The organism is Paenibacillus agaridevorans (genome assembly GCF_018604145.1).
In the GTDB taxonomy this organism is placed as follows: domain Bacteria; phylum Bacillota; class Bacilli; order Paenibacillales; family Paenibacillaceae; genus Pristimantibacillus; species Pristimantibacillus agaridevorans.
Map to the genome: position 1 here is coordinate 3,552,616 of NZ_CP075889.1, position 115,343 is coordinate 3,667,958.

Annotated in this window: 95 protein-coding genes, 1 pseudogene and 1 riboswitch (2 of these 97 only partly in view); of the genes and pseudogenes, 20 read left to right on the plus strand and 76 right to left on the minus strand. The window is 53.5% G+C overall.

The features are described from left to right. The 6 genes from KJW29_RS15050 to KJW29_RS15075 all read right to left on the minus strand — a co-directional run. Positions 1-605, minus strand: partial view of an S-layer homology domain-containing protein gene (locus KJW29_RS15050; protein ID WP_214630402.1) — the 5' end (the start) only. The gene continues 3,220 nt to the left of window position 1, outside the view; the window shows 605 of its 3,825 coding nt (coding positions 1-605); it begins with the start codon at positions 603-605; its stop codon lies beyond the left edge, outside the window. Between the two features lie 113 nt (positions 606-718). Continuing rightward, positions 719-3,316, minus strand: a complete 2,598-nt coding sequence (locus KJW29_RS15055) for a winged helix-turn-helix domain-containing protein (protein WP_214630403.1) — start codon at positions 3,314-3,316, stop codon at positions 719-721. 152 nt (positions 3,317-3,468) lie between these two features. After that, positions 3,469-4,695 carry an EAL domain-containing protein gene (locus KJW29_RS15060; RefSeq protein ID WP_214630404.1) on the minus strand — a complete coding sequence of 409 codons (1,227 nt, stop codon included), beginning with the start codon at positions 4,693-4,695 and terminating at the stop codon, positions 3,469-3,471. A gap of 8 nt (positions 4,696-4,703) precedes the next feature. Continuing rightward, positions 4,704-6,158, minus strand: coding sequence for a GGDEF domain-containing protein (locus tag KJW29_RS15065; RefSeq protein ID WP_214630405.1), 1,455 nt, complete (start codon positions 6,156-6,158; stop codon positions 4,704-4,706). A 78-nt stretch (positions 6,159-6,236) separates the two neighbouring features. Further along, positions 6,237-6,896 (minus strand): phosphate signaling complex protein PhoU, encoded by a 660-nt coding sequence (gene phoU / locus KJW29_RS15070; protein ID WP_087567881.1) that lies wholly within the window; start codon positions 6,894-6,896, stop codon positions 6,237-6,239. Between the two features lie 143 nt (positions 6,897-7,039). Beyond that, a complete protein-coding gene (locus tag KJW29_RS15075) occupies positions 7,040-8,221 on the minus strand; it encodes a methyl-accepting chemotaxis protein (protein ID WP_214630406.1) in 1,182 nt (393 codons plus the stop codon). A gap of 155 nt (positions 8,222-8,376) precedes the next feature. Between KJW29_RS15075 and KJW29_RS15080 the strand changes: the two genes are divergently transcribed. From KJW29_RS15080 to KJW29_RS15095, 4 genes are all read left to right on the plus strand, one after another. Next, positions 8,377-9,555, plus strand: a complete 1,179-nt coding sequence (locus KJW29_RS15080; protein WP_214630407.1) for a M20 family metallopeptidase — start codon at positions 8,377-8,379, stop codon at positions 9,553-9,555. Positions 9,556-9,581: 26 nt separating this feature from the next. Beyond that, the gene (locus tag KJW29_RS15085; RefSeq protein WP_214631149.1) at positions 9,582-10,370 is read left to right on the plus strand and encodes a threonine/serine exporter family protein; all 789 of its coding nucleotides are present in this window, start codon (positions 9,582-9,584) and stop codon (positions 10,368-10,370) included. 383 nt (positions 10,371-10,753) lie between these two features. After that, entirely contained in the window at positions 10,754-11,185 is a 432-nt protein-coding gene (locus KJW29_RS15090) for a threonine/serine exporter family protein (RefSeq protein ID WP_087567878.1), read from the plus strand. A 20-nt stretch (positions 11,186-11,205) separates the two neighbouring features. Then, complete coding sequence (locus KJW29_RS15095; protein ID WP_187101159.1) at positions 11,206-12,072, plus strand: helix-turn-helix domain-containing protein; 867 nt, start codon at positions 11,206-11,208, stop codon at positions 12,070-12,072. Here the strand turns inward: KJW29_RS15095 and KJW29_RS15100 are convergent. The 4 genes from KJW29_RS15100 to KJW29_RS15115 form a co-directional block, all read right to left on the minus strand. Beyond that, positions 11,994-12,611 carry a tetratricopeptide repeat protein gene (locus KJW29_RS15100; protein WP_214630408.1) on the minus strand — a complete coding sequence of 206 codons (618 nt, stop codon included), beginning with the start codon at positions 12,609-12,611 and terminating at the stop codon, positions 11,994-11,996. The genes KJW29_RS15095 and KJW29_RS15100 overlap by 79 nt on opposite strands. A 139-nt stretch (positions 12,612-12,750) precedes the next feature. Then, a complete protein-coding gene (locus KJW29_RS15105) occupies positions 12,751-13,473 on the minus strand; it encodes a response regulator transcription factor (protein ID WP_087571578.1) in 723 nt (240 codons plus the stop codon). A gap of 128 nt (positions 13,474-13,601) precedes the next feature. After that, a complete protein-coding gene (gene pnpS, locus KJW29_RS15110; RefSeq protein ID WP_214630409.1) occupies positions 13,602-15,380 on the minus strand; it encodes a two-component system histidine kinase PnpS in 1,779 nt (592 codons plus the stop codon). A gap of 45 nt (positions 15,381-15,425) precedes the next feature. Then, positions 15,426-16,409 carry a bile acid:sodium symporter family protein gene (locus KJW29_RS15115; RefSeq protein WP_246608729.1) on the minus strand — a complete coding sequence of 328 codons (984 nt, stop codon included), beginning with the start codon at positions 16,407-16,409 and terminating at the stop codon, positions 15,426-15,428. 285 nt (positions 16,410-16,694) lie between these two features. Here KJW29_RS15115 and KJW29_RS15120 point away from each other — a divergent pair, with 285 nt between their 5' ends. Together KJW29_RS15120 and KJW29_RS15125 are read left to right on the plus strand one after the other, a co-directional pair. Continuing rightward, positions 16,695-17,954, plus strand: coding sequence for an MFS transporter (locus KJW29_RS15120; protein WP_214630410.1), 1,260 nt, complete (start codon positions 16,695-16,697; stop codon positions 17,952-17,954). 28 nt (positions 17,955-17,982) lie between these two features. Then, entirely contained in the window at positions 17,983-19,122 is a 1,140-nt protein-coding gene (locus KJW29_RS15125) for a YfbR-like 5'-deoxynucleotidase (RefSeq protein ID WP_214630411.1), read from the plus strand. Between the two features lie 1,064 nt (positions 19,123-20,186). On the opposite strand, the gene KJW29_RS15130 is transcribed toward KJW29_RS15125, so the two are convergent. The 10 genes from KJW29_RS15130 to KJW29_RS15175 all read right to left on the minus strand — a co-directional run bounded on the left by KJW29_RS15130 (position 20,187) and on the right by KJW29_RS15175 (position 35,773). Continuing rightward, positions 20,187-21,845: a glycoside hydrolase family 3 protein gene (locus tag KJW29_RS15130; protein WP_214630412.1), complete on the minus strand. Its 1,659-nt coding sequence runs from the start codon at positions 21,843-21,845 to the stop codon at positions 20,187-20,189. A 21-nt stretch (positions 21,846-21,866) separates the two neighbouring features. Next, positions 21,867-23,489 (minus strand): response regulator transcription factor, encoded by a 1,623-nt coding sequence (locus KJW29_RS15135; RefSeq protein WP_214630413.1) that lies wholly within the window; start codon positions 23,487-23,489, stop codon positions 21,867-21,869. Next, positions 23,486-25,297 (minus strand): cache domain-containing sensor histidine kinase, encoded by a 1,812-nt coding sequence (locus KJW29_RS15140; RefSeq protein ID WP_108995734.1) that lies wholly within the window; start codon positions 25,295-25,297, stop codon positions 23,486-23,488. Before KJW29_RS15140 ends, KJW29_RS15135 begins: the two co-directional genes overlap by 4 nt. A 13-nt stretch (positions 25,298-25,310) precedes the next feature. Further along, positions 25,311-26,696: an extracellular solute-binding protein gene (locus KJW29_RS15145; protein WP_214630414.1), complete on the minus strand. Its 1,386-nt coding sequence runs from the start codon at positions 26,694-26,696 to the stop codon at positions 25,311-25,313. Between the two features lie 124 nt (positions 26,697-26,820). Beyond that, on the minus strand, positions 26,821-27,012 hold the full coding sequence (locus KJW29_RS15150) for a hypothetical protein (protein ID WP_087571561.1): 192 nt from the start codon (positions 27,010-27,012) through the stop codon (positions 26,821-26,823). Between the two features lie 6 nt (positions 27,013-27,018). Next, the gene (locus KJW29_RS15155) at positions 27,019-30,009 is read right to left on the minus strand and encodes a DEAD/DEAH box helicase (protein WP_214630415.1); all 2,991 of its coding nucleotides are present in this window, start codon (positions 30,007-30,009) and stop codon (positions 27,019-27,021) included. Then, positions 30,006-31,607: an SWIM zinc finger family protein gene (locus KJW29_RS15160; RefSeq protein WP_214630416.1), complete on the minus strand. Its 1,602-nt coding sequence runs from the start codon at positions 31,605-31,607 to the stop codon at positions 30,006-30,008. Before KJW29_RS15160 ends, KJW29_RS15155 begins: the two co-directional genes overlap by 4 nt. A 132-nt stretch (positions 31,608-31,739) precedes the next feature. After that, positions 31,740-33,299: an ABC-F family ATP-binding cassette domain-containing protein gene (locus KJW29_RS15165; RefSeq protein ID WP_214630417.1), complete on the minus strand. Its 1,560-nt coding sequence runs from the start codon at positions 33,297-33,299 to the stop codon at positions 31,740-31,742. A gap of 30 nt (positions 33,300-33,329) precedes the next feature. Then, positions 33,330-35,078, minus strand: a complete 1,749-nt coding sequence (locus KJW29_RS15170) for a sensor histidine kinase (protein ID WP_087571557.1) — start codon at positions 35,076-35,078, stop codon at positions 33,330-33,332. Positions 35,079-35,101: 23 nt separating this feature from the next. Continuing rightward, positions 35,102-35,773 carry a tetratricopeptide repeat protein gene (locus KJW29_RS15175; RefSeq protein WP_214630418.1) on the minus strand — a complete coding sequence of 224 codons (672 nt, stop codon included), beginning with the start codon at positions 35,771-35,773 and terminating at the stop codon, positions 35,102-35,104. Positions 35,774-35,956: 183 nt separating this feature from the next. On the opposite strand from KJW29_RS15175, the gene KJW29_RS15180 reads away from it, so the two are divergent. Further along, the gene (locus KJW29_RS15180; RefSeq protein WP_214630419.1) at positions 35,957-37,567 is read left to right on the plus strand and encodes a catalase; all 1,611 of its coding nucleotides are present in this window, start codon (positions 35,957-35,959) and stop codon (positions 37,565-37,567) included. A gap of 42 nt (positions 37,568-37,609) precedes the next feature. Here the strand turns inward: KJW29_RS15180 and KJW29_RS15185 are convergent, their stop codons facing one another. The 12 genes from KJW29_RS15185 to KJW29_RS15240 all read right to left on the minus strand — a co-directional run bounded on the left by KJW29_RS15185 (position 37,610) and on the right by KJW29_RS15240 (position 51,609). Further along, positions 37,610-39,424 (minus strand): cache domain-containing sensor histidine kinase, encoded by a 1,815-nt coding sequence (locus KJW29_RS15185; protein ID WP_343222811.1) that lies wholly within the window; start codon positions 39,422-39,424, stop codon positions 37,610-37,612. After that, complete coding sequence (locus tag KJW29_RS15190) at positions 39,421-40,995, minus strand: response regulator (RefSeq protein ID WP_214630420.1); 1,575 nt, start codon at positions 40,993-40,995, stop codon at positions 39,421-39,423. The genes KJW29_RS15185 and KJW29_RS15190 overlap by 4 nt, the downstream gene beginning before the upstream one ends. Before the next feature lie 60 nt (positions 40,996-41,055). Then, positions 41,056-42,720 (minus strand): extracellular solute-binding protein, encoded by a 1,665-nt coding sequence (locus tag KJW29_RS15195; protein WP_214631152.1) that lies wholly within the window; start codon positions 42,718-42,720, stop codon positions 41,056-41,058. A 243-nt stretch (positions 42,721-42,963) separates the two neighbouring features. Continuing rightward, positions 42,964-44,661 (minus strand): extracellular solute-binding protein, encoded by a 1,698-nt coding sequence (locus tag KJW29_RS15200; protein WP_214630421.1) that lies wholly within the window; start codon positions 44,659-44,661, stop codon positions 42,964-42,966. A gap of 74 nt (positions 44,662-44,735) precedes the next feature. After that, positions 44,736-45,626 (minus strand): carbohydrate ABC transporter permease, encoded by an 891-nt coding sequence (locus tag KJW29_RS15205; RefSeq protein ID WP_087571573.1) that lies wholly within the window; start codon positions 45,624-45,626, stop codon positions 44,736-44,738. 81 nt (positions 45,627-45,707) lie between these two features. Next, positions 45,708-46,679 (minus strand): ABC transporter permease, encoded by a 972-nt coding sequence (locus KJW29_RS15210; RefSeq protein ID WP_087571552.1) that lies wholly within the window; start codon positions 46,677-46,679, stop codon positions 45,708-45,710. 215 nt (positions 46,680-46,894) lie between these two features. Further along, positions 46,895-47,464, minus strand: a complete 570-nt coding sequence (locus KJW29_RS15215; protein ID WP_214630422.1) for a YdeI/OmpD-associated family protein — start codon at positions 47,462-47,464, stop codon at positions 46,895-46,897. A gap of 2 nt (positions 47,465-47,466) precedes the next feature. Then, on the minus strand, positions 47,467-47,979 hold the full coding sequence (locus tag KJW29_RS15220; RefSeq protein ID WP_214630423.1) for a DinB family protein: 513 nt from the start codon (positions 47,977-47,979) through the stop codon (positions 47,467-47,469). Positions 47,980-48,061: 82 nt separating this feature from the next. Then, the gene (locus KJW29_RS15225; RefSeq protein WP_214630424.1) at positions 48,062-48,979 is read right to left on the minus strand and encodes a helix-turn-helix transcriptional regulator; all 918 of its coding nucleotides are present in this window, start codon (positions 48,977-48,979) and stop codon (positions 48,062-48,064) included. Positions 48,980-49,089: 110 nt separating this feature from the next. After that, positions 49,090-50,082, minus strand: a complete 993-nt coding sequence (locus tag KJW29_RS15230; protein ID WP_214631153.1) for an NAD(P)/FAD-dependent oxidoreductase — start codon at positions 50,080-50,082, stop codon at positions 49,090-49,092. A gap of 73 nt (positions 50,083-50,155) precedes the next feature. Continuing rightward, positions 50,156-51,229 carry an amidohydrolase family protein gene (locus KJW29_RS15235; RefSeq protein ID WP_214630425.1) on the minus strand — a complete coding sequence of 358 codons (1,074 nt, stop codon included), beginning with the start codon at positions 51,227-51,229 and terminating at the stop codon, positions 50,156-50,158. Next, complete coding sequence (locus tag KJW29_RS15240) at positions 51,223-51,609, minus strand: Rieske (2Fe-2S) protein (RefSeq protein ID WP_214630426.1); 387 nt, start codon at positions 51,607-51,609, stop codon at positions 51,223-51,225. The genes KJW29_RS15235 and KJW29_RS15240 overlap by 7 nt, the downstream gene beginning before the upstream one ends. A gap of 155 nt (positions 51,610-51,764) precedes the next feature. Between KJW29_RS15240 and KJW29_RS15245 the strand changes: the two genes are divergently transcribed. Further along, entirely contained in the window at positions 51,765-52,538 is a 774-nt protein-coding gene (locus KJW29_RS15245) for an AraC family transcriptional regulator (RefSeq protein WP_214630427.1), read from the plus strand. Between the two features lie 773 nt (positions 52,539-53,311). On the opposite strand, the gene KJW29_RS15250 is transcribed toward KJW29_RS15245, so the two are convergent. Further along, positions 53,312-53,770: a VOC family protein gene (locus tag KJW29_RS15250; protein ID WP_214630428.1), complete on the minus strand. Its 459-nt coding sequence runs from the start codon at positions 53,768-53,770 to the stop codon at positions 53,312-53,314. A gap of 96 nt (positions 53,771-53,866) precedes the next feature. Here KJW29_RS15250 and KJW29_RS15255 point away from each other — a divergent pair, with 96 nt between their 5' ends. Continuing rightward, entirely contained in the window at positions 53,867-54,820 is a 954-nt protein-coding gene (locus KJW29_RS15255; RefSeq protein WP_214630429.1) for a helix-turn-helix transcriptional regulator, read from the plus strand. 767 nt (positions 54,821-55,587) lie between these two features. Here KJW29_RS15255 and KJW29_RS15260 read toward each other — a convergent pair. The 5 genes from KJW29_RS15260 to KJW29_RS15280 form a co-directional block, all read right to left on the minus strand. Further along, positions 55,588-55,812, minus strand: coding sequence for a helix-turn-helix domain-containing protein (locus KJW29_RS15260; protein WP_006040330.1), 225 nt, complete (start codon positions 55,810-55,812; stop codon positions 55,588-55,590). Between the two features lie 127 nt (positions 55,813-55,939). Next, the gene (locus KJW29_RS15265) at positions 55,940-56,617 is read right to left on the minus strand and encodes a class D sortase (RefSeq protein WP_214630430.1); all 678 of its coding nucleotides are present in this window, start codon (positions 56,615-56,617) and stop codon (positions 55,940-55,942) included. Between the two features lie 2 nt (positions 56,618-56,619). Beyond that, positions 56,620-57,132 carry a GtrA family protein gene (locus KJW29_RS15270; protein WP_214630431.1) on the minus strand — a complete coding sequence of 171 codons (513 nt, stop codon included), beginning with the start codon at positions 57,130-57,132 and terminating at the stop codon, positions 56,620-56,622. After that, positions 57,068-58,078 (minus strand): glycosyltransferase family 2 protein, encoded by a 1,011-nt coding sequence (locus KJW29_RS15275; protein ID WP_214630432.1) that lies wholly within the window; start codon positions 58,076-58,078, stop codon positions 57,068-57,070. Before KJW29_RS15275 ends, KJW29_RS15270 begins: the two co-directional genes overlap by 65 nt. 38 nt (positions 58,079-58,116) lie before the next feature. Next, positions 58,117-61,932, minus strand: coding sequence for a glycosyltransferase family 39 protein (locus tag KJW29_RS15280; RefSeq protein WP_214630433.1), 3,816 nt, complete (start codon positions 61,930-61,932; stop codon positions 58,117-58,119). A 266-nt stretch (positions 61,933-62,198) separates the two neighbouring features. Here KJW29_RS15280 and KJW29_RS15285 point away from each other — a divergent pair, with 266 nt between their 5' ends. Beyond that, positions 62,199-62,999, plus strand: a complete 801-nt coding sequence (locus KJW29_RS15285) for an FkbM family methyltransferase (protein ID WP_214630434.1) — start codon at positions 62,199-62,201, stop codon at positions 62,997-62,999. A gap of 100 nt (positions 63,000-63,099) precedes the next feature. Here KJW29_RS15285 and KJW29_RS15290 read toward each other — a convergent pair whose 3' ends face one another. From KJW29_RS15290 to KJW29_RS15315, 6 genes are all read right to left on the minus strand, one after another. Further along, positions 63,100-64,044, minus strand: coding sequence for a glycosyltransferase family protein (locus KJW29_RS15290; protein ID WP_214630435.1), 945 nt, complete (start codon positions 64,042-64,044; stop codon positions 63,100-63,102). Then, positions 64,037-64,762, minus strand: a complete 726-nt coding sequence (locus KJW29_RS15295) for an acyltransferase (RefSeq protein WP_214630436.1) — start codon at positions 64,760-64,762, stop codon at positions 64,037-64,039. Before KJW29_RS15295 ends, KJW29_RS15290 begins: the two co-directional genes overlap by 8 nt. A 15-nt stretch (positions 64,763-64,777) precedes the next feature. Then, entirely contained in the window at positions 64,778-65,878 is a 1,101-nt protein-coding gene (locus KJW29_RS15300) for a DegT/DnrJ/EryC1/StrS family aminotransferase (RefSeq protein WP_214630437.1), read from the minus strand. Position 65,879: 1 nt separating this feature from the next. Next, entirely contained in the window at positions 65,880-66,986 is a 1,107-nt protein-coding gene (locus tag KJW29_RS15305; protein WP_214630438.1) for a Gfo/Idh/MocA family protein, read from the minus strand. Continuing rightward, complete coding sequence (locus KJW29_RS15310; protein ID WP_246608730.1) at positions 66,983-68,305, minus strand: nucleotide sugar dehydrogenase; 1,323 nt, start codon at positions 68,303-68,305, stop codon at positions 66,983-66,985. The genes KJW29_RS15305 and KJW29_RS15310 overlap by 4 nt, the downstream gene beginning before the upstream one ends. Before the next feature lie 158 nt (positions 68,306-68,463). After that, positions 68,464-69,219 (minus strand): YhcN/YlaJ family sporulation lipoprotein, encoded by a 756-nt coding sequence (locus KJW29_RS15315; protein ID WP_214630439.1) that lies wholly within the window; start codon positions 69,217-69,219, stop codon positions 68,464-68,466. 216 nt (positions 69,220-69,435) lie between these two features. On the opposite strand from KJW29_RS15315, the gene KJW29_RS15320 reads away from it, so the two are divergent. Then, positions 69,436-70,455: a ketoacyl-ACP synthase III gene (locus tag KJW29_RS15320; protein WP_281426363.1), complete on the plus strand. Its 1,020-nt coding sequence runs from the start codon at positions 69,436-69,438 to the stop codon at positions 70,453-70,455. 141 nt (positions 70,456-70,596) lie between these two features. Here the strand turns inward: KJW29_RS15320 and KJW29_RS15325 are convergent, their stop codons facing one another. The 11 genes from KJW29_RS15325 to moaA all read right to left on the minus strand — a co-directional run bounded on the left by KJW29_RS15325 (position 70,597) and on the right by moaA (position 83,760). Continuing rightward, positions 70,597-71,340, minus strand: a complete 744-nt coding sequence (locus tag KJW29_RS15325; RefSeq protein WP_214630440.1) for a GT-D fold domain-containing glycosyltransferase — start codon at positions 71,338-71,340, stop codon at positions 70,597-70,599. A gap of 28 nt (positions 71,341-71,368) precedes the next feature. Then, positions 71,369-72,562, minus strand: coding sequence for a glycine oxidase ThiO (thiO, locus tag KJW29_RS15330; RefSeq protein ID WP_214630441.1), 1,194 nt, complete (start codon positions 72,560-72,562; stop codon positions 71,369-71,371). After that, complete coding sequence (locus KJW29_RS15335) at positions 72,559-73,356, minus strand: thiazole synthase (protein WP_214630442.1); 798 nt, start codon at positions 73,354-73,356, stop codon at positions 72,559-72,561. The genes thiO and KJW29_RS15335 overlap by 4 nt, the downstream gene beginning before the upstream one ends. A 3-nt stretch (positions 73,357-73,359) precedes the next feature. Beyond that, positions 73,360-74,271, minus strand: a complete 912-nt coding sequence (thiE, locus tag KJW29_RS36120) for a thiamine phosphate synthase (protein WP_214630443.1) — start codon at positions 74,269-74,271, stop codon at positions 73,360-73,362. After that, positions 74,268-75,524 carry a ThiF family adenylyltransferase gene (locus KJW29_RS15345; protein ID WP_246608731.1) on the minus strand — a complete coding sequence of 419 codons (1,257 nt, stop codon included), beginning with the start codon at positions 75,522-75,524 and terminating at the stop codon, positions 74,268-74,270. The genes thiE and KJW29_RS15345 overlap by 4 nt, the downstream gene beginning before the upstream one ends. Beyond that, positions 75,517-77,280 carry a phosphomethylpyrimidine synthase ThiC gene (gene thiC / locus KJW29_RS15350; RefSeq protein ID WP_214630444.1) on the minus strand — a complete coding sequence of 588 codons (1,764 nt, stop codon included), beginning with the start codon at positions 77,278-77,280 and terminating at the stop codon, positions 75,517-75,519. Before thiC ends, KJW29_RS15345 begins: the two co-directional genes overlap by 8 nt. A gap of 159 nt (positions 77,281-77,439) precedes the next feature. Beyond that, positions 77,440-77,542: riboswitch (TPP riboswitch) on the minus strand. A gap of 57 nt (positions 77,543-77,599) precedes the next feature. Next, the gene (gene ytvI / locus KJW29_RS15355) at positions 77,600-78,631 is read right to left on the minus strand and encodes a sporulation integral membrane protein YtvI (RefSeq protein WP_087571526.1); all 1,032 of its coding nucleotides are present in this window, start codon (positions 78,629-78,631) and stop codon (positions 77,600-77,602) included. Between the two features lie 26 nt (positions 78,632-78,657). Beyond that, entirely contained in the window at positions 78,658-79,815 is a 1,158-nt protein-coding gene (gene yfkAB / locus KJW29_RS15360; RefSeq protein ID WP_214631157.1) for a radical SAM/CxCxxxxC motif protein YfkAB, read from the minus strand. A 239-nt stretch (positions 79,816-80,054) separates the two neighbouring features. Then, complete coding sequence (locus tag KJW29_RS15365; RefSeq protein WP_214630445.1) at positions 80,055-81,173, minus strand: HD-GYP domain-containing protein; 1,119 nt, start codon at positions 81,171-81,173, stop codon at positions 80,055-80,057. Between the two features lie 157 nt (positions 81,174-81,330). Next, entirely contained in the window at positions 81,331-82,755 is a 1,425-nt protein-coding gene (locus tag KJW29_RS15370) for a bifunctional metallophosphatase/5'-nucleotidase (RefSeq protein ID WP_214630446.1), read from the minus strand. 3 nt (positions 82,756-82,758) lie between these two features. Then, positions 82,759-83,760, minus strand: coding sequence for a GTP 3',8-cyclase MoaA (gene moaA, locus KJW29_RS15375; protein WP_214630447.1), 1,002 nt, complete (start codon positions 83,758-83,760; stop codon positions 82,759-82,761). Positions 83,761-83,872: 112 nt separating this feature from the next. On the opposite strand from moaA, the gene KJW29_RS15380 reads away from it, so the two are divergent. The 3 genes from KJW29_RS15380 to KJW29_RS15390 all read left to right on the plus strand — a co-directional run bounded on the left by KJW29_RS15380 (position 83,873) and on the right by KJW29_RS15390 (position 86,840). Further along, positions 83,873-84,616, plus strand: a complete 744-nt coding sequence (locus KJW29_RS15380) for a molybdenum cofactor biosynthesis protein MoaE (RefSeq protein ID WP_214630448.1) — start codon at positions 83,873-83,875, stop codon at positions 84,614-84,616. 13 nt (positions 84,617-84,629) lie between these two features. Then, positions 84,630-85,667 carry a ThiF family adenylyltransferase gene (locus tag KJW29_RS15385; RefSeq protein WP_214630449.1) on the plus strand — a complete coding sequence of 346 codons (1,038 nt, stop codon included), beginning with the start codon at positions 84,630-84,632 and terminating at the stop codon, positions 85,665-85,667. Between the two features lie 96 nt (positions 85,668-85,763). Beyond that, positions 85,764-86,840 (plus strand): HD-GYP domain-containing protein, encoded by a 1,077-nt coding sequence (locus KJW29_RS15390; protein WP_214630450.1) that lies wholly within the window; start codon positions 85,764-85,766, stop codon positions 86,838-86,840. 71 nt (positions 86,841-86,911) lie between these two features. Here KJW29_RS15390 and sufB read toward each other — a convergent pair whose 3' ends face one another. From sufB to KJW29_RS15425, 7 genes are all read right to left on the minus strand, one after another. Next, the gene (gene sufB, locus KJW29_RS15395; protein ID WP_087571519.1) at positions 86,912-88,309 is read right to left on the minus strand and encodes a Fe-S cluster assembly protein SufB; all 1,398 of its coding nucleotides are present in this window, start codon (positions 88,307-88,309) and stop codon (positions 86,912-86,914) included. 205 nt (positions 88,310-88,514) lie between these two features. Further along, the gene (gene sufU / locus KJW29_RS15400; RefSeq protein WP_214630451.1) at positions 88,515-88,943 is read right to left on the minus strand and encodes a Fe-S cluster assembly sulfur transfer protein SufU; all 429 of its coding nucleotides are present in this window, start codon (positions 88,941-88,943) and stop codon (positions 88,515-88,517) included. After that, the gene (locus KJW29_RS15405; RefSeq protein ID WP_108995699.1) at positions 88,930-90,156 is read right to left on the minus strand and encodes a cysteine desulfurase; all 1,227 of its coding nucleotides are present in this window, start codon (positions 90,154-90,156) and stop codon (positions 88,930-88,932) included. The genes sufU and KJW29_RS15405 overlap by 14 nt, the downstream gene beginning before the upstream one ends. Beyond that, positions 90,153-91,460, minus strand: coding sequence for a Fe-S cluster assembly protein SufD (gene sufD, locus KJW29_RS15410; protein WP_108995698.1), 1,308 nt, complete (start codon positions 91,458-91,460; stop codon positions 90,153-90,155). The genes KJW29_RS15405 and sufD overlap by 4 nt, the downstream gene beginning before the upstream one ends. Positions 91,461-91,482: 22 nt before the next feature. Further along, on the minus strand, positions 91,483-92,262 hold the full coding sequence (gene sufC, locus KJW29_RS15415) for a Fe-S cluster assembly ATPase SufC (RefSeq protein WP_214630452.1): 780 nt from the start codon (positions 92,260-92,262) through the stop codon (positions 91,483-91,485). An 85-nt stretch (positions 92,263-92,347) separates the two neighbouring features. After that, positions 92,348-92,929: a DUF1802 family protein gene (locus KJW29_RS15420; RefSeq protein ID WP_214630453.1), complete on the minus strand. Its 582-nt coding sequence runs from the start codon at positions 92,927-92,929 to the stop codon at positions 92,348-92,350. Between the two features lie 308 nt (positions 92,930-93,237). Then, a complete protein-coding gene (locus KJW29_RS15425; RefSeq protein ID WP_214630454.1) occupies positions 93,238-93,543 on the minus strand; it encodes a YunC family protein in 306 nt (101 codons plus the stop codon). A 169-nt stretch (positions 93,544-93,712) separates the two neighbouring features. Here KJW29_RS15425 and KJW29_RS15430 point away from each other — a divergent pair, with 169 nt between their 5' ends. Next, on the plus strand, positions 93,713-94,189 hold the full coding sequence (locus KJW29_RS15430; RefSeq protein ID WP_214630455.1) for a hypothetical protein: 477 nt from the start codon (positions 93,713-93,715) through the stop codon (positions 94,187-94,189). Positions 94,190-94,542: 353 nt separating this feature from the next. Here KJW29_RS15430 and KJW29_RS15435 read toward each other — a convergent pair whose 3' ends face one another. Together KJW29_RS15435 and KJW29_RS15440 are read right to left on the minus strand one after the other, a co-directional pair. Continuing rightward, positions 94,543-96,441 (minus strand): putative bifunctional diguanylate cyclase/phosphodiesterase, encoded by a 1,899-nt coding sequence (locus tag KJW29_RS15435; protein ID WP_214630456.1) that lies wholly within the window; start codon positions 96,439-96,441, stop codon positions 94,543-94,545. A 140-nt stretch (positions 96,442-96,581) separates the two neighbouring features. Further along, complete coding sequence (locus KJW29_RS15440) at positions 96,582-96,968, minus strand: DUF423 domain-containing protein (RefSeq protein ID WP_087571511.1); 387 nt, start codon at positions 96,966-96,968, stop codon at positions 96,582-96,584. A 66-nt stretch (positions 96,969-97,034) separates the two neighbouring features. Between KJW29_RS15440 and KJW29_RS15445 the strand changes: the two genes are divergently transcribed. Next, positions 97,035-97,589: a hypothetical protein gene (locus KJW29_RS15445; RefSeq protein WP_214630457.1), complete on the plus strand. Its 555-nt coding sequence runs from the start codon at positions 97,035-97,037 to the stop codon at positions 97,587-97,589. 55 nt (positions 97,590-97,644) lie between these two features. On the opposite strand, the gene KJW29_RS15450 is transcribed toward KJW29_RS15445, so the two are convergent. Both KJW29_RS15450 and KJW29_RS15455 read right to left on the minus strand, forming a co-directional pair. Beyond that, positions 97,645-100,767, minus strand: a complete 3,123-nt coding sequence (locus tag KJW29_RS15450; RefSeq protein WP_214630458.1) for an AAA family ATPase — start codon at positions 100,765-100,767, stop codon at positions 97,645-97,647. Then, on the minus strand, positions 100,764-101,942 hold the full coding sequence (locus KJW29_RS15455; RefSeq protein WP_214630459.1) for an exonuclease SbcCD subunit D: 1,179 nt from the start codon (positions 101,940-101,942) through the stop codon (positions 100,764-100,766). Before KJW29_RS15455 ends, KJW29_RS15450 begins: the two co-directional genes overlap by 4 nt. A 303-nt stretch (positions 101,943-102,245) precedes the next feature. On the opposite strand from KJW29_RS15455, the gene yhbH reads away from it, so the two are divergent. Continuing rightward, on the plus strand, positions 102,246-103,400 hold the full coding sequence (gene yhbH / locus KJW29_RS15460) for a sporulation protein YhbH (RefSeq protein ID WP_214630460.1): 1,155 nt from the start codon (positions 102,246-102,248) through the stop codon (positions 103,398-103,400). A gap of 79 nt (positions 103,401-103,479) precedes the next feature. On the opposite strand, the gene KJW29_RS15465 is transcribed toward yhbH, so the two are convergent. From KJW29_RS15465 to KJW29_RS15505, 9 genes are all read right to left on the minus strand, one after another. Next, complete coding sequence (locus tag KJW29_RS15465; protein ID WP_214630461.1) at positions 103,480-104,169, minus strand: N-acetylmannosamine-6-phosphate 2-epimerase; 690 nt, start codon at positions 104,167-104,169, stop codon at positions 103,480-103,482. 13 nt (positions 104,170-104,182) lie between these two features. Then, positions 104,183-105,097 carry a dihydrodipicolinate synthase family protein gene (locus KJW29_RS15470; protein ID WP_246608732.1) on the minus strand — a complete coding sequence of 305 codons (915 nt, stop codon included), beginning with the start codon at positions 105,095-105,097 and terminating at the stop codon, positions 104,183-104,185. A gap of 2 nt (positions 105,098-105,099) precedes the next feature. Then, positions 105,100-105,999 carry an ROK family protein gene (locus KJW29_RS15475; protein WP_214630463.1) on the minus strand — a complete coding sequence of 300 codons (900 nt, stop codon included), beginning with the start codon at positions 105,997-105,999 and terminating at the stop codon, positions 105,100-105,102. Between the two features lie 10 nt (positions 106,000-106,009). After that, positions 106,010-106,858 carry a carbohydrate ABC transporter permease gene (locus tag KJW29_RS15480; protein ID WP_214630464.1) on the minus strand — a complete coding sequence of 283 codons (849 nt, stop codon included), beginning with the start codon at positions 106,856-106,858 and terminating at the stop codon, positions 106,010-106,012. A gap of 10 nt (positions 106,859-106,868) precedes the next feature. Further along, a complete protein-coding gene (locus KJW29_RS15485) occupies positions 106,869-107,744 on the minus strand; it encodes a carbohydrate ABC transporter permease (protein WP_214630465.1) in 876 nt (291 codons plus the stop codon). A 93-nt stretch (positions 107,745-107,837) separates the two neighbouring features. Further along, positions 107,838-109,256, minus strand: coding sequence for an ABC transporter substrate-binding protein (locus KJW29_RS15490; protein ID WP_214630466.1), 1,419 nt, complete (start codon positions 109,254-109,256; stop codon positions 107,838-107,840). Positions 109,257-109,345: 89 nt separating this feature from the next. Continuing rightward, positions 109,346-109,573 (minus strand): YhcH/YjgK/YiaL family protein, encoded by a 228-nt coding sequence (locus KJW29_RS15495; RefSeq protein WP_214630467.1) that lies wholly within the window; start codon positions 109,571-109,573, stop codon positions 109,346-109,348. A 175-nt stretch (positions 109,574-109,748) separates the two neighbouring features. Further along, complete coding sequence (locus KJW29_RS15500) at positions 109,749-110,975, minus strand: response regulator transcription factor (RefSeq protein ID WP_214630468.1); 1,227 nt, start codon at positions 110,973-110,975, stop codon at positions 109,749-109,751. After that, complete coding sequence (locus KJW29_RS15505; protein WP_246608733.1) at positions 110,965-112,791, minus strand: sensor histidine kinase; 1,827 nt, start codon at positions 112,789-112,791, stop codon at positions 110,965-110,967. The genes KJW29_RS15500 and KJW29_RS15505 overlap by 11 nt, the downstream gene beginning before the upstream one ends. 385 nt (positions 112,792-113,176) lie before the next feature. Here KJW29_RS15505 and KJW29_RS15510 point away from each other — a divergent pair, with 385 nt between their 5' ends. The 3 genes and pseudogenes from KJW29_RS15510 to KJW29_RS36130 all read left to right on the plus strand — a co-directional run bounded on the left by KJW29_RS15510 (position 113,177) and on the right by KJW29_RS36130 (position 115,034). Next, entirely contained in the window at positions 113,177-114,088 is a 912-nt protein-coding gene (locus KJW29_RS15510; RefSeq protein WP_214630469.1) for a permease, read from the plus strand. Between the two features lie 32 nt (positions 114,089-114,120). Beyond that, positions 114,121-114,468, plus strand: a pseudogene (locus KJW29_RS36655) (DUF1980 domain-containing protein); the annotation flags it as partial. Between the two features lie 269 nt (positions 114,469-114,737). Beyond that, positions 114,738-115,034: a TIGR03943 family putative permease subunit gene (locus tag KJW29_RS36130; RefSeq protein ID WP_246608734.1), complete on the plus strand. Its 297-nt coding sequence runs from the start codon at positions 114,738-114,740 to the stop codon at positions 115,032-115,034. A 47-nt stretch (positions 115,035-115,081) separates the two neighbouring features. On the opposite strand, the gene pdaA is transcribed toward KJW29_RS36130, so the two are convergent. Continuing rightward, a protein-coding gene (pdaA, locus tag KJW29_RS15520; protein WP_214630470.1) for a delta-lactam-biosynthetic de-N-acetylase crosses the window boundary here: on the minus strand, positions 115,082-115,343 show its 3' end. 602 nt of this gene lie beyond the right edge of the window; the window shows 262 of its 864 coding nt (coding positions 603-864); the start codon falls outside the window, past its right edge; it ends in the stop codon at positions 115,082-115,084.

Sequence of the window (115,343 nt, forward strand, 5' to 3'; positions counted from 1 at the left end):
CCGCCAACGACGGCAGTACCGCTAACAGGGCCAGTTGCGTAAGAATCGCTCACCGCGCCGTCATGTCGTCCCGTCAAGCCCCCTACATAAACAGAGCCGTTAACAGAGACGCTGGAGTAGGATGAGCTGATCGAGCTGCCAGCGACGCCGTACCCTACGACTCCGCCTGTTGCGCTATTCCCGATAATGGAGCCTTCAACGAGGCCGACGTCTCTTACAACTCCTCCGGAGCCGACGATCCCGAACAGGCCGACGAAATCGGTCGCGGGGCGATTGACGGAGAGATTCCGGATAATATGTCCCGCTCCGTCGAAAGTTCCGGTGAACCGGCTGGCGGCATTGCCGTTGCCGCCGACCGGCTCGAAACCTTCGCCGTTGTTCCAGTCGGCCGTCTCCGAGGCGTCGATATCCGCCCCGAGCTTATAATGCGACGTCATATTATTCCGCACGGCGTCCAACTGTTCCAGCGTCATAACTATATAGGGATTGACTGGTGAACCATCCCCGGTCATTGCGGCATCCGGGGCGGCGAAAACCTGTAACGGGAAAATACCCGTCACTAACAAAATGATCGTTATACATGAGAGGAATTGCTTTAGCTTCATTGGATCCTATCCTTCCTTTTGTCGCTCGATAGCGTCGATCTATAACGAATTATATCGAAATCCGCTATCCGGCGAACCTAACCGCGGTTATAGGACCGGTTATAGATGAGCCGTTACCCCTGCAATTCTTTGCCCCGTTTAATCGCTTCTATACGGTTCTTTACCTGGAGTTTGCTGTAGATGCGATTGATATGCGCCTTCAGAGTACCCATGCTGATACCAAGCGTTCCGACGATCGCCTGATTGTCCATCCCTTCCTCCATATAGCGAAATACCGTATACTCCTTCGGAGTCAGCAAGGACTCCAACGCAGGGGGTGATTCAATGGACAAGAGCTTGGTTCCACCGTAACATGACAAAATTTTGCGCACATAGGCGAGCGAAGGCGCGTTGTTGTCCCGGATATTTCCTTTCTGCCGCTGCCCGATGTACTCCGAAAGCAGCTCCGCGACTCGCTCGCCTTTGTCTACGAACACGCGGACATAATCGTCGGGTTTGCCGTATTTCAGCGCCTCCTCCAACTTCAGCAGCGCCTCCTCCGGCTTGTCCGCTTGACGCAGCATGATCGCCTGAAAAATTTGAATGTCCAACGCTTCCATCGGACGATGGCCTTTCACCGCTATCAGGAGCAGCTTCTCCAGTAGAGACCACGCCTCCTGTCGATGACCGGTCTCCATCAACACCCTGCCGAGGAAAATATAAACGAACAATTGGTAGACGGATACCGGATCATCCGCCGAGAGCCTGTAGCGCTCCATCCACCGGACAGCCGCGGAGGGATCCCCCTGATCCATCCGCAGGGCGGACATCTCCGCTTCGATCAGGATCGACGCGGCTTCCGCTCCATCCTCCAGCGACCTTCGGCCAGCCTCCTCCAGCCATTTCTCGGCTTGCGCGAAGTCTTGCCTGGCTTTGCTGATTCGCGACAGGAACAAGCTTGCGGGAACATACACCTTCTCCGGCTGATAATGAGTCTGGCTGTTGCCCGCGAGCCCCAGCTTCAAATAATGCTCCGCCTGCTCCAGCTCGCCCCTTTCGTAAAACAATTCTCCATAACAAACCAGAATCGAATCCTGCAGGCCCATCAGTCTCATGAAATCGATCATGCTCTTGAAAAAATTGTCCGACAGCTCCCTTGGCAAATGTTTGCCGCGTTTGCCATTGTACGATCGGTAGATGGATGGAGCCAGAGGCATGTAGGGGGATGCGAAAATCAAATCCGTTCCTTCCGGGCTATGTCGAAGCGACAGTCGGATGTATTCCAGTCCCGAAATCATATCCATATCGTACTGGGTCGCCTTGAAATTCCGGACGAAATACAAATAACCCAAATAGCGATTCCTATCCTTCAGGCTCCAGCTTGCCGAAGAGGTCTCAAAGTGCTGCTCGGCCAGTTGCAAATGTTGTTCCGCCAGATCGAGCTCATGTGCCCACAACAAGGAGAAGATGTACGAAAAGTAGAGATAGGGATGCTGCATCAGCAGTTGCTCGGGGATGGCAGACAGCCATACTCTGAGCGCCTGAAATTCCCTGCGAATCATAATGCTCCGCATCTGTTCAAGCAGACGTATGGCTTCCGTATATTCGTATCCGGCCAGGTAATAGTCCACGGCCTCCTCCAACAGCTCGTGCGACTCGCACCATACCGCAGCCGCACGGTTCAGCTCTTCCGTCTTGCCGGGATCGCAGCGTTTTTGCTCCTTCTTCAGAAACTCGCAGAATAGATGATGTAATCGAAACCAGGTCTTGTCCTCATCCAGCGGGATGAGGAACAGGCCGGCGTCAACCAGCTTCGCGAGCTTCTCCGAGCCGTTCTCCCCGCCTACCGCTTCGCTCAATGGTCCATTCATCCTCTGAAGTACAGATATGTTCATCAGAAATTGCCGGGTGGGACCATCCAGCGCTTCGAAGACTTCCTCCAGCAGAAACTGCTCGACATGGTTGCCGTTCCCGGAATGGCTGAGTCCGAATTCCGCCGTCCAATCTCCGTAACGCAGTGACAACGAAATCAGCTTCAGTCCCGTCACCCAGCCCTCGGTTATGGCCAGATGCCGCTCAACTTGCTCCCTTCGCATCTCCTGTGCTGCAAAGATCCGGAAGAAGTCCACCGTCTCCCGCAGATCGAAGCGAAGCTGCTCGACGTTAATTTCCTGGGTCCAGCCCCGACTGATCCATCTCGCCTTCGATAAGCCGGCCAAGCTCCGGCTGGCGAATATAAGATGCACGGAAGGCGGCAGATACTCCAGGAAATACGAAACGGAAGCGATAATGTCCTTATCGGTGATGACATGCCAATCATCCAGCAAGATTGCCAGCGGCTCCCGCACACTGTTCAATTCATTTAGCAGGGCGACGAGAAACGGCTCGTACTGGCCGGGGCTCAATGTAGAGGCAACTACCCCAATAGAATCGGGCAAGCTCCCGAGCGCCTGCTCGAGCGCCTTCGTCATGTAGTTCCAGAATCGAACCAAGTCATTATCCTTGTCATCCAGCGACAACCATCCGACTGCCGCTTGTACTTGCCGAGCCCAATCGGCGATTAAAGTCGTTTTGCCGTAGCCTGCCGGAGCGATAAGGAAAGTTGCCTTGAAGGATAACCCTTCATTTAATCTCGCTATCAAATGGGGGCGGGGCACGGAATAAGACAGGGGCTGTGGTATATGCAGTTTAGATAAGAGCACCGTATAGTTGTCGTTCTTCTCGCGGCTCATGAAAACCATCCTCGTCACAGTTTCTATGTATTTTACCATTCTACACCTATTGCAACTGTAGGGGGAGACTTCCGAAAACCTTGGAAAAGAAAAAACAGCCTCGCCCATAACGGAGAAACTGGTCATTTTCTATCGTAACAAAGCTCATGCAATCATGACGGAAACGGCGCCGGCCGTCCCAGCAGATAACCTTGCGCGAACGGGATTCCCATGTGGAGCAGCTTGTCCAGCTCCTCCTTGCGTTCGATGCCTTCGGCAATCAATTCCGCGCCGATCTTGCCGGCTACATCCTGCAGCGTCGTCAGGATATGCTCCTTCACTTCGTCCTTATGTATGTTCTGAATGATTGACCGGTCTACCTTCATGTAATCCGGTCTCAGCTCCACGATGGATTGCAGCGAGGAATAGCCCGCTCCCACATCGTCGATCGCGATGCGATAGCCTTGGCTGCGATAATGCTGAAGCGCCTTCTTAACGGAAGGATAGTCTTCGATGGAGCTGCGCTCCGTAATTTCGAAAACGACCTGATGCGGGGACAGATGATGCTCCTCCAGCAGACTGATCGTGCGGCCCGGCGAGAAACGCGGGTCCTCCATAATTTGCGCCATGACATTGATAAACAGCTTCTGTCCTTGTCCAAGCCTCAAACATCCGTCGATGGCAAGCTCCCGCGCCAGACGATCCAGCCGATAGACGCCGCCGCTTTCCTCCGCGAACCGGAATAGATCCATGGGACCCCGGAAGTAGTTGTTGACGGGCAGACGGGTCAATGCTTCATAGCCGAACACTTCGCCTTGCTTAAGCGAGAAGATGGGCTGATAGACGGGGTATAACGATCTTGCGGTTAGCAGTTCCTTAAAATAACTGTCCCGAAGCAACCGTTCGGCGCCGCCCTCGACTTGGGCGTTTACGATCGCCTGCTTCAGGGCTTCGTAATACAGGCCGTCTACGCATGATTCCGACTCGCATGCCAGAGCGCCTAATCCGACACGAAGCTTGCCGCCGGGATGAAAGCCTGACAGTCTCTCCCGCTCTTCGCGGAAGGCTAGTTCAAGTCTGTTCGCCGTCCGTACCGCATGCGCGCTCAATTCGTACTCCGGATGTTCTTCGTCGTTCGAATGGAATTGGAACGAAATGAACAGGTCATTCGCCAACCATTGATGTTGACCCCGAACGTCAGAAGAAGGTACGAAGTCGCCGATCGAACGTTCAGCGAAGCTTGCCCAAGCTTGCTGCAGCTCTCCACGCTCTGTCTTGCTTGTCTTCGCATCCGGACTTGTCCCGTCCCACATTAATCCGATCACGGCCAAGTAGTTACGCCGCTGCGGCTGGGCTGAAAGGCCTCTTCGCCCGCTCCCCCATACTTCGTGCTGCTCCATAAATCATCTCACTTCTCTCTCGGCTGGCTGTTTTTCCATTCACCGGCGACATATACGCTGCCTTTGATCGATTTGGCTCTTTTCTTCAATCTGGCTGCAGTTATGGATATATCCTCCAGGTTCATCTCTCCGGTACCGTCGCATTGGAGCAGCGACAACGACAAGGTGACGCCGTTCTGCTCCACCTTCTGTCCTTGACGGTTCTCCACGACGGATATGTCGGCCCCTCTATAATAACGATGGACGCCGCCGTCGAACGCTTGGATCAAACGCTCGCATACGGCTTCCGCGCATGGAGGATCCACGACGCCAATGAAGTCGTCGCCGCCGATATGACCTACAAAAAATTGCCGGCTGTCGCTGTTTGCGAACTCTCCTACCATAAGCTCGGCCAAGTATCGAATCAGCTCGTCACCTCGAGCAAAGCCGAAACAATCGTTGAACCATTTGAAATAATCCAGATCCGCGTACACGACCGAAAACGGCTCCCGATTCGCGATTCTGCGCGATAATTCCGCTTCAATCCCCGAGTTGCCCGGCAATCCCGTCAAAGGATTCGCTATTCGGGCTTCCTCGGTGCGGAGTGCCGTCATACACTCCAGAATGCCTCGGATCGTCGCCGCTCCCATGACGATGCCATCCTTGACTATTACGACAATATCGTACAATCTGGACTCGTCCCTCGACATCGCCAGCTGAGACACCCTCTCAACCGGCGTATATTCTTCGACGATAAGCGGATCGCGATCCATGACAAGCTCTACGGAACGGCTGGCATACAAGGCATGACCGAATTGGCCGGCCAGCTGCTGATAAAGCCGATCTCTCATGATGACCCCGGCGGGGCGGCTATCCTTTACGATGATGACGCCTTGCACGTTCGGATTGGCGTCGAACAAATTGGCGACTTCGGATACCTTCGCGTTGCATTCGAACAAGGGTACGGGAGAAGCAAGCTTCCCGATCGGATAGCCGCTTCCGATCTCGCCGCGATTGCCCTTGGCGGCAAGCGCGGGCTCGCTTGTGCCCAAAGCCAGGTGACGCTCTCCTCTATCCACCGCCTCTTGAATGCGGCTTAACAAGTGGGCTTCCGCCTTCTCCGGCGTCGTCATCGGTCGCGTCCATGCAGCTCCGACTCCGAAACGTCTCGCCCTGCCGTCGGAGAAGCCGCTTGAACGCGTCCCTCCTGACAGCCTTTGAAGCTCTTCCGTCACTCGCTCGACGATCGCCTCGGTCGAGAGTCCGGCAGAGGATATTTCAAGCCAATACAAGATACCGGATTCCAATGATTGCTTCCAGAATACGCCTGGCTCGCTTGCAGCCCACTTTTCGATCGCTAAGGCGAGTTCTTGCTGCGACGGCATGAACTCTACGTACAGAGCGACCACGCCGCCGGTCTTCCAGCGATCCATGACTACGCTAACCATTGCTTCGTGCAACAATCCCGTTCCGACCTTACTCACGACTATCCCCTCGATCCTCGGGTGCGCCACACCGCTGTCAGATGCCCCGCAGTGCCGATATTGCTGCCGCGTTACGACCTATTGGTTCAGATCGGGACGCTCGCTTGTCACCAGGTACACTACGCTTTCCCCGATATTCGTCGCATGGTCGCCGAAGCGCTCCAAATGTCTGCTGACGAAGCTGAGCAGCGAAGCCTGTGCGATGTTGCGCGGATTTTCCATCATAAGCATCATCAATTCGCGCGTAATTTGGCCATACAACGCATCGACCTGATCATCGTCCTTGGCCATTTTGTACGCCAAATCCACGTTTTCGTTGATGAAGGATTGAATCGATTCGTACGTCATCGTGGCGACGATCTCTGCCATGCGCGGCAGATCGATCAATGGCTTTATCAGCGGCTGACCTTCCAGTCGAAGCACCGTCTTCGCGATATCGACGGACAAATCTCCCATTCGCTCCAGATCGCTCGCGATGCGGAACGCGGACAGGATTCGTCTAAGATCCTTGGCCACCGGCTGCTGGGTCGCAATCAATTTGGCGCCGAGCTCCATAATTTTTTCTTCCATTGCATTAAGCTGGTGATCGGCTTCGATTACCTCTTTCGCGCGCGCCGTGTCGACGTTTTTTAATGCGGATACTGCTTCAGCCAACGCTTTCTCGACAAAATTGCCCATCTCGACAATCCACTGATGAAGATTTTCCAAACCGTGATCAAATTCTTTTCTGACCGTCATTGTTAATATGCCTCCCCGAATCGATGAACTGGATTCCCAGCCTGTATTTTACTCGTAGATTGTTAATGGAGCATTTTTCGTTTGTTAAGCGGAAGTAAAAACAATCCGAACCGCGCTTTTTCCCCATCCGCTAAGCTTTTTGTTCAGGAGTAAGTTTGACGCAGCCGCTCCATCTCCTGCGAGACTTGAGCCGACAATTCATGGGCCTTCTCCGCCAGCTCTCCAATCGTCTGCGAGCTGGTTCGGTTGTCCGCGGCCGATTTAAATATTTCCTGAAAGACGATGTCCGCCGCTTCTACGCTGTTTACGCTGGACGCCGTCTGTCTCCGGCCTGCTTCAACAAGCTCGACGGCCTTGACGATGGACTGCACAATGTTGTTGGTGATGGCCGTAATTTCAATAGCGGACTTCTTGGTCTGGTCTGCCAAATTCATAATTTCTCCCGCTACAACAGAGAAACCGCGGCCATATTGCCCCGCCCTCGCCGCTTCGATCGAAGCGTTGATCGCAAGGATGTTGCACTGCTCCGCCAGCTCCTTGATCAGCTTCGACACAGCGCTTATAGAACCCGTCTCGCGCTCCAGCTCCTTCATTCGTTCGGCTTGCCGAACGGAGCTGTTTTCGATACTTTGGAATGATTCCTTGATGCTGTTTAACTCGGACTTGCCCTGAAGGGTTAAATCCACCATTCTCATGGATAAGGTGTCACCGAGCTGCACAGAATCGCGTACGCTCTCTACGGCTTCATCAATGCCGTTGATCCGCTCTTTCGCAGAAAGCAGCGTCTCCTTCTGCGCTTCCATCGCCTGCAATTGAAGCTCCTTGGAGAGACGGAGCAGATCGCTGACGGCCAGCACGCCTTCATACCGCCTATTGGAGACGAGAACGATGCAATCATACAACGAATCCCCCTGACGGGACATGGCCAAATCAATGATCTCTCGGGGATCCGAGTCGATATCGACGATGATCGGGGCCGTATCCGAAAGTCCGAGAGCCGGTTTATTGTAGAACAAGGCGACGCTGTATCGATGGGCAAGCTTGTACGAGAACCGGTTGCGCATCGCGAGTCCGCTGATGTTGCCGGAGTTGCTGACCATGACGATGCATTCGCAATCGCCTTGCTCCTGGAACATCTCAAGCAGATCTTTGCATAATGAGTCTTCATGAACGACTGGAGCCGATCTTGCGAAATCACGGAGACGGATGATCCCCGTCTTTGACTTGGACATGGATGGAGACTGCAACATGATCGGCTTCGTCTCCAATACCGGTTCTTCCGTACTGGATCCTGCCGTATTCCGACTTATCATCGTTGTCGTCATGATTCAATCCTCCTATTGACAAAGAATGTTTTATCGAAATTATAGACCTATTGCATTATCCCGATTTCATGGCACTGTTATCGGAATGTTAAATGTAGCGCTCGTCCAATATGTTATAATGGAAGTTGATAATCGGGTGAAGGATGGTTGCAACGATGAGTAAACAATTGGCATTAGCCGCCATTGAACAACAAGCGGACGCGTTCCGCGACATAGCGACAAAAATCGGCAGGCAGCCCGAGCTTGGCCATCAAGAATATTTTGCATCGGGACTGTTGACCGACATGCTTGCCCGGGCGGGGTTCCAGGTAGAGAAAGGCGTGTTGGGACTGGATACGGCCTTTCTCGCCGTCTACGATACCGGCAAGCCCGGCGCGGTCGTCGCCTTTCTATGCGAGTACGACGCTCTGGAAGGGCTTGGCCATGCATGCGGCCACCATCTCATCGGTACGATGAGCGCCGCTGCGGCCATTGGACTTAAAGCTGTCGCCGACGAGCTCGGCGGCGTTATCCGCGTCTACGGCACGCCGGCCGAAGAGACAAAAGGCGCTAAGGTGCCGATGGCGGAAGCCGGTCTGTTCGACGATTGCGATATCGCGCTGATGGCGCATCCCTATCACAGCTTCGAGCGCTCCGGACAGTCGCTGGCGCTGGATCCCGTCCGCTTCGAATTTAGCGGGCTCGCCGCGCATGCTGCGGCGAGTCCGCATGAAGGCATAAACGCGCTGGACGCGGTTCTTGCGCTGTTCGGCAGCGTCAATGCCCTTCGCCAGCAGACCCGCAGCGATGCCCGCATTCATGGCATTATCGACAACGGCGGCACGGCGCCTAACATTATTCCGGACTATGCGTCGGCGAAGTTTTACGTGCGTTCTGCTTCGCGAGCTTACACGAACGAGCTGACGGCCAAGGTCAAACGATGCGCGGAAGCTGCCGCGCTTGCGACCGGCTGCGGGCTCCAGGTGAGCAGCTACGAATATTCCTACGACGAGCTGATGACAAACGAGATTTTGTCGGAAACGTTTATGAACAATCTCGCCCAGGCTGACATCGCCCCGGAGGAAGTGCAAGACGGCAAGGATCACGGCTCGCTTGATCTTGGCAACGTGTCGAAGCGCTGTCCGGCCATTCACCCTTATGTAAAAATCGTCGAGGACCGGCTCTTGCTGCATACGGAGGCGTTCCGGGACGCGGCCATGACCGATACGGCGCTCGACAGGATGCTCGTCGGAGCCAAGCTGCTTGCGGCAACGGCTTATGACGTCATGGCGGACGGCCAGCTTCGGGCGGCCATACGCGAGGAATTCCGCCAGCGGACGTCGACAGCGTTATGACGTTAGACACGACAACGGATTTGACGATGCCAGCAGGTACGTCTGCGCATACATTAGCTGACATAACGCCAGAGCAAGCACATGTCATTACGCAGACCTGCCTGCTCGCCGGCAAAATTATTTTGCAGAACGGCGGAGAGACGTACCGCGTGGAGGATACGATGGTGCGAATCGCCGCCGCTTACGGCATCGAGCAGTCCCATAGCTTCGTGACGCCGACGGGGCTGATCTTCGCGATCGACGGAGCTTCGCACGTGACGCGGCTGATCCGGATCTCGGAGCGCAACACCAATCTGAGCAAAGTAGCCATGGTCAACGACATCTCGAGACGAATCAGCGGCGGCGATCTTGGGCCGAATGAGGCTTATACGCTGCTAAAGGAGATCGATGCGGCTAAACATGAGTATCACCCCGGACTTAAGGTGCTAGCTGCGGCAGTTGCCAGCGGATGCTTTCTTATTATGTTCAGGGGAGAATGGCATGACTTCTTCCCCGTATTCGTGACGGGCGGTTCCGGGTTTCTGTTTTTCCTGTTTATTCACCGGATCGTGCCGATCAAGTTTTTCGCGGAATTTCTGACCGCTCTGATTATTGGCAGTCTGGCGGTCGGCGCGGTCAAGCTTGGCTTCGGCCATGATCTCGACAAGATCATCATCGGCTCCGTTATGCCTCTGGTGCCGGGACTGCACATTACGAACGCCGTCAGGGATCTGATGGCCGGACATCTCGTTTCGGGCTTGTCCAAGGGGGCCGAGGCGTTTTTGACCGCTTTCGCGATCGGCTCCGGCATCGCTGCTATTTTGTCTATTTTCTAAAAGGGAGTTCAAAAAGTCCGCTTTTGATCACGAAGTATGCCTAGAAGCCTACTCGACATCGAATATTTCCTGATACCCACGAAAGTGAAGGGAAGCTTCGATGTCAATTCCAATTACTTTCGCGGGGCCCGAAGTTAGGCGAAACTAAGCAGATGCTTTCGAAGTATGTTTCCTCCGGAAACATTGAAGGTGCTCACGTAGCTTCCACTACGCTCCGCTCCTCAGTTTCTACCTTCATCCAATCTTCTACAGCGTTTTTGAAAAAACGCAGCATCGGAAGCATACTCTATTGTGCTGAATACCGAACTTTTTGAACTTTCACTTCTGAGCTGTCAGAATGTGTTGTGTTGCACTTATCATGTAACTTAGGAGCGCCTGTCGGCATGGAAATTGTCTATCAGCTCGTAACGAGCTTCATCTCGTCCGCCCTGTTCGGATTTATATTCAACTCGCCGATCCGTCAACTGGCTCGCTGCGGCTTCGTCGGCATGTCCGGCTGGCTGGCTTATTACATCTGCATTGAGCTGGGTCTCGACGTTATCCCGGCAACGCTGATCGCCGCGTTCCTCGTCACCGTCCTCAGCCAGCTGTTTGCCAAGCTGTACAAGACGCCGATCATCATATTCAGCGTCGCCGGCATTATTCCGCTTGTTCCGGGCGGCCTCGCCTACGATGCCATGCGGCATGTCGTCGAGGATCAATACGATACCGCCGTGCAGCTAGGGGTAAAAGCGTTTATGATATCGGGCGCCATCGCGATCGGTCTCATTTTCTCCGAGGTCATCAATCAAATTATACGGCGAACGGCTCGCTGATTAGACGGGAGGCGCTCTCATTGGACGCATTCAACGAGAAGGTCCGTTACGAAAATCCTCTGCTGTCGGTTCGTATTTTCCGAACGCAGCGCGAGGGTTCGGATTTTACGAATTGGCATTATCATAAGCAGCTTGAGCTGCTGCTTATTTTGAGCGGTCATCTGGATGTCTATCTGGAGCAGGACAGCTATCATCTGGGTCCAGGCGACCTGGTCATCATCGGGGCATCCGAGCTGCATCGTGACAAAAGCGAGAAGCTTCTCGATTACATCGTGCTGCAGTTCGACTTGGAGCAGTTTTTCGACCATAGCTCCATCCCTTATATTCGTTACTTCTCGGCAACCCATGCGCCGCTTTCCAAGGCGAATTATATTTTTGAGGAGAATGCTGCGGTAAAGGCGGAGATTGCGACTTGCGTCACGCGCATACTGGACGAAGCGACGGGCAAATCGACGGGGTACGAGCTTGCGGCGAGCATTTTGATCAAACAAATATTGCTGCATCTGCTCCGGAACGACACGCGCAAAATGCTGATCGAGCAGGACAACTTCGACAAGGTGCGGCTGAAGCCCGTGCTCGACTACGTGGAGAACCATTTGACGGACCGGATTCAGGTCGAAGAAGTGTGCAAGATTGCCAATATGAGCTACTACTATTTCGTCAAGTATTTCAAAAAAACGATCGGTCTCTCCTTCACGGAATACGTTAATTACCGCAAGGTGAAGTGGGCCGAACGGATTCTGCTTACGAAGGATCTGAGCATCTCCGAGGTTGGCGAGCGAATCGGCATGCCGAATATGGCCCACTTCTACAAGATGTTCAAAAAGTACAACGATTGCTCGCCCAAGCAATTCCAGCGCAAGATGCTGACTTGGCAGCGGAATTGATGCTCCGCTAGGACTTTTGCTCTCGCCAAGGCCGACCGCGCTTCAATAACCCGATTTTTTCGGGCTATTGCTTCCGACAAGGCTGGCTGCGCTTCAATAACCCGATTTTTTCGGGCTATTGCTTCCGACAAGGCCGACCGCGCTTCAATAACCCGATTTTTCCGGGCTATTGCTTCCGACAAGGCCGACCGCGCTTCAATAGCCCGATTTTTTCGGGCTATTGCTTCCGACAAGGCTGGCTGCGCTTCAATAACCCGATTTTTCCGGGCTATTGCTTCCGACAAGGCTGGCTGCGCTTCAATAACCCGATTTTTCCGGGCTATTGCTTCCGACAAGGCTGGCTGCGCTTCAATAACCCGATTTTTCCGGGCTATTGCTTCCGACAAGGCCGACCGCGCTTCAATAACCCGATTTTTCCGGGCTATTGCTTCCGACAAGGCCGACCGCGCTTCAATAGCCCGATTTTTTCGGGCTATTGCTTCCGACAAGGCTGGCTGCGCTTCAATAACCCGATTTTTCCGGGCTATTGCTTCCGACAAGACTGACTGCGGCCCCTTTTCCTTACTCGCGAAAAGCGCATTTATTTCATTACGCTTTTTTATAAGTCTACGCAGCTTAACTACGCTTACAAAACGCGCGCGCTCTCTCCCCCTACCAAACAAAAAAAGCCCGGCATCCCTACAGCTTAGGGCTTGCGAGCTTTTTAGGCATAACGAGCTTGTATCCGACGCCTCGGATGGATTCGATCTGAACAGATTGCTGGCCAAGCTCCAGCTTCTTCCGAAGCGAGCTGACGTGTACGTCGACGGTACGCTGGCCGCCAATGTAGTCGAAGCCCCATACGACGTTCATAAGATCGTCGCGGGTAATGACCATTCCCGGACGCTGCACCAGATAGAGCAGCACCTCGAACTCCTTGGGCCGAAGCGGGATCGGTTCGCCGTTTACGACAACCTCGTATTTCTCCGGGTAGATCGCCAACTCCCCTACCGAGATTACCTTCTCGTTGGAAACAACGGGTGCGGGGTCTTCGTTGTGCGTCCTGCGCAAGACGGCCGATACACGAGCAAGCAGCTCAGCTACCCCAAAAGGTTTCGTTATATAATCATCCGCTCCATGCTTAAGTCCCTGCACGACCTCTTCTTCCGCATTGCGTGCCGTCAGAATAATGACAGGCGTGCGAACGCCGTGCTGGCGAAGCCGGCTCAACACTTCGAAACCATTCATGCCCGGCAGCATGATATCCAATATAATGAGATCGAAACCTCGTTGAAGAGCGGTCTGCAGCCCTTCGCTGCCATGATCAATGACGGTAGTCTCGTAGCCCTCCTGAGTCAAGTTGTACGATAATAACCTTGCCAAAGTCGGTTCGTCTTCAATGACTAACACTTTGTGCGACATAGGGACCTCCAGGCTCTATAGCGGCGCATCAAGCGCCGCATACACTTAAAGTTTAACGCTTAGTAAACAGTTTACCACGACTTCCACGTTATGCGATAGTCCAACATGCCTAACCAGGCCTTGCCGCCTTATTGAATGACGGGAAGATCAATCGTAAATGTCGTTCCTACGCCGACCGTGCTGCTGACCGAGATCGTTCCCTTATGGAGCTCCACCAGATGCTTGACGATGGACAAACCGAGGCCCGTGCCGCCGGAGCTCCGGCTTCTGGCCTTGTCCACGCGATAAAAACGCTCGAAGACGCGAGGCAGATCTTTTTTGGGAATGCCTATGCCGGAATCCCTGATCTGGATGCGGACTTGCTCGTCGCCATACGCATAGATGCGAATCGTAACATGTCCGCCCTCCGGCGTGTAATTAATGCCATTGGACAACAAATTCATCATGATTTGGCGCAGCCGGTCTTCGTCCGCCTCCAGATATAATCCTGATTCGACGTCACGCTCCAGAGCAATGCCTCTGCGTTTCGCTTCCGGCTCCAGCAGCTTTACCGTCTTGTCAATGAATCCATCCATCTCTACAGGAGAAAACATGAGCGGCACTCTTCGCGATTCAATCTTAGACAGCTCCAGGATGTCTCCGATCAGACGATTGAGCCTTTCGCTCTCGTCGAAAATAATTTGAAGAAACGAACGAGCCGTCTCTTCGTCCTTAACGGCACCGCCAAGCAGCGTCTCCGCGAATCCCTTAACTGCGGCAATCGGAGTCTTAAGCTCATGCGATACATTCGCCACGAATTCGCTGCGCATCCGCTCCAGTCTGCGAATCGCGGATACGTCTTGCAGGACAAGGAGCACGCCGCTAAATTCTCCGTCGTTGTTTTCGCGGACAGGCACAAGATTAAGCTCCAGCAGTCGCTCCTCCGGGAAGTAAAACGTTATTTCCTCGCGCAGATGCTCCCTCGAATCCAATGCTTCCTGAATAATCTGTGCCAGCTCATATTGCTGCTTCGCTTCGGCGAAGTGCCGTCCGACAAGCTCGCGCGCGGAGAAGCCGAGCACTTCTTCCGCCCTGCGATTCATAAGCAGAATAATGCCATGAACGTCAATCATGACGACGCCGTTGATCATGTTCGCAAGTACGCTCTCCAGTTGGTTCTCGTTCTGCCTGATGCGGCTCATCTGCACCTGCAGACTGTCGGCCATCGCATTGATTGCCGTGCCCAGCTCTCCGATCTCGTCTTGTTTCGTCGTCTTCACTCTCGCGCGATAGTCCATGTTTTTGATCCGCTTGGCCACTTTCGTAATCTGCTCCAGCGGCTTCGTCAGGCTCAGGGCAATTCTATAGCTGATAACGGCCGCGACGATGCACAGCACCCATAGGCCGCCAATTAAAACGACCGTCAATTGATCGATGCTGCCCTCTACCTCTTGCAGCGACATGGCTAGCCGTATGATATAAGTATTGCCATCTTCCAGAACGACATGTGGAATCGCCACGTAGATCAAGCTTTCTCCAGCCGTCTCGCTGGGACGCACTGCTTGTCCGACGCCCTTATCCATCGCTTCCATTACTTCTTTACGAGAAGCATGATTGTCCATTGTACGCGGATCGTAGTCCGAATCGCCGATGACCGTGCCGTCTCCCCGCATAAACGTCACCCGCGCATCGGTGTATCCCTTGAGCTCTTCCGCTTCATTCGTATAATAGAAGGTTTGCTCCTCCAGCTCGCCCGTCAGCCAATCCATCTTGTTGACGATGAGATGCAGCTCGCGAACCATATTGTCTTCCAGCGCGTTGATATGATTGTTTTTAAACGTCTTCATCATCAGGAAACCCGCAGCCGTCACCGACAGCGCGGTCATCGCGATAATAATGATCGTTAGCCGGGTTCGAAAACTGTTCATGTCCGTTCACTCCTCATGGATGGGCCGGCAAATCAATGCCAACGTTTATCGTACATGCGTACGGACCGCTTTGCCAGTCTTGTTTCTGTTAAGTTTATGTAAAACATAATGATGAACGGTCGCCACCGGCTGTTGAATAAGAATCGACAGCACGACCGGTACGGCGGCAAGCGGGCTGAAATAGCCCATCGCCAGTACGATGCCGAGGGAAATATTGCGCATGCCGGTCGCATACGATACCGTCGTCTGCGTCTCGCGATCTCGCAGGCCAGCCGTAAAGACGAAGCCGACGGCGTAACAAATGCCGACTAAAACGATGACAACAGGCACCAACAGTGCCATGTCGCGCTTCAACTCGTCTACGTACGGCGCAATAGCCGAAGCGTTAAGCGCGACAACCGAAACGAAGCAGAGCTTGGAGATCGGGGCGGCGATCGGCTTGGTTCTAACCGCGACCGTCCCTTTGCTCCATTCGTACAAGGCAACGCCAATGATCGTGGGTAACACGATAAGGATGGTTAAGTCCAACATGAGCGGACCTGCCTTGACCTCTACCCCCGTCCCGAAAAAGGCATGCACGCCTGCCGGAACGACGAACGGGCTGAGCAGGGAATCCAATACGACCATGGCCAGCATGAGCGGCACGCTTCCGCCGGACATGCCCACCCACAAAACGGACGACACGCCAAGCGGGATAATCGTAAACAACACCAACCCCACGACATATGGAGAGTCGGCCCCGAAGATCGAAACGCCTGCGGCGTAAGCAATGACAGCCGAAACGACGTGGGCCAGTAGAAAGGTTAGCAGCATAATGCCCGGCCGCTTCATGACGCCGCGCAGATGATTGAGCCCGCAGCCCATCGCCATCGTCAGCGTGACGAAAGCAAATAAATAGGGAACGGCCGGCACAAAGGCTTGCAGCGGACGTTCCAATAGAAACCCGAGGATGAGTGAGCAGGGAATAATGAGAAACATCCATTTTTCGAATAGGGTATTAAAGGTTAAACCTAGTTTGCGTATATCCATGTTGTTATCTCCCGTCCGGCAACCGCTTATGATCTTCCTATGATAAACCTAATTCGCAATTTCGACCATCATTCGCACTATAGATGGGTTTGGATCCTTGACCTCCAAACAATTATGCATCACCATGTATGTAAGGATTGGATATGTCCGACATGATGCCGCCACTTTCATTTTTAAGCTATTATATCCTGTTGAGAAGGGATTGACTATCGGGTCGCCCGATAGTTACGCATAATAAGATCGGAGATCGGTTTAAACATCAGAGTTAGAGACGAGGATATCAGAATGGCAAAAACAGCATTAAACCGATCGTTTTATTACTTGTTAGGTACGCAAACCGCCTCCAATATGGCCGACATCCTGTATACGATGGCGCTCACCGTGATGGTCCTGAATCAGACGGACAGCTTGATCTCGGCCACGCTCGTACCGCTCATACGTGGAGCCATGGGGATGATCAGCGGCTCCGTTGCTCCTCTTTTAATGGCCAGAATCAAACTGACGCGCCTGTTATTCGTCTCGCAGCTTGGACAATTCGTTGTATTCTCGTTGTTGGTATTATATCTTTGGAATAGAGGGGATTCGTCCGTCCTATTGCCTGTTCTGCTCCTCGTGTCCATTCTGTCATTCCTGGACGGCTGGACAACGCCATCACGCAACTCGCTGGTACCGCGGTTAGTCGGGTCGGACAGCGGACTGATGAAGGCGAACGGCATGTTGTCCGTCAGCGACCAAATCGTGCAATTCGCCGGATGGGGACTTAGCGGTGTCGTCGTCGTCCTGATCGGCACCCGTAATACCATGCTCGCGGCGGCTGTTATATACGGATTGGCCGCCTCGTTGACCTTGCGTATTCATGAGCCGGCTCTGGAAATTAACGTTGGCAAAAAGGCGCTTGCCAGAAGCAATCGGAACATTCTGATCGAGGGCTGGCAGCTTATATGGAGAGTGCCAAGGCTGCGCGTCCTCACGTTTATGGACGTATCGGACATGATCGCGAATTCGGTGTGGGCAGGAGCCTTCTTGCTTGTTTATGTGCAACAGGTTCTGGAGCGTGGCGATGAATGGTGGGGTTTCATTAATGCCGCCTACTTCTCGGGAACCCTGCTCGGCGGAATCATCGTGGTATCCTTGGTAGAGAAGTTAAGTCGTCGTATTTATTCTTACATGCTGGTTGGCATGATCGGGTACAGTTTGTTCATCTACCTGTTCGCATTCAACCAATCGCCATGGCTTGCCCTTTTGTTCGTCGTGCTGTGCGGACCGTTCGCAGAGCTTGCTATGGTGAGCCGCAAGACGCTTCTTCAGCGCAGCCTGGATAAGGCAAGGCTGCCGCAATTATTTTCCGCGCAGAACGTGCTGCTCAATCTGTTCTTTTGCTTGTCGCTGCTTGGCATGGCATGGATTGCGGAGACGTTTGGCATTGTACCATTGTTCGTATTCGCCGCGTGTCTGACATCGGTAACTGTCGTGATCGGACTGCTCAGCTATAAAGTATTTCATCGTGCGGAAGAGACCGGACAGGAGTCCGCGAGCACGTTATGATTTCAATTGATGTGGAGGGGAATCAGTCTTGAAGAACAGCTCATTCACCAATGCCATCATTCAGATGCAATACGTGTCCAGGTGGAAGGAATTCTCCCCCCGTTACAAGGACAACGCCGCCAGCCACAGCTTCCGATGCGCATCCATTGCTATTATGGCCGGCATTATAGAGGAGCGTGTATTCGGCAATCCGCTGAACAAGCTTCAACTCGCGGCGCGGGCGTTGCTGCATGATTTGAACGAGACGGTTACGGGCTCCATCAAATACGTGACCAAAAAAGACGCTCATGTCGCGGACCATATCCGCAAGCTGGAGACCGAGGTCAGCAAGGAGATCGTGTCGTACCTCTCCCGATCGCTCCAGCCTCACTTCTACGACTACATCGTCGATGCCGAGGACGAATCCTATATCGGCCGGCTCGTGCAGGCGGTCGATTCCTTCGATGCGATGCTATTCTGCATGCGCGAATACGAGCTGGACGCCAATCCGTATTTTGCTTCGAAGTACGAGCAATTGCGGGCCGAGCTTGCCGCCTCATCCTGCCCCTCAATCGCCTGGCTGCTGCAGGCGTTGGACACCGATGCCGGCGTGCGGCAGTTTCTCGATCACATCCTGAACCTGGATCTCATCGAACGTTGGGGCGGCAGCTTTAATCTGATCCCCGACAACGACGCCACGCATTCCTTCCGCGTTGCCGCGATGTCCCTGTTTAACGGATTGCTCGAGACGGAACGATTCGGACGTCCGGGCATCGATCTTTACAAGCTGCTCGGCAAGTCGGTCATGCACGACATCGTCGAAGGCGTCAGCGGAGACGTCGCGTCGCCGATCAAGAAGTCTTCCTCCGTTATACGCGAGGCGTTCGAGCGTTACGAGCAGGAAGTCGCGCGCAAAATGGTGGAGCAGCTCCCTTCGTTTTTCCACGACGAAATGATGGATTTCCTCGTGAATGCGAAGGACGACACCTATGAGGGCGAACTCGTGGACATCGCCGACAAGCTCGACGCGCTCATCAAAAGCAATCTGGAGATGCGCAACAACCCCCATTACGGGGAAAAGTATTACGGACAGCTCGTGCATATCCAGCATCATTACGAGAATCCTTGCGTCATCTTCTTCCTCGCCTACATTCTGCATGATCTGACTTACGACCATTTCGTGCGGTGAGGACGTTTTGTTTCGGGGAAGCTAGTTTGTGCGGGGATGTTTGTTTGGTGTGGAAAGGTAATTAGTGTCCTCGTAGGTAGAAGTAACGTGAAAGTTATTTAGCAAAAACACTTAAGGTGCCGTTATTGGGATATCTGATGGCGATATGCAATTGTACGTTAGAATGATCCTCCATGTTTTTTCATACCAGCTACGATACTTTTGTTTTTTCTTTAGATCGCAGCCTAGATGCGCCGCTCGCAAGTATCGACGACACGGCGGATTAATACGTTATATCCTGCAAGGGACGAGCAATGTGAAAAAGCGAGTTCATTGAAGCACTGGCAGGCGAGGACGAGCAAATGTATATGAAAAAGCGAGTACAATGGGGTGCTGGCAGGTGGGAACGGGCGAATATGTATGAAAAAGCGAGTTCATTGGGGCGCTGGCAGGCGGGAACGGGCGAATGTGTATGAAAAAGCGAGCACAATGGGGCGCTGGCAGGTGCGGACGTGCGAATGTGTATGAAAAAGCGAGTACAATGGAGCGATGGTGGGCGGGGACGAGCGAATATGTATGAAAAAGCGAGTTCATTGGGGTGCTAGCAGGCGGGGACGAGCGAATGTGTATGAAAAAGCGAGTTCATTGGGGTGCTAGCAGGCGGGGACGAGCGAATGTGTATGAAAAAGCGAGTTCATTGGGGTGCTAGCAGGCGAGAAGGGCGAATGTGTATGAAAAAGCGAGTACAATGAGTCGCCCAGCACCTGCCAGGCATTTTATAGCGGAGTTTCCCGCTATATCCGGCGTCTCAACACCTGCCAGGCGCATTATAGCGGAGTTTCCCGCTATATCCGGCGACTCAGCACCTGCCAGGCGCATTATAGCGGAGTTTTCCGCTATATCCAACGACTCAGCATTTGCCAGGCTTATTATAGCGGAGTTTATCGCTATAGTCTGCGACCTAGCACCTGCCAGGCGAATTGCGCGAGCGCCCCAGCCAGCCAAGTCAGCAAGCAAACCAAAAAAGTCCTCCGCATCGTACATTACGATTGGAGGACTTTGTCTATTTATGGCTCGGCGAAACGTTACTCCACGCTCCAGCCGAAAGGATACGCCGGCGAAATTTCCAGGGGGAGCTTCCCCTGCGGCTTCAGGTCGCCGAGCAGCGCCTTCGCCGCGGAAGACAGCGCCAGCGGTCTGCACTCGTATACGGCGAGGTATGCGAGCACATCAGGGAATAGCAGCAGATCCAGCGGATTGCGTACGGATACCGCCACGACGCGGTCGCCTGCCAGCTCTATCGCCTGACGGGCGATGTCGCGCTCCAGCGGATGCTTTGCAGCGTCGTAAGTGACGACGACGATCTGTTCGAATGCATCCAAACCCGCGAGCGGGTCCGCCCCGTCCATTCGGCGTTCCACGACGTTCGCGGCGCCGTAATGACTCAGGTAGCCGCCTAACGTGCCGTCGCCGGACAACATCTCGTCAGCGACGGATACCGGCACGATGCTCGGCCATAACACGAGCATGCTCGCTTCGCGCCGAAGCGGCAGCAAGCCGCCTTCGTTCTTCACTAACGTCACGGAGGCTTCGCTCCAGCGGCGGGCAACTTCCTTGTTGTCTTCCGTGCCTATAACAGCCGCCACCTGCTCCCATGCGCCAATCGGCTCATCCAGCCGCAGCTTCGACTTCAGGCGCATAATGCGGCCCACCGCTTCGTCGATTCTCGCCTCGGACAATTCGCCGCTTTCCACCGCGGCTGTGACAGCCTCCAGCGCCGCACGCTGCTTCTCGATCGTATGGCTGACGAGCACCATGTCGGCTCCGGCTTGTATCGCTCTCACTGAGCCTTGCGCAGGCCCGTAATGCTCGTCGATCGCGCTCATCTCCAGGCAGTCGGTTACGACGACGCCGTCGTAGCCCAGCTCCCCGCGAAGCAAGCCCGTCAGCACTTTCTCGGACAACGTGGAAGGTACGCCGCTCGGCTCAAGCGCCGGCAACACGACATGCGCCGTCATGATGCAGTCCGTGCCTGCGGCAATCGCCGCGCGGAACGGCCGCAGCTCGATCGCATCCAGCCGATCGCGGTTATGCGGCAATACCGGCAACGCGTGGTGGGAGTCGACGGACGTGTCGCCATGTCCGGGGAAGTGCTTTACCGTCGCCGCCACGCCAGCGGACTGGTATCCTTCCACGGCAGCGGCTCCCAGCTCTGACACGACCTCCGCGCGGTCGCTGTACGAGCGGACGTTGATAACGGGATTGTCCGGATTGTTGTTGACGTCGATACAAGGGGCGTAGTTTAGCGTGATTCCAAGCTTCCTGAGCTCTTCGCCGGATACTTTTGCCGTCTCGCGAGCCGCTTCGGCCTGCCCCGTGGCGCCAAGCGCCATATTGCCGGGCATCAGCGTGACGCCGTCGACGAGTCTGGCCACCATGCCGCCTTCTTGATCGATGGCGATAAACAGCGGCGCCCGTCCTGACACGGCCGCCTTCTCTTGCAGCTTGACCGAGAGGTTATGCACCTGCTCCGCATTCTGCACGTTGCGGGTGAAGTAGATCGTCCCTCCGATCCCATACTCTTCGATCAGCGAGTTGAGGTCACCCGATGGCTCGTAACCATGGAATCCGAATACGAACAGCTGTCCGATCTTCTCCTTCAAGCTCCAATTCCTCCAATTGCTCTCCTTGCCCCATTCGCTCGATACGCTCGCATTCGACCGTCGTTCCCGTCCTTCCAACATTTCAACCCATCCTCTCAGCTGTTAGTGTACCGTATCATCCTCGACTTGAAATTTGGCACGAAAGTCCGACGGATTGTCGCCGGTATACTTCATGAACACCTTCGTGAAATACCTTCTCTCCGCATACCCGACCTCTTTGGCGATTTGGGCCACGCTTTTCCCCGTCTCCGCCAGCATCGTCTTGGCACGCTCCATCCGCTCCCGCGTCACGTATTCGATAAACGTCTCGCCGAATGTCTGCTTGAACAGCAGGCTGAAGTACGACGTGCTCAAACCCACATGGGTTGCCGCTTCTTCCACGCTCAGATCTCGGCATAGATTGCGATTAAGGAATGCTCTCGCCTCCAGCAAGGACAGCTCCGACTGCTTCTTCTTGTCGATTGACCGATCCGTCACCGCGGCCGTTACCTGACGGATAAAGGTCAAGAGATCTTTGATCAGGAAACGCCGGTCCAACCTGCGCCATAGCTGCTCCTCCTGCTCCCTCGTAAATACGGCCATCTCCTTCATCTCCCGCATAAGATGGAGCACGAAGAAGTGGAGCAGCGGCTTCACCCGGGCGCTATGTTGATCGTTGAGATGCTGCAATTGGGACGCGATTTGGTCCACCTCGACGTTTACAGCCGCGGTATCGCCCCGCTTGACGGCGCTGATCAGCTTTTCCGCCGTTACCCAAAATGCCTTGTCTTCGGCAGGTCCGCGTTCCCCATCCGTCGGATACAACGTGATCGTGTCATGAGCAGGCGTCAACTGCATGCCGAGCTGCACCTGCTTATAGGCCGCAGACAGCTCCTCCACGCCCGCGAATCGCCTGTAGATTCCCGCGTTCAGCGACAGCTTTACATGGTTCCGGACCGCCGTCATCAGCATGTCTGCCCACTCTTTGACCGGTTGCTCTTCGAATTCGGCAGCTCCCGCCGTCTCGATCAGCACGCACCATTCCCCGTCTCTCATCTGGATAACGGCATGATGCAGACCGTTGCCCTGCAGCTTCTCCCTCAGCACATTGCATACCGCGAAATTCCACAGCTTGCGCTCCTTGTCCGCCCAGTCCCGCCAATCCTTTGTTTTCTCCGAGCTGACGTCAAGATCCAGTACGATCATGACGAAACGCTGCGTCCGCAGCTGCTGCTCGTCGCCGGAGAACAGCCAGTGACTGCCCGAAAAATCGGTATAATCCATAATCAGATCGTAGAGTATTTTCTCGCTGGCCAGATCGATCATCCGGCCCAGCTTCTGCTGTTCCTCGTGCTGCTGCTTCGCCTTGCTGCGCTGATTCGACATCACTCTTGCAATAACGCCTGTCAGCTCGTCATAGGGAATCGGCTTAAGCACATAATCGTTGACGCCGTATTGAATAGCCGCTCTCGTATAAGCAAAGTCCTGATAGCCGGACAACATAATAATGTCGCAGGTCATCTCCCGCTCCCGGATCAGGCGCACGAGCTCCAGTCCGTCCATAACCGGCATTCGTATATCGCAGAGCAGGAGCTGCACGGATTGCTGCTCCAGAAGCTGGAGCGCTTCTACGCCGTTTTTGGCAGAGCCTGCAACTTGGAGACCTAGCATTTCCCAAGGAATAACCTTTTCCAAGTTTCGGGTAATGTGAGCTTCATCGTCTACCAGGAGCACCTTGTCGCTCATGCGCTCTCACCTCTGCTTTTTGGAATGATGCATCTGATCGTCGTGCCTTCCCCTTCTGTGCTGCAGATCATCATGCCATAACCCGGTCCATAATGAATGCGGAGCCGGTCGGCGACATTGCGTATGCCAAGTCCTCTCCGTTCGCCAAGTTCGGCCTCGTCTTGACTTTTCCTCGACGGACTGTAACCCTCCGCCAGCTTCTGCAGGACCTCCTGGCTCATGCCCTTGCCATTATCGCTGACCATGATCACGAGCGAGTGAGGTTCGACAGAGACGTCGATCGAGATGACGCCTTGGCCGTCCTCGTACCCGTCGAAGCCGTGCTGGATGCTGTTCTCGACAAGAGGCTGAAGCGTAAGCTTCAAAATACTATATTGCAGCGCCTCCTCCGGCACTTGAAGCTCATAGGAGAACAACTCCTCGAAGCGATACTTCTGAATCTCCAGATAGCTGCGTACATGCTCGATCTCCTGCTTGATGCCGATCTCCTCGGAGTGATGCATGCTCGTGCGGAGCAGATTGCTGAGCCGCCTCACCATCAGCATGATCTTGGCTCCTTCGTTCTGCGCCGCGAGCGCGTTGATGGACTCCAGCGTATTGAACAGGAAATGCGGCTTGATCTGCGCCTGCATCAGCATCATCTCCGCGTGTTGCTTCCGGTCCTGCTCCCTGCGAACCTCGCTTAGCAGATTACCGATCCGCTCCACCATGCTGTTGAAGCTGTTAGCCAAAAGCACCGTCTCGTCCTTTCCCTGCGCAGTCACCCGGATATCGAGCAGCCCCTGCTCGACGAGTCGCATTTTGCGGACGACCTTGATGATCGACTTGGCGACCCGATTAACGAAAAAGACGTTGAAGAGCACGGCCGACAGCAAGCCCAGCACCGTAATCATGCCAATCCACTGCACAAATCGGATGTTCTCGTCGGTTAATGTATTCCATGGCTGTACGGACAGCAGCACCCAATCGTTAAGCCCCAGCTTATAGGAAGAAACGAGACTGTCCACTCCGTCGAACTTCATCCTCGCGCTCTTGTATTCCTGCGTTAACTGGGGCATGGAGTTGGTATACAGATCGATGCTCCCGCCATCGTATTCCTTGTTGCTGTCCAGCATGATGAGACCTTTGCCGTTCATAATAAAATAACGCGAGCCCTGCGAATCCGGATCCGGATTCTGGAACCCTTTTAGCATGCTGCTGACATCCTCGGTCTTGTACTGAGTGACCATGATGCCGATATCGTTAAAGGATTGAATGTCCTTAACGACGCGCAGCATGGTGAACAGCGGCGGATCGACGCCCGTCAGTTCCTTCTGCTCATGCGGCCCGATCCAAAGCGGGATGCCTCCGAGTCGAATGACATCGTCGTAGAGAGAATGCTGCCGCAGCTGCTCGAACGTAATCGGACGGAACGTCGTGGGATCATTGCGATTCGAACGGTACATCGTGCCGTCGCTGGAATACAAGACAACATAGCTGACGGCAGGATGCTGGAACAGAATGCTGCTGATCTGTTTTTCGTCCTGATTAATGCGAATGATCGTGCTTGGATCGTCCATGGACAGATCGTTCTGCTTTAAAATATCCTGAACGACGCTGCTAATGACGTTGCCGTTGGACAACTGATTCAGCTCGCGGAAAAAATAAGAAAGATTGCCGCCGATCGCTTTCATCGTGATTTCCGACTGCTCGCTGTACTTCTTCTCCAGCAGCGTCTCGGAGTTCAGGAAGGAGAAGATGCCGAGCACGATCATCGGGATAATAATAAGCGTAATGAAGGCCAGCATCAGCTTCGGTCTCAGATTCATCTTGCCCGGCCTCCTATTTGCTGTCGTCCCCGGTTATAATGCCGGATCCCGCCGCATGGCCGATATGGCCAAGCCCCGCTTCGTTAACCTGGGCCAGATTGGCCTTATCCTGCGCTTCCTGAATAGACTGCGCCACCTTCTCGGGCGTGCTAAGACCGCCGATCAGCTTCTGCAGCCCGACTCCGATCTCCGAAGTTACGCTTGGCTGCACAATGGCATCGAAAGCCGGCCAAGTGCTCGAAGCTTGCCCCATAACCGTCAACACTTCATTAACGATGGGATCCGTGTCGGTGAGATCGGTGAACTTCATGGAAGGCAGCAGCTTATCCTCGTCCATCGCCCGCTTCTGCACGCTTTCGTTAAAGAAGTTGGCGATAAAAGCTTTGACGACCCCGATCTGTTCCTCGGACAGATTGGAAGAGAAGCCGAAGCCGTTGGAATACGAAGCATTGATGGAGCTTTGGTCGCCAAGCCCGCCGGGAATCGACGGAAACGCAAAAAATCCGATGCCGCCACGCGGAATCCCCGTTTCCACGCTTGTGAAGTGGCTCATGTCCCAGGTTCCCGTGAACACCATCGCCGCTTTGCTCTTTAGCAATTGCGCTCCTTGCTCAGCATATTCGAAGCCAAGCGCCCCGCTCGGAAAGTATTTGCGCCGGATCAGCTCATTGTAAGCTTCGAACCCTTGGATAAAACCCGGGTCGGTCCACTTCGTCTCCCCCGTCAGCAAGCCGCCGAACGCCTCGATGCCCACGTATCGGACCATGATCGTATTCCACATCATGCCGATTGCCCACGCATCCTTCGCGGCCAGGCCGAACGGCACATATCCCGCCGCCTTGATGGTCTCCGCCGTATCCAGCAGTCCATCCCATGTTTTGGGAATGGACAAGCCCAGCTCCTTGAATATTTGTTTGTTGTAGAAAATCCCTTCGCTATAACCGCCGTATGGCACGCCATACACCCGGCCGTCGATTGTAAATTCGGACAAACTCTCGAACTTGTCCGTCAGCTCCAGCTCCTCCAGAATCGGAGTGAGATCCAGCATCCGGCCCGCCTTTACGTAGAGCTTTAGATCCGCTCCGCCAAACACCTCGAAGATATCGGGCGGATTGCCGACGGCCATCTCCTGCTTGAGCTTCGTATCGCGATTAACGATTTCGTCGATGCCCTCCAGCTGGAAGACAACGCCTTCGTTCTCGGCTTCCGTCTGCGCGACGACATCCTCGAGCACTCGCAATCTGGCTTTGCTCGTTTCCTTGATCTGCGTATGCCGCAGCGACAAGGTAACTTGCTTAAATTCCAGTTTGTCTTCGATTGCGGGGTTATTGCCGCTGCATGCGGAAGTCCCCGTGGCGACAATGAGAAGGACAACGATCAGGATCGAACTTCTGCGCAAGCTTGTTAACCCTCCTTACTTGTCTCCCTGTATCTTATTATATCCACATTCGCCTGCCTGCAAGGAGGTCCAAAAAACGATAACGAGGGGATACATTTCTATTATTTTTGCCGCAGCGGCAACCTTAATCTCGCAGCTTTTCGGTTGCTCCCCTGATTCGTTCGTACAGGGCTCGCCATTCTTCATTGCCTTGCGGCGGACCTGCCGGCTCTCCGGCTTCTTGCTCTTCGGAGCCGTTGCTCTTGCCGTTAATTGACCGAAGCGACCCAGGTTGCTTCAATCGATCAAGCCGATTCCGCGATTGTTCCTTCTCCAAACGTCATCACCCTTTCAGCCAATCGTCCCGGAGCGCGAACAGATCCTTTAATTCATCCGTGCTCATCTCCGTGATCCACTGCTCCGACACGCCGACAACCTGGTCGTTCAGCGATTGCTTGCTCTCGATCATCTCGTCGATCTTCTCTTCCAGCGTGCCGAGCGTAATGAACTTGTGCACCTGCACCTGGCGCGTCTGCCCGATCCGGAAAGCCCGGTCCGTTGCCTGGTTCTCGACGGCCGGATTCCACCAGCGGTCGAAGTGGAACACATGATTCGCGGCCGTCAGATTCAACCCCGTTCCGCCTGCCTTGAGAGACAGGACGAACGCGCCGCCCTTCTCATCCTCTTGAAATGCCGTAATCATTTCGTCGCGTTTCGCCTTCGGCACGCCGCCATGCAAGTATGGAACCTTGATGCCAAGCGACGCCTCGAGCGTTTCCTTGATCCGTGCTCCCATCTCTACGAATTGGGTGAAGATGAGACAACGTTCGCCTTCTGCCGCGATCTCCTCGCACATCTCCAGCAGCCTCGCCATCTTGCCCGATCGTTCGGCATCCCACTTCTCTGTCTCCGTCTCGTGCAGCAAAAGCGCGGGATGGTCGCATAGCTGCTTAAGCTTCGTGAGCGTCGCCAAAATAAGCCCGCGCCGCTGCATGGCATCCAGCGTATCCAGCTTCTCCATCAGCTCGGATACGATGTTCTCGTACAACGTTCCCTGCTCGGCGGTCAAGGTCATAAAACTTTTGGACTCGATCTTGTCCGGCAGCGACAGCTGGATGGCAGGGTCCTTCTTTACGCGACGCAGCATAAACGGCCTTACCCAGCGCTGCAGCCCTTGTATCATCGTTTCGTCCCTCGTCCTCTCGATCGGCGCGACGACCACTCTGCGGAAATCGGCCATGCTGCCGAGATAACCCGGATTGATAAAGTCGTAGATCGACCATAGCTCCGTCAGCCGATTTTCCATCGGCGTGCCGGTTAACGCGATCCTGTGGCGGGCGCCGAAGCTCCTGATCGCGCTGGATTGCTTTGTGTACACATTTTTAATATTTTGGGCCTCATCGAGACAAAGCGCGTTCCATTCCACAGCTCCGATATCCTCTTCATCCAGCTGCGCGAGCGAATACGAGGTGATGACCAGATCGTATTCTCCCGCGAGCTCCTTCAGCTCCTCGCCTTTCAACCGTTTGCCGCCGTAATGGATATGAACCCTGAGCGACGGCGCGAATCGCCGAAGCTCCTTCTCCCAGTTCCCGATAACGGATGTCGGACAGACCAGCAGCGACGCACCTGCGGCAGGATCACCCGACGCCTGTACGCAGCACAAATACGCGATGAACTGAATCGTTTTGCCGAGACCCATGTCGTCAGCCAACACGCCGCCCAGTCCGAACTGGCGCAGGAACAACAGCCAGGATACGCCCTGCAGCTGATATGGACGCAATTCGCCCAAAAACGACGACGGCAGCTCGGCCTCCGGAATGCGGGACACTTGCTGCAACTGCGCCAGCCAGGCGCCGAGATGTTCGTTCAACTCGACCTCGGCCCGCAAACCATCCTCGCTTTCGCTGTCCAGCTCCATCTCCGAGCCGCCCCGCAGATGCATCTCCAGCACGTCGCGGAAGGAGAGTCCCTTGCGCTTGCCTACCCGCTTCATCCAGGCGCGGATTTCCGCGACGTCCTGCGGATCAAGATGGACCCACTGATCGCCCACTTGCACCAGCCTTCTGTTCTCCTCCGCCATTTGCATAAATTCGGCTTCGGAGAGATCGATATTGCCCAGAGCCAGCTTCCAGTCGAACTGGACGATCTGGTCGAGACCGAACATCGGCTGCGCAGCGGAACCGACCGACGACTTGAGCTTTGCCCGCACTCTCAGCTTTCGGCTGCGAACCGCCTCCCACCATGCAGGAAGGAGGACTGGCGTACCCGCCTCCAGCAGCCGAAGACTGTCGTGCTCCAGGAAACTCCATGCTTCCTGCTCCGTCAAGGACCAGCGAAGCGATGCCGAATCCTTTATCGTTCTATCTCCTGCTTCATCTTCCGATTCTCCCGCCTCGGCAAGATGAGGCAATACCTGCGCCCACTTGGACTCTTCCTTGTTCATCTTGCCGACGAGCGGCTCCTGCCAATCGGCAGGCAATCCGTTGCCAGCGTCAAGATCGACGACTCCATTGGCGTCATAATCGCCATATTCTGGACCGGCCTCGTCCTTCCGCTCAGCCTGCCAATCTCCGGCGGGATTCTTGGCAATCGTCCGCCACTCTCCGCCCGACTGATCCTGCAGCGCGGGGCGCAATCTCCAGCCCAATCCTTCGCCGGGCTCCAGCAATTGAAGCGCCACGCGGAACGGCAGCATATCCCGGCGGAAACCAATGGCGATCAGCCATTCGTCTTCGTCGCTCCCCTTTTGCCTGAGCACGCCTTCGCCCATCTTGTTGCCAATCTCCGCCCAAGCGGCCGCCGCATCGTTGTCGCTGACCAGCAGTTCTTCGATCGCCGCGCCCAGCCACGCCTCCGCCCGGGCATCGCCATGTTCGGCCGCATCGCGAAGAGCCTGCTCCCAATCGTTCGCGAACTCGGCGGCGTCCTCCGGCAAGTCGGCCCTCCAGCTCCTCCGTTCCTCGCTCCAGTGCTGCCAGTCCGGCATATACCAGCCTCGCAGCAGCATCGTCCGGATCATGCCGGCGATTCGGATAAGGACGCTGAGCCGATCGCTCCACTTCACGTCAAGCAAACGGACATGACGGGGCTGCGACAAATAATCGACGGCGGCGAGCGGGCTCAGCTTGAGCAGGCTCTGTCCGCCGATTCGTTCCTCTTCTACGTCCGCTCCGTACCAAGAAGCCTTATGCCATGCGAACAACAACGAGCGCAGACGTCCTTCCGTCAAGTCCTTGCGCTCGACCGCGCCAAGCAGCAGCGCCGGGTTTCCTTCTTCCATGCTCCATTTGCCGTCCACCGTCAGGCTCCGAAAGTTCAATGATGTTCTCATACGCCGATTTTCCCTTTCCACAGCTCTTCCTGCAGCGCCCTGAGCCGTTGGTATTTCCCCATAATGCTTGCCACGTACAAATCCCAACGCTCTGCATCCTTCAGTCCCTTGTACAACTTCTCCAGCTTTTTAAGCTGCTTGACGGCTATCCGGTAGCCCTGCCGATTTCTCGTGGCGATATTCGCTTCGATGGATTGATGATAGATCGGCAGCAGCGATTCCGGCGATTGCTTGGCAACCTCGCGCAGCGCCGCCGCATCCAGCTCCTCCATCTTTGCTCCGACGAGCATCTGGAGATCGGCCCAATCCTCATAACGCTTGACGTTAAGCCAATGCTCGGAGAGATCCCCGAAGGAGTATGGCAACAGCCCGATCATATAAGACGCCCAGATTTCCTCCTGCGGCCGATCCTCGTCCGCGCGGCGGCACAGAGTCATAAATGGGCCGATATTGCGAGCATTTCTGGCGGCATGCACGCGCTCGAACAAATACGCCATCCATTGCTTCGCGGCTTCCCACTTGCCGGCTTCCATCCGCTGAGCCACGGAGGGATAGATAAGCTTTTGCGTCCGTTCGAAGGCGCTTTGCGAAAATTGCGCGATGGCCGCATCGTCATCCCCGTCCAGAAAGTAGAACATGCCCGCCGCCGCATGCAGAAACGAATCGTCGTTCTGGGGTTCCTTGCGCTCCGCTGCCGCAAGCAGCGCCGCCAACTCCCGATCGAACCAGTCCCTGCGCCGCGACAACACTTCGCAATAGGCCAGATACAACATCGGCCAATCGAATAGCTGGCGCTCGGCAATCATCGCCCTATGCTTCGCCCGTTCCGTAAGCGCCTCGGCCCAATGCAGCTCCGCCTCGCCCATCTCAAGGGGTTCAAGCTCCGACAACAAGGAGAAACCATGCTCCAGCCAAGGCTCTGCCATACGCAAGAACGACATCTCGTGATAATAGCGGCTAAAGCTGTCCACGGTCAGGATGGCCCGCTCAGCCTGCTCCAGCGTAAAGGCAATGGACGCCAGCCAGTGCAATCGCTGCATAGGCTTTTCCCATTCCCGCGACGTCCCCTTGAGCGCCGACAAGACGGGCTGCAGGGCATGAAGCGAATGCCGGCATTTCCTGAACGATTCGCCGTACTCGGCCTCCATCCAGGAGAACCACTCCTCTGGCGAACCGGAAGGACCCGGATTGCCGACGCCGACTTCGAACAAGGCCAATTGACCGGATTCCTCCTTCTTCTCCGGCTTCACGAGCTTGCTCGCGGGAGCCAATCCGAGCAGTCTGAAGTACGAAGCCTCCGCGGCTTCTTCTCCTTCCCGAAACGCCACATAATAGAAGTAGACGGCAACCATGTGCTTGCAATAATCGCCGTACGGACAGGTGCACTTGCTGTAGCGGAACTGTTCGGCGTCGATGACGACCGCATACAGCTCGGTCCCTTGGACGATGCCCGTCAAAATGTCGCTCGTCGTTTCCTTCGCGCTTTGAACGTAGCCGTTTTTGAAGTACTGCCAGCCGCGCTTGATCATGATGCCTTCTATGTTTTCGCCCATTTGTCCTTCGAGCGCCGTTAACATTCTGTCGTCGAATACACGCATTGCAGTCTTCCACCCGCCTCTCATCCGTTCTTTGCATTCTTTCCATTATAACACAAAAAAACGCCATCCCGGCGACGCGAGCCGCAGGATGGCGTTCCTGTTAAATCATCGATTTCGCTTAAAAGCTTCTCTCTATCCCCCCACGCTTTGCATCGCCCATGCTTCCACATCCCAAATCTTGGTTACCCAGTCCTCGTAGAATTCGGGTTCGTGGGACACAAGAACGACCGAACCCTTGTAAGCTTGCAAAGCCCGTTTCAATTCGGCTTTGGCATATACGTCCAAGTGGTTGGTCGGCTCGTCGAACAGGATCCAATTGCTTTCCCGCATCATCAGCTTGCAAAGACGAACCTTGGCTTGTTCGCCGCCGCTAAGCTGATTAAGGGCCCGCGTAATATGTTCATTTTTTAAACCGCAACGAGCTAATGCGGCCCGAACCTCATGCTGGCTCATCGAAGAGAACTCGTCCCATACGTCTTCCAGCGGAGTCATCGTGGGAGCCTTGGCTTCCTGTTCGAAGTAAGCGGGGGATAAATAATCGCCCAAATACGTTTTGCCAGCAAGAGGAGCAACGACTCCCAGAATCGTTTTAAGGAGCGTAGACTTACCAACACCGTTGCAACCTACGATTGCGATCTTATCGCCACGCTCGATGACCATATCCATTTTGGGAAGCAGCGGCTTATTGTAGCCGATGACCATTCCCTCCGCTTCGAATACGGTTTTGCCGCTCGTTCTGGATTCTTTGAAGTTAAAAGTCGGTCTTGCCGCTTCCTCCGGCTTGTCGATCCGGTCTATTCGGTCAAGCTGCTTTTCCCGGCTTTTTGCCCGCCCCGAGGTCGAAGCGCGCGCTTTGTTTTTCTGAATAAACTCTTCTTGCTTCTTAATATATTCCTGTTGTTTCTCGTAGGCGTCGATATGCTGCGATTTGTTCAGTTCGGCCATCTCCAGGAACTTATCGTAATTGGCCGAGTAACGCGTCAATTTCGTGAATTCGAGATGATAGATCACGCCCACGACCTGATTCATGAAGGACGTCTCATGGGAAATCAGAATAAACGCGTGCGGATAATTTCTTAAATAATTCGTAAGCCAGTTAATATGCTCGTCATCCAAATAGTTTGTAGGCTCGTCCAGCAATAACACGCCGGGCTTCTCCAGCAAAAGCTTGGCGAGCAGCACCTTCGTCCGTTGTCCGCCGCTTAACGCCGTCACATCGCGATCGAGTCCGATCGCGGTAAGGCCTAAACCGTTGGCCATCTCGTCGACCTTAACGTCAATGAGATAGAAATCGCCGATTTCAAGCTCCTCTTGAATCTCTCCCATCCGAATCAATAGCTGCTCCAGCGTATCCGGGTCCGCGTCGCCCATCTGCAACGTAATTTCATTCAGCTCGTTTTCCAGCACGAGCAAAGGAGCAAAGGCGTCCTTCAACACGTCACGGATGGTCTTGCCCGCTTCGAGCTTCGTATGTTGGTCCAAATATCCGTATTGAACGCGTGGCGTCCATTCGACCTTGCCTTCGTCCTTGAGCAGCTTCCCCGTCAAAATATTCATAAGGGTAGACTTCCCTGTGCCGTTTGCGCCTACCAGCCCGACATGCTCCCCCTCCAACAAACGGAAGGAAACGTTTCTAAACAATACCCGATCGCCAAACGTATGCGATAATTGCTCAACCGTCAACAAACTCATGATTCTTTATCTCCATTCTTTTGCATTTAACTATGAGAGCGGAATATACACGGATAAAGTCAGCTTATCCGGGCTTGTCGCAAATACGGTGACTTTGCCCTTGTATCGTTCCGCAATCGATTTGACGATCGACAAACCGAGTCCTTGATGATCATCCTGTTTCGTGGAGAAGCCTGCTTTAAACAGCGGCTTCTGAACGAGCTCCTCGGCATTAAGACAGGTATTGGTAATAATGATCTCCAGCGCGTGCCCCCTTTGCGCGACGGCAAGCTCTACCTCTCGGATGCTTTCGTCGTATTTCAGTACTTCGTCAAAGGCATTGTCGATAAGATTGCCCAGCACCCGATTCATATCCAGCGTCTTGGCCCCCATGTCCTGCAGATCAAGACCGCTTACGCTGCATTCCAATGTGATCCGGTAGCTCTCCGCCTGCGAGATTTTGGAACGGATAAGCGCGGCGATCGCCGGATTGCCGATATTGATATAATCGTTGACCGATCGGATATCGCTGGTCAATTCTTTGGTGTAGGCAACTAGTTCCTGATGTTTGTTAAGCTCCGCAAGCGCCCTGATCGTCTGGACATGGTTCAGGAAATCGTGCCGCTGGGCTTTGACGGAGTGGAACAAGCTGTTGATCTCTTCCACGTACGTCTCCTGGGCGACTTGTACCGCTTTTTCGCGGGTATATTTGTAATAGCGGAGAGCGGTGTAGGCAATCGCCAGGCTAACGATCGACAATAAAACAATGATAAGACCCAGATTTAGAAATTGGTTGTCCAGTTTGCTTTTAATAACCTCGTAATCCGAAGCGATCGTCAGCACGTAGCTGTCCAACTGCTTGCCGTATTCGTCCGTAATGCTGATCCCTTTGTCTTTTACGAATACGGGGATAAACAGCTTATAGACCGACTTGCCCCCCGCCTTTTCCTCCAGCGTGAGCACTTCGTGCTCCTGGTAAGCACGGCGTACGTATTCGACGTCGCGATCCAGCTTAATCGTATAATCGCCATAGATGACGGGACGCTGCACATGATGCTCCTGCTCCTCGCCGTTCTCCGTAGGCGTCCAGATCCCGTCCGGAAAGGTTGCCGGATTGATGGCAGCAATCTCCATAATGGAGTCGCTTCTGTTCTCCAGCTCGGAGATCAGACGTTCTGCCCCCGTAATCCGGTTGTACTCGTCAAGCCTCGCAAAGCTGACGTAGGGATCGGTAATATAATTTGTTGTTCCGTCGTAATAGTAGCCCCACTTGTAAACTTTGTCCAGCTCCGTGGAGGATACCTCGAACGGACCGCTCCAGAAGTTCTCCATGGACTGCCCGAGCCACTCTTCCTTAACGACTTCCTTCGCGAACAACTGCTTGAATACCTGATGCCAGGGATCCCAGCTCTTCGTGCTCTTACCAATCTGCGAACCATCGGATGAGCGATGCAGCACAATATCATTGCCTGTTTGCTTCAGCAGCGTAATATGGGCGATGTCCAGCTTCCTGCTCAGCTCCTGAAGCTGCTCCGAAGTCACTTTCTCCACGTCGGGATCAAGGGCGTACTGGGCGGCAATGGACGCCGCGCGAAGCTCCCGGCCGATCTGATCCTCATAATGCTCGGCGCCCATGCGAGACTGCTCGACGGCGATTTCGATCTGACTCGCAAGCGTCAGCAGCTCTTCCCTATGACTTTCTTCCAAAGTTGATTTGGTCAAGAAGTAGTAGACCGTGTTATTAACTAATATGAGCGTAACGATGACGCCGATTGCGATCAGCCATAGATTGCGTTGCATGTGTTGCATCTTGCCCCTTTACCTTATTTTTTGAGCAGCAGCCGCAGTGCCCAGCCGCGCTCCGCGCGTTTCCTGTACTTAGGCAAGGAACGATAGACGCGCAGCCCTTCCTCCGCCGAGCTCTTTGCCTCCGCTTCTTTCCCCATCCGTTTGTAGACCTCGGCAAGCCGGTAGTAGGATTCGCACGAGGAAGAATGGATGTCCTGGAACGCGCGCAAATAGCGAAGAGCCTTCTCTTGATCGCCGCCGTCCGCGCTCATCGCCGCAAGCCTCAAATAGGGCGTGCCGTATTTGACCCTCGAATTAATCTCGAGCGCGCGCAACAGGGCAGCTTCTCCCTCCGCCTTATTGTCTTCGGCCGCCAGCGCCAGCCCCAGATCGGCCCAATATTCCGCCGAATCCTCCAGAACTCTTTTGAGCGGCTCCAGCAAACGAATCGCTTCTCCGTATTTCTTTTTGTCGATGAGCAGCCGGGCAAGCTCTTGCTTCGCGGACACGTCATTTGGAGAAGCCGTCATTATGTTCCTTAACTTGCGGATTCGCGAGTTGCGCTTAAGCGGCGCCAGCAGACTGGGAGACAAACCTACGAATCTGCGGTCTATGACATACAAAATAAACAGCAACAGAATGATGGCAAAAAACGGGTTGCCAAGCAGCCAGGACAACCACAGGAATAAAAAGGTCAGCTTGAACATGAATTCGTTCCCCCATAACGATCGATATCAATGACAAATAATCTCGTTCCATCATACCACAATCAGGGATTTTGTAACGGGTTGGCATCGTATTTCATACATGCTTTTCGCATATTCATTCCACCGCCGCAACATACTACACGGGAAACATTACCACATCAGCCCAAGGAGGCAGACAATCTCATGGACAACAAAAGAGGCGTCGAGGACGAGCGAAGCCGCGGTCTGGCACCGGGAGAGACAGAGCAGTCGCTGACGGATCGCCAAGGGCATCCCATTACAGACAACCAGAATATTCGCACGATCGGCAACAGAGGACCTTCAACGCTGGAGAACTATCATTTTATCGAAAAAATATCGCATTTCGACCGAGAGCGCGTGCCGGAACGGGTCGTTCATGGCAGAGGCGCCGGCGCTCACGGCTACTTCGAAGCGTACGGAAAGCTTGGCGATGAGCCCGTCTCGAAATATACGAGGGCCAAGCTGTTCCAAGAAGCCGGCAAGCAGACGCCTGTCTTCGTCCGCTTCTCTTCCGTCATTCACGGCGGGCACTCTCCCGAGACGCTTCGGGATCCGCGCGGCTTCGCGGTCAAATTTTATACGGAGGACGGCAATTGGGATCTCGTCGGCAACAATCTAAAGATCTTCTTTATCAGAGACGCCATGAAGTTCCCGGATATGGTTCACGCGTTTAAACCCGATCCCGTCACGAACGTGCAAAGCATGGAGCGGTTCTTCGACTTCGTCTCCCAGTCGCCGGAAGCGACGCATATGATCACGTTCCTGTTCTCGCCTTGGGGGGTTCCGGCCAATTACCGGCAGATGCAGGGCTCCGGCGTCAACACGTACAAATGGGTCAATGCCGAAGGCAAGGGCGTGCTTGTCAAATATCATTGGGAGCCGCTGAAGCAGGGCATTCGCAACCTGACCCAGGATGAAGCGGAGAAGATTCAAGCGAAGAACTTCAATCATGCCACGCAGGATCTGTACGAGGCGATCGAAAAAGGCGATTACCCGGAGTGGGAGCTGCAAGTGCAATGGATGAGCGACGACGAACATCCCGAGCTTGATTTCGACCCGCTTGACGATACAAAGCTGTGGCCGCCGGAGCAATTCCCTATGCTCCCCGTCGGCAAGATGGTGCTTAACCGCAATCCGGCCAACTATTTCGCCGAGGTGGAGCAAGCGGCGTTCGGCACGGGCGTGCTCGTAGACGGGCTCGACTTCTCAGACGACAAAATGCTGCAGGGCCGTACCTTCTCGTATTCCGATACGCAGCGCTACCGGGTAGGAAGCAACTATTTGCAGCTCCCTATCAATGCGCCGAAAAAACGCGTGACGACCAATCAGCGCGACGGGCAGATGGCGTTTTACGTCGACGTAGCGCCCGGACAGAACCCGCATATTAACTACGAGCCGTCTTCGCTAGGCGGACTGTCCGAGGCCGATCGGCCGGGGGAACCGCACGAGCCGTTGTACAATGCCAAGCTGACGCGGCGGAAGATCGACCGGGAGAACAACTTCGCGCAGGCGGGCGACACCTACCGCAAGCTCGAGCAGTGGGAGCGCGACGATCTCATTACGAATCTCGTCGACGCGCTCGGCACGTGCGCCGATCACATCCGCGAGACGATGATCAGCCACTTTACGGCTGCGGACGCCGACTACGGACGGCGCGTGGCGGAAGGTCTGGCGGCGGCCGGAAGCGCGGGCAACGGACATGTCGGCACGAAAGCCGCGAACGATGGCATGGAAATGGCGGCCGAGCTCGGCCATTCGACCGACGGCTATTGATTCCGACGAGCAATAAGCAAGAAGAGCCGCCCGGTTCGAGCTTCAGCCGGTCGGCTCTTCTTCGCTTGGGGATCGCCCCGGCCTCCTCGCCGGAATTCGGATCAACACCGTCGTCCCGATGCCAAGCCGGCTATAAAAAGTTACGCCGTAACGCTCTCCGTATTGAAGCTGCACGCGCTGATGGATGTTCCGGATGCCGATGCCCGTCTCTCCTTCGGCTTCCATCGAGGCGATGACGGCAAGCCGATCGGCCCTTACGCCCATTCCGTCGTCGATGATCCGGTATACAAGATCGTTTTGCTCGAGGGCGACGGAGATTCGGATGTAAATGCGGTCGCCGCTCCACGCGTGTTTGAGCGCATTTTCGACGAAAGGCTGCAACACGAGCTTGATCGTCTCGTATGGCCATATGCGGACATCCACGTCGAATGCAACTTCGAGACGGCTGCCGTATTTTACCTTCTGGATATCCAGATAGGCTTCTGTCTGTTCGATCTCAGACGAGACGCGTATTAACGACTTGCCGGAATTAAGCGTAAGCCGGTAAAACTTCGCAAGCTGCACGACCATCTTCTCCAGCTTCTCGTTCTCCCCGAATTTGGCCAGCCGATTAATGGAGGATAACGTATTATACAGAAAATGCGGATTGATCTGCGTCTGAAGCATCTCGAGCTCGGCTTCCTTCTTCTGAAGCTGCGTCAGGTACACCTTGTTGATCAGCGCCTCCACATCTTCGCCCATCCCGTTAAGCGCCGTCGCGATCTGCGAAAATTCGTCGCGTCCCCTGTAAGCGATCCGCTTGTGGAGATCCCCTTCCCGAAACGCGTTTAACACCGAAACAAATTTCATGATTCGTTTGGAAAAGTAACGGGATATAAACACGCCCGCAAAAGTGAACAACACGAAACAGACGACGCACACGGCGAAAATAAAAGCGCGAACCCGGACCGCCTCCTGCTCGATGACCGTTAGCGGCACATGGGCTTCGATCGTCCAGCGCTGCTTCGGCATCTCCTCGGCAATCGTCAAATACGGCTGGCTCCGTCCGGGATTCGTCACCGCGTATTTGCTCGGACCGGAAGGCGCCGCGGCGCCGTAAGCGCTCGGACTGCCCGCGGAAGCGTAGATCAGACGGCCCTGCTCATCCTTGACCGTAATCTCGCTTCCCGGACCCAGCTTCGAGTCGACGACGCTTTCGAACAGCTCCGTCTTCCGAACGCTAAAGCGCATAACGCCGACTTCTCTCATTTGCAGCAGATCGCTCATATCGACGATGCGGCGTATCATCGAGATCCTTCCGTCGTGCTCGTCTTCCTCGATCTGCTTCCACTGAATTGTCTGCCCGTATTGTTCGGGCGGAATGTCCTTATACCAAGATTTGTTTTCGATTCGGCGCAAATGGTACAGATCGAACGTCTGCGTGTTAAAGTCCTCAAGCGCGTCCCGTTTCTCGTAACGTTCGTTGATGCTTTCGTTGCGCAAGTAGACGGACAGACGCAAATGGAGGCCGATCGACTTCGTCGCGATGTCCAGCTTGGGCAAAATAATCTGCTCCATCCGGTAATGGTTCTCAGCGCCCGTCGCGTCGGTCTTTAGATGCTGAACAAACGTATAATCGTCGTACAGCGTGCCCGATATTCGAATCATATCGCTTGTCTTGTACGCCACGTTGTCCCGAATCTGGATCAGCGTTGCCTGAATGTTCGACCTCGTCTGCTTCCTCATCGACTTCTCGTACATGGATTGCGAGACGTAGCCGTTAAGAGATACGAGAATGATAATAAAAACCAGATAAGACAACATCAGCTTGTAACCGATTGGGAGATAGCGGCGTCCGCGCTCGCGATTCGTCTTCACTGGATGCTCTTCCTGTACTCCATCGGCGTCATGCCGAATTTTTCCTTGAACTGCCTGCTGAAGTAAGGCAAGTATCTGTAGCCTACCCTGTCCGATACTTCATAAATTTTTATCCCCGGCTGCTTGAGCAGTTCGACGGCCCGCTCCATCCTCATCTGGACGAGCAGCTCGTTAAACGACTGGCCCGACTTCTCCTTGATCAGGAATCCGAGGTAGCTCGGCGAAAACGAGAACTGCTGGGCGATATCCTTAAGCGTGATGTTTTCGCCCATCCTCTCCCTCATCGTATGCAGCACGCTGCGAATGAATTTGCTTTCCTTCGTGTTTGCTTTCTCGTTCAGCCGCTCCGAAATTTCGTACAAGCGATGAATGAGCCAGGAACGAATGTCCCCGATCGTATCGAATTGCATCAGAATGTCCAAATTCCTAATTTCGATGCCAAGCAGCTCGAACAGATCCTCCTGGTTGGCGGTCAAATAGTGATCCAGCTTCCATATGATATAGCTGCTCAGATTATGTACGGTGAACTTGGAACGAAAGCCGGTTATCGATTTAAACAAATTTTCCAACTCGTCGTGAAGCAGCACCAGGTTGTAATCCTTCATCGCTTGAAGCAAAGCGGCCATTCGGGCATCGAGCTCCCTGGCGTCGAACATCTCCGGCTTCGCCTGCACTTCTTCGAACTTGATCGTAATGCCCTTTCCAAAAAACATTTTGCCTTCTACCGCTTCAATCGCTTGCTTGTACGAGTTAGACAGTCTCTCCAGCCGGCTTGCGGGCGAACCTACCCCCGTCGTCACCGTAACGTCCAATCTGATTTTCGCTTCTTGAAGCAACCCTTCCAACGTCTCCTCTAACCGCTCCTCTTCCAGCAGCAGCGCTATCCGCTTGGCATTGAGCCTGCAATAAGGTATCCGCCAGCCTCTCATCCCGATCGAGTCATGCAGTTGGCGAATAAAGAGGCGGGAAGTCTCCAGCAAGTCGGCCCCGGAATTGGACGAGCTTCTATTTTCAAGCTCAATAACCGCCACTCGGACCGGCCACTTTAGCTGCTCCATGTCCCGAGACACCTGCAGCTTGTCTCCGAATTCCGCCAAGTTGGCCGCTTCGCCTTCGAACAGCCTGAGCAACAGATCGTTTCGGGCGATAGGAATCAATTGCTTGTACGCTTCTTCTACTTCCCGATGTTTATTCTCTTCGTCGAGATCCCGCTTCACCTTCATGAGCGATGCGACGAGCTCGCTGTCTTCCATCGGCTTGAGCACGTAGCTGTACGCTTTCAGCGACAGCGCCTGCTGCACATAGCTGAACTCCTGGTAACCGCTGACAAAGATGATGCGAATGTTCGGCTTGCGCTCAATCGCGATTTTGGCCAGCTCGAGCCCCGACATATAAGGCATATTGACATCGCTTACAAGGATGTCGATATGCTGCTTCTCCAGCAGCTCGCAAGCCGACAGGGCGTTGTTGACGCTGCCTTTCACCTCCATGCCCAGCTCCGGCCATGGAATAAACCGCCTCATGCCTTCCAGATCCAGCTCTTCATCGTCTACCAGCAAAACGTTGTACATGCCAGTCCCTCCCGTTCCGGAACAAATGTATAGAGGTTGTTCGCTCACGCGCGCAGATCGTCAGTCGTTATTTAATACGCGCAAGTTGTCCTGCCAACGCTTCGTAATATAATCCAGATACAAGTCGAAACCCGCTTCCACGGAAGCCGCGTGCGCATCGTCGAGCACCTCCAGCACTTCTTCGTCAGTACGGCCGAACATGGCGGCCGCGCGGGCGGCAAGCCAAATTTCCTTGAGCTTGAGATAAATTCGCCCCTCTTCGATAGAGGAAGGCGGAATCAGCTTGATAAACGGCGTTGCGTCTCCCTGCGAGCGCCAGGTAATGTTCTGCTGCCAGTACGTAGCCCAATTCTGATCTTCTTCCGGAAGCGTAGCTTCGTATTCGCTTTTCGTCTTGTCGAGATAACCCGTATTGCCGACCCAGATCATATCGCCCGACAATGCCTGTATTTCCGCGAGTCCCTGGGGATCGGAGCTGTACTTGCTCGTGAAAGCAGGCGTTATTCCATCCTCCTTGAAGCCGTTCCAATAGCCGTCCTCGCCTGGCGGCCCCCACATCTGCACGGCCGAGCCTTCCGGGCCCGTCATCCAGTCGAGCAGCGCGAAGATCGCCTCCGGATTGTTCGCGCTCGTCGTGATCGCCGCCGCGTTCCACCCGAGCACATTATAGGTGCCTGGATAGATTCGGGCAGGATCAAGACCTTCCTTATAGATCGGCTCGATAAAAAAATATCCGTCCTGGGGATCGGCCTTCGACAGTTCCGCGTCCGCGGTCATTATCATACGCATCGGATCGGCGCTGGCGTACACGGCCGCCTTCCCCGCCATCAGCTTCTCGCTCACCTGATATTCCGTCTGCACCAGCGCATCCTGCGTCATCAGGCCTTCCCTCATCAGCTTGGCGACGAACAATGCCGATTCGCGGAAGCCGGCATCCTCGTAGATCGATGTCATCCGTTCGCCGTTTGCCACCGCGAAGTAGCGAGTAAAGCTGAAGTTGTCCTCCTTGAACGAGGAGAACAACTGGTCGATGCCTTGCCCTTCCTTCGCAAGCCCCGTCTCGAACGGCACCGCATCCGGAAACATCGTTTTAACCCGGAGCAGGTACCGGTACAAGTCGTCGGTTGTTTCAAGTTTGGGAGAACCAAGCTCTCGATACATTCGTTTATTGACGACAAAACCGGCATTGCCGTACGGCTTATTGGAATAATAGTTTGGGAAATAATAGATATGGCCATCCGGCGATCGAAGCAAATTGATGATCTTCTCTCCCGCCCATTGCCTTAAGTTGGGGTATTCGGCAATATACTCGTCCAGCGGCACGAGCAGCCCCGCTTCCCGCAATCTCTCCAGATCGGCGTCCCTCTCCCCCCATACCACATCCGGCAATTGCTGCCCGGCGACCATCTTCTGCAGCATCAGCTTGCCGTCGCCTTCCGCGCTGACCCCCTTCACATGGACGTTCAACTTGTCGCGAATCCAGGCCGAAGAAGGATCGGCCCCCCACTTGGGCATCGTATAATAGCCATAATGTGCGTAAAAGGTCATGTAGAGCGGCTCCCTCCCTAGGTCGTAAAGACCGTCTTCCGTTCGCGGAGTTTCGGTTGCAGCAGCTTCGGGCGCCTCATCCGACGGCTCGGGCTGCCCCCTCTCCGCCTCGCTGCATGCGATTAACGAGATCAGCAGTAGTCCAATACTCAGCGGTTTCCAGACCGCTCTTCCCATCCCTTTCAATGCAGGGCACCCCCGTCCTTCCAATTCATTCACATATGAACACGTCTTCGAAGAATGCCATAATAATACCAAAAATATCTAAAACAAAATAGATTTTATTGCAAGTACTTCATGGTTTACTTCGTGATCAAAAGCGGACTTTTTAAACAACCTCTTAAACACAAAAAACGGGAGTTATCCCAAAGGATTCTTCCTGCTCCTTTGGGACGCTCTCGTCTTGCTATAGACGAATCCTTATTCCATGCCTAGCGTTTTCTTGTTCGCAAGCCATTGCTCCGTGCGCCACTCCAGCAGCTTGTTGTATCCGTACGACTCCGCGTCCGCTTGGGCTTTGTCGAGAATTTGATCGACCTTCTCGTCGCTGCTTGCCGTAGCGGATTCCGCAAGCACTTGGGTAATGAGATCGAGTATCTTTTGCCTGATGTCGCCGAGCTCGGAATCCGGCTCCGGATTCAGCTTGTTGTTGAGCGCCGTAATATCGTTAGCGGACGGCCACGTAATGGTGCTTTGGTAACGAGCCGACCAGTTCTGCTCTTCCGGCGGCTTGGCGTTTTCGTACTTCATTTTTGCCGGATCGATATAAGACGTGTTGCCAACGATCATAACGCGGTCGTTAAGCGCTTGGATTTCCGTCACTTGGGCAGGGTCGTACTGATCCGTAAAGATCGGCTGTTCGTTCTCGTCGAAACCTTTCCAGTTGCCGCCCTCCGGCCCGAAGAATTGGATCGTCATGCCTTCCGGACCCGTCAGCCAATCGAGGAAAGCAAAGATTTTTTCGGGATCCTTGGCCTCCGTTGTAATCGTCGTTATGTTCCAGCCGAGACGGTCGTAGCCGCCCGGATAAATGTTCGATTGGTCCAGACCAACCTTATGAATCGGCTTGATCATAAAGTAACCCGCTTCCGGATCGGTCTTGATTAACTCGTTATGCGCTTGCGATGCATAAGTCGTCGGACCCGAACCCGCATAAACAGCCACGCGCCCCGTCATCAGCTTCTCCAACACCTTGCCGCGGTCTTGCGTGAACATGTCCTGCGAGATCAGTTTCTCGCGATAAAGCTTGGAGACGAACTTCTGCGACTCGCGGAACGACGGATCCATAAACAGCGATGTCAGCTTGTTGTCCTTGATGACGCCTTGCACGTCGCTACTGAGCGACTTGTAGTTGTTGCCTTCGGCAAAACCGGTGTACAGAACGCCGATGCCTTGGCCGTCGACCGTGCGGTCGGGCTCGAACGGCACCACTTCGTCGCCATACTTTTCCTTAACTTTGCCGAGGTAGGCGTACAGATCGTCCATCGTTTGCAGCGGCGGCTGGTCTAGCTCGTTATAGATTTTTTTGTTCACGACATACCCCGCCGTGTTCGTCGATTTGTTCGTATACCAGTTCGGGAACTTATACAGCTTGCCGTCCTTGGACCGGAGCAGCTCCATCAATTGCGGATCAAGCCACTTCTTGAGATTCGGATATTTGTCGAGATACGGGTCAATCGCCACGATTTTGCCGTTGTCGATCAACCTTTCGATATCCGGATTGTAACGGTCGCCGTAGATAAGCTCCGGCAGATCGCCGCTAGCCATCATCGTGCTCATGAGCTGCGCGTGATTGCCTTTTGCTTGAATCGACTTGATGTTAACCTGCTTGTTCTCCTTCAAATACTTCCAGAGCGGCACATCTTCCATCTTCTCGGGGAAATCCTGCCAGCCGTAATGCGTGTAGGCAGTGAACTCCAGCGGCTCGGAGCCGAATACCCAAGGCGCGTCCTCGCTTTCGCCGGCGTTGTCTTTCTCCCCGGCTTTCGCCGTGTTCGTCGGCGCCGGCTTGGTGCTGCCGCCCTCCCCGTTGCTGTTGCCGGAACAGCCTGCAAGCGCCGCCGTCAATGCAACAACCGTCGCAAGAATCCATACTTTCGGCTTGTTCAACTTTTTCATGCGGTATTTATGCCCCTCTCATCCCGAAATTTATATGTCCAAAGCGTTAACCGCCTTAAACCGAAGCCAACTTGCTATTCCTTCATGGAACCGACCATAACGCCTTTGACGAAATACTTCTGCACAAACGGATACACCGCGATGATCGGCAGCGTCACGACCATGATCGTCGCGCTGACGAGCGACTTCGAAGTAATGCTTTTCTTCGACATTCGCTCGACCGTATTGGAATCGATCCCCATCTGCTCCGAAATCAGATTCGCGTTCAGCAAACGGCGCAGCAGCGATTGCACCGGCATCAGCTGTTGATCGAAGATATAGATCGTCGGCAGGAACCAGTCGTTCCAATGGGCTACCGCCGTAAATAATCCAAGCGTAGCAATGACCGGACCGGAGAGAGGCAAAATAATTTTGGCAAAGATGCCCCAATTGCTGCAGCCGTCGATCTGCGCGGATTCCTCAAGCCCCGCCGGCAAACCTTTAAAGAACGTTCGGAACACGATCATGTTCCATACGCTGACCAGCGCAGGAATAATAAAGACAAGGAAGTTGTTCATCAGCCCTAGCGATTTGATCAGCAAGAACGTCGGTATTAGACCGCCGCCGAAATACATGGTAAACACAAAGAAAAAAGTATAAAACTTGCGGCCCATCAGGTAAGACTTGGTCATCCCGTAAGCGAGCAGAGCCGTTACCAGCGTCGCGCTTACCGTACCGACGACGGTTCGGCTGATGGAGATCCAGAAGGCGTTAAGCAAGTTTTTGTCGCCGAACACGATATCGTAGTTCGTCCAGGTTAAGACGCGCGGCCAAAACGTCACTCCCCCCTTCGCCGTGTCCATCCCTTCGTTTAACGAAACCACAAGCGTGTTCCAGAACGGATATAGCGCGGAGAAGGACAACAGAACCAAGAAGACATATATGCAGATGACCATGGCCCGGTCAGCGGCTCCCAATCGTTTCAAACGCAATGTTAACGACCTCCAGCTTGCAAGATATTGAGAAACCTTCGGCTAGGAAGGCGCTCATGATAATTCAGTCGCTTTCTACCACAAGCTATTGCCGGACCGTCTTGCCAAATAATTGGCGAGCGTAAGCAGCCCGATACTGATGACGGCTTTAAATAAGCCAACCGCAACTGCGTAAGAGTATTTTTGATTTTGCAAGCCGACCCTGTACACGTAAGTGTCAATGACATCCGACACCGGCCTGAGCAGCGGATTTTGAGCCAAAATGAGGATGTCTTCGAAACCCGCGTTGAGCAGATTGCCAGCCGCCAGAATCATGAAGATGATAATGACCGGCATAATGCTTGGCACGGTGATCAGGTAAATTTGTTTGAACTTGCTGGCCCCGTCGATATCGGCCGCTTCGTACATATGTTGATCGACACCGGCGATGGCTGCCAGGTAAACGATCGAACTGAATCCGATTTCCTTCCACACGTTGGTCGAAACGAGAATCGTCCAGAAGTAATCCTGGATGGATAAAAAGTTGATCGACTCGTCGATGGCTCCTGTCTTCTGCAGCAAAATATTGATACTGCCGTTTTCGGTCGACAGCAGCGACATGACAACGCCCCCGACAATGACCCAGGACATGAAATGCGGCAAGTACGTAATCGTTTGCACGAAACGTTTGAACAACATATGTCTCACTTCGTTCAACATTAGCGCGAGAAGGATCGGCGCAGGGAATCCGATCACGAATTTCAGCAAGCTGATCACGATCGTATTTCGCAAAATCGTACCAAAGTCGGGCGCGTCGAAGAACGCCGCAAAATGTTTAAACCCTACCCACGGATTATCGAAAATCCGGGCTCCCGTAAACAAGTTGTAGTCCATAAACGCGGTAAGAACTCCGTACATGGGGATGTAGGCAAAGACGAAAATAATAATGATCGACGGCCACACCATCAGTTGCACATCCAGCTGTTTCATCAGCCTGGACAGAAAGGGTTTGCGGTCGTGACGCCGATCCGGCCTGTTGTAGGGCTGTTCGGTTGCTGCTTGCGGCATGCTCATCCTCCCGTTGTTGTCGTTTGATCTAATTGTAGACGGATCGGCTGTTTGCAACGATATAACGGGTTCACGAAATGTTATACTTCAGCGTGGACTTTAAATGGAAAATTGATAGAAATCGTGGATGTGTGACACTTATTCGAGGTTTGGGTTTAAACAAAAAAAGATAGCACCTTTGAGATGCCGTCTTCTATTCACGTTTGTAGTCTCGTCTATTTCTCCAACAGTCGGCCATTATCGTGCCATAAGCCATACATTTTATTAAGTTTCGTGTTGTCCAGAAACTTCGACAAGCGGCTCTCGTACACCTCCGGTTGGCTTCGCGTGCTTTGGATCGTATCGATCCTCACCCTTCGGTAAAGCGCAGGGAAAGCGAGGAAATGCTCGTACGTTTGCGAATCTTCTTTCAGCTTTTGCACGATGTCGTCATCGATCCGGAACGATTCGAGGTTCATGGCGGGAAGCGCCTTTCGTCCTTCTTCCGTCATGAGCCCCAATCTTTCGAGTCGGCGGACACGTTCTTTGTTCAATTCGGTCCATGAGCTTTTTTTGCTTCGGGGGGAAAGTCTTTGAGCCGTCTGAGTATCGGATATTTTTTTCTTGGTGCCGTCAATCCATCCGAAGCACAACGCTTCTTCGACCGCGTCCAGGTAGAACAGCTTGCCAGGCTCCTGCTTCATGGCGACGACGACCCAGCAGCACTTCTGAAGCTTGCTATTTTGTTGAAGCCAGCTCCTCAGCTCTTCCCTGGTTGTCGCTTCGAGCAGATTTTCAATATCCATATTTACTTTGACGACTCCTTCAAGTACCAGTATAAAGAATAATCATTCATCGTCGAAGCAAATCCCAACTGCCGGATCATCGTGGTAATATTGCCTCTGTGGTAGGTGCCATGGTTGGCGGCTTGCAGCAAAATTTCCGACAGTTTTGTCTCTCGGACCGTCGCAAACGGGTTATCCAGCATAATCGACTGCTCCAAGTCGGACTGGCTTTGCATCCATGCCTTAAAATGATCGCCCAAATTAGCGAATTTGTCCATATACGCTTCAGCGGAATCCAGCAATTCATCATTCAGTGCGGCATAAGAGCCCATGGCCTCCCTCATATTTGTTCCCGTTAACACTTTGTACCAAACGGCATCTATCGCATACATATGGCTGAGAGCGTGGGCTATCGTAGGAAAAGAACTGTTTACTTCCTGATGCAGCACGGAGGACGGAAGCTCCTTTAGCCGTCCCAGGATCGTTGCGGTCGCCCATGTGTGGTAGTTGAACATGTCGATTGGATGATTGCTCATTTTTTAAGTCTCCCTTGTTTTTGTGTTGGCTTTGCCGGTGTTCCTGTCGTCATTATAAAAAAAGAAGTATGACAGCAGTCTGTCATACTTCTTCATAAAGTTTTATGGCCTTGCGAAGCTGGTCCTTCAGGATGGCTCGAAGCTCGCGCGGCTCCAGCACTTCGGCTCCGCCGCCGAAGCCAAGCAGAATCGACCACAGCCATCGCGCTTCCAAAGGGCGATAAACGGGAATTCTCAACATCATGCTTCCGTCATCGAGAAATTCCCTGTCGGCAAAGTTAAAGTGATCCATGGCTTCCGCCAAAGTTTCGGGGCCGACTTTCAGGACGACATCAGCCACCCCATCCTTGAGCGGACGTTGCGTCGCCGATTCTTCCTTCCGCAATGCGTCACGCAACGTATAGACAGTCTCCGTGACGACCGGATTCAACATGCGGGATAAACGAAACTCCCGCTCCCCCTGTCTGCTTCGGCAATACCCCTGAATATACCAATTGCCGTATTTGAAATGGAGACTAAGCGGCTCCAACTCTCGGTTCGTCCGCTCGTTATTCCAATTAATGTAGTCAAAAGCGACGACCTTGCGTTCGGAGATGGCCTTGCGAAGCAGGGGGAGCAGCTCGGGCTCCGTGCGATTCGTCTCCAGATCCACCTCAAGACTGACCGTCTCGCGGCCCCTGTCGATGGTTTTCAGCCGCTCGATCGTCCCTTGCGCTCGCTCATCTTCAAATACGGAGGAGAGGCTTGCCAACACCGTAATCAAGGAAGAAACATCGTACGAGCCTAGCAGGCTCCTGTCCATTTTATAACCGTCCATGATCCCGTACCCGCCGTTTTGGCCTTGATACGATACGACAGGAAAGCCGGCTGCGCAAATGGCGTCGATATCCCGATAGATCGTGCGCTGGGACACCCCGAACTCATCCGCAAGCGCGGCAGCCGATATCACATCGTGATTAAGCAGCTTATAGATGATGGAGATTAGTCGCTCCAGTTTCATTTGGATAATCCCGTCCGTTCCGTCGTTTTATGCGAATCGAGCTTATTTTAACATAAGAGGAACAGGTTTAGCTTTACATTTCGGCAGGGCAAGCTTAACAGAACTTCTGCTCAAAGCTTCATGTTGCTGCTGTGTCCCGGAGCCAACCGCGCATTGGGATCCATATAGACCTTGGCATTGTTAACAGCCGTAGGCGCTTCGCCAAATCCAACGGCTATCAGCTTCACTTTGCCCGGATATGTCGTAATGTCTCCGGCAGCAAATATGCCCGACACGCTGGTCTCCATGCGGGAATTGACCGCGATGGAATTGTTTTCAATATGCAAGCCCCATTCGGATATGGGTCCAAGCGACGATACGAACCCGAAATTTACAATAAGCTCATCGACCTCGATCTCTTGCGTGGCATGCGTTTTGACGTGGGTCAAGGTCACCCTGTCGATTCGGTCATCGCCGTGGAGCCCGGATATTTCGGATGGTGTAATAATGTTTACATTGGATGCATGCAACTTCTCAACACTGTGCTCATGTGCGCGAAAATGATCGCGTCGATGTACCAAATAAACTTGCTCGGCAATCGGTTCAAGCATAAGCGCCCAGTCTACTGCGGAATCTCCGCCGCCGGAGATAAGCACCTTTTTCCCCTGGAAACGGCTAAGGTCGTCAATAAAATAATGCAAATTGCTATCCTCGAACGTATCGGCGCGCTCTACATCCAGCCGGCGAGGCTCGAAGGCGCCTACGCCGGCGGTTATAATAACAGTCTTTGCATGATGCTCGCCCTTGTCGGTTCTGACAACGAAGTGCCGTTCGTCAAGCTTATGTACCAACTGGACCTTCTCTTTAAGACGGATATCCGTATGAAACAAATCCATCTGCCTGGAGAGATTGTTCACCAGCTCTTGAGCCGTAATCTTAGGAAAACCTGCAACGTCATAAATAAATTTATCGGGATAAAGCGAAGCAAGCTGTCCGCCGAGCTGCGGCATACTTTCGATTAGCTTAACGGAAGCTTGACGCATTCCGCCGTAAAAGGCGGCAAACATGCCTGCCGGCCCGCCCCCAATAATCAATATGTCAGTAATATCATATTCTTGCTGCATCGTAGTCACGTTAGGATGTTCCCCCATCATAATGGCGTTTGGCAAGGCAGAAGGCTTTCAACGTCCTTCTGCTCTATAATCGAAAAAGTTTCCTTGCGTTCTCGCTGAATATTTTGCGTTTCTTCTCCTCCGGCAAACGGCGCAGTATCTGTGTTGGATCGTCGAAATCCCAATGAGGGTAATCACTGGAGAACAACAGCATGTCCTCTGCGTCGAACATCTCGAACATCATATCCAGATGCTTCAGATTGTTCGGCTCCTCGATCGGCTGGGTCGTCATAAAGCAATGATCCCTTACATATTCGCTTGGCATCCGCTTCAACCATGGCGCGGACGAGCGCAGCGCCTTGAAATTTTTATCCAGCCTCCACAATAGCGGAGGCAGCCAGGTGACGCCGCCTTCGCACAATACGACCTTGAACTCCGGATATTTCTCGAACACGCCTTCGCAAACGAGGCTGACCAGATGAGCCATGTACGTCTGCGGCAAACAGGTATGCCATTGCAAGTAGTTCGAGACGTAGCCGACGGCCGTCGGCGGATTAAAGATACCGCCGCCTTCGGCGCCGGGGTGTATGAGGAGCGGCAGCTTATGGCGCTGACAGGCTTCGTAGATCGGATGGAAATATCGATCGCCGTAAGGCATGCGGGAACCGCCAATAACACTGACGGCAACGATGTCCGGATGGGGCGCGATTCGGTCAATCTCGCGAACGGCCTGGGCAGGGTCCTGCATCGCGACGCACATGTATCCCTTGAACTTTGAACTGACCGGGAACCATTCGGCAATGACATAGTCGTTATAGGCGCGGCAGATAGCGGCGGCGTAATCGGGATCGGCGAATCCGGAGATGCCGATAATCGAATCCGAGCAGAGCAGCGCATATTCAACGTTTAATGGATGAACATAATGCTCCAGCATATAAGCCGGATCCGAGCCGACCGGCAATCCGCTCGGCGGATCGGCGTCCTTCCTTTTGTTCCCGACCGGAGACGCATAAGGCGCACCGGCGCTTGGCACGCCGAAGCGGGCAGCCTGGCTGCGCCAAGGCTCATCCAGATAAGGGAGCAAATCTCCCCCGCCCCGAAACTGGTTGTGTACGTCGCAATCGATTACAGGCATCGTCTCTTGCTTGTCTGTTAGCATCCTTCCGTCCCCTCCTTCTGCTTCGGTTGGCCGATTACAATGCCGATCTGTCCATCCTCCTCGATAACGGGATAGCTTCGCGCCCTCACTTTATCGCTAAATAGCGATTTGCCGGTCTTAATATCGAATTCCCAGCCGTGCCACGGGCAGCGCAAAATTTCCCGATCCCGTCCATAGATAAACTCATACACTTGCGATTCGAGCGTCGTGCCGCATACCGGACCTTTGCACAACTCGGCCCCTTGGTGAGGACAATAATTGTTTATGGCATAATATTCGCCTTTAACATTATATACACCGATAGAGCGTCCCTCGATTTGTACAATTTTGAAAGTCCCCATCGGAATCTCTTCTGTCCTCGCAACTGGATAGACAGCCATCCAATCCCCCTCCTTATCGTTGATCGCATCTTAATTTTAGATCGAATGTGATCGTATTACGATTGCTAATTCAATTATTATTTGTACGATTCTAATGTATACTTTAATTAGCAATCCTATTTTATAAATCAACCTAATAAGGGAGGCGACTGAAGTTGATTGAGCTTTTAGCCGTTTGTCTGGACGATATGAACCCCGATTGGCACATCGAAGAGAATCCAACCTTGACAGACATACTTATACTAATTGTCCATGGACGGGCTATATATAGTTTGAACGGGGAGACAGTCGAATTGAACAAAGGGGATATGTTGTTTATCCCGCAAGGCGTGCTGCGGTCAGGCGTCAATGCTCCCGAAGGACCTCATCAGAAGTATTCTTTTCACTACAAACCGTATAATCCGGGGCAGTTCCCGTTTGACAGTGCCCGCACATATCGCAAAGTGAAAACGAGAAACCTCGATTTGATGAAAACAAGGTTCGCAGCGCTGGAGCATCATTGGTTCCGACGACTCCCTCATGGCGAACTGATCAGCACCGGCATCGCGATCGAACTGCTTGGTTATTACTCGAGGGAATTAGCGGAGGAACGAATTGCTTCCGTCAAGCTGCGGCTTATGCAGGAAGTTCAGGATTATATACGGAAGCATTACAGAGAGCCCATTCGTATCGAAGATTTATCTAATCACATCAACCGGGCGCCAAACTATATCACGCAAACGTTTAAAGTCGTAACGGGGATGACGCCCATATCCTACATGCATCAAGTTCGTATCTACGCCGCGCGAGACTTGATCCTCGACTCCAGGATGACAATCGGAGAAGTGGCCGAATATCTGGGTTACAGCGATCAGGCTTATTTCAATCGAATGTTCAAGCGTATCATGAGCTACCCTCCATCTTATGTTCATCGCGAGATGAAACGGTAGGAACCTTAACATGATCGAAACGTGGGGAAGGAACGCCTAAGAACATCTCGGCGCTCCTTCGCATGCAGCGGACATGCGAAGGAGCACGTCGTTCATCGCGTTTCTCGACAACAGCTAGTTCTAAACGTAGCATTGTGATCGGTTTCATACACATTTGCCCTTGTACCCTTGCCAACGCACCGTTGTACTCGGTTTTTCATACACATTTGCCCTCGTATCCTCGCCAACGTCGCATTGTACTCGGTTTTTCATACATATTTGCCCTCGTATCCCCGCCAACGTCGCATTGTACTCGGTTTTTCATACACATTTGCCCTCGTACTCCCGCCAACGTTGCATTGTACTCGGTATTTCATACACATTTGCCCTCTTATCCCCGCCAACGTCGCATTGTACTCGGTTTTTCATACACATTTGCCCTCGTATCCCCGCCAACGTCGCATTGTACTCGGTTTTTCATACACATTTGTCCTCGTCCCCCCGCCAACGTCGCATTTAAAACGTACAATTAGCGTCGCCGGTGTCCGTTAGCCCATTCTTCCCCACAGTTCGAGGACATGCTCCCCTTCCCGAGCAAAAGAAAAAGACGACACATTGCTATGCCGCCTTAGTCATGCATGCCATTCGAAGCCTGAAGGGCTCTCGCCACGGCAAACCGGAATGGAAGTCTGGTTGTTGCGCTATATCCCACCTCGTATTATCCTGTACCAGCAGCTCGAATGTCCCTCGTTCACGACACATCAATCAATAGTTGCTCCGATGGTCGCTTCCCTTCAATGATTGTCCCCCTCAGCCAGCCTCTTGTCGTAAGTCAATTGGATCAGAATGCCGAAGGGATCCCGCACAATGCCATACGCTTCGCTGAACACAACCGGACCGAGAGGGGTAATGACTTCCGTTCTTGCATCCTGAGTGAGTGATTCGTACATGCTTTCGATCCGCCACTTGTCCGCTGACTGAAGGCACAGCGACATATGGTTGCCTGCCAGGTATCTTTCGTCAGGAACCATCGTTTCTTCCGCCAGCATGATTTTGTGGACGCCCACCTCCAGAACGGAATGCGAGATCCAATGCTCCTTCCCTTCCTCCACGACCATCGTTGGGTCCAGCTTCTTCATATCCTCGTAAGTCACTGTATACACCGCTTTCGCTCCAAGATGACGGGTATAAAATTCAATGGCTTCTCCCCCCGCTCCATTCATCGATAAAAAGGTCACTACTTCGTAATTCATCCATTCGTCCTCCTTTTATATGTTCATCCTGTTCAGTCTGTACAAGGAACAGTATAATACTCATAGGTTTCAAATTCTGATACCATTGGGGCGAATATGAAAAAATACGAAGTTCTTTATAAAATCATGAACTATGTTTACCATCAGGACCGCTTCACCCTTCGAGAGTTAATGACGGAGTTTGCTCTCTCCAAAAGCACTGCTCTCCGATACATTCAATCGCTTGAAGATATCGGAGTCCCTTTATATTCCGAGCCGGGGCGATATGGCGGGTACAGAATTTTGGACTCTTACAGCATCCCTCCGGTCACGTTTTCGCCGCAGGAAACCTATGCTTTGTTTTTCTCCATGAAAGGCATGGAGCTGCTGGGTTCGTTGCCGTTCAAAGCGGAATACGACGCCATTCAGCATAAATTTCTTCAATCCGTGTCTCCCAAAATAAAAAACATGCTGGAGCAAGTCGGCTCCCGCGTGTCATTCGGAACGGCCAAAATAACAAATGAATGTCCGCAGCTCGAGAAACTGTTCCAAGCGATTATGTATCCGTCCGTCCTGCGAATCAGGTATCAATCTCCGAAAGCGGTAACGGAGCGTCGAATCCAGCCGATCGGCCTGCTCGCGGATCGCGGGAACTGGTATTGCCCATCCTTCGATTTGGACAAAGGGGAATACAGGGTTTTCCGTTGCGACAGAATCTTGCAGGCCGAGACTCTTACAGAAGAACCTCTCCCCTGGCTGCAGGATTTCGATTTGAATAACCGCCTTGACTTGGCGACCAGAAGCCAGTCCGCGATTGACTACCGAATCGAGCTGACGAGCGAAGGCAAAGCCATTTTCGAAAGGAACCATGATCCTCGCATGTCGTTAACCGAAACTAACGGCAAAAGCGTGGTATCCGGTTGGACCGAACCTGCTGAAACGCCATATTTGCTGCAGTACATTCACCAATTCGGCTCTTGTCTACGCGGTATCCATCCGGATTCCATCAGGGATCCCTTCGTTAAGGAGCTCGAAGAATTGAGGGGGAGGTTGACAAGCACGCTCTCTTGATCTGGCATATGAGGTCCAAGCACACACATTCCGATAATAGGCAAGTCGAAGCACTCTCATTCCGATAATGGGCAACTCGAGGTCCCATTATTAGTTCGAAACCGATGGAAGCCACCCGGCAACAGCTAGTTCTAAAGGACAACAGCGACGTTATTTGATGAAATTTCAACGTTTCTGATTTCTAAGGGACATAGGGAGGCCGTCTATTCATTGTGCAAAGGTGAAATTGCGGGCAAGTGTCCGGTAAGAAATGAACGGGAGTAACTGTAACGGAAATGAGAGGCGTTATTACAGTAAAAAGCCACACTTCGCAAATCTAATGGAACTGACAGCCCTTATGAGGGGCAAAAGTCCAGGGTTTGCCTGGATTTCTCACGAATAACGTCGCAGAGTTCCGTTGGATTTTAAAATCACGCCAAACGATCCATATAAAGGCCCTCACTTCCGTTAACACGTTGGCGAGGATGGATTGCAGCTTCATTTCCAGTTTTGCACACCATGAATCGACGGCCTCATAGACGACCTTATTCCCGCCAATCAAGCTACAATTCGCTTCGGATTGGCGTAATAGGGCCTTCTATGTCCGTTAGATTATTATATTGCTTAAAAACGAACAAGTAGCGTCGCTGGTGTCCGTTAGCCCACCCAGTCCCCCTTCCCGAGCAAAAGAAAAAGACGACACATCGCTATGCCGCCTTAGTCATTCATGCCATTCTAAGCCTGAAGGGCTCTCGCCACGGCAAACCGGAATGGAAGTCTGGGTTATGTTAGATTTGTAACTCCCCAAGCTTAATCAGCTCGACAACCGCTTGCGAACGACCTTTGACGTTCAACTTCTGCATGACATTGGAAATATGATTGCGAACGGTCTTCTCGCTGATAAAAAGTTGTTGCGCTATATCCCGCGTCGTTTTGTCCTGTACCAGCAGCTCGAATACCTCTCGTTCACGATGCGTCAGTAAAAACTTGCTCTTGTGGTCGCTTCCCTTCAATGTGTGTCACCCCTCCTTGCTCGGGTTTTTATGGTATAACAAGGTCAAGGGATACAGTCAACTTATCATATGAAGGGGGCAGGGCATTGGTGCTGTCTATGCACAAAATAGGCGCAATAGAACGAGGTCACTCCTTGATCGCGGCATGTACGATGAGCCGATGCGTAGGGTCGACGACGGGGTCGCAGGTAATAAGCGTCAAGCGCTTGTCCTTATCATTGTAATTCAGGACGGACACGTCCGTTGGCAGTACGATAGACGTATCGTACACGATGTAGGTGAACTTGCCGGTTTTGGTCTCGATGATAATCTCGTCGCCGACCTTTACTTCGTTCAGCCGGTTGAACAGCTTGCCCTTCGCCCGCATTCGATGCGCGGCGATTGCAGCATTGCCGATCTCCCCGATGGGCGCCGTTTCCTTTAAGTGGGCGGCTGCCGACTTCATGTTCTTCTGCGTCGCGCCTTCCAGCACCGGCAGCTTAAGCTTGATGCTCGGTATCCGGATTGTCGCGATTGGCTCTACCTTGCTTTCGGCAGGTATCGCCGTCGGTGACGGTTCGCTCACGGCGGCCGTATCCGTTGGGACAGGAGTGCCGGTTTCCTCCGCATCCAGCTCTTCGAACAGGGTCGTCAATCCGCCATATTGCTCCAGCGCCGTTTGACCGGCTTCCTCGTTGGTCTCGCCGATCTCCCACTGCGCCATTAATTTCTCCTGCTGCTTGTCATTGTACCACTCGCTTGCCTTAGGGTATGCAAGAATGACAATACCGATCAAGACAAGACTATATGCGATCCAACGTCTCATGATCAACCTCCATTCTCTCCAAGCTCTACGGCTTTCTTGCTGCGATCACCCGCGAAAACCCAGCGTTTGCTTCCATAAAAATTCAGTCCCAATATAAAAATCGTAACGACAATCTTGCCCAGCCAAGCCGACCATCCAAGAAGCTGCACAGCACCGCTTAACATTCCGATCGACAGAAGAAGCATGGCTCCGTTCCAGACGAGAAATCGAAGCTGCCGGCGCAAGGCCGCTCCCGTTCTGCCGGACGACTCCCGCTGCTGAGAGCGGAAAGTTATGGCGTTGTTAAGCAGATAACTGTTCGCCATCCCAGCCAAGTAGGCCAGCGTCTGTGCAACTGCATAATGGAGAGACAGCCATGTTAATAAGGCGAACATGCCGAAGTCGACAAGTGTGTTAAGAACGCCGATCAAGCCGAACATCACCAGCTGCGGCAGCCATCCCTTATTGCCTTTACCGGCCATCCCGATTCGCCGCTTTCCGCTCGTCCGAAGCCTTTGGGCCTTCCTCAGCCGCATGTTCATGCTCCTTGTATCCCAACGTTTCGCGCACGATGTACAACGGCCGATCCTTGGATTCGTCGTAGATACGACCAATATATTCCCCTATAACGCCAAGAAGAAGGAGAATAATGCCGTTGAACAGCAAACTAAGACCTACGGTCGTCGTCCAGCCCTCAATCGTCGTCGACGTGAACAGCCTCTGATAGAGGATGACGATCAGATAGATAAAGCTGCCGAGCGACAAGAAGAAGCCGAGATAGGTCGCGATCTTAAGCGGCTTATGGGAGAACGAGGTAATCGCGTCCAGCGCGAAGCCGATCATCTTTTTGAGCGGATATTTGGTTTCGCCCGCGAATCTTTCCTCGCGAACGTATTCAACGCTGGTCTGCCGGAATCCGATCCAGCTGATCAGGCCGCGCACGAATCTGTTTTTTTCCTTCAGCCCGCGTAGCACATCGCACACTTTGCGGTCGATCAGGCGGAAGTCGCCCGTATCGAGAGGGATTTCAACGTTCGTCATACTCCGCAGCAGCCGGTAGAAGGCCAAGGCCGTCAGCTTTTTAAAGAGCGTCTCGCCCTTGCGCTTTAGTCTGCGGCCGTAGACGACCTCATACCCTTCCTTCCACTTTGCAATCATCTGCAAAATAATTTCGGGCGGATCTTGCAGATCCGCATCGATAACGACGATCGCAGCGCCCTGGGCATAATCCATACCTGCAGAGATCGCGATCTGATGCCCGAAGTTGCGGGAGAAGTCGATAAGACGCACATTGGGATCGGCGCTGGCGATCAGCGCCGTTTTCTCCACCGTCCGGTCGCGGCTGCCATCGTTTACGAAGATGAGCTCGTACGGCTCGCCCGAAGCGTCCATCACTTCCTTCAGCCGGCCGTAAGTATGGTCGATGACCTCTTCTTCGTTGTACATCGGCACGATTACGCTATATTTGACTTTAACGGACATTTTGCCATTTCTCCTCGCTTCAATAACCTTGGGTCGATCTAAAATAACCAGCTTGGGAACCAGCGCAGCAGGACGTCGACGTACCACTTCGGCACCAGCATGCCCGAGAGAGCCGGATAGAACATGACGAACAATCCGATCGCCGCAGCGACATACGCATTTCTCGCCTTGGCGAAGCCGGGGCGAAGCTCTTCGACATGCTTCAGACAATAGACCGTAGCCAGTATAATAAACGGCACCATTGCAAAATAGTGGTACAGGAACGTCTCCCGCGGCACCAGCATCCACGGCACATATTGGGCCAGGAAGGCAATCCAGATCATGTAAGCGGATCTGTCCTTTCGCTTGATGCTGATATAAGCCGTCGCCATCATCGTAAACAAACCGATCCACCAGATAAGCGGATTGCCCATCGCCACGATCGTGGACTTCATCCCTTCAGGCAGCTCGCTGCCGGAATAATACCAGACGGGACGCTTCATGAACGGCCACTCCCACCAGGAAGAAGAGAAGGGATGGGACGAGACGAGCTGGCTGTGATAGTTGTACATATGCGTCGTGTAATCGACTAGCGCCTTCAGCGTATAGCCGCCAGACATGACGTTTAGAATCGGAATGTACGAAAGAGCGTAAATGCCTGCCGGAACTCCAATATAGAACAGAAGGCAGGCCGCTAGCGTAATGATCGTGTTGCGCGGGAACAAGCGGGACGCCCGTTCCAGCTCCGTCCGGTTGTATCCGTCCAGCCCGTCGCCTTGCTTTAGTCGTCTCTTAGCCGCCGCGTATTCCTTGTAACGATCGATCAGCGACAACGCCAGCATGATGGCAAGACCCGCTCCGCCGTACAAGACGATCCACTTGGAGGCGACGCCCAGACCGAACGCCAGTCCGGCCAGTCCCAGCGGCACGAACGTCGCCAAGAGAGACGATCGGTAGAAGTTCATCGTGACGTATCGATGCATGAAATAAAACATCAGCATAATGAAGAACACGCCGTATACGTCGATTGTCGCAATCCGCGTCTGCGTGAAATGCATGAAGTCTGCCGCAAGCAGCAACGCGGCGATCGCGGCGAACGTCGTTCCTCCAAACAGCCGTCTCGCCATGAGATAGATAAGCGGAATCATCGCCGCGCCGAACAAAGTGCCGGCGATCCGCCATCCGAACGGATTGAGTCCGAACAGCTTGATGCCTATCGCGATAATAAGCTTGCCAAGCGGCGGATGCGTATTTTCGTACGCAACGAGACCTTCCAGATTTTCGTAGGCCGTTCGGGCATGATAGATTTCGTCGAAATAACTGCCCTTCATAAATTCGTGATTATAAACCATCAGCTTTTGCTCATCGAACAAATTCGTTATCGCGCCGCGCTTCGGCTCCTTATCGCTCAGAGCGACGATAGAGCTGATGGGCAGCGGCTCCTTGCTGCCGGCTTCGTAGATGCCAAGCTCGTTCATCGAGAAGCCGGCTCCCGTGACGGTCAGCTTGACGTAACGCGCCTTCACGTCGAGCTGCTGGCTCTTCCATGCGAAGACGTACACATGATTATTGTCGACCTCGATCCGGTTATTCCAAACATCCGGCGTCTCGGCGAATTCGTAGGCGTAAGTCCCCGTGCCAACGCCGCCGAAGCTGGTAAGCCGCTCGAGCTGCTTCACTTCTCCCAGATCGACGTAGAAACCTTCGCCGGCCGAGGAGGGATGCCAGACCGTCTCCGGATCTTTGAACGATCCCAGATTGACGAGCGCCACGATGGTATACACGGCCGTAATACCGCCCATCCACCACCAATCCTTGCGGTTCAACCGGCGGAGACCCGCGGATCGTTCGCCGGTCCGCACACGGAACGGTTCCAGCCGCTCGGCATCGGCTCGCAGCCGATCGTCGGGCTGCAACATCTCCGCCTGCTGTCGATTGCCGTTCCGGTAGAGATCGTGTCCAACGTACAATCCGTATAGCAGCAAGCCGATATTCGCCAGCGAACACAGGATGACCACGCCGTCCGTCGGCACATTGGTCGTCTGCTCGCTGAACTTAAGCACGTAACTCATATTGATAAAATTCGTTATCGTGAAGCCGAAGAACAGCCGCAGCATTCTGCGGTCCATAGACTGAATATACGCGAATAAGCTGAGCAGCATAACAGGGAACATGTAACGTTCGTGCATCTTGGTTACGCCGATAAATACGATGGCGATCAGGATCATCGCCACATAGAATGACCGGTCCTCGTTATTCCGCTTTACACGGGCGAACGAAAGAAGAAGAACCGCCAGCACAGCGGCCCCTATAAACAGACTACCCCATGTCTGATAGGGAATAAACAGCCATTTGTCCGTCAGCGGCGCCCAATTCCCGCCCGTCAACGAATACAGATTAAAGGCGTTGAGCGTCGCATAAGGGTAAGAAGACAACGTCCCTTTGTACAGCTCGTAGACGCCCTTTAGTCCGCCATGGCCCCAGAAAAACGGAAGCGCAAGCAGAATGAACGTCCCGAAGCCGTAATAGGCGCTGACCGCAACATCCTTCCACTTTCGTCCAAGCAGCAAGGCGACAAGCAGGATGGGCATAAAAATAAAGGTTTGCGGCTTAATCAGCGCCGCGATCGCATACCAGACCGATGCCCTGCCGAACTTGCGCTCCGCCATGCCTGCGATCGCAAGCGTCAGCACCAGCGCAAACACGGCGTCGACTTGCCCCCATGCCGCGGAGTCGAGAATGGCTGCGGGATTAAACGCATAGATCAGCGCAAGGCCGATTGCCGGAGCCTCGCCCAGCTTGCCTCTCGCCGCGCGATAGATAACGGCTGCGGCTACGAGATCCGCCGCGATGGCAGGAAGCTTGTAGAGCAGCAGAGTACCGGCGCTGCCTGCTGCAAAACCCAGCCATTCTTTGATCAGCCCTACTATGTACAACACGTAAATATAACCTGGCGGGTAGTCGACGAATATATTGGTATGGTAGAAACCCGCAATGCCCTCTTTCACCACTTGATCCGACCAGAACGTAAAAAGCGCGATGTCGTTGGCGTAACCCTCATGGCTAAGTCCAATTGCGATTCGAACCGCTAACGCGGCGGCAAAGCCTCCGTATAACAATAGATCGCGAACCTTGTTATTGCCCCGCAGCCGGTCCTGCTGCCTCAGGAGCGCATTCCGGACGACCGCGAAAAAGACCGTAAACAGTGCGGCGAACAGCAGCGTCGAAAGGATCGACACCTTAATCGGCGCCTGCTCCTGTTCGTCGCCGCCGCTGACCGGCGAAGACGCAAGCGAGAATTCGACCGCTCCCGCCGGCGTCTCGCCGACTTCCTCGACCGACACGCCGTCGAATGCGGCGCTTCCGGCATTAATGCTGCCGTAGCCCCCCACGCTGACGCCGATCGTGATTTCCTTCTGATCCTTGGCCGTTCGTCCGTAATACTCCAGGTAAGACCATTGACCGCCTGTGTCGTGAACCTGCGGATATTGGACCGCCACTCCCTCTACGGACAGATAAGCGCCGTAAGCGTCAAGACGCAGCCCCTCCGCCTTTACGTAACCGGAGATTCGGTACAGCTTGTCCGATTCGACCCGGACCGTCTGAATAAATCTGGCATGATTATCGCCATGATTCCGAATGGATGCCGCTCCTTCGCCCGATTGGGCGGAGCCAAGCTCGACCGAATATTCGGTAGAGACATCGTCTTTGATCCAGGCTTCAGTCGTCCAATTGACCGGCATCCCGCCCTCGGTTTGCTCGAAGTCGCCGTTTACGACCAGGTTGCCTGCCGCATGCGCGGGGAGGACGCTGCAGAGCCAGAGTGCCAGCAGCATCAGCGGAATAGTCAAGCGGCGTAGACCAGCTTTATTCATCTCGGTTCACATTCTCCTTCATCTATCTCATCTAGATTCTCAATAAAATATGGCAGTCATTACAATCATACAGATTCACTTTATCGAATGGAGATGCCGAGGTCAATGTCCGCGGGCAAAATACTGTTGAATTATTCCAAACAGAAGCATGCTCCCCCTTTCAAATGGTTGTGAATCTAGTACGGGCAGCCCGTTCGCGGAATACGTTAATAGAAACGTTCCGAACCGGGACGGCTCTCTCACTTCCGAAGGAGGCAGTCATCAACATGCATAAAATCATAATGAACGGCACCGGTCATGCCATGTATGTCAATCCGGGCGATAAGCGTGGCGGCAGAATGAAGCGGTACGCCGGCTTGTCCCAACCCGCCGTGACGGCATTTTGGCGCAAGGCCGTGAGCCTGCTGGAGCCGGCCATCGTGGTGGACGCGGGTGCCAATTATGGAGAGATCCTGCTGTCCGCTCAATATCCCGTTTATACCGAGATCGTGGCGATCGAGGCCAACGAAGGACTGCGTCCCTACTTGCTTCGGTCGATCGGCGATCATCCCAACAGCCGTCAGATGAAGGCGGTATTCGCCTTCGTATCGGACGTGGCGGATAACACGATATCCTTCTACGTCGACCAGTCGCACTCCGGCCTTTCCTCGGGCCACCCTTCCGGCTCGCGTGCCGTCAAATCAACCTCCATCGGTACCGTCACGATCGACAGCCTGTTCCAGGATCGTATCATTCAGGGTGGAACCTTGTTATTCAAGATGGACGTGGAAGGGTTCGAATGGCAAGCCATAAAGGGCATGAGCAAGCTGCTGGACAGCTGCGCCGGCGCGATCGGCTGCATCGAATTTAACCGCAGCTACATGATCGAAAAAGGCATCGACCTGAACGGGTTTATCGATTTCCTCTCCGAACGGTTTCTGCTTTACGCGCCGGACGCGAGTGGAAGACTCATCCCGATGGAAACTCCGGTGCACGAAAGCATCGCAAGACACTTCAATGCGGACAAAACCTGCAACGACCTTGTGCTCTCCACAAACGCCGAGCTCGTAAGCAAGCTGGAGAGCTGAAACACGACAATAAACGGCGCCGCCAAAGGGAACCAAGCTTCCCCTGGCAGCGCCGTTTGCATTTGTGACAGAGCCTCAAAGCAGCTCCGGCCTCTCTCTATCAGCCTCCTCGCCCCGCAAGAGCATCCTTCACGATCCCGACGAACTCCCGCGCTCTGGCGCCGTTGCTATGATAGCGATGGATAAAGTCATACCCCCGTCCCGTAATGGCGTTCCTCGCCTCCGCGTCCGCGCGATACCGCCTAGCAAGCTCCAGTATGCCGGTACGTCCGCAGGCTACGAAGTTGTCTCCGTCCTTAAAGCCCAGCTCTTCGATGTCCGGATTGCTCTCCGCCAGCATCAGCGTCCTGCAGCCCGGAATTTCGAAAAACTTGGCAACTGGGATTTCCAGCACGCTGCCGCAAGTGAAGGCCATCATGGAACCGTTAATGGCCCGCGCGTACGTATCATGCACGAACAGTCCCGGCCGGTAAGGCGTCCGGTGCCCGGGATGGCGGTAATGGACAAATCCCTCTTCCCGCGACATAGCCTTTAGTACTGCGGAACGGAACGGGTATTTTTCCTCCATTAATCCCATGAGCGAATAAGCCGTGTCCTTGGGCAAGCCGTAATCCCGGATCATCTCCGGATTGACGCCGAACGGCAACCAGCGGAATCGCGGCAGCATCTCCGGGAACGCCTTGAGGAAGGGATATTTGCTGGCGGATAAAATAAGATCCGGCTTCGCATTCCGTTCGAAATATTCCTTTCTGGCGGCAGGCAGGTAATGGACGTCCAGCACGTAACACGCCTTCAAAATACCGACGTTCTCCAGTCCCGTGATATGGGGGGCAAAAGCGTTTCGCCATTCGATGTCGTAATGGAAAATAATGTCCGGCCTCTCCGGCAAACTTTCCAATATGGCGCGAATATCCCCGTCCTTGCTCCAATACGTCACTTCGGCGACATCTTCGATCGCCTTCAACATATCGAATTTGTGCACATGCTTCGGATATGTCACGTCGAACCGCTTCACGAGCATCAGTACCTTAAGCCGCCTATCCATGCCCTTGATTCTCCAACCACTGATCTTCCGGCACATCTCTTAGTTTGCGAGCGGGATTGCCCGCTACGATCGTCCGCTCCGGCACATCCTTTGTCACGACGCTGCCTGCCGCCACGACGCCGTCCCGATGAATGACTCTGCCCGGCAAAATCGTCGCGCCCGCTCCGATCCTGCCTCCCTGCTTAACCGTCACTCCCTTGAACCTGGAAAATCTGGCAGAGGAGCGCGCCAAATAGTTGTCGTTGGTCGTCACGACGCAGGGGGCGACGAAAACGTCGTCCTCCAGCACGGAATATGCGCAGATATAGCAATTCGTCTCCAGCTTGCAGCGAGCGCCGACCTCGCAGTCGTTCTCGATGGCGGCGCCGCGTCCCACTATCGTCCCCGTCCCGACCCGGACCCGTTCGCGCACCGTCGCCAAATCCGCCACCAGGACGTCCGGCTGCAGCCTCGCCCCCCGATAGATAATCGCTCCCGTTCCGATCGTGCAGCCCTTCTCGATAAACGTCGGATGCAGGACGACGCCGTCGCTTGTCGTCGCGGATCGTTTGGCCTTCATGGGGAGCTTGCCGATCACGGCATGATCGTGAATGCGGACATCGTCTCCAATGACGGTATCGTCGTGGATGACGGCGCCGTGGCCGATCGTAACCCCGGCCCCGATCACGACGCCGCGCCCAAGCGTGACGCCATCTCCGATCCTTGTCGTTCCGCTCATCCCTCTCACTCTCCCTTACGTGTATTGAATCACTTTGGAGATGATATAATCCTGCTGCTCCCTTGTCAGATGCGGCGAAAGCGGCAGCGCGAACGAATGGGCGCAGGTTTTCTCCGTTACGGGCAGATCGCCCGCCTTGTAGCCGAGAAACGTCAGCGCCTGCTGCAAATGCAGCGGACACGGGTAATAATGACCGGACGATATGCCGTCTCCCTTGAGCCTCTCCATCAGCTCGTCGCGATGCTCGTATTGCGCGGCGTAAAGATGGTACACGTGCCCTGCCTTATCCATGACCGCAGGCAGTCTCAGCGGGGTATGTCGCAATCCGTTATTATAATATTCAGCCGCCTGCCTTCTACGATCGTTCCACTCCTCCAGTCTCTTAAGCTTCACTCTGATGATGGCCGCCTGAAGCGGATCCAGCCTGCTGTTGACGCCGATTGTTTCGTGAAAATATTTTTTACGGCTGCCATGCCGGGCAAGCAGCCTGGCTTCGTTGGCAATCCGTTCATTATTCGTGACGATGATGCCTCCGTCTCCGTAACCCCCCAGATTTTTTGTCGGGAAAAAGGAAATGCAGCCCGCGTCTCCCATGGCGCCGACGGGACGGCCTTCCAGCGTCGCCCCGATGGCTTGACAGGCATCCTCGATCAGTTTGAGGCCATGCCGCTCCGCCAGGGAGGAAAAGGCCGACATGTCTGCCGGCTGGCCGAAAATATGAACCGGCAAAATCGCTTTGGTACGCGGCGTAATGCGCTGCTCCGTGTCTAAGGGACACATGTTGTACGTTGCGGGATCAATATCAGCGAACACGGGAACGGCTCCCCGGCGCACGATCGCCTCCGCCGTAGCGAAAAACGTGAACGCCGTCGTGACGACCTCGTCTCCAGGTCCGATGCCGGCCGCCTCCAGCGCAAGCGCCAGCGCATCCGTACCGTTCGCGACCGATACGGCATAAGCGGCGCCGGTCAATGCCGCGATCTCGGCCTCAAGCCCCTCGACCTCGGGTCCCGCGATATATTCGCCGCTGGCCATAACGCGCAGGAAAGCAGCGTCGATCTCGTCCTTCAGCTCCCGATATTGCGCGCGCAAATCGATTAACGGAATTTTTTCCATCCTATCCCTTCTCCCTCCAGACCATGCCGCCCATATGAAACGCCTCGTTGATCGGCAGCTCCACGACAAGACCGCTCATTATCGATTGATAGATGCCAAGCACGGCCTCCAGCGCGGGAAGAGTCGACTCGGCCGAAGCGATGGGCGACTCTCCGCCACGGATTGCGGTCAAAAGCTCGCGATAAAGCGGCGTATGCGACAGCTTGATATCCGTGTCAGGTACCTTGGATAAAGTCCGTTGCTCGGAAACGGAGTCGGCGCCCTCCGAACCATGGTTATGTTCGAAGGTCCATACCGCCGCTTCTTGCAAGGCCGTGCCCTCAAAGGATGCAGTGCCGCGAGAGCCGAACAGGCTGATGGAAGTGCCTAACGTTCGGGGATAGACGCCCGTTGACGCCTCGATAATGCCGACAGCCCCGCTTTTGAACCGCAGCAGCGCCGCTCCGACATTTTCGACGCCGATAAACTGCCCATGGATGCCGGCAAGCGCATATACGGATTGGAGCGGACCCAGCAGCCAGATCAGCAGATCGACATAATGAATGCACTGGTTGATGAACAAACCGCCGCCCTTGCTCCAATCCTCGCGCCACGGCCCGCTTCTGTAATAGGCTATATCGCGATTCCATCTCATCGCAACGGCGCCGTGACCGATCTCGCCGAACCGTCCCTCCTCAACAGCAGCTTTCATCGCGGCAATCCGCGGGGAATAACGCGCTTGAAACGACACGGCCAGCTCCAGCTTTTTTGCTCGGGCAAGACGGATAAGCTCCCTTGCCTCGCCCATGGACAACGCAAGCGGCTTTTCGACCAGCACATGTTTGCCCGCTTCAAGCGAACGCAGCGCGATCCGGGCATGGGAGTCGCTGCTCGTCGCCACGACAACAAGATCGAGCTCCGGTCGCGTCAGCATTTCATCGATATCCGTATGCAGCGTTGCTCCCGGGAACCGCGGGATTCCGGCGCGATGGGCGAAAACGCGGAGTCGCTCCTCCGAGATGTCGCAAAGCGCCGCGATCTCCGCCCCGCCGCCCAACTCGGCAATAGCCGCAACATGTTTTTCCGCAATGGCCCCGCATCCGATGATCGCAATACGCATCACAGTCATGAAACGCCCCCGCTCCCAAGCCTCATCGTAACGGCGCGCCCTCCGCGGCCTCTCGTCACATTGCGGGTATCGTAAATCAGCGGCGCATGCTCCATCATTAGATCAAGCGGCATGCCGCTGTGATACGTCGCAATAATGACGCCGTCGATGCTCGCCAGAAATTCAGGCGTCAGCTCGGTTCTCTGAAGCTTCTTCTCCCCGACCGCAAGTTCGCTGATATAGGGGTCATCGTAATAAACCTTGGTTCCTTCCAGCATAAGAAGCTTCATGATATCGATCGATGCCGACTCGCGGCTGTCCGCAATATCGGACTTATAAGCCGCCCCGTATACAAGGATGGAGGAGTCGGCCAGCGGCTTGGGAGCAACGCCTTGCTTTAGCTGCTGCACGACATACAGCGGCATTCGGTGATTGATGCCGTTCGCCAAGCCGATAAAGTCCGAGCTCATGCCGTATTGCTTCAGCTTCCATTGCAGATAGGAAGGATCGACGGGAATGCAATGGCCGCCAATGCCGGGACCTGGATAGAAGGGATGATAACCGAACGGCTTCGTCGATGCGGCCTGAACTACCTCCCAAATGTCGAGTCCCAACTTATCGCAGGCGATTGCCATTTCATTAATAAACGAGATATTGACGAGCCTGTAGGCATTTTCCATGATCTTCGTCATCTCGGCTGCATCCGTGCTGGAGACGGGATGGACGGCCGGGAAGACATGACGATACAGCTCGGATACTTTCTCCAGGCAGCGATCGCTTATGCCGCTTACGATCTTGGGGATACGATGGATGGGGAAGTCCGCGTTGCCGGGATCAACCCGCTCCGGGGAATACGCGACATGGAAGTCCTCTCCCGCTCGCAGACCCGACTTGGCCAGCAGCGGCATAAGCACTTCCCTGGTCGTGCCGGGGTAAGTCGAGCTCTCCAAGACGACGAGCTGCCCCTTTTGCAAGCCGGCGCCTGCTTGAGTCGCCGCCATTTTGAGGTAGGCGAGATCGGGCGTGCCGTAAGCCGTCAGCGGCGTCGGCACGCAGATGATGATGGCCTCGGCTGCTCGAGCTGCGGAATGCTGCGTTGTCGGAATCAATCGCTCCGCAATCGCCTCGTTAATCACTGCGTCTTCTATTTCGCGAAGATAGCTTTTGCCATTCTGAAGCTTGCTAATTTTAGAAGCATCCGGATCGATTCCGATCACTCGAAATCCTTGCTCTGCGAATAGCAGAGCCAGTGGCAGCCCCACGTAGCCCAAACCCATGATCGCCACGGTTCTTCGCTCGTCCGCAGACTCGATGCGGTGCTCCTCCTTTATTGATGTCAATTTTCTCGCCTCTTTCCCAGCATGGATATGAAACAGCTAGAATACTATATGACCGGGCAAGCTGTGACGAATGGACGAAACGACAAAAAACCGCCTCCTTTGGGAGCGCGGCGGCGGCGGCCCGGAGACGGTCCTATAAATACCTCTTCAAACTCAGCTTATTCCAGCAATCTGCCGCTGAATCGATGGCCATAGGGCCGAATCAGCTCATCGCTGCTTTTAGTCGTTCGCGGCGGGAAGATTCGTTCAACCATTCCGTTAAACTCCATAATATAATGCTGAACGGGGAAGCCTTGCAGGGAATCGTTCTGATAGGCGTTCATCCGGCCTACGAAATCAGGGTTCGCGGAGACGTACACCAGCTCGATATTGGGCCGCATGGCTTTGAGTGCCGAAGAAACCTGTTCCGTCAGCTCGTCGTTCAATCGTTCCTGTCCTGTCGACAGGGTTCCAATCCTTCTGCCGGCCTCCGTTCCCTTGGCTCCGGACAACCCCATGTAAGTACGGCTTAGCGTGCCGATTCCGTCGCCGCTTGCCTCCTTGTCCAACGATACCGCCACGTAGGCGTTATAATCCGCGAGCATGACGACCGCATGATGAATGCCCGCCACCTCTTGCACCAGCTTCTCGCCGAATTCCGGCTTGATTTCCAACCGATAATTGCGATGGGTGCCAACGAGATTGTTGCTGCTCAGCCTGCGGCCATTGACCCGGTTCATTTCGTTTTTCTGATCATCCGCGAATCGCTTGTCCGTCAGCAGCCGATTGCCATTCGCATCGTAACGCACTTCATTTGTGCGCAAATTTTTATTGCCAAGATCGCCTTGTTTCTCCATAGAGCAGCCGCCAAGCATGCCTCCAAGCACGATGCATGCCGTTAGCAGCGTCCAAGCGCCGCGAGAGCGGATTATCATAATCAATCCTCCTCCTGTTCGTCATCCGATAATGATACCTTTGCGACAGATTCCAGTCTTATCGTTTGCCGAAAGGAGAGAGGTTATTCATACGATCAGCGTTGATCAGCGTCAGCGGATTTCATTGACAGCCGTATTTACAAAAGGTAAGATGTTAGTATCAGATATTAGTACCAGGTGCCAATAATAAAAATATACGAAAGGTTGTGTAGACCCGTGAGCAGAAAAGCCGATATCCCAAGCAAAGCCGCTTACCGATCCAACTCCCGTATTGCCGCAATAGGAACTTATGTGCCGGACAATGTCATGACCAACGCGGACCTGGAGAAGCTGGTCGAAACCTCCGATGAGTGGATCGTGCAACGGACCGGCATAAGCGAACGCCGAATTTCGGCGCCGCATCAATATACCAGCGATTTGGCCTGCCGTGCGGTTGCCGACCTGGCTTCCAGGTACGATGTGCAACTGGACGATGTTGATTACATTATTGTAGCCACCTCCACGCCAGATACCATATTCCCCAGCATCGCGGCTGGCATTCAGGCCAAATTTGGCATAGCCCAATGCGGAGCGATCGACATCCAAGCCGCCTGCGCGGGTTTCACCGCAGGTCTGCAGCTCGCAAACGGGCTTCTCATGACCGGGCTTCATCATAAAATATTGGTCGTAGGAGCCGATGCCTTGTCCAAAATTACGGACTACTCCGATCGTACGACCTGCATACTGTTCGGCGACGGAGCGGGCGCCGTGTTGGTGGAACGAACTATTGATGGAGAGGGAGACTTCCTGGGCTCCTTCGCCCGGACCGACGGCAACGGCGGACGGCATGTCTACGCCAGCCATTTGTCGTCGCGAATCGGCGAATACGATCTTGTGCCGAGCGGCAAGCTTGTACAGAATGGACGCGAGGTGTACCGATGGGCGCTTTCCAGCGTCTCGGAAGGAGTTTCGGAGCTGCTTGAGAGCGCCGGTTTGGCTGCGCATCAAGTGGATTGGTTCGCTCCGCATAACGCCAATCAGCGAATCATAGAGGCGCTATGCGAGCGATGCGGCTTTTCAGAGGATCAAGCGCTGTCTTCTATCGCGAAGTACGGCAACACGTCGGCCGCCTCTATCCCGCTTGCGATGGATGACGCCGTCAAGGACGGAAGACTGCAAGCGGGGAATCACGTTTTGCTTCACGGCTTCGGCGGAGGCTTGACGCAAGCTGGCGTTATCCTTCGCTGGTCGTTTTAAGGACACGGCGTGACACGGCGTGCCCCCGCTTGGCCCATAGAGCAGGTCTCGCTGTATATGCCCAATACGCGGCAAAGAGCCGTTCCGGAAGGGTTGATGGTTAAATCATCTTCCTCCGGGAGGGCTCTTAGTTTTTCCAACTTATTTCAGTTTTACGCTGGAAATAATCTGGGAGCCGATGCCGAAGTCCATGGCCACCTTCCCCGTCCGCTTCGTAATTTCGTGCGCAAGCACGACAGCATTGACGCCGCAAGAAACAAGGGCGATATCGAATTCGTCCTGCCTGCTTTCGATCTTGGCCAGCGTCTCGTCCATCATTTCATACCTTTCGAAGGGCAGCGTAAACGGAATGCTCAGATTGTAGGGCGGCCGAATAAGCCGCTGCTTTGTCCCTCCGGCCCATCTGGAGATCAAAATGACGCGGCTGCCCTGCTCCGACAGCATTTCCCAGAAGGGCTTGAAATAGATCAGCTCGCGATTGACGATTGCATTGCACAACGCTTTGGGTTGCAATCCGAAGTGGTTGAAGATTTTGTCCGTAAGCGGACGTTTATGATTGGGATGCGCTCTGATCGTATTGTCGTTCTGCGCCAGAACGCCTACGATATCGGCTTCCTTGATCGCCTCCACCATACGGTCGCGGATTTCGATATTGGGTATACGAACGCCTTTGCGGCCCTCGTTTGCGATTTTCACCCACAACTGGCTTAGTGTCTGCTGCATCGTGTAGACCGAATCCTGCGACAGCACAAAATTTTCGCCGTCGCCGATCCGGACGAGAAAGAAAGGGGTTTTATTGGACAGCGAATCCCGGATCCTCTCCACGATGATTTCCTTCGCCAGCAATTGATCGTTGGTAATATGGGATATCAATGCAATTCGCACCTCCGTTGCTTCTACATGCTTTCTTGCATCAATATATGTGCCCTGCCGTAGCTTGCTTGGACCCTTGTCTTGCCGTAAACCTTGCCGGAGCAAAAGGGGCTAGTCCGGCTAGCTTCTTCTCATCCGGCTCGCCGTCCAGCAGATCGGCGATAAGCCGACCCGTTGCCGGGCTTAACAAGATGCCGTTGCGGTAATGTCCGGCAGCCATCAGCCACTCTCCCTTGCCTCCCGCAGCTCCGATCAGCGGCATCCCGTCCGGTGTGGCAGGACGCAACCCAGCCCAGCCAAACGCAGGCTTATTCCCCCTCAGGTCCGGTAGAAAACGGTCGGTTGCCCTCGTTAATCGCCCAATGCCATGCTCTGTTACGCTGGTTTCGTAACCCGCCACATCCTCCGATGCCCCGCAGACGACCGTGCCGTTCCGCTTGCTTACCCAGTAAGCCTGGCTGGTGAATACGATGTGCCGCAAAGGTTCTCTCCATTGCGCGGGAGAGGAATAAGAACAAATTTGGCCCCTTATAGGATGGACAGGCAGATTCAGACCCAAATGTTGTTCGTATGCCGAGGACCATGCACCTGGACATAGGACGACACGATCGGCAGCCAGCACGGCAGGCAGTCCGCTCATGGCGATTCGGCTCCCGCCGATGTCCGATCGGTGAAGCGATTCGACAGTGCCGGCGTGCTCCAGTATTTGGACGCCTGTACGCTTGCATGCCGCAGCAAGCGCTTCGACCAGCTTCGGCGCGTACACGTGGCTCTCCTCTGGTAGGTAGACAGCCCCGACGGCTTCTTCGGCAAGCGCAGGCTCCAATCCCCGAAGCTCATCCTTGTCGATCAGCTCCGCCCCGGCTCCCCAGCCGTTCTGCCACCGCATTCTGCCCTCGGCTGGCAGCAGATCGGCTTCATGCTGCAGGATGTTTAAGCTGCCGGATCTCTCCCATTCTACCGACATGCCCGATATCTCCTCCACGCTGCGAATCCATTCCGGATAAAGGCGCAGGCTGCCCAGCGAGAGGCGGAAGAATGCATCGGCCCCCTCGGGATTCTCCGAATACGGAGCCAGCATGCCGGCAGCGGCGCCGGACGCCTGGCCGCCGATTCTGCCCGGCTCCGCAAGCGTTACCCTATGACCGCGAAGCGCAGCCTCGAGGGCGCAGGACAAGCCGATAATACCGCCTCCGAGCACGATAACGGATTGCCTCCGCGAGTACGCGCTCATGTCGGTCCCGCGGCAAACAGGGAACCGGCTTCGTCGCTGCTGGCGGAAGCATATCTTTTCCTCGGAATGCGTCCTGCCTCGTAAGCGATCCGTCCCGCTTCGATAGCAAGCGCGAAAGCCTTCGCCATTCTAACGGGATTCCCCGCCTTCGCTACAGGCGTATTGGCCAGAATGCCAGCTGCTCCAAGCTCCATCGCTTCCGCGGCATCCTTGGGAGAGCCGATTCCCGCATCCACAATTATGGGAACATTCGCCTCTTCGATAATAAGCGACAGATGATAAGGATTAAGAAGTCCAAGTCCCGTCCCGATCGGAGAGCCTCCCGGCATGACCGCGGCTGCGCCCGCTTCCTCCAGGCGCTTGCAAAGAATCGGATCATCCGATGTATACGGCAATACGACGAAACCTTCTTTGGCGAGCTGCTCCGTCGCTTTTAACGTCTCGATGGGGTCGGGAAGAAGAGTAACGGGACTTCCGCTGATCTCCACCTTGATCCAATTGCCGAGTCCGGCCTCCCGTGCCAATCTGGCAATCCGAACGGCTTCCTCCGCCACTCGCGCGCCCGATGTATTAGGCAAGTAAGTCAGCTTTTTTCCTTCCAGATGCTGCAGCACGGAATCGTCTTCCGTATGCTCCAGATTGACGCGTCTAACGGCGAAGGTCACAATTTCGGCGCCGGATTCGACTAGCGACTCCCTAAGCTCGGCGGGACTGGGGAATCTCCCCGTCCCGAACAGAAACCGCGAGCCAAACGTTACTCCCGCGATCGTCAGTCCATTCTGCTGGTTCATCATTTTCTAGCCTCCCCCCACGAATTGAATGAGCTCGATGCGCAGTCCGTCCGCAAGCGTCGTCTCCTGCCAGCGCGACCGAGGCACAATCTCGCCGTCTACCTCTGCTACAAGCCGCTTGTCGCGCTGTCCGAGCTCCGCAAGCAAACAATCGAGAGTGGCTGAGCGGGTTTGATAGGAACTGCCGTTCAGCGATAAAGTTACATTTTCTTCAGTTTTATGCCCGGACGTTTCCCGCTCGTCTGCAATCGCATTGGCCTTGGAAGATTCCTCTGCCCGGTCTGCTGCCGTGAGCTTATGCAGAAGCTCACGGCAGACGGCCGCAGGATCCTCGCTTCCCACGATCGCTGACACGGCGCATAGCCGCTTGGCCCCCGCAGAGATGACGGCATCCGCATTGTCCGTCGTAATGCCGCCTATCGCTACAAATGGAATGGACACCAGACTTGCGGCCTCCGCCACATAAGCCGTTGTCACTGCCGCCTTGCCCGGCTTCGTATTCGTCGGGAAAACGGGCCCCACGCCTATGTAATCCGCTCCCTCCCGCTCAGCTTCGATGGCATGCTCCGCGCAGTGGGTGGAGATGCCGATTATTTTATCGTCGCCTAGCAAAGCCCGCGCTTCTTTAATCGACATGTCGTCCTGCCCCAGATGCACGCCGTCGGCATCGACTTCCAGCGCGATATCGGGATAATCGTTGACGATAAAAGGCACGCCGTATCTTCGGGTCAGCACTCTCAGTGCCCGTGCCTGCTCCAGCACTTCCGATCTTGATCCCGTCTTGTTGCGCAGCTGCAGCATGCCCGCTCCGCCGATGAGCGTCTGCTCCATCACGTCGGTCACCGATTTGCCCGGGTGGGCATCCGGCGCGGTAATGACATATAACCTGATTTTCTCCCAGTCCACTCTTTTGCTCATCCAGCCGTTCCCTCCACTCTTCGATTAGGGCGACTAAGATATTCGTCGCATATCCGTTCCGCCTCCGCCATGTCCGACGTGCCTTGCACCAGCACTCTGCCGTCCGGAAACAGCACCAGCTTCTCTGTACAAGGCGATGGCAGCTCAGCTTTTACCAAGTAAGGATTAACGGTTACGCCGCACCCAAGCCGCTTCAAATATTTAACTTCCCGCTCCAGCTCGAGCGCGAAACCCATAGTCACTTGAACCGTGTCCCGGCCGCATAACGCCGTCGATCGCCGCCCGTGCAAGCGCGACTCCCGCTCACGATTATCCGGGAAGTTAACATCGTCGCCGTCTTGGAGACGCTGCCGCAAGCCGCTCTCGACCGAATGTACCTCTGCGCTGTGCGACCGCGCTTGGCGGCCGCATTTTCCGCAAGAAGCAACTCCGGACGGCAGCTTATATTCCCGAACGGCAAAATTCCATACATCCGCATTCAACCATGTTCCGCGGACGGATGCCTTATTGCCTGTCAGCCACTTGACGGCTTCGGCGGTCTGTAGCGCGGCCACGAATTCCACTGTCGCGGACAAGACGCCCCGCGTATCGCAGGAATCTCCTTCCTCGGCCTCATCCTCTTGGCCGATCAAACAGGACAGGCAAGCCGTCCGGCCTGGGACCAACATCGCGCTCATGCCTTGAGAAGCAGTTGCGCCGCCGTATATAAACGGGATGCCAAGCCGGAACGCCTCGTTGCAGAGCAGCAGTCGAGTAGCCGCGTTATCCGTTCCGTCCAGGATCAGATCGGTACCGGCTGCGAATTTGCCAACATTATGCTGGCTTATATCTGCCACATGCGCCTCGATAATCGCCTCTCCGTTTATCCGCCGAAGCTTTGTCTCCGCAGCCTTCGCTTTGGGCAAAACCTTGCGGGCATCCTCCTCGTCGAACAGCGTTTGACGATGCAGATTGCTAGGCTCCACATAGTCCCTGTCTACAATCACGAGTCGTCCAACGCCGGCTCTTGCCATATGCTGGACGAGCGAAGCGCCGAGCGCTCCGCAGCCTGCAATCAACACGCTGGCTTGGCGGAGGCGAAGCTGCCCGGCCTCGCCGATCGGCGCGAAACGGATTTGGCGGGAATAACGTTCCCTCCAGCTCGCGCGAAGACCGTCCTCCGACGTCGCGCTCGAGCCGGCCGGCTGCCCCCCGGCGCCGGCAATGGCAGCGGGAGCTCCGCCTCCTTCTCCGCCGGCCATCCCGTCACGCATAGATTTCGTTGCCTCCGGCCTTAAATGCGGCCGACTTCTCCTTGAGCCCCGCTTCGATCGCTTCCTCCGTATCGAGACCGTTCTGCTCCGCATATTCCCGGATGTCCTGCGTGATGCGCATGCTGCAAAATTTGGGGCCGCACATGGAGCAGAAATGCGCCGACTTTGCCGCTTCCGCCGGCAGCGTCTCGTCGTGGTAGGACATTGCCCGCTCCGGATCAAGCGATAGATGGAACTGATCGCGCCAGCGGAACTCAAAGCGCGCTTTGGAGAGTGCATCGTCCCGCAGCTTCGCGCGAGGATGGCCTTTGGCCAAATCCGCCGCGTGGGCAGCGATTTTGTAAGTGATAACGCCTTCCTTGACATCTTCCTTGTTCGGCAGCCCCAGATGCTCTTTCGGCGTTACGTAGCAGAGCATCGCCGTGCCGAACCAGCCGATCATCGCCGCTCCGATCGCGGACGTAATATGGTCGTAGCCCGGCGCGATGTCGGTCGTCAGCGGACCCAGCGTGTAAAACGGCGCTTCGTCGCATACTTCCAGTTGGCGGTCCATATTTTCTTTGATCAAATGCATCGGTACATGCCCGGGCCCTTCGATCATCACTTGCACGTCATGTTTCCAGGCAATCTTCGTCAGCTCTCCCAGCGTATCAAGCTCCGCGAATTGCGCATCGTCGTTGGCATCCGCGATGGAGCCTGGCCGCAAGCCGTCGCCAAGCGAAAACGACACGTCGTAACGCTTCATGATGAGGCAGATTTCTTCAAAGTGCGTATACAGGAAGTTCTCCTTGTGATGAGCCAGACACCAGGCTGCCATAATAGAGCCTCCGCGAGATACGATGCCCGTTACGCGCTTGGCCGTCAGCGGGATGTACCGAAGCAATACGCCCGCATGGATCGTGAAGTAGTCGACGCCTTGCTCCGCCTGCTCGATCAAGGTATCTCTAAATACCTCCCAGCTGAGATCCTCCGCTTTGCCGTTCACCTTCTCTAGCGCCTGATAGATCGGCACGGTCCCTACCGGAACCGGCGAATTGCGAACGATCCATTCCCGGGTCGTATGGATGTTCTTGCCTGTCGACAGATCCATGATCGTATCGGCTCCCCATCTGGTCGCCCACGTCATCTTCTCTACCTCTTCCTCGATGGAGGAGGCAACGGCGGAGTTGCCGATGTTGGCATTGATCTTTACATGGAACCCTCGTCCGATAATCATCGGCTCGCATTCGGGATGATTGATGTTCGCGGGGATAATAGCCCGCCCCCTTGCCACTTCGTCCCTTACGAATTCCGGCTCCATCCCTTCGCGTATCGCGATGTACTCCATCTCCGGCGTAACGATGCCTTGTCTCGCGTAATGAAGCTGTGTCACATTGCGTCCTTCCTTCGCTCGAAGCGGCTTGCGATCCAAGTTCGGAAATATTTCGGCGCCTCTCGTCCTGGCTCTCTCCTCGGATACGAAGCCGTTGTCCTCGGGCTTCACCTCGCGTCCTTCATATCGCTCGACATCCTCACGCTCCACGATCCATGTTTCACGTAGCGGCGGCAGCCCCTTTCTGACGTCGGCCCGGTAGCCCGTATCCGTATATGGACCGCTCGCATCGTAGACGAGCACCGGCTCGTTCGGCGTCTCCTCTCCGCTTCTCGACTGGCTGGGAGTCAGCGCTATCTCGCGCATCGGCACGCGAATGGAAGAATGACTCCCTTCTACATAGACCTTTCGGCTTCCCGGCAATGGCGTTGTCATAATCGGCATAACAAAAAACCTCCTCATGGAATTTGTGGAATTCCACCTGGAGGCATACTCAACATATAAGAAAGTTAATGGTCGACGCCGCTCACGCAGACGTACAATGACGTTGATACTTAGGCTTGCACAAAGCCGGCGAAGTTGCCTTCGGCGACCGGCAAGCCGGTATCCTATGTCCCACTTTCCTACGCTGGCATGACCCAGATCAGGTTCAAAGGGACCAAAGCAATCGCTTTATCTCAGCCTTTCGGCGCCCCTAGTGGATTTCCTTGTTTGACTATACTTCGTGCTCGCGGCTGCTGTCAACCCTAACTTTCCCAAACACTTACAGCTTGATCTTCTGCTGGAACAGCCCCGCTTGCCTTGCCGCCATATAAATAATGACGACGAGCGGACCGATAAATACTCCGATAACGCCGACCAGCTTAAAGCCTACATAGAGGCTGATCAGTGCCGGAAGCGCGCCGATACCGACGGAATCCCCCAGAATTTTCGGCTCCACGATGCGGCGGAATACCGTAATGACGAGGAACAACACAATCAGCCCGATGCCGGTATAGATATCGCCCGTCAGCAGCAAATACGATGCCCATGGGACAAGCACGGAGCCTGTGCCCAAAATAGGCAAAATATCCACAATAATGATGAGCAGCGCGATAGCCATAGGATATTTGATGCCAAGTATGAGCAAACCGATCAGTGAAAGTATGTAGGTCATGCCGCTAAGAATAATCTGGGAGCGCAGGAAGCCGAAGATCGACTTGCGCAGATTGTTCAGCACCTGGTCCACTTGGGAACGCGACGATTCGTCGAAGAAGGACAAGACGGATGCCTTCATCGTATTAAGGCTAAAGCTGAACATGTAGACGGCAACCAGGAAGACGATAAAGAAGATAAACATGCCCGGGAGCGTCGAAGCGAAGCCCAAGACAGTCGATGACAGCTTGCCTACCATCGAAGTAATCGTGTTCGTTAGGCTCATCAGATATTCTTCCAGCGTCGCGATGGCATCCGGAGGAAGATTCTGGTACAGCCCTCTGGCGTCAACGAGCAGGTTGTCGACAAAAGTGCTTGCATTTTCGAAGTAATTCGGCACCTTCTCCAGAAATGCAATCAGCTCTGCGATAATCTTCATTCCCAGCAACACGATGAGACCGACGAGAATGACCGTGAACAATGTACTGGATATGACGGCGGACACCAGCCGGTTGAGCCGGAATCGCTTCATCAGGAATACGGTCAGCGGTTCCAGAAAGATCGCTACGATCAATGCAAGCAAGAACGGCGCGCCTACGGTGAACATCAAATAAATAAGCAGCAAACCTACCGCGATAAGCACGATTGTCCTTATAGACATGCGGGTTATCCCTCCTTCCTCTATTTCTATTCAAGCTTGGCTTCGCGCATGTGGAAATCGACGTCGCCGTAATACATATCCTTTACTAGCAGGTTGGGACCGCAGCAAGCGGCTGCGGGACAATAACAATTTACGCTTCGGGCGAGCTTGTGATCCAGCCACTTGCCGAATACGTCGTCGAGGCGGGACGTCGAGATATTGCCGAACGCCGGCACATCGGAGAAGTCGGTGACGAACACCTCGCCCGTGAACAAGTTGACGTTGAGACGGTTCCGTCCGTCGGGATCGTTCCTGACCGTCACGTTAGGCTCGCCAGCCAATCTTCTGAGCAGTCTACGATCCTCTGCATCGTCGCTGCATTGGTAGAAAGGCAACGTGCCGAACAGCATCCAGACCGACGGATCGCGGCGATCCAGCAGCAGCTCTACCGCTTTGCGCATCTGCTCCTTCGTAATGACGGGCAGATCGCGGGCGAATGAGCTTGGATACATGGGATGAACCTCATGACGCTGACAGCCCATCTCGAGAATCAGCTCATGAATTTGATCGATCTTTTCGTGCGTCCGATAATTGATCATGGATTCGGCGGATACGAGCACGCCTGCATCGCTGAGCCGCTTGGCGTTGTCGATCATTCGTGCGTACAGCTTGGCTGCGGCTTCCTTGGAGACGGCATGACCCGCTTTGGCGAAGCCGATCTCATGGAAGTCCTGCGCCGACGTGTAGTTAAACGAGATATGCATAACGTCGAGGAAAGGAGCCAAAAGTTCGTACCTGTTATAAGGCAAAGTTACATTGGAGTTAATCTGCGAGCGAACGCCCCGGCTTCTCGCGTATTGCAGAAGCGGCAGCATATATTCCTTGACGGTACGTTCCGAGAAGGTGGGCTCGCCGCCCGTAATGCTGATCGTCTGCAGATGCTCGACCTCGTCCAGACGACGCAGCATATTGTCCAGCGGAATTTTGGCTGGCTCCATCATGACCAGCGTATCGCCTACGGCACAGTGCTCGCAGCGCATATTGCATAAATTCGTAACCGTCATCTCCACGCTTGTCAGTACATGGCGACCGAATTGCTTAAGCGAGTTAAGCGGATCCCAAGGGTCATTGGAGGGAGTCAAAGGAGGCAGTATGTCGCGGGTTGTCATGCCCAAATGCGGCCATGTCGTATCCAGCTTGTTCATCGGTTTCATCAGCTTTCAGCACCTAACTTCCGTTCTAGAGGTTGTTCAAAAAGTCCGCTTGCCATCATATCTTCTATTATTGTAATGTGAGATGTTTGAGGAAGCAAATAAAATGGTGTAAAAACGTCGCCCGGATGGACTTCATCCAAAAACCGACAGAAAAAAGAGGCCTTGCGGGCCTCTTGAAACAACCATCGCTGCATTGCGGTAAATGCAAGCATCAATGGCTCGGCGTTCAGTTAAATGCCTGACACAAGCGGCACGTCCGTCTCTTCGTCGTTTACTCCGACGATCATGACTGTAAGCTGCTTGGACAGATCGATCTCGTACGGCGCCTTAAGCTCTTCTCCCGCTTCGTTGCTGAGGACTCGTACCACAGGGCGGTGCGGGTAGGAGGAATTTAGATCTACGACGATGCCTCGCTCACCCGTCATTAATCGGACAGACATGCCGATGGGATAAATCGCCACCTTGTCCCTGAACAGCTGCAGCATCCGCTGCTCGTACAAAGTGCCCGTGCCCGCGTACAACCGCTCCATCGCATCATGCGGCAGCATCGGAGACCGGTACACGCGGTTTGTCGTCATGGCGTCGTAAGAATCGACCAAGCCGATCCACTTCGCGTAGTCATGAATTTCATTGCCCTTGATGCCTCGCGGATATCCGCTGCCGTCCAAACGCTCATGATGCTGGAAGGCGCAATGCGCTACGAGAAGCGACAAGTTCGGCTGATCCTTTAACATTTCATAACCGAGCTGAGGGTGACGCTTCATAAGTTCGAATTCTTCTCTGGTCAGCTGATCCGGTTTCTTTAGTACATTGACGTTAATCTGCGTCTTGCCAATATCATGCAGCAGAGCTCCGAGACCAAGGGTCGTCAGTTCGTCGCGCGAGTAACCGCTCGACATGCCAAGCAGCGTCGAGTATACGCAAACGTTCAGCGAATGCTGGAACAGATAATGATCGACTGTTCCCATGTTCATAAGCATGATCATGGCATCTTCCTGATTGGACAGATCATCTATAATTAAGTTCATCATCGCTTTAAAGGGCTGGGCGATATAGGGGTAGGCGGAGCCCTTTTTCCTATTAGGCCGCTCCATCAGCGTGCGGAAATTCGTACGGATTTCTTTAACCGCCATTCGGAACGTATCTTCGCGGATCAGGGTGGGGGGATTAATATCCTCCGTTCGCGCATCTTCGATGTATACGTATTGAACCCCGCATTCGGCAAGCCTCGTGATTAGTCGGCTGGTAAGCTCCATCCTCTCGCCAAGCAGCACGATGCCGTCTTCCGAAAATATTCTCTTGGCCAGTCTCATTCCCGGCTTGCATTGCATAACGGATAGCAAACGCATTTTCTCGGTCCTTCCCCGCTGTGACGTCCCTAACTATACATATCGGAAATACGATCTTGTATTGTTAATTTACGTGAAAATGCGAATTTTCGCAACCATAATATGCTAATTGTTCGACAAAAAACTCCGAAATTTTCTAAAATGTGACGACAAAAGCTTACAAACGAAGCCAACGTTTCTCTTTGCAGCTCCTTAGCGAAGGCTCGGAGCTTAATTCCCGCTCCAGCACATCGCGGATGAACTCCGGCAAATAATAGCGATAACTCTCCGCCTCGGCCAAAGACTCGTAGCCCACCTTAAAGCTGAACATATCAATCGAGCCTACCTCGTAGAGCCTTCCGTCCTCCAGAAGCGAGCCGTTTACTCGCGCTTCGACGATACGATCCATCGGCTCCCGGCGCATGTCGAATTCCACCGTCATGCCGTCAATTGCAAGGCCTCCGAGCACCTCACCCCGAAAGCCAAAGCCTTTGATCGCCTTGGAAGCGAACTCCTCCTGGAGCGATTGCTCCAGCGCCGTCCTCAGCTTGGACCCGGCGATGGTCATCAGGCACGGATTAATCGGCGAAGGACAGATGGCATGAAGCTCTCCGGCGGTTACTTCCCCAATCGCGAGACCGCCAAGCAGCTGTCCTGCGTTAACAATCCCGATCTCGGCATTCGTCCATCGCCTGATGCCGATCGCGAGCAGATTGGCAAGCGGATTTTCGCGTCCCGGATGAGACGGTAGAGGTTCGTTGAGAAAGGCGGCCACTCGTCCCAGACTGACGCGGCTGGATTCGCGGAACTCGTGGATAATATCCTCCGCCGCAGGTCTCTCGGCGTAGGCGCCGGTGGGAATGGCTTGCCCGCGCAGCAAGGGCTCGGACCGGGCTTCATCCCAGCCAATCTCGATGCGTCCGACGTATTCGCCGAACTTCCCCGCTGCCGCGATCATAACTCCGTTAACGATAAGCGGCACTTCCAGCAGATGGTGCGTATGTCCGCCCAGAATAAGATGGATGCCCGGAACTTCTTCCGCCAGCTTTTGATCGAATCGAATGCCGAGATGCGATAATACGACGACAATGTCAGCTCTACCCTGTAGCCGCTCCGCTTCGGCACGAATCGCCTCCACGGGCTCAGTCGCCTTCCAGCCCAGCAGCTCATAGAACTGGCCGAAAGCGGCCGTAGCGCCGATAAGGCCGATCCGGAGACCGTTCTTGACGATAATCCGGCTGGGGCACAGCCACTCTGGGCGTTCCCCCGTCTCCAGCGTGAGCAGATTGGCACAGACGACGCTAAACTCCGACACGGGGGCGTACAGCTGTTCCAACGTCTCCGGCGTGTAGGTCAGTCCCTCGTTGTTGCCCAGCGTAACTGCCTCGTAACCGGCCTCCTGCAGAAGTCTGATATTAACCTGTCCGTCGCTGCCTTCCGTCTCTTGTCTCATCCGATCCATATGATCGCCGCAGTCTACCGCAAGCACGCGGCCCGCTCCCCATGTTCTTCGCTCCTCGGCGATCATGGTCGAAATTCGCGCGGCGTTCTCCAGCCGGCTATGAATGTCATTGCTGTGCATGAGCACAACTTTTATCTCCATACCTTATCCTCCGATTTGCGACATGCGTCGTTCCGTCGGCACATGAGATTGCGCCGAATTTGCCAGCTTCGCGGCCATCTCGTGATTCTCCGGCTTAATATCCATCGCTTTGTAATACAATTGCTTTATGGCATCCGGATCCCCGAGCGCTTCCTTAACGTTAAGCTCATCCACCCAGTACAGACAAGGTTTTAGATTGCCATCAGCCGTTAATCTCAGACGATTGCAGTTGCTGCAGAAGTGGTCGCTGATGGGATGGATCAAGCCAAAGGAGCCGACAGCCCCTGCCATCTGCCAATCGTCGGAAGGGCCGTTGCCTGTCACGCCTTCCTTCCGCGCCAGCTTATACCCTTCTTCCTCCGCAATCTCGATCACGCGGGAAAGAGGAAGATAATGTTTCCGCCAATTCTCGTCGGCATGGCCGATCGGCATATATTCTATGAACCGCACATGAAGCGGCCGCTCGTAAGCGAGCTTTAAGAATTGCATGATTTCGTCTTCGTTGACGCCTTTGAGCAGGACGCAATTCAGCTTGATGGGATCAAACCCGGCTTCAGCTGCCGCTTCTATGCCTTCAAGCACCCTCCGCAGATCTCCGCGCCTGGCTATGAACCGAAACCTTGCCGCATCAAGTGTATCCAGACTGATATTCACTCTCTTCAAACCTGCTTCTTTAAGCGCTTGTGCTTGCTTAGCCAGGAAGATGCCGTTTGTCGTCAGCGCGATGTCGTTAATGCCTGGTATGCGCGACAACCTCGAGATCAGTTCGTCCAGACCGGGTCTGATCAGGGGTTCGCCGCCCGTAATGCGCAGCTTTTTGATACCGAGCTCCGCCCCTGCTTTTACGACCTCGACGATTTCGTCATAGCTCAGCAGGTTGGTTGATTCGGTAAATTCCACTCCATCCTCGGGCATGCAGTAAAGACAGCGCAGATTGCAGCGATCGGTTACTGAAATTCTCAAATAATCATGTTCTCTTCCATACCGATCCTTTAGCTCCGGCATACTGCGCACCACCTTTCCATGTACCTTACAGCATAACATTTTTTTTGCGTTTATGGTATTCTAGTAGCAATCTAAAGCCCTGTTACAGGCTGTTGCGAGGAGCTGCACATATATGTTTTATACCTGGACCATCAAGCTGTTCGCCGGATTGCCGGAGCGTCTCGGCACGGCTCAGCTCGTCCTTGCTCTTGATCAAGGACAATTGACTGCCAGCCAGCTGAAATCGATGATCGCAAGAGAGAACAGCGATCATTCTTCCCTGCTGTCGACCTGCTTCGTTGCGCGCAACCACGCCTACGTAGCCGACGGAGAGACCGTCCAAGCCTCGGACGAGCTTGCGCTTCTTCCTCCCGTTTCCGGCGGAGAGGAGCTAGCGGAGGGCGGGGACAAGAATATGTCGGACTCGCCTCGCTTTGTTGTGACGAGCGATATCATTCTTACAGAAGAAGTACTGGCCAAAGTAATCGTACCGGAACACGGCGCGGCCATCGCATTCGTCGGCACGACGCGCGAATGGACGAATGGCAAACGAACGGTGCGGCTTGAATACGAGGCTTATGAGCCGATGGCGGTAGCGACCATGTCCCAGATCGGCGATGAGATCGCAAGCCGCTGGGCGGGAGCCTTATGCGCGATCTCTCATCGCGTGGGCGTCGTCGGACCGGCCGAGACCAGCGTCGTTATTGCCGTATCGGCTCCGCATCGCGAGCATTGCTACGAGGCTAGCCGTTACGCCATCGAGCGGCTTAAGCAGATCGTTCCCATCTGGAAGAAGGAAATCTGGGAAGACGGCTCCGAATGGAAGGGCCATCAGCTTGGTCCCTGGAATCCGATCGCCGGGCTGACGGCGGAATGAAGGAGGCGTCCCCATGGAGCTAACCCGTTATTCCCGTCAAATGCGATTCCGGCCTATCGGTGAGGACGGTCAGCGACAGCTGTCCAATGCACGTGTGGCCGTCGTAGGCGTCGGCGCGCTGGGCTGCGTCTCCGCGCAGCATCTGGTCCGCTCCGGAGTCGGCGTTATTCGATTAATCGACCGCGATTTCGTGGAATGGAGCAATCTTCAGCGACAGCTTCTATACACGGAACAAGACGCGAAGGATATGCTCCCGAAAGCAGAGGCGGCTGCCCGCAGATTGACCGCCATCAACTCCTCTGTAACGATCGAACCTGTTTGTGCCGATTTGCACGGCGATAACGCGGCTTCTCTGCTGCACGATGTCGACTTAATTATCGACGGAACCGACAATTTCACGGTTCGATATCTCCTAAACGATTATGCCGTCAAACATGGTTTGCCGTGGATTTACGGCGGAGCTGTCGGCGCCTCCGGCATGAGCATGACGGTATTGCCGGGAGAAACGCCTTGTTACCGTTGCGTCTTCCCGGAAGTCCCCGCACCGGGGACTTCGGATACATGCGAGACGGCAGGCGTCATTTCGCCGATCGTCGATCTGATCGCTTCGTTGCAAGCAACAGAGGCGCTTAAGCTGCTCTCCGGCAATCGCGAAGCGTTGCACGGCACTTTATTCCAGGCCGATCTCTGGAACCACTCCTGGCTGCCGCTGTCCATCCGCAACGCCAGGCGTCCCTCCTGTCCATGCTGCGGACCCCAAAGATCGTTCGATTATCTCGATAACGAAGCCTCCGCCCCCGTAGCAGCCGCATTGTGCGGCCGCGATTCCGTTCATCTGACTCCGGGAACTTCGGGAGCTGTCAATCTGGAAGAGCTGGCCAATCGGCTTGCATCCGCGGGTGAAATCGTGCTAAATCCTTATCTTTTGCGGCTGCGAATGGTTGATGAGGGTATGACTTTTGTTTTATTCGCCGACGGAAGAGCTATCATCCAAGGGACGCAGAATTTGTCGAAAGCAAGGTCAATTTATGCCGAACTATTAGGTAATTAGTATCATTTAGAGCGTTTTCATATTGCCAATAGGTGGTTTGATTGTTACTATCTATATATCTGGTTGAGCATAATTAATCATATTAGAGGTGTCTCTATGAGGATTCATGTAACGGATATACAAGACGGAGACCAACTAAGCCACGATATATTTAATCATTATGGGCTGCATGTTCTCTCCAAAGGCACGAGGCTGTACAAGAACGAAATCTCACGGCTTCTGCAGCATCAGATTGATCAAGTCGAGATCTTGGACCGAAATCTGGTGTTGCCTTCGGGAGAAGCAGTCAGTCCTGTTAATCGTACATTGGAATCCACGGTCAATCCCAAGTGGCTGCCAACTGTGCAACCTATTTACGAGAACGCTGTCAAACGCTTCGAGAAGCTGTTCGAATCTGCAATAGAGGATGGCATCGTACAGGAGGCGGAGGTTACGGAAATTGTGCAGCCTCTGCTGGATAACCTCCAGTTGGAACGCGACGTCGTATCCATGCTGCTTTTGCTTAATACCGAAGATGACTATACCTACCAGCACTCCGTTCAGGTTGGCATGCTGGCTTATTATTTGGCGACCTGGCTCGACCACTCGTCGGAGGACGCCTCACTGATCGGCAAAGCGGGATTCCTGCATGATATCGGCAAAAGCAAGATCAGCGCCGACATCCTTAACAAACCGGGCAAGCTTACGGAGGAAGAATTCGAAGAAGTAAAACGGCACACCCTGTACGGTCACGAGATCATTCTGGGCTCGTTCCAGGAAAAGGATCTTGCCATCGGAGCGCTTCAGCATCACGAACGGATTGACGGCAGCGGCTATCCTCATGGGCTTAAGGGCGATGAGATCCACCCCATCTCGAAGATCATCACCGTTGTCGACATATACAGCGCGATGATATCGGCTCGCGTCTATCAGAAAGAGCGAGACCTGCTGTTCGTGCTCAAGGAGCTGTATCGTCTCAGCTTCAGCGAGATCGATCCTGTCACGACTCATACGTTTATTAAGCATATGATCCCGAATTTCATCGGCAAGCGCGTAAGGTTGAACAACGAGCGTTTCGGCATCATTGTCATGACGCATCCTACCGAGTTTTTCAGGCCCCTTGTACAAATTGACGACGAATTCGTCGACCTGACGATCGATCGGCATTACGAGATCGAGCATGTGTATCTGTAGTCCTTTACATATCCGTTAAAAGTACGCAAAGAAACCCCCGGAGCCCGAGGGGTTCTTATATTTTAGTCTAATTACCCGATACTGCCTTCCATCTCGAACTTGATCAAACGGTTCATCTCGACCGCGTATTCCATCGGGAGCTCTTTCGTAAACGGCTCGATAAAGCCCATAACGATCATTTGAGTTGCTTCGTCCTCGGACAGACCACGGCTCATCAGGTAGAAGAGCTGATCCTCGGACACTTTGGATACCGTTGCCTCATGCTCAAGCGTGATGTTGTCGTTCAAAATTTCATTGTATGGAATCGTGTCGGACGTCGACTCGTTATCGAGAATGAGCGTATCGCATTTGATGTTCGCTTTCGCGCCGTCGGAATTGCGTCCGAAGGAAGCAAGGCCGCGGTATGTCACTTTGCCGCCGTGTTTGCTGATGGACTTGGATACAATCGTGGAGCTGGTGTCCGGTGCCAAATGAGTCATCTTAGCGCCGGCATCCTGATGCTGGCCTTTGCCCGCTACGGCGATAGACAATACCATGCCTTTCGCGCCGCGGCCGCGAAGCACGACAGCCGGATATTTCATCGTCAGCTTGGAACCGATGTTGCCGTCAATCCATTCCATCTGCGCGTTCTCGTCAGCAACGGCGCGTTTCGTAACCAGGTTGTAGATGTTCGGCGCCCAGTTCTGGATCGTCGTGTAACGAACGCGGGAATCCTTTTTGCAGAGAATCTCAACCACGGCACTGTGCAGCGAGTTCGTGCTGTATATCGGAGCTGTACAGCCCTCAACGTAGTGCACGGAGCTGCCTTCGTCCGCGATGATGAGCGTCCGCTCGAACTGACCCATGTTCTCGGAGTTGATGCGGAAGTAAGCTTGCAGCGGAATTTCGCATTGCACGCCCTTCGGCACGTAGATAAACGATCCGCCGGACCAAACCGCACTGTTTAGAGCAGCGAATTTGTTGTCGTTCGGAGGAATGATCGTTCCGAAATATTCCTTCATAAGCTCCGGATATTCGCGAAGCGCCGTATCGGTATCCGTAAAGATAACGCCTTGCTTCTCCAGATCCTCCTGCATGCTGTGGTAAACAACTTCCGACTCGTACTGAGCGGACACGCCCGCCAGAAACTTTTGCTCCGCTTCGGGAATGCCCAGTTTGTCGAAGGTTTCCTTAATTTCCTGAGGAACCTCCTCCCAAGTCTTGCCTTGTTTCTCGGAAGGTTTCACGTAATATTGAATGTCGTTAAAGTCCAGATCGTCCAGATTGCCGCCCCAGCGAGGCATCGGCATTTTGTAGAATTGCTCCAGCGATTTCAGACGGAATTCCAGCATCCATTCCGGCTCGTTTTTCATCTCGGAGATCGTGCGGACGATCTCGGGCGTCAGCCCTTTGCCCGATTGGAAAATCGCTTTATGCTCATCACGGAATCCATATTTATATTCTTCCATTTCCGGCATTGACTTTGCCATTCCAACTCACTCCTTTAAAGGTAGCTCAAAATGACCGCTTTTGATCACGATGTATGCCTTCGCAGCCTACTCGACGTCGAACCTTGAACTCAACCGTTCCTTCAGATGCTCACATAGCGCTGCTACGCTCCGCTCTTCACTCTCTAGTTTCGTCCAATCTTCTCGGTGCTGAAAACCGGCCATTTTGAGCTTCTATTTTTAAAGATCAATTTCCATTCCGCGATTCGATGCCCTTGCGAAGGGCGTTCCATGCCAGCGTTGCGCATTTGATGCGGGCCGGGAATTTGTTGACGCCCGACAACGCTTCGATATCTTCAAGCTCCTCGAATTCCACCGACTCGCCCTTCATCAAGGAAGAGAATCGCTCTGCCATCTCAAGCGCCGCTTCGAACGTCTGGCCTTTGACGGCCTCCGTCATCATGGAAGCGGAGCTCATGCTGATGGAACAGCCCTCGCCCGTGAACTTCGCGTCCGTTACCTTGCCGTCTTCAACGACGAGCTGCAGCGATATACGATCTCCGCAAGTCGGGTTGTTCAGGTTGATCGTAACGGCGTCGTCGTTCATCGTGCCGCGGTTTCGAGGATTTTTATAATGATCCATTATGACTCTGCGGTACAAATCATCCAATTGCATGGCCGAAGAACTCCTTTGTCTCGATGAGACCACGAACCAAAGCATCGATGTCCTCTTCGGTATTGTAGAGATAAAAGCTTGCTCTGGCGGTTGCCGACACATTTAGCCAACGCATAAGCGGTTGGCAGCAGTGATGGCCTGCACGGATTGCAATGCCCTTGGCATCCAGCACGGTCGCGACGTCATGCGGATGCACATCGTCCAGATTAAACGTAATGAGACCTACGCGCCCGCTCTTCGGTCCGTAAATCTCGATTCCGTCGATCTCCGACAGCTTATCGTAAGCATATGCCGCAAGCTTGCGCTCATGACGGTCGATCTCATCCATGCCGACGCTCTCCAGGAAATCGATCGCGGCTCCAAGGCCTACCGCGCCGGCAATGATCGGCGTGCCTCCTTCGAACCGATAAGGAATCTCCTTCCACGTCGATTCGTATAGATCCACGAAGTCGATCATCTCGCCGCCGTATTCGATCGGCTCCATGTTATTTAGCATCGACTTTTTGCCGTACAAAGCTCCGATGCCTGTAGGGCCGCACATCTTGTGACCGGAGAACGCGTAGAAGTCTGCGCCAAGCTCCTGCACATCCACTTTCTTGTGCGGGGTGCTCTGCGCTCCGTCTACGACCATGATGGCGCCGTTGCGATGGGCAATCTCCGCCACTTCCTTGATAGGGTTCACGACGCCAAGCACGTTGGATACATACGTCATCGCAACGACCTTCGTATTCGGCGTAATGACTTCTTCTGCATCCTGCAGCAAGATCGTGCCGTCCGGCTGCAACGGAATATACTTTAACGTAGCTCCCGTCGCTTTGGCGGCTTGCTGCCATGGAATCAAGTTGCTGTGATGCTCCATCGGCGTAATGACGATTTCGTCGCCTTCCTTGCATACCGCCCTCGCATACCCCGTAGCGACCAAGTTCAACGCCGTTGTTGTCCCCCGGGTGAAAATAATTTGCTCGGGAGTCTCCGCGTTCAGGAACGCCGCAACTTTCGCGCGTGCTCCTTCATACGCGTCGGTCGCGCGGGAGCCCAGCGTATGCACGCCGCGGTGAACATTCGCGTTATCCAGCTCATAGTACCTTTTCATCGCATCAATGACGGAACGCGGCTTCTGGGAAGACGCCGCGCTATCCAGGTAAACGAGCGGATGCCCGTTTACCTCTTGATGCAATATCGGGAACTGCTCCCGCACCGCATTTATATTCATCCCTCTAGCTTCCTTTCGAGCAGGCGCTGAAGTTGAGTGCGTACTGCTTCTACGGAAATCTCCGATACGACCGGCGCGAGGAAACCATGAATAATCAGGCGCTCCGCATCGGATTTGCTGATGCCGCGCGACATCAGGTAGTACACCTGCTCCGGATTGACTTGGCCGACGCTGGCCGCGTGGCCCGCCGTTACATCGTCCTCGTCGATCAAAAGAATCGGATTGGCATCGCCGCGCGCTTTAGAGCTCAGCATAAGCACCTTCTCCGTCTGAACGCCGTTCGCCTTCGTCGCTCCATGTTCGATCTTCGTAATGCCGTTGATGATCGCGGAAGCCGAATCCTTCATAACGGCGCGGGTGATCATGTTGCTGTCCGAGCTCTTGCCGAAGTGAACCGCCTGCGTAGTAAGGCTCATCTGTTGCGCGTTTTTGCCAACGCTGATGACTTTTACGTCGGAAGTAGAACCTTGGCCCTTCATGATCGACTTCGTGTCGGACAACGTGTTGCCATCGTTGAGATCGCCGATAATCCACTCGACGCGTCCATCATTCTCTACGACTGCGCGGCGCAAAGTCATGTCTACTCCGCTTTCGCCCATGGAATGTACGGATCCAAAGCGAACGAGCGCGCCCGGCTTCACGAACACTTCCACGACGGAAGGATGTACAAATGGCGACGATACCGCCGAGTTGTCGGTTACAACACAGTCGACGTAAGTGACACGACTGTTGGAATCGGCCACGATCAGAATATGAGGAGCAAACGTTGCGTCCGCATTGTCATTGAACAAAATCGATTGGAGCGGAAGCTCCACTTCCACATTTTTCGGCACGTATACGAATACGCCGCCGTTCCACAGCGCCGCGTTCAGCGCCGTCAACTTGTCCTCGTCCTTCTTCACGGCCTGGAAAAGATGGGGCTGCACGAGTTCGCTATGTTCCTTGCATGCCGTCTCCAAATCGGTAAAAATAACGCCTTTAGCAGCCAGTTCGGCCGATAGTTGTCTCCAAGCCGTGCCGGAATTGCGTTGTACAATCAAATTCTCCGTACCTTCCGAGACAAGTTCCTGTACGACCGAAGGAAGCTCGGTCAGCGAACCGGCAGGCGTGGAAGCTGCATAACTTCCGACAGCCGTCAGGTTCCAGCGCTCGATGCGCACCTTCTCGGGCTTCGGCCACTCAATCGTTCCAGCCAGTTCGGCAGCTTCGCCGCGCAGCGCTACGAGCCATTCCGGCTCGCCCTTGCTCCGTGCCAGAGCTTCCGCGGAACCGCGGTCGGTCGGAGTCGTTAGTTGTGTACTCATTGCCATTAACCTCCTTCTCCGATTAAGCCTGGCCTACAGTTTCGTCTACGATGCCCAGTTCTTCCTTCACCCAGTCGTAACCTTCGTTTTCCAAGCGCTGAGCCAGTTCGGGACCGCCGGATTTCACGATGCGGCCTTGCATCATTACGTGAACGAAGTCAGGTGTAATATAGTTCAGCAAACGTTGATAGTGCGTAATGATCAGGAAGCCGCGATCTTCGTTGCGCATCGCGTTTACGCCGTTCGCTACGATGCGAAGAGCATCGATGTCGAGACCGGAGTCGATCTCGTCAAGCACGACGATCTTCGGATCCAGCAGCATCATCTGCAAAATTTCGTTACGTTTCTTCTCGCCGCCGGAGAAACCTTCGTTAAGGTAACGATGCGCGAACTCCGGGCTCATCTCGAGCTCTTTCATCTTGCCTTCCATCTGGCGGATAAATTTGATCAAGGAAATTTCGCTGCCTTCTTCACGGCGTGCGTTAATCGCGCTGCGCAGGAAATCGGAATTCGTCACGCCCGGAATTTCGCTAGGATATTGCATGGCAAGGAATAGACCGGCGCGCGCGCGCTCGTCAACTTCCATCTCCAGCAGGTCTTCGCCGTCAAGCGTTGCGCTGCCTTCCGTTACTTCGTATTTGGGATGACCCATCAGCGCGGAAGCCAGCGTACTTTTGCCGGTGCCGTTTGGTCCCATGATGGCGTGAATTTCTCCGCCTTTGATTTCAAGATTGATGCCTTTTAAAATTTCTTTTCCTTCGATTTCGGCCTTCAGACCGTCGATGACAAATTGTGTTGCCATTGTATGCTATCCCTCCAAAGGTTGGTTTACTTCTAAAAGAAATGATTCTCAATGATTCTCAATAATCATTTTAATATAGTTTTAGTTATAAATCAATGAGCGTTCGTATCCGTTCGCGTTCTTCTGCATACGTGTCTGCGGTTAGAACGGGCTTCATTGCTGGCTCCGGCAGGCTGTCTTCCAGCCTTACCCATGACTTGCAGCCGTTATAAACCTCTCTCATAGGCGCATATACCGGCTCGTCAAGCTTGTATATCTTCATTAATAAAAGATGAAGCGGCTTCTTGCGCTTCCACCTGAGTCTATCCTCGGCGAACGTATCCGTCCAAATATGGCAGTCCCTCAGCTTGTCCAGCGTTTCCTGATCCGTAATTTCGATGTCGTCCGTCACTTCCGCGTACGTGTCCAGCTTGACCCTTTCCATGCCAGGCGACCATTCCTCGAGCGTCTCGTCCATCCCGTCCTGATAAGGATGCTTAAGCAGCTCCTTGCGCTGATGCTCGTACGCCGGCATGAGATAGAAGCTGTGGCTGAGGAGCTGGAAGTCTCGCGTCTCCTCGATAATCCCCCCTTTGCGAAGCACAAGGATCTGTTTGCCTTCGCGCAGCGCTTTGACCGACACCGCCCATTCCTTCAGAGCGATCATTTGCCTTTTTTGCTCATCCATCTTAATATGTACCTCCTTGCATCTCCGTCTCCATCGTCCGCATTGGACATCCTTCTATTGTGAAAAAAACGGCGACGGATGTCAATCTGTAAAGAAGCAAGGTATTCCATGGCGAAAGCTAATCCATTATACTAGGAGTGGTTGTTCAAAACGATTTTCCTGCTGTCCACTATTATTGACGTCTGGAACGGATTCGAAACGAAGTCAAGTCCGCGTTATGAGAAGAACATGTGGACGAAAATCCAAACACAACCCCAAACACCGTGCCGCAACTCCTTGCACGGACTCGATGTTTGGGTTTTTATGTGTTACATCATCCGTCTCAGCGCATCGCTGCCCTTCATGCCGGCTACGATTCCCATAGCCTCTGCCGTATAGGTTACCGATTCCAACGGAGCGTTTAACAGCTCTTCCAATGTGCGGACGCCGACTGCTCGCCCTGCAACGATCTCCCTGTCCGCGAGCTTCTCGTTCAAAAGCGTTACGTCAAGCGCCCCGCACATGATATACCCTTTATCCGTCGAGATGGATAAGAGCGTCGTCTTCGGCAACTTCACTTCGATACCGAGAACGGTTTCTCCGCCATCCAGTACGAATGGGACCATCCTCATCATATGAAATCCACCTCCTTCGGATGCGCGGATCTTATGCGCAGAATCGTATTGATTCACAGTATATGCGGGAGTTTGGACTCAGTATGGACGAATGCGGAATAGGTCTACTTGACCAAGCGAATTAATGATATATTATAGCTATTCCATCTTTATGATACGGAGGCACTACATGATGAAACGGAAGCCGCCCGGAACAAAGCTTTCATCCTTTGTATTTCAAGTTGATATTATGATCGAGGATCGTCATCACGCTCAAGCGCTGGAGAAGCTGATTGCCGGACTTAACGGTGCGGAGTTCGATGACTATCGGATTACTTCAGGTATTCGCCTTGGCGAGCTCATTGACGAGAGGACCATCGAAGGCGCCGAGCCTGAACCTGTACCGATCGTACCTCAGCAACCGAAGTCCGAGACTTCTGCCAAGGCGGACTCTGATTCGAGCGAAGGCTTCGCCCCTATACGAGCTTTCATGAAGAGCAACAAGCTTATCCGGCTAATCGTCAACAGGGGACTGGGCATCAAGCTCAGCATACCTTGCCGAATTATTAATATGGATGAAGGGGAGCATTTGATCACCGTCTATCATGTGGACGAGAAGCAGGTTTACACGTTTAGACTGAACGAAATCGAGGATTTCATCGAATGAGAACACAAATACCCTTGAATGTGATTTAAAATCCAATATGTCCAGTCACTCACTATTGCCTAACGGAAATAAATGACGTTATTCTTCGATTTTTTAGGTTTCCGAAAATCTAACGGACATACACAACATTACTGGCATCATCATCGTGCAAATTGGCTCCATTACGACCCTATAGTGTTTTTTCTGTCCGTTAGATTTGTTTGACGTTAAAAATCGGACAAATAACGTCGCTGGTGTCTGTTAGATTCTCAACCTTTTGTTTCACAAGTCTGGGAATTTCATAATTTCCTAAACACAAAGCAAAACGGCGGCGTCCCTGGTGGACGCCGCCGTTTTGTCGCCGACCAGCTACATCAGCCGGCCTTAAGCATTTGTTCAATATTGTCGCTGCTGACGGGAGGACTGCAGAAAAATCCCTGCATTTCGTCGCATCTATGTTTCTTCAGGAACTCCATCTGCTCCTCCGTCTCGACGCCTTCGGCAATGACCTGGATGTTAAGATTGTGTGCCATCGCGATGATAGCCGCCACGATCTCCGCGTCGCTAGGATCCTGTTGAATATCTCTTACGAAAGAACGATCGATCTTGAGCCTGTCGATCGGGAAGTTTTTGAGATAGTGGAAGGAACTATACCCCGTTCCGAAATCATCTACGCTAATACCGACGCCAAGATTCGTAATCTCCAGCAAGCATCGCGTAATATGACCAACATCGATCGTCATGGACTCCGTAATTTCCAGATCAAGATACTTCGGCTCCAGACCGGTAGTCTCCAGAACTTCCGCAATGCGGCTTGCCAGGTCATGCTGCAGGAACTGCCTGATGGAGAGATTAACGGATACCGGAATCTTAGCGAGACCTGCATCCTGCCACTCCTTGTTCTGCCTGCATGCCTCCTCCAGCACCCAGTCTCCGATCTGAACGATCATGCCGCTCTCTTCTGCCAATGGAATGAAAGCTCCGGGAGCCAGCAGTCCCCGAACAGGATGATTCCACCTGACCAAGGCCTCGACGCCTACCATAATTCCGCTCTTTAGATCATACTGCGGCTGGTAATGAAGCACGAACTCACGGCGTTGGATGGCCCGGTACATCTCATGCTGAAGCTTCAGCCGTTCGAAGGAGGAGTTGCTCCAGCTGTCCGAATATAACATACAATCGTTTTTGCCGTTTTCTTTGGCCTTAAATAGAGCCATATCGGCTTTCTTGAAGAGGGTATAACCGTCGTCCTGCTCGTTCCTGTTCGTAACAAGACCGATACTGGCGGTTATATGAACGGGGAAACCTTTAAGCTCGTACGGCTCCTCTATCGACTTAAGGAGGTGCCGGGCAAATTCCAGCAACTTTTCTTCGGAATCGACCGTATGAAGAAGAAGAGCGAATTCATCGCCTTCCATTCGCGCAACCATCATATGTTCAGGCAAATTGCGCGAGATGCGTTCCGCTACCTGCATCAACAGCATGTCGCCAAATTCCCTTCCGAAGGAAGCATTTACGAGCTTGAAGCCATCCAGATCAAGATAACAGATGCCAACCAGCTTCTCGTCTTCCTTGGCTCTGGACAAGCTCTCCGTCAGCTTCATCTGGAACAAGGTGCGATTCGGCAGTCCTGTCATATCGTCATAATAGGCCATATATCTAATTCGTTCCACATTGCGTTTCCGATCGCTAAGATCATGGCTGATCATCAGCGTGCCGATGACTTCGTGATCCTGTATCATGGGAGCGCAAATCACTTGCATCTCGAGTGGAAAACCTGTTCGGTGGGTAATACTAATGTTGTTCTGCACGGTCTGGCCTTGCAGCGATCGCTCTAGACTTTCCTTAAGAAGTGCTCTGCTTGCGGGATCAATCATTCGCATGAGCGGCTCTCCGATCATCTCCGAACGCTGATAGCCGAGCATGCGTCCGGCCGCTTCATTTAGCTCCAGAACGCGGCCGGAGCGATCGAGCACGGACAAGGGGACAGCCTCCGAACGCAGCAATGTATCCACGATGGCTGAGTGAAAGCGTCGAAAGCTGCTTAGCGGATGACGACGCAGCCATAAGACGGCGGCCGTTACAAGGAGCGCGGCCGATACCGTCAAGGATATCCATCTTAACATCATGTCCGAGATCAAGACAAATGAAACTACAATCCAAACCGCGGACATGGCCGTTAATCCGATCACGCCAAGGTTCATTAGCTCGTTCAAGGACAGCGGGCTTCGCTGATTTCGTGCTGAAGGCAAATCTTCCATATCTTTCGCCACACACAAACTTCCTTCCTCAATGTCGAGTCAAGCGATAGCTAGGTTTATTATAAACGAATTGGTGGCGTTGGCATAGAAATATTTGCTATAGCACTAAAAGATTTGGCGTTTTCGCTCGAAAAGCGGCGAATCAAAATACGTTATTTGCTCTTTCGATGTTGATTAAGGACGCCTGCAATGACAAAGCCCCAGCCTGCCAACATGGCAACGCCGCCGATTGGCGTTATCATGCCGAGCTTGGAATAACCGGTCAAGGCAAGGACATAAAGACTGACGCCGAAGATCAGCATGCCTGCGAGCAAGAGCCTTGCTCCAATGACTGCCTTCTTGCCTCCGCCCGCAATCTTATCCATTAGAGCAACAAGCATTAAACCGAGCGCTCCGTACATATGGTATTTGACTCCGGTCTCGAATATGTCAATATAGTGCTCCGTTATTTTTCCTTCCAATCCATGCGCGCCAAAAGCGCCTAACGCGATGGCCAGAGCCGCATTGACAGCTCCGATTACAAAATAAGCTGGAAACATTTTGTTTTCATCCCTTCCATTTTCCTGTATAATTTTTGGCATCATTGTCCAAAGGAGAATCCACTAATGACAGACAACAATCAATCTGAGAACAGGCCGTTCGATAATAATCAATATCGGGAACATGACCATTCGCAACCGCACGCGCAGCCATTCGGGTCCCCGTTTCAGCCCTTGGAACCGGACACTGAGATTCATAAACATTCCGGCATCGGCATCGCTTCCTTCGTCCTGGCGCTCGTAGCGGTTCTGCTGGTCGTGATCGCCATTATCATAGCTGTAGTCGGAGCTAGAGGCCTGGCCGAGGATCAGAGTCTGCTTACGGAATTAGAAAACTTCGCAAACCTTTACGGTCCTGGTCAAGAAACCGAACTCGGCAACGCCTTGATGGATTCCGAAATCTTCGGCGAATTCATCGCGACCTTTCTGTTCGCCGGAGTGCTCATGTTGGGATCGCTCGCGCTTGCTTTCGTCGGGCTCATCCTTGGCATCGTCAGTGCGGCATCCAGAAAGCGCAAGAAGACGTTCGGCATCATCGGTCTTGTGCTGAATGGCCTTTTCGTGGTCGGCACCATCGGTTTGTTTATTGCTACAATCGCCCTTGGCATGGGTTCCGTTTAGCAGCGCCGGTTTACTACCCCCGCTTCGTCATATTAGTGACGGAACGGGGGTTTTCTCATTTGAGCAAAAACGATGTTGTGCTGTAACCCTCCTTGGTCTTGTTTACTTCCAGACACGCCGGGAAAGCTTCCTTTAACTCCTGGACATGCGAGATTACGCCGATCATCCGGCCCGCTTTCTGCAGATCGACGAGGGCAGCAATCGCTTTGTGAAGAGACTCCTCGTCGAGGGAGCCGAAACCTTCGTCTATCAGCATCATGTCGATTGAGACGCCGCCTTGGTGGGATTGTATGACATCCGTCATCCCCAGGGCGAGGCATAAGGAAGCATTAAACTTCTCGCCGCCCGACAGCGACTTCACATCCCTGTTCTGGCCGGTGTACGCATCGTATACATCAAGTCCCAGTCCGCTCTGCTTTCCTCTCGTCTCCAGCCTGTCACTGCGTTGCAGCTGGAATTGCCCGCCCGACAGCTCATGCAGCCGCACGTTGGCCATCGCTACGATCTGTTCCAGATATTCGATCAAAATATATCTCTCAAACGACATCTTGAGGCTGTTATCGCCTTTCATCATGCCGTAAATATCCAGGACGCGCTCCAGCTTCTCCTCCATCTCCCCTGCTTGACGAGCGGCACGATCCACGGATGCCGCCAGTCTGGCGGCCTCGGCGGCGAACCGCAAGGAAGACTGCTCCTCGCCGAGCAGCTCTTCGTGTTTCCCGCGCGTTGTCAAAATTGCTCCCTGCAGGTCTTCAGGGGACTGCCACTCGGTGCCGGACAGCTCGGACTCCAGAGCGGCGACCGCCTCCGCGGCGGCGAGCACCGCTGTGCGGTAACGTTCCGTCTCCTGCTTCAGACGTTCCTGCTCCGCTTGAGTACGCACAGCACCCGCGTAATCCTCCGCCGATAGGAAGCCCGCTTTGGCCAGCTCCGAATACAAGCGCTGTCGCGACTCCTTCTCGGACAACTCCGCTTCCGCCGCTTGCTCCGTCGCTTGCTCCGCATGGGCCTTAGCCGCTGCCAGGTTCGCTGCGGCTGCCTGCAGGCGCTGCTGGGCAACCTGCCAGGAGCGATTAAGCTCGGCTAGCAAACTCTGACGCTCCGCCTGCCTTGTCCGCAGCGCATTCTTCTCCCGCCATTGCTCCGGCACACGCTCCAGCTCCTTCGCGTATGCCGTCTCTTTTCCCGCGTTTTCCAGAGCTAGGCTCTGCGTTTCGGCACGAAGCCTGTCCAGCTCCCGCTCCAGCGTCTCCAGCTCCTTGTCGGATTTGGAAATGGCAGAACGAAGCGACTCTAGCCGCCCGGACTTCTCCTTCAGCGCATCCAGCTCTTCCTTGCATGACTTCCAGGCCTGTCTCAGCTCGCCTTGAACCAGTCGTAGCTTTTCGATCCGCTGACCGTTCTGCTCCTCAGGCGGAAGTGGGGGCAGAAGCTCGGCCAGCTCGTCTAATTCCGCTTGCCAGTTGCCGGTAGCCGCGGCTGCCTGCGCTTTGGACGTCATCAGTTCGCGCTGTACGGCCGCAAGAGTCTCCTTCGCCCCTTCAAGCTCCTCCTTCGAAGGCATCTCCTCATGCATCCCCGCCTTTTGGGGATGCGTTACGCTGCCGCAAACCGGACAAGCGTCGCCATCATGCAGATGTTTTGCCAGCAAGCCGGCTTGACCCTCAATCCAGCGCCGCTCCAACTCGGATACTCCCGACTTGGCCGCAGAAAGCGCCCGCTCGCCTTCTCGCTCCAGCTCCATCCAGCGTCCGATCTCGGCACTTAGCTCCAGCAGCCTCTTGACGCCTTTGCCTTGTCGCTCCAGCCCGGCAAGCGCCTCCGCTTTCTCGGGCAGCGCCGCAGCTGCCGCTTCGCATTCCTGCTGCTCCAGAGCCGTACGCTGCCGCGACTGCTTGCTTGCGGCTATAGACTGGGCCGCTGCAGCCAGCTTGCTTTGCGAGTCCATCTCCCGGCGCTTAAGCTCGGCCAATGCTTCTCGTTGCGCGGCTAGAGATTCCACAACGCTCGTCAGCTCCGACAGCCGATGAAGCTCCAGCTCAACCTCTCTGCGTTGCGGCTCCTTATTAGCTTCGGCATCATGGCTTGCAGCAGCTAGCAACTGCTCACTTTCCGCAGCGGCAAGCTGCTCGCTTCTCAGACGCAAGCCTTCGTAACGGAGCTTCAGAAGCTTCGTCGCATTGGCGGCTTGTTCCGCATAGGGAGTCAGCCCGTCCGCTTTAGCGGCAAGCGCAAGCTCCCGTTCCAGCCCCTCGATCTCACCTTGCCTAGCAGCCAAAGTCTGGCGTTGCGTACGCTTAGCCGCTAGCTCCTCGTGCTTCGCATTTAGCGACAGTCGCGCTCGCAGCGAATCCTGCAACGCATCCAGCGCGGATGCCGTCTCTAATTTGCGACGTCCTGCTGCGGCTGCTGTATCCTCATAATGGGCTGCTTCCCCTTGCAAGGCCTCCCTTACCTGTACGGCATTATAGTTTTCCTGCCGAAAGGTGGCCGCCAACGGACTGTCCTCGCGCTGCGGCAATGCTTCCTCCGCCTGACGCATGACGGCGGCGGTCGTCGCCCGGGCATCTTTTAGTCCATCCGACAGCTCTCGGTAACGCGCCTGGAACCGACCCTCCAATCTCTCAAACAGCTCTGTCCGGAATATGCGGCGAAGAATATCCTCTTTATTATCCGTATCGGAAGTAAGCAGCTTGCGGAATTCCCCTTGCGGGAGCATAACAATCTGGCTGAACTGCTCCTTCGTCAAGCCGATAACGGCAAGCAGTCTCGCGTTCACCTCCGTTGTGATGAACCGGTCCACCGCAGGAACCGCCGTCTCCCCCTCGACTACGTATAGCTCCGTCTTCTCGCCGGTCTCGCTTCTGTTGCCGCCCTTGCGATGCTTCATCTGGCGGAATACGCGGTAACATCTGCCCCCGGACTGAAAATCGAGCTCCACCGACGTATGCGTCTCGTCATCCGCGAAGTGACTGCGCAGCATCCGCGGATCGGCACGGTCCTCTCCGCTCGCGGTGCCGTAAATCGCGAAGGTGATGGCATCAAATATCGTCGTCTTGCCCGCTCCGGTATTGCCGGAGATGACAAACAATCTGCGTTCGCCAAGCTCTGCGAAGTCGACTGTCTCTGCATCCCGGTATGGACCGAACGCGGTCATCGTCAGCTTAAGCGGCCTCACGTCAATCCCTCCTCCTCGCGTACAAGCGCTTCGTATTCGGCGGAGAACATGGACCGTTTCTCCGGCGTCAGCTCCTGCCCCTTAACTTCCATATAAAAGTCCGCGAACAATTGCACGGGATCTCTCTCCTTGCGACTGACGGAACCATCCGCCTCCGAAGAAATTCCCGAGGAACCGGCGGCTGTATTCGCCATGGCGATTCTTCGCTCTACATGCATCGCGTTTGGATAGACGGCCCGCACCTTCTCCATGGGGAACAGCACGGGATTGTCGTTCAGCAGCGTCACGTACACGTAATCATCGTTAACGGGATGTTTCTCAAGCTCCTCGATCGACGCCTCGACTCTGCGCATATCTCGCAGCGGCTTCAGCTCTCGCTTCTCTATCGCGGCCTTGCCGGCCTCGTCGAGCTCTACGACCAGATAACCTTTGTTATGACGCTCCTCGGAGATCGAATACTTCAGCGGCGAACCTGCATAACGGATCTTCTCGCTTCTAACGAAGTGTGCCTGATGCAAATGGCCTAAAGCCGTATAGTGAAAGCGGTCGAACAAGCTTGCGCTGACATATTCCGCTCCCCCGATCGCCAGAGGACGCTCGGAATCGCTGGTGTTGTCGGCAGCTTCTCCAAGCGGCGTAACGAAGGCATGTCCCACCAGCACATGTCTGACATCCGGGTTCATACTTTCGGTCAGCCTAGTTGTGATCGCCCGCATGGCGTCGTTATGGCTCCGAATGTCTTCGTCTCCCAGCACATGCCGTACGATTGCGGGATCGGCATACGGAACCAGATGGAAGTGGACCTCGCCGAATTCGTCCCGCAACACGACCGGTTTGGGCTGAGAACGAAGCTGCCCCGTAAGATGCAAGCCGCGCCCTTCCATAAGAGCCGTTCCGAAGCTAAGCCGGTCCGGGCTGTCGTGATTGCCCGCAATGGCTAGCACGGGCACGCCTAGCTCCGCCACGATCGTCTCAAGCACGTCATCCAGCAGCTCGACGGCTTCCGTAGGCGGCACGCCTCGATCGTACAGATCCCCGGCGATAATGACGGCATCCGGCTTATCCCTTCGAATATCCTCAATAAATTGATGAAGCACATATCGCTGATCCTCGGTCATATAGACGCCATGAACCAGCTTGCCTAAGTGCCAGTCCGCCGTATGAAACAATTTCATAGTACCTCCCCCTGCACGGTTTGCCCCGCGCTCCTGCACAAGCTCTTCCTATTATTCTATCACTCGCGGCATCTGCTAGCCATCATGCTCTCAGTCAATACTTTTTGCTAGATTTGGACTAATTTCCTTCACATAACCACCCGCGGACTGAATATATTGAATATTAACCATGTAATCAGCAAGAAGGTGCTCCGACATGAGACCAGCGGAGGCGGAAGGCGGCATGTTATCCGTGAGACGTGGGAAGATTGATCGGGCTCCGTGGGAGTGGCATAATTAACTATAGGACTCAGAGGTGATAAAATGGCTTCGGAACCGCTTTTTATCGTATCGCGGGAGGATTGGTCGCTCCATCGCAAAGGCTACTCGGATCAAGCGAGGCATCAGCAGAAGGTGCAGGAAGCGATTCGCAAAAACCTCCCTGATCTTGTCTCCGACGAAAGCATCGTGTTGTCCGATGGCCGCAAGACCGTCAAAGTCCCCATCAAAAGTCTCGACGAGTCACGTTTCATCTATAACTACAACAAAAAGCAGCACGTCGGACAAGGCGACGGGGATTCGCAGGTTGGCGACGTTCTCGGCGTAGATCCGCAAGCCGCCAAAGGCCCTGGCAAAGGAAAAGACGCCGGGGATCAACCTGGCGAAGATCTCGTCGATACGGAGATCAGCATCGACCAATTGGAGGATATGTTGTTCGAGGAACTCGAGCTGCCGAATCTGGAGCAAAAGCAAAAGGAACAACTGCAGACCAGGGAGATCGTTTTTACCGACATCCGCAAGAAAGGAATTATGTCCAATATCGATAAAAAGCGTACGCTGATGGAGAATCTTCGTCGCAACGCAAATGCGGGCATATCCGGAATCGGCGGCATCTCGCCGGACGACCTCCGTTACAAAACGTGGACGGAAATCATCAAGCCGCAGTCCAACGCCGTCATTCTTGCGCTTATGGACACGTCAGGAAGCATGGGCTCGTTCGAAAAGTATTGCGCGCGCAGCTTTTTCTTCTGGATGACCCGTTTCCTTCGTCGCAAATACGAACATGTCGAAATCATCTACATCGCTCACCATACGGAAGCCAAGGAAGTGTCGGAAGAAGAATTTTTTACTCGCGGCGAAAGCGGCGGCACGATCTGCTCCTCCGCTTACCAGAAAGCCCTTGAAGTCATCGATAGCAGGTTCCCGACCGCAGCGTGGAACATCTATCCTTTCCATTTCTCGGATGGCGACAATTTAACGTCGGACAACGAACGATGCGTCAAGTTGATTTCTCAGCTCATGGGGCGGTGCAATATGTTCGGGTACGGCGAGGTTAATCAATACAATCGGAGCAGCACGTTGATGTCGGCCTATAAGCACATTCAAGATAAGAAGTTTATGTACTCGATCATTAAGGAGAAAGGCGAGGTTTATAAAGCGTTGACTACATTTTTTTCGAAACGAAATATAACAGTATAAAATGAAAATAAGCCGACGTGACCGCAGTGCGATTACATCGGCTTATTTGTTTTCTTTGCCAGTTCCGCTTCCGGATAACTTAATCTCGAATACCGTCCAATACTTGCACGAAACGCGCCGTAATCTCCTTCGGCCGCGTAATAGCGCCTCCAACCACGACGGATGCCGCGCCAAGCTCCAGACACCGACGATACATCTCCGGCGTCATCACATTGCCTTCGGCAATAACCGGCAATTTCACCTTCTTAAGCACCTCCTTCAAGAAAGCGAACTCATTCTCATACAGCTTCGTATGGGAGGTATAAGGCGTATAGCCATGCAGCGTCGTAGAGACGCAGTCGAAGCCGAGCACCTCCGCCGCGATTGCTTCTTCGACGGTCGATATATCTGCCATAAGCCGCACGTCAGGTTTTGTCTTGCGGCAATAAGAAACTAACGACGCTATGGTTCCGGAGCCGGGGCGCTTGCGAAGCGTTGCGTCCATTGCGATCATCTCGCAGCCGCTCTCCATTAGCTCGTCAATTTCTGTACGCGTTGCCGTTATAAACACTTCGCTGCCTTCGTATTCGCGCTTCACGATGCCGATCACAGGAAGCTCCACTTCCTGTTTGATCGCCACAATATCCGCTTTCGAGTTGGCTCGTATGCCCAGCGCCCCGCCTTCCTTCGCCGCAAGCGCCATCTTGCTCATGATATACGAGCTGTGAAGCGGTTCATGCTCCAGGGCTTGACATGATACAACCAAACCGCCTTGAATAACGTCAAGCATGATCGGCCCCTCCTTATTTGGCGTTGTATTCGGCGACAAGCGTCAGAATATCGCTATTTAATACGGACAGAGAGTGATGATTTTCTTCGCGAACAGGGAGCAGCGGCAACCGCGGACCTCCAGTCTCGACGCCGCGGAGCGACAGAATGTGTTTGACGGCGCCGTAGAGCGATGGATAGGATAACAATCTCTTAATGATGGCGTTAATCTTATATTGCAGCTCCTGCGCCTCTGTCACGCGATTGTCCAGATACAGCTCGTTCAGCATGCAGAATAATTCTGGCATAACGCCGTAAGTGCCGCCGATTCCGCCGTCCGCGCCCATAATTCTGCCCGCGAGGAATTGCTCGTCCGGCCCGTTGAACACAAGAAAATCTTCGCCGCCCGCAACCTTGTACTGCTGCAGATCGAAGGTGCTTTCGCCGGACATCTTCACGCCAATAACTTTCGGCTGCGCGGCCAGCTTCTCCAGAAGCTTCGGCGACAGCTGGAAACCGGTAGTCTGCGGAATGTTATAGATGATAAACGGCAAATTGCTGCTGTCGATCAACTGCTGCCAGTGAATCTCGACCGCCGCTTCGGACAACCGATAATAGATCGCCGGCACCGCGGAGATCGCGTCCGCGCCGCAAAGCTCGGCGTGCCTAGACAACTCCATGCTTTCACGCGTCGAGCTTGCTCCTACGTGCACGATGACCTTCAGCTCGCCGCGAATTTCCTCCATAACCGCTTCCAACACGAGCTTTCGCTCCACTGCCGTCTGAAGAATTCCCTCTCCTGAGCTGCCGCCGACATACAAGCCTCTAACTCCGGTGCCGACATAATATCTCGCTAACTTCTTGACTCGCTCTGCGTCAACCTCGCCTTGCTCGTTGTAGGCCGAATACATTGCTATATAGATGCCTTGGAACGTCTCGATATTGCTCATAATCATCTCTCCGTCTCTTCTCTGAAATAAGAATATATCGCACCGTACAGCGCGGCTTTGTTGCCGAGCTTTGCTACCGCCAGCTCCGCTTGGGAGAAGCCGCGAGGCAAGCATTTCAACACTTGAAGCTTAATTTTGTCCAGCAAATAATCTCCTTGCTCCGATACGCCGCCGCCGATCACAATAAGTTTCGGATCGGACACGACGATGATGTCCGCGATGCCTCTGGCGATCTCTTCCGTCCACCTGTCGATCACTGCCAAATAAGGCGGGTTACCCGCTTTCGCCTGCTCGAATAACGTAAACCCGCTGCCGTCGAAATCCGGTAACTCACTGTCAGCAACTTTAAGCAGTGCGGACGTAGACGCTCTCTGCTCGTATGTCGTACCGCTATTCTTGTCATACAGGATGTGGCCAATTTCCCCTGCCCGATGATGAGCACCTGTCACCAGCACCCCGCCGCAGAACAATGCGCCGCCGATGCCCGTGCCAATCGTCATGCCAAAGAAATCATCGACCCCTGCCGCAGCGCCTTGCCACCATTCGCCGACAGCCGCAGCGTTCACATCGTTCGCAATTGTCGTATGAACCCCGAAACGTTCTTCGACGGTTCGCTTCAGATTAGTGCCCTTGTACCCAGGAATCGTGCTTCCAGCAAACAAAATTTCCCCGCTCACCGTGTCTACCACACCCGCTGTGCTGATACCAACTCCCTCCGTGGGACCACAGCGGTCGATCATATCCCGGATAATTCCAATAACCGCTTCCGGGATCACAATATTGGCCGCACCCGCCGGCGTCTTCCGCTTATCGTGATAGAGAAGTTCTCCATTGTCCGCAAAAACGCCATATTTGATTTCGGTGCCTCCTACATCGACGCTAACCCATTGCTTCCCCGGCATATGACACCCCTTATTCCTTTACCGCGCCGATCGAGATGCCGCGCGTAAAATATTGCTGAAACAGCATGAAAATGAGCAGCATCGGAATCGCCGCAACTGTCGCACCCGCCATTTTGTAGGCGAAGTTAGGGTTTAAATCCTGCATGAGCGTCGCAATGCCGACCATAAGCGTCTTAATATCCTTATCCTGACCTATAACCAATTGCCACAGGTAGTCGTTCCAGACCTGCACGAAGTTCAGAATGAACAAGGCGCCGATGCCGGGCTTCACGATCGGCAGCATGATTTGCGTAAACGTTCTCACTTCTCCTGCTCCGTCGATTCTTGCCGCTTCACGCAGCGCGTCTGGTGCGGAGTCAAAAAATCCTTTTAGCAGGAAAACTCCGAATGCGGTAGCTACATTGGGCCAAATCATGCCATGTAAATCGTTAACAAGACCCAAATCCTGCACAATGCGGAACAAAGGTACGATCATGACTTCCTTCGGCACCATTAAGCTGGAAATAAACAGGATGAAGATCACGTTTCTCCCTTTAAAGCGCAGCTTCGAGAATGCATAAGCCGCCATGGAGCTTGTTATGACAAGCAACACAGTGGATAGCCCCGCCACATAGAGACTGTTAAACGTCCAGCGCAGGGCCGGCTGGCTCTCGAACACTTCGATATAATTGGACAACGTAAATGTCTTTGGCCACCAATCCGGGGGCATCTTGACGACGTCCGAGCTGTTTTTCATCGAGCTGGTAAATAGCCAGTACAATGGAAACAGATTCAATAGGGCAAAAAGAGTGACAATGAGATTAGAGACGAAATCATACTTTTCTCTTTGTTTTTTGGACTTCATTTTAGGCTGCAGCATGGCATATCCCTCACTTATCCTTGAACATCGCCCGGAGCTGCGGCACCGAGAGAAGCATCGTAATGATGAACATAATCACTCCAACCGCAGATGCGACACCGAGTTGATTGAACTTAAATGCATTGTTGTAGAGATAATACATCATCGTTACGGATGCGTTGTTCGGACCTCCGCCAGTCAGAAGCTGAATGACAACGAATATTTTCAATACGGCAATGATGTTGACAATCGAAATGTAAATCGTTGTCGGTTTTACTAGCGGAATAAGGATTCGGAAGATAACCTGCAAGCGACTCGCGCCGTCCACTTCCGCTGCTTCGAATAGATCCTTCGGCACGCCGATCATGGACGCGATATATAATATGATGGCCTGGCCAACGTTAGTGGCGAACGTGACAAATATAATGACTGGCAGAACCGTGTTCTTGTTCCCAAGCAAGTTGACGACGCTCAGGTCCATCTCCCGGGCCGCGTAAGAAATGAGGCCGTTGGCCGGACTGAGCAGAAAACTCCATACCATACTCATGACGACCATGGATACCATGACCGGAATATAATAGCTTCCACGGATGAAAGACACGTATTTCGCATTTTTGTCGAATACGGCCGATCCAACGAATAAGGAAAAAATGACAGTCAAAAGTACGATAAAAACGACGAATACAACGGTATTGACAATGGATTTAAAAAATACCGGATCGTTAAACAGCGTTGTGTAGTTATCAAACCCTACAAAAGTTTCCTGTTGATACTGCACCTTATAGAAGCTAAGCCTAATTCCTTCGACGATCGGATAGACGATAAACAGCAGGAACAGCAAAAATTGCGGCAAAATGAACAGATAGCCGGTTATATTTTCTTTCAAGTACGGGTTTCTTAATTTCATGGTTATCCGCTACCTTTCTTTCCGGCACCGTGGCTTCACGGACTGTGAACCGCGGCGCCGGAAATGTATTTTGCTTTTTGCCGAAAGGCAGATCTATTTCGCCAAGCTAGAGCTTTCCTTCGCTTTCGCAATCACTTCGTTCCCATTTTTTTGATAGTTGGCGATAGCCTCGGCAGGCGTTCTTTCGCCGATATACAGTGCTTGCAGCTCTGGGAACAGCACCTGTCTAAGCTGGCTATAGCCCGGAACGTTGCCGGTAAAGGAGAACATAAAGGCCGCGTTTTGATCATAAGCAGCAAAGAACGGGTACTGATCCTTGAACTCGTTTACAACGGAAGTGCGGACCGGCACGCTGTTTTTGGATGATTTCACAAGCTCGGGATCCGTGGAGAAAAACTTGATGAAGTCTTTCGCTACTTCTTCGCGTTTGGCGTCGCCCGTCTTGAATGCGCTTGCGCCGACTACGTAAGTGAACGTAAGCGGGTCTCCGCTCTCGGATGGGATGTTCGCCATTCGAATGTCAAACTTCGGCGCTTTGCCTGACTCCATATCCGCTTTCGCGTTGTTAAACAGAACGGCGTTCGTAAAGCTAACCGCTAGTTGTTGGTTTTGGAACATGGCGTTCGCGTCGTTGGAAGACACGGATTCAGCGCCAGGATTGGTATAGCCGTTGTCATACATCTTTTTCAGCCACTCTGCAGCCTTCACGCCATTTTCGTCATTCAGCATAATGTTGCCGTTGTCGTCAAAGAAGCGATTGCCGAACATTCTCAGGTAGGCCAGATTCCATGTATCGCCTTGAGTGTTTAGCGCATAAAGCGCCATTGGATAAGCATTGGAGTATTTATCCTTGGGCAATTTATTTTTTAAAGCGTCCAATATTTGCTCATACTCCGCAAGCGACCATGTCTTAATTTCGGTTTCGCCGCCAATAAAGCTCTCCAGTCCGGCAGCTTTAAACATTTCGGCATTATAAGCTAATGTTCCCGGATTATGGGCAAAAGGATAGAAATAAACGTCGTCGCCAAACGTTACGTTATCCCAGTAACCTTGCGCAATATCGCTTCGAGCCTCGTCATCGACAATGTCCGTGAGCGGAAGCAACGCGCCGCGATGTGCGTAATCTCCCATGGCGAACACACTTTCAAAGAATACGTCGGGAGGCGTTCCGCCGCTTAAGTTGACGTTAAGCAGCTCGTCCCGCTGATCGCCGGCAATGACTTCCACGTTAACTTTGGCATCGTATTTGTCATACTGAGCTGAGAATTTCTCGGCTGCATTTTTGAAGAAGCTATCGTAATCCGCTCCCTCCTCCATTGCATCAAGGACGCCTTTCCATTGCGGAGTTAGCCAGACGGATATTTCTACAGATTCTTTTGAGCTGCCATCGGCGCCGCCATTACCTGAGGTTCCGGAGTTTTTATTGCTGCCGATATTGCCGGAGCAACCAGTTACAAGAGCAAGGATAAGAACGAATACGAAACTGACTTGCCATACATGTTTTTTTAGCATGTGAAGTAAAGCCCCCTTAGACGTTTTATTATGTGTCTTGCCGTCTTGCAATTACAACGCTTACAATTGCAACAAATCATGGCGAATCTTCATAACAACCTTGCGGATCGTCGACGCCGCCGACTCTGAAAGCCCCGGACGATGCAAGTCTTCTGGATAGTCATAACCTGCGCGTACATCTCGTCTCCCTGAATTGGGTATTTGCCGTCCTCCAGCTTATCAAAATCAGTCTCTGCCAAATAATCAAGCGCTTTCAATAAGAGCGGATGGACGAAATGTCGTTCGTCAGGCCAATGCTTGAGCGAACCTGTAATCATGAGAATGCTCACCCCCCAATTATTTGAAAGACTTCTCCATTAATGAGAAGGCTTCTGTGCCTTATTATAGACTCGCGATAATGTGGGGGACAGGAACTCCTTTTCGCATTTTCTTCACAATTTTTATCCCTTCATCAAAATGTTCACAACATTAAGATTTATTTTATGAAAACGTTCACATTCTTTCGATATGACTCGATTTGCTCCCATATAACGCTCTATATTTTTGCGGGCTGACTCCTTTGATTTTTTTGAATATACGCCCAAAATAGTTCGTGTTCTCATAGCCTACCTTCTCGGAGATAATATAGCTCGGCCAATCCGTCTCGATCAGAAACGACGATGCCTTCTGTATTCGAAGAACGTTCAGCCAATCGGTAAAGGTTGAGCCAGTCTCTTTTTTGAACAGCGTACTCAAATAAGCTTCGCTCATATTAATCATTCCGGCAGCGGTTCGAAGTGACAAGCTTTCCGCATAATGTTCTTCCATATAACCCAGCAGCTTCTTAATATCAGCGCGTAAAGCTTCCTTCGATAAAGAGCTGTCCTCTCTTTCCATTGCGCTCTTTTTAAGCTCGGCTATTTGCTCAACCACCTCTTGCCAGTGATAAATCGGACCGTTCGTGTATCCGCTTAATGTAATGCCGAGCAGACTCCGCGACGCATACGCAAGATGGTCGATACGGGACTTCAGCTTGACCCGATCTCCGTCTTGCAATGACAAAATAGCCGCTAATCCGACCTTATCCGTCTGAACCGGTCCGGCGTGCAGAATACCTTGAAGCTCGGCTTCAACCAAATGCTTGATGAGCTGAGCAATGGAATGCTTCGGAACGCCCTCACGGATTCCTCTGACATACAACAGCAATATATAGCTATTTTCTGGCAGAGGATCCACCGCTTCGGGGAAACTTTCCGCCTTGGTCGACATCGCCAATTGGAGAAGTCGGTTCCCAGAATTTTGCTCTATATCCCCCGCAGCTCCTGACTTCTCCTTCTCTATATGGTTTTCTTGATTCCGTTGTACTTTGACGCTTGCTTCAACCAGCAATTTCAGCAACTCCGAAGGTTTGAGCGACGTCTTAAGTAAATAATCCTCCACGCCAAGCTTCATAGCCTTGCGCACATAATCGAATTCGTTATGACTGCTAAGCACGATGATCAGCGTGCTCGGATAACGTTCCTTCACCTTCTCGATCAATTCAAGTCCGTTCATATTCGGCATGACGATATCGGTAAGCAAAATGTCAGGAGGTCCGTCCGCCACCATCAGTTCCAGCGCTTTAGAACCATCCGACGCGTACCCCATAAATTCAAAGCCGTGCTCCTCCCATTGAATGAGCGACTTCACTCCGAGACGAACCAGCATCTCGTCGTCCACAAGCATCACTTTATATATCATTGCTCGTTCCCCTCTCTGCTTTCCTCGCAGGCAATGTAATCGTAATCGTTGTCCCCATTTCCGGATTGCTCGATATCGAAAGTCCGTAATCGTTACCGTATTGCATTCGAATCCGATCATGCACGTTTTTCAAGCCGATTCGCTTAGGCGGCGGGTCTTCTGAGCCCAACGACAACCGCTTCTCGAGCTCCTTCATTCGTTCAGGGACAATGCCAGGACCATTGTCAGACACGGTCAAGATGAACCTATCTTTTTCCCGAACCCCCTTAATAACGATCAGCCCCGGTTTATCGATCTGCTCAATTCCATAAATGAGGCTGTTCTCAATGACAGGCTGCAGCATAATGCGGATAACCTCCTGGTCCATGAGATCATTAGAAATTTCAATTTTTAATGATAGCTTGTCATGATATTTCATCTTCATGAGCCCAACATAATTTTCGATATAATCGATTTCTTCCCTTAACGGAATCAGGCTTCCCCCCCTGCCGATGCTTCCCTCCAGTATACCGCCCAAGTTGGATAGCATGTCTCCGACATCGCCGTTTCCCCGTATATATGCCATCCACTTAATATTGTTCAGCGTGTTTAGTATAAAATGAGGGTTAATCTGGGCTTGCAGCGCCCGAAATCTCATCTCTTCCTTCTGCTTGTATTCGTCCTTGACACGAGTCAGAAGACCGCGAATTTCTTTGACCATCTTGTTGTAGGTCTCGATTAGCGACGCGATTTCATTGGGTCCGGCAACGGCGATAGCCGAATAGAACTGCATGGCTTCGAGCTCCAGCATCCTCTTTTTGAGCAGCTTGAGAGGTTTTGTAATATTGTAGGAAATCGACAAGGTAATGATTGTAAACAAAATAAATATAACCAGGATGATTTCGATATTGGCTCGTCGAATATCGAAAATCTCTTTAAACACGGTGTCGTAGGATACAACTTGAACAATCTTCCAGCCGTTAAGCGAAATGGTATTGTGATTGACGATCCATTTGCCGCTTTCCATCTCCAGTATGGTCTGCCCGTCATACGCCGACATCACTCGCCGGGTATCGATTTCCTTGGGCAGAGGTTTCCCAATCATTTCCCTGGAAGGGCTTGAAACGACTACTCCTTCCCCGTTCACGAGGTAAACGCTGCCCTCAAGTCCGGTCAGATAAGTCCAAATATCCTCTTCCTTAACACTAAAAGCGATCATCCCGATATTTTTTGAGGTTTGCAGATCAGTAATCGTTCTAGCGAGTGTAATAATCGGTTCGCGGTCCGAGTACAGCATGTCTTGGTCATTAAACATCCAACGATGCTGATACGGCTCCTCGAGCATATGCCGATACCATTCAGATGCTGTGTATTCCTCATATAAATGCGGAAAGATATAACTTGTACTCAGCCAATTTCCTTTTAAATCGAAAACCGTCACGTATGAATTGGTGAAATACGAGCTGAACGGCCGATGCAGCACTTCATTGTTCAACCTCAGTTTCTCGTAATCGGTTAACGCATCCGGATTTTTGAGCAACTCGATCATCTCGGGGGCGACCGTGATTTCGACGGAGGACTTAAGGATATCTTCCAGAAACAGCCGAATGTTAAGATTGACTAAGAATAGCGCATCCTGAGCCGAACGTCCGATTTTGCGTTCGATGACCCTCTCCAACGGTTTGTCCATCAAATAGAAAGTGAGCAACACAGGGATGATCAGAAACAAGATTATGAAGAAAAAAATTCGATTATGTATGGAGTTCCACCGTCTCAATGCATTATTGATCGTCTGCATACCGTCCCTCTTCCCGTACTTGCTCCTGCCGCGTATCATTTTATTTTCTCCTTAAAGTCCGATTTGTATGAGGCTAAAAGCCTCCCAGAATCATGCCACGCTATTGGCCAGGGAGCCATTATGCTGATGCTAAATAAAAAAGTCGACTTAACCGTTATCTATTTAGTCTGTACTGCCTTATCTTACGACAGGGGCAATATGATATACTTTGCACAATACATCGATTAATTCATATGATCATACAGGTTGTTGCACATATTTGGACTTTATTTCCGCTTCGCCGAGCGTCGCATGACAGAGCCAGCAACCCGAATGCAAACTGATATACGAAGGCACGGTCAACGTTATTTCAATAAGGTATCCCCATGAAAGCCCTCTCATGCTTCAGCTTCCGAAGTAAAACATCAATATTGGCGGTGTAAAAATGACATCCTTTCTTCAATTGAATACAATCTTCCTCAGTATGGTCATGGAGGCCATTCCATTCGTGCTGGTCGGCGTGCTGATCTCCGGACTTATCCAATCGTTCATTACCGAACGCTGGATTGCCCGTATCATGCCGAAGAATCGTATCCTTTCGTCTTTGTTCGGTTGCAGCGTCGGCATCCTCTTCCCTTCCTGCGAATGCGGCATTGTGCCGATCACGCGCCGGCTGCTTGGAAAAGGTGTACCTCTCAATGCTGGCATTGCCTTTATGTTAACGGGGCCGGTCGTTAATCCCATCGTATTGTTCTCGACTTACGTAGCCTTCGGCAATGATTGGCGGGTCGTCGCGATTCGGGCCGGGATGGCATTTGCCGTCGCGTTGTTCACCTCCGTCACCATCTCTCTGATCTTCCCTGCGTTGCCTTTGCGTCATGCCATACAGGAGATGGCGGCCGCGTCCACGCCACTGTCTGAAGTGCCTTCTAGAGCGACTATGCCGCTTCATCGCAAGCTCGGCTCCGTTCTGACCCATTCCGTCGAGGAATTTTTCTCCGTAGGCAAATATTTGGTGCTTGGCGCATTCATCGCGGCTAGCATGCAAACATTCATCCCGACTTCGTCGCTGCTTCATATCGGCAGCAATCCCGTTATGGCATCGCTTGTTATGATGGGACTAGCCTTTACGATGTCGTTATGCTCGGAAGCCGATGCCTTTATCGCCTCTTCGTTCCGCAGCAGCTTCTCGTTAGGTTCGATCTCTGCCTTCCTTGTGTTCGGCCCTATGATCGATATCAAAAATACGCTTATGCTGCTCGGCACCTTCAAGTCCAAATTCGTCATCGTGCTTATCGCCCTCGTCAGCGTCAGCACCTTGACTGGATCCATAATCGTGGGGAGGTTGATTGGATGATTCGTTTCTTCATCCTGCTTGGCTTTGCGTTAATGTTCTCGATCATTCACCAGAACGGCCAACTGAATATGTACATCAATACCAAATACGCTTATTTGTCCATCAGCGCCATCGTGCTCCTGCTTTTACTGGCAGCCGTGGAGTTTGTCCGCGTATATCGTCTTGACAAGGACAAAGAGACGAGACAAGCTTGCGAGAGCGCTAACAACCATACGCACCATCATGAACACCATGACCAAGAAAAGGGCCTTCATCGCCATCATCATGATCAAGCTCACCAACACGATCATGACGACCATTACGGCCTCGATCACTCGCATGAACCAACTGTAAGATGGAAGCGAGTTGTCGGCTACCTTATCCTGTTCGTCCCGATCTGCACAGGCATCTTCCTGCCCGTACAGACGCTGGATTCCAGCTTCGTCAAGGCCAAGGGGTTCTCGTTCCCGACGCCTCAAGAGATCGATGCCGGATCGCCCGGCGAGCACCAGTTCCTGAAGCCGGATTCCAGCGTCTTCTATGGCAAAGAAGGGTATGATCGGCTTAAGAACAAGGAGCTTGCCGAATTTGTCGGGCAGTCGGAAATCCAGCTTGATGATAGCAATTATATGAAAGGGATGGAGGTCATCTACAACTTCCCTGCGAATTTATGGGCGACCGTCTTTCTTTCACCGGATTTACCTACAAAGGAGAGCAAGCAGATGGAGAACATTACTTCCTTTTTCGATTCGGTTTCATTCATTGCGTGGCAGATTCCGGCGTATTCGGCATGCTGGTGGAGTTCCCCAAAGGCGCTTTCTTCAACGATGACGAATGGGTAAAGGTAACCGGCAAGCTGTCCTCCCAATATTATCAGCCCTTTAAACAAACGATCCCCGTGCTGCGTGTCGAATCGTGGGAGTCTATTCCGCAGCCAAGCGATCCGTACGTCTATCGTAATTATTAAAAAGAGCATTCCAGGCCAGTAAGCTTGGAATGCTCTTTTTATTCAACTCATTCCGTTGGCAAGAACTCATTAATTGGTGCGGGATTAAGCCCTGTTTGGCCATCAAGCCCCTTAAATTCGTAACCTTGCCTCCTGGCCTCGTCAATTATGTTGCCAAGAGCCTCGGCATTATCCTTCGACACGGAATGCAACAATAGGATGGCGCCGGGATGAAGCTGTTTGGTTACCTGCTCGAACGCGTACGCTCCCCCGCGCTGCGCATTGACATCCCAATCCTTGTAGGCGATCGACCAGAATACGCTCGTGTAA

Coding starts and splice junctions, on each gene's coding strand:
- KJW29_RS15055 (WP_214630403.1), bottom strand. CDS start 3,316: ATGAGCCGCGAGAAGAACGACAACTATACGGTGCTCTTATCTAAACTG.
- KJW29_RS15060 (WP_214630404.1), bottom strand. CDS start 4,695: ATGGAGCAGCACGAAGTATGGGGGAGCGGGCGAAGAGGCCTTTCAGCC.
- phoU (WP_087567881.1), bottom strand. CDS start 6,896: ATGACGGTCAGAAAAGAATTTGATCACGGTTTGGAAAATCTTCATCAG.
- KJW29_RS15075 (WP_214630406.1), bottom strand. CDS start 8,221: ATGACGACAACGATGATAAGTCGGAATACGGCAGGATCCAGTACGGAA.
- KJW29_RS15080 (WP_214630407.1), top strand. CDS start 8,377: ATGAGTAAACAATTGGCATTAGCCGCCATTGAACAACAAGCGGACGCG.
- KJW29_RS15085 (WP_214631149.1), top strand. CDS start 9,582: ATGCCAGCAGGTACGTCTGCGCATACATTAGCTGACATAACGCCAGAG.
- KJW29_RS15090 (WP_087567878.1), top strand. CDS start 10,754: ATGGAAATTGTCTATCAGCTCGTAACGAGCTTCATCTCGTCCGCCCTG.
- KJW29_RS15105 (WP_087571578.1), bottom strand. CDS start 13,473: ATGTCGCACAAAGTGTTAGTCATTGAAGACGAACCGACTTTGGCAAGG.
- pnpS (WP_214630409.1), bottom strand. CDS start 15,380: ATGAACAGTTTTCGAACCCGGCTAACGATCATTATTATCGCGATGACC.
- KJW29_RS15115 (WP_246608729.1), bottom strand. CDS start 16,409: ATGGATATACGCAAACTAGGTTTAACCTTTAATACCCTATTCGAAAAA.
- KJW29_RS15120 (WP_214630410.1), top strand. CDS start 16,695: ATGGCAAAAACAGCATTAAACCGATCGTTTTATTACTTGTTAGGTACG.
- KJW29_RS15130 (WP_214630412.1), bottom strand. CDS start 21,845: ATGTTGGAAGGACGGGAACGACGGTCGAATGCGAGCGTATCGAGCGAA.
- KJW29_RS15135 (WP_214630413.1), bottom strand. CDS start 23,489: ATGAGCGACAAGGTGCTCCTGGTAGACGATGAAGCTCACATTACCCGA.
- KJW29_RS15140 (WP_108995734.1), bottom strand. CDS start 25,297: ATGAATCTGAGACCGAAGCTGATGCTGGCCTTCATTACGCTTATTATT.
- KJW29_RS15155 (WP_214630415.1), bottom strand. CDS start 30,009: ATGAGAACATCATTGAACTTTCGGAGCCTGACGGTGGACGGCAAATGG.
- KJW29_RS15160 (WP_214630416.1), bottom strand. CDS start 31,607: ATGCGTGTATTCGACGACAGAATGTTAACGGCGCTCGAAGGACAAATG.
- KJW29_RS15165 (WP_214630417.1), bottom strand. CDS start 33,299: ATGAGTTTGTTGACGGTTGAGCAATTATCGCATACGTTTGGCGATCGG.
- KJW29_RS15170 (WP_087571557.1), bottom strand. CDS start 35,078: ATGCAACGCAATCTATGGCTGATCGCAATCGGCGTCATCGTTACGCTC.
- KJW29_RS15175 (WP_214630418.1), bottom strand. CDS start 35,773: ATGTTCAAGCTGACCTTTTTATTCCTGTGGTTGTCCTGGCTGCTTGGC.
- KJW29_RS15180 (WP_214630419.1), top strand. CDS start 35,957: ATGGACAACAAAAGAGGCGTCGAGGACGAGCGAAGCCGCGGTCTGGCA.
- KJW29_RS15190 (WP_214630420.1), bottom strand. CDS start 40,995: ATGTACAACGTTTTGCTGGTAGACGATGAAGAGCTGGATCTGGAAGGC.
- KJW29_RS15195 (WP_214631152.1), bottom strand. CDS start 42,720: ATGGGAAGAGCGGTCTGGAAACCGCTGAGTATTGGACTACTGCTGATC.
- KJW29_RS15200 (WP_214630421.1), bottom strand. CDS start 44,661: ATGAAAAAGTTGAACAAGCCGAAAGTATGGATTCTTGCGACGGTTGTT.
- KJW29_RS15210 (WP_087571552.1), bottom strand. CDS start 46,679: ATGCCGCAAGCAGCAACCGAACAGCCCTACAACAGGCCGGATCGGCGT.
- KJW29_RS15215 (WP_214630422.1), bottom strand. CDS start 47,464: ATGGATATTGAAAATCTGCTCGAAGCGACAACCAGGGAAGAGCTGAGG.
- KJW29_RS15220 (WP_214630423.1), bottom strand. CDS start 47,979: ATGAGCAATCATCCAATCGACATGTTCAACTACCACACATGGGCGACC.
- KJW29_RS15225 (WP_214630424.1), bottom strand. CDS start 48,979: ATGAAACTGGAGCGACTAATCTCCATCATCTATAAGCTGCTTAATCAC.
- KJW29_RS15230 (WP_214631153.1), bottom strand. CDS start 50,082: ATGCAGCAAGAATATGATATTACTGACATATTGATTATTGGGGGCGGG.
- KJW29_RS15235 (WP_214630425.1), bottom strand. CDS start 51,229: ATGCTAACAGACAAGCAAGAGACGATGCCTGTAATCGATTGCGACGTA.
- KJW29_RS15240 (WP_214630426.1), bottom strand. CDS start 51,609: ATGGCTGTCTATCCAGTTGCGAGGACAGAAGAGATTCCGATGGGGACT.
- KJW29_RS15250 (WP_214630428.1), bottom strand. CDS start 53,770: ATGAATTACGAAGTAGTGACCTTTTTATCGATGAATGGAGCGGGGGGA.
- KJW29_RS15255 (WP_214630429.1), top strand. CDS start 53,867: ATGAAAAAATACGAAGTTCTTTATAAAATCATGAACTATGTTTACCAT.
- KJW29_RS15265 (WP_214630430.1), bottom strand. CDS start 56,617: ATGAGACGTTGGATCGCATATAGTCTTGTCTTGATCGGTATTGTCATT.
- KJW29_RS15270 (WP_214630431.1), bottom strand. CDS start 57,132: ATGCGGCTGAGGAAGGCCCAAAGGCTTCGGACGAGCGGAAAGCGGCGA.
- KJW29_RS15275 (WP_214630432.1), bottom strand. CDS start 58,078: ATGTCCGTTAAAGTCAAATATAGCGTAATCGTGCCGATGTACAACGAA.
- KJW29_RS15280 (WP_214630433.1), bottom strand. CDS start 61,932: ATGAATAAAGCTGGTCTACGCCGCTTGACTATTCCGCTGATGCTGCTG.
- KJW29_RS15285 (WP_214630434.1), top strand. CDS start 62,199: ATGCATAAAATCATAATGAACGGCACCGGTCATGCCATGTATGTCAAT.
- KJW29_RS15290 (WP_214630435.1), bottom strand. CDS start 64,044: ATGGATAGGCGGCTTAAGGTACTGATGCTCGTGAAGCGGTTCGACGTG.
- KJW29_RS15295 (WP_214630436.1), bottom strand. CDS start 64,762: ATGAGCGGAACGACAAGGATCGGAGATGGCGTCACGCTTGGGCGCGGC.
- KJW29_RS15300 (WP_214630437.1), bottom strand. CDS start 65,878: ATGGAAAAAATTCCGTTAATCGATTTGCGCGCGCAATATCGGGAGCTG.
- KJW29_RS15305 (WP_214630438.1), bottom strand. CDS start 66,986: ATGACTGTGATGCGTATTGCGATCATCGGATGCGGGGCCATTGCGGAA.
- KJW29_RS15315 (WP_214630439.1), bottom strand. CDS start 69,219: ATGATAATCCGCTCTCGCGGCGCTTGGACGCTGCTAACGGCATGCATC.
- thiO (WP_214630441.1), bottom strand. CDS start 72,562: ATGAGCGCGTACTCGCGGAGGCAATCCGTTATCGTGCTCGGAGGCGGT.
- KJW29_RS15335 (WP_214630442.1), bottom strand. CDS start 73,356: ATGATGAACCAGCAGAATGGACTGACGATCGCGGGAGTAACGTTTGGC.
- thiE (WP_214630443.1), bottom strand. CDS start 74,271: ATGAGCAAAAGAGTGGACTGGGAGAAAATCAGGTTATATGTCATTACC.
- KJW29_RS15345 (WP_246608731.1), bottom strand. CDS start 75,524: ATGCGTGACGGGATGGCCGGCGGAGAAGGAGGCGGAGCTCCCGCTGCC.
- thiC (WP_214630444.1), bottom strand. CDS start 77,280: ATGCCGATTATGACAACGCCATTGCCGGGAAGCCGAAAGGTCTATGTA.
- ytvI (WP_087571526.1), bottom strand. CDS start 78,631: ATGTCTATAAGGACAATCGTGCTTATCGCGGTAGGTTTGCTGCTTATT.
- yfkAB (WP_214631157.1), bottom strand. CDS start 79,815: ATGAACAAGCTGGATACGACATGGCCGCATTTGGGCATGACAACCCGC.
- KJW29_RS15365 (WP_214630445.1), bottom strand. CDS start 81,173: ATGCGTTTGCTATCCGTTATGCAATGCAAGCCGGGAATGAGACTGGCC.
- KJW29_RS15370 (WP_214630446.1), bottom strand. CDS start 82,755: ATGGAGATAAAAGTTGTGCTCATGCACAGCAATGACATTCATAGCCGG.
- moaA (WP_214630447.1), bottom strand. CDS start 83,760: ATGCCGGAGCTAAAGGATCGGTATGGAAGAGAACATGATTATTTGAGA.
- KJW29_RS15380 (WP_214630448.1), top strand. CDS start 83,873: ATGTTTTATACCTGGACCATCAAGCTGTTCGCCGGATTGCCGGAGCGT.
- KJW29_RS15385 (WP_214630449.1), top strand. CDS start 84,630: ATGGAGCTAACCCGTTATTCCCGTCAAATGCGATTCCGGCCTATCGGT.
- KJW29_RS15390 (WP_214630450.1), top strand. CDS start 85,764: ATGAGGATTCATGTAACGGATATACAAGACGGAGACCAACTAAGCCAC.
- sufB (WP_087571519.1), bottom strand. CDS start 88,309: ATGGCAAAGTCAATGCCGGAAATGGAAGAATATAAATATGGATTCCGT.
- sufU (WP_214630451.1), bottom strand. CDS start 88,943: ATGCAATTGGATGATTTGTACCGCAGAGTCATAATGGATCATTATAAA.
- KJW29_RS15405 (WP_108995699.1), bottom strand. CDS start 90,156: ATGAATATAAATGCGGTGCGGGAGCAGTTCCCGATATTGCATCAAGAG.
- sufD (WP_108995698.1), bottom strand. CDS start 91,460: ATGAGTACACAACTAACGACTCCGACCGACCGCGGTTCCGCGGAAGCT.
- sufC (WP_214630452.1), bottom strand. CDS start 92,262: ATGGCAACACAATTTGTCATCGACGGTCTGAAGGCCGAAATCGAAGGA.
- KJW29_RS15420 (WP_214630453.1), bottom strand. CDS start 92,929: ATGGATGAGCAAAAAAGGCAAATGATCGCTCTGAAGGAATGGGCGGTG.
- KJW29_RS15425 (WP_214630454.1), bottom strand. CDS start 93,543: ATGATGAGGATGGTCCCATTCGTACTGGATGGCGGAGAAACCGTTCTC.
- KJW29_RS15430 (WP_214630455.1), top strand. CDS start 93,713: ATGATGAAACGGAAGCCGCCCGGAACAAAGCTTTCATCCTTTGTATTT.
- KJW29_RS15440 (WP_087571511.1), bottom strand. CDS start 96,968: ATGTTTCCAGCTTATTTTGTAATCGGAGCTGTCAATGCGGCTCTGGCC.
- KJW29_RS15445 (WP_214630457.1), top strand. CDS start 97,035: ATGACAGACAACAATCAATCTGAGAACAGGCCGTTCGATAATAATCAA.
- KJW29_RS15455 (WP_214630459.1), bottom strand. CDS start 101,942: ATGAAATTGTTTCATACGGCGGACTGGCACTTAGGCAAGCTGGTTCAT.
- yhbH (WP_214630460.1), top strand. CDS start 102,246: ATGGCTTCGGAACCGCTTTTTATCGTATCGCGGGAGGATTGGTCGCTC.
- KJW29_RS15465 (WP_214630461.1), bottom strand. CDS start 104,169: ATGCTTGACGTTATTCAAGGCGGTTTGGTTGTATCATGTCAAGCCCTG.
- KJW29_RS15470 (WP_246608732.1), bottom strand. CDS start 105,097: ATGAGCAATATCGAGACGTTCCAAGGCATCTATATAGCAATGTATTCG.
- KJW29_RS15475 (WP_214630463.1), bottom strand. CDS start 105,999: ATGCCGGGGAAGCAATGGGTTAGCGTCGATGTAGGAGGCACCGAAATC.
- KJW29_RS15480 (WP_214630464.1), bottom strand. CDS start 106,858: ATGCTGCAGCCTAAAATGAAGTCCAAAAAACAAAGAGAAAAGTATGAT.
- KJW29_RS15485 (WP_214630465.1), bottom strand. CDS start 107,744: ATGAAATTAAGAAACCCGTACTTGAAAGAAAATATAACCGGCTATCTG.
- KJW29_RS15490 (WP_214630466.1), bottom strand. CDS start 109,256: ATGCTAAAAAAACATGTATGGCAAGTCAGTTTCGTATTCGTTCTTATC.
- KJW29_RS15495 (WP_214630467.1), bottom strand. CDS start 109,573: ATGATTACAGGTTCGCTCAAGCATTGGCCTGACGAACGACATTTCGTC.
- KJW29_RS15500 (WP_214630468.1), bottom strand. CDS start 110,975: ATGATATATAAAGTGATGCTTGTGGACGACGAGATGCTGGTTCGTCTC.
- KJW29_RS15505 (WP_246608733.1), bottom strand. CDS start 112,791: ATGATACGCGGCAGGAGCAAGTACGGGAAGAGGGACGGTATGCAGACG.
- KJW29_RS15510 (WP_214630469.1), top strand. CDS start 113,177: ATGACATCCTTTCTTCAATTGAATACAATCTTCCTCAGTATGGTCATG.
- KJW29_RS36130 (WP_246608734.1), top strand. CDS start 114,738: ATGGGCGACCGTCTTTCTTTCACCGGATTTACCTACAAAGGAGAGCAA.